The following is a 115,343-nucleotide window of genomic DNA, read 5'->3' on the forward strand; positions in this document are numbered from 1 at the left end:
GCAGCTGAGCGACTTCATTTTGCAGAGCCTTACGCTCGTCCAGCAACGACTTGACCCTGCTGACAACGTCGTCTGGCTGCGCCTTTAGCTCCACCGCAATCTGACCTAACCGTTGATCTTGCGCCGACAGATGTCTCAGCGCCTCATCGCCAGTCAGAGCCTCAATCCGACGAACGCCCGCGCTGCTGGCGCTATCACCAAGCACCACAAAGGTACCGATATCGCCGGTCTGACGCACATGGGTGCCGCCACACAGCTCGATTGACCAGGTTTCTCCATCCTGCCCTTTACCGGTGGGCGCCTTGCCCATTGAAACAACACGAACCTCGTCGCCGTATTTCTCGCCAAACAAAGCCTGAGCACCCAATTCCCGGGCATCATCTGGCGTCATGATCCGCGTCTCAACGGCCGAGTTCTGGCGGATGAACGCGTTTACCTCGCGCTCGACCTTCTGAATTTCCTCTCGGCTGAGCGCCTTTGAGTGGCTGAAATCAAACCGCAACCGGTCAGCTGCATTCAACGAACCACGCTGAGCCACGTGATCGCCCAGCGTTTCGCGCAGGGCCTCGTGCAGCAGGTGCGTAGCAGAGTGGTTGGCCCGGATAGCCGTCCGCCGAACGTGATTCACTTCAAGTTCTACGGCGTCACCTTTCGACAAAGTGCCGCTAGCGACCGAGACCTTGTGGGCATAGATTTTACCGTCGGCGAACTTCTTGGTGTCTTCGACATTTGCAACGTCATCACGGTTTTCCAAACGGCGGACTACGCCAGTGTCTCCAACCTGACCGCCTGCCTCACCATAGAATGGGGTCTGGTTCACGACGATCCAGCCGCTGCCGCCCCTATCGATCTTGTCGACCAAAACGCCATCAATGATCAACGCAGCCACCTGACCTTCAGCCTTTTCGGTATCGTAGCCCAGAAAATCCGTCGCTCCGGCACCATCCAGCACATCAAACCACACAGCCTGATCCGCAGACTCACCAGACCCAGCCCATGCCGCCCGGGCCTTGGCCTTTTGCTCGGCCATGGCTGCATCAAAACCGTCCGTATCCACTGTCCGGCCCTTTTCACGCAGCGCATCCTGCGTCAGGTCCAGCGGGAAACCATACGTATCGTAAAGCTTAAACGCCGCCTCACCCGGCAGTGCTGCACCTTCAGGCAAGCCGGCAACTTCGTCATCCAGCAGCTTCAAACCGCGATCCAGCGTTTGCTTGAACCTCGTTTCCTCAAGCAGCAATGTCTCTTCGATCAGCGCCTGTGCCTGACCCAGTTCCGAATACTGCGCGCCCATCAGCTGCACCAGAGTCGGCACCAGACGATGCATCACCGGGTCTTTTGCACCCAGTAAATGCGCGTGACGCATCGCGCGACGCATGATGCGGCGCAGTACGTATCCGCGACCGTCATTCGACGGCATCACCCCATCCGCAATCAGGAAAGACGTCGAACGCAGGTGGTCCGCGATGACCCGATGATGAACGTTCTGTTCGCCATATGGATCAACACCGGTAGCGTCCGCCGAAGCTTCGATCAGCGTTTTGAACAAGTCGGTGTCATAATTGTCGTGGCTGCCTTGCAGCAACGCTCCAATCCGTTCCAGCCCCATGCCGGTGTCGATCGACTGCATGTCGAGTTCGACCATCGAGCCGTCTTCGAACTGCTCGTTCTGCATGAAAACAATGTTCCAGATCTCAATAAATCGGTCACCATCTTCCTCGGCCGAACCCGGAGGGCCACCCCAGATATGATCCCCATGATCAAAGAAAATCTCTGTGCACGGTCCGCAGGGGCCGGTCGGGCCCATCTGCCAGAAATTATCATTCGTCGCGATGCGAATGATCCTGTCTTCCGGCACGCCGACCTTCTTCCAGATCTCAAACGCCTCATCATCGGTATGATAGACCGTGGTCAGCAGGCGATTTTTATCAATCCCGAATTCCTTTGTTATCAGTTCCCAAGCAAATGGAATCGCATCGTTCTTGAAGTAATCGCCGAACGAAAAGTTACCCAGCATTTCAAAGAAAGTATGATGGCGCGCGGTGTAGCCGACATTGTCCAAATCATTGTGCTTCCCGCCTGCGCGTACACATTTCTGCGCGGTGGTGGCACGCTGATAGTCTCGGGTTTCTACCCCGGTGAACAGGTTTTTGAACTGGACCATGCCGGAATTCACGAACATCAACGTCGGGTCATTGCGCGGAACCAGAGGGCTGGACGCGACCACCTCGTGCCCCTGCTTGGCAAAGTAGTTAAGAAAGGTCGAACGGATATCATTCAGCGTTGGCATAAGGCTCTCTCAGCGCGCAATCATATTGTGTTGAAATGGGTTTAGCCCCCTCCTTTCGGATAGTCCACAGCATTGGCGGCTCTGAACGTCGCAAGGCGGCCCCGAAAGGCCGCCCTGCTCATGCTGGTTTAAAAAGTATCAAGCTTCGAGGATATCGTCATCCTCTGCTGCGCCCGGGGGCATGTCGAAATCCAAACCATGCGCTGCGCGAATTTTATCTTCGATTTCAAGTGCCGCGCGGCTGTTGTCGCGCAAGTACTGCTTGGCATTTTCACGCCCCTGCCCGATCCGTTCGTCGCCATAGCTGAACCACGAACCTGACTTTTCGACAACACCAGCCTTGACACCCAAATCCAGCAGCTCGCCCATTTTCGAGATACCTTCGCCATACATGATGTCGAATTCCACCTGCTTGAACGGCGGGGCCACCTTGTTCTTTACGACCTTGACACGCGTCTGGTTGCCGACCACTTCGTCACGGTCCTTGATCGCCCCGATACGGCGAATGTCCAGACGGACCGAGCTGTAGAACTTAAGCGCATTGCCGCCCGTGGTGGTTTCAGGGCTGCCAAACATCACACCGATTTTCATGCGAATCTGGTTGATGAAAATAACCATACAGTTCGAGCGGCTGATTGAGCCGGTCAGCTTGCGCATCGCCTGGCTCATCAATCGAGCCTGCACGCCGACATTGCTGTCGCCCATATCGCCCTCAAGTTCGGATTTCGGCGTCAATGCCGCCACCGAGTCGACCACTACCATGTTCACCGCACCCGATCGCACCAGAGTATCGGTAATCTCAAGCGCCTGTTCACCAGTGTCAGGCTGCGAGATCAGCAACTCATCCAGATCAACTCCCAGTTTGCGGGCGTATTGCGGGTCCAGCGCATGCTCGGCATCGACAAATGCGCAGACGCCACCGCGTTTCTGCTGCTCGGCAATGCAGTGAAGGGTCAAGGTTGTCTTGCCTGAGCTTTCCGGGCCGTAGATCTCAACAATCCGCCCCATCGGCAAACCGCCGATCCCCAGCGCAATGTCCAAACCCAGCGAACCGGTTGAGCTTGCATCAATGTCCTGCTTGGCGTTTTCGCCCAGCTTCATGATCGAGCCTTTGCCAAACTGCCGCTCAATCTGTGCCAGCGCACTGTCGAGCGCCTTTTGCTTGTCTGCGTTTTTCTTATCGCTCATCGTCAGAAGATCCGCCATTGTCCTGTCGCCTTCCCTTTTGTCACACCCTTGATCGGGCGGCAATCGCTGCTTTGTTCGCCTCTTGTTCCTTATGAGACCAAAAAGAGAACATTTCAACTAAAACTTACAAAACTAACTGTTGGGGAATTGTGTTAAGAAGTCGTTTACGCCAATCTGCTCTGGTAAGTTAGATCGAAGCAAGGCCAATAAATGCTTGTTTTCTATAAGGAACGCCTCGCGTTTCTAGCAATTCCCAAGACTGGCAGCACAGCCTACCATACCGCCTTGCGCGACCGCGCCGATCTGGTGGTAACTGGTCCGCCTGACCTGAAACACGCCCCCGTGCGTCGCTATGATCGCTTTTTCCAGAACATTTTCCGAAAAATGTATGACACAGAGATGGAAATCATGGCCGTCGTGCGCGAACCGCTGGATTGGCTGGGCAGTTGGTATCGTTTTCGAAGCCGCGACGACCGGATCGGGCATCCGCACTCGACGCGGGATCTTAGCTTTGATGATTTTGTACAGGCCTACATGCAATCCCCCCGCCCGGAATTTGCGGATGTCGGCAGCCAAAGCCAGTTTTTCCTCACCCGCAGTAACGGTATGGGCGCAAGCCATGTCTTTAAGTATGAAAACCAGGGCAAGGTACTGGACTTCCTGCAAGACCGGCTGAACATGCAGATCAATTTGCAGAAAGAAAATGTCTCACCCCAACGCGAGCTCTTCCTGTCGCGGACGACTGAAGAGGAATTTCGAAAAAGACATGCGACAGAATTCGCCTGTTACGAGGCAGCGCGTTAATTTAGTTGCTGAAAAACCGCTTCGGTCAATTGATTTAATGAGAACGGCTTTGGCAAAAAGGTCGAGTTTGTAATTTCCGGACCAGAATCACCAAACGCACCCTCTGTATAGCCAGACATGAAAATCACATGAACGTCTGGTCGCGTCTCTTTGGCTTTCCGCACCCAGGTTGGGCCATCCATTCCGGGCATGACAACGTCTGTAACGAAAACATCTACATTCAGCGCACCATCCTCAAGCAGTCGCAGAGCCTCTTCTGCGGACCCGGCTTCGAGCACGGTGTACCCCTTTAGCCGCAAGGCACGTGTTGCAAAAGCACGCACCGGTGCCTCATCTTCCACCAGCAGTACAACACCTTCACCCTGTCGAGCGCTGTGTGTGTTGGCTGAGGGCAGCTTTTCCGCCTGCCCCTGCTGCGCATGGGTAGAGACGGGTAAGTAAACTGTAAATTCCGACCCGTGTCCTTGAAAACTATCGACGAAAATGAAACCGCCTGTCTGCTTGACGATCCCGTACACTGTGGACAATCCCAGACCTGTGCCTTCGCCGGTTCGCTTAGTGGTATAGAAGGGCTCGAACACTTTTTGCAACTTGTCTGCCGGGATTCCCACACCGCTGTCGATCACTTTGACAGTAACGTATTCGCCCGGCTGAACAGTCGCCCGGTCACGGGTTAGAGGTGTGTTCAGCACAACCACCTCGGTCTCAATCCTGACCTCGCCACCATCTGGCATGGCATCGCGGGCGTTCACAACAAGGTTCATGAGCACCTGCTCCAACTGCCTTTTGTCCGCCCGTACGGGCTTCAACACCGGATCATGGCTGAGAATCAGGCGTATCTTCTCGCCAACCAATCGGTTCAACAGGTGGATCAAATCAGAGATCGTATCCCGAAGGTCTAACACCTCGGGCTGGAGCGTTTGTTTCCGCGAGAAAGCCAGCAACTGACTGACCAAAGCAGCAGCCCGATTTGCGTTTTGGTTGATCTGAACAAGATCGCCATAGTCCGGATCGCCTTGATCGTGCCGAAGCAACAGCAGGTCGCAATGCCCCGAAATCGCAGTCAGAAGATTGTTGAAATCGTGCGCAACACCGCCGGCAAGCTGTCCGACGGCCTGCATCTTTTGCCCTTGCACAAATTGCGCCTCAAGCGTCTTGAGTTCCGTTGCGTCGTTCAATACGGCAATCAAGCTAACCTGACCATTATTCACGACACGAGCCAATGTAACCTGAACAAAAACTTCTTTGTCCTGCCGGGTCAGGCGCAGGAACTCGGACCGCATTGTCGGCTCTTGCGCCGCTGTGAGGGCGAGCCAATCCAGGATTGGATGCCCAAGAGCTTGCATAATCTGATCGACATTGGTTTCCCCGGGCTCGATATCGCCAATCAGTTTGACGGCCAGGCGATTGGCCTCAAGAATACGACCATCCGGCGACAGGCACATGATAGGTACAGGTAGGTCAGCAAAGGATGTTCCATTTCCGTCCTTTTCAGCCTGCGCCATCGGTAAAATCAGCAAATCCCGCACTATTCCCGAGCGGCCAAGCTCGTACACGGCGGCAGAAGCCGGGCCTTCTACCGTTTGGACCTCAGTGAGGTTGTCTTTTTCACGTGGCTCGCTGGTAAACACATCATGAAGCTTCTCAGGCCGACGCCCCAAAAAATGTGCCGCTGCATGATTTACTCGCAACAGAGTTCCGTTGCGCCCTTCGGTGACAACCGGCACACTTACCTCATCCCACTGCCCTGGAACATCCAGATGGAAACGCCAGCAAAACCGCCCGCTGCCTACATCGAACACAGAAACGGGAATGGTTGACCCGATCGTTACAACCTCTTCGTGCGCTTTGCCGTAAATTTCTGCCCGTGACTGCAGCCGCAACAATATCGCTGGAGGGTTCGCAAACATGGACTTAAGACACTGCTCCAACCGATTGCCGGGAAAGGCGCGTATGCGTGTTCGCGCCTCGGGGTTCGCAGTCAGAATGTCGCCCTGAGCATTTGCGATCACGCAGGGAACCAGCTCTTGTTCTGTGAACACCGCCATGGTTTTCACCACCTGCTGCGCAATGTGGTCTGCAATAATTCCGCGCACAACAACCAGTAATACTGCCGACAACATGGAAACCCCGGCCACGATGAATCCGATGTGCCACATTTGCGGCAAGAGACCGACGATAGGCGAAAGGATCAGCAGCTCACCGATAACGACCAACGAGACGAGCCGCAGGCCGGAGGGTGTCTTTTTTGATGATGGATCAGAGAAAATTTCCGTGGCGTCGGTCATAAACAACTCAAGTCGGTGGGCTTTTTCCCAATCAGCCGAAATATGGTTAATATCCACTTAAGAGAAGCCGAACACTTTCGCTTAAGTTGCTAAACTCAGGCGCACTAGCGCATCAAGTGTGCAGTGAATAATCCGTCGGTCCCGTTCGTAACAAGCCACGTGTTACGAAATGTCTCTGACCACGCCGGATTTGCGGAAAGGAAAGCGTCAACAACCGCGCCGTTTTCCTCATCAAGCATCGAGCACGTCGCATAAGCCAGCACGCCACCTTGGATCAGCATCGAAGACAGTTTTGTCAGAATTGACGATTGAATCTCTGTCAATTCCATCAGGCGCGTCTCTGTCAACGCCCATTTCCCCGCCGGAGCCCGACGCCACGAGCCGCTGCCAGAACATGGTGCATCGGCAAGTATGACATCAAACGGTGCGTGTTGATCAAGCTCTGCCGTTGAGACAAGCTCGACCGGCGCGCCAGCGCGCTCAGCCCGTGACGGAAGATCACGCAGCCGGTCGGGGTTAACATCATGCGCAAACACCTTGACACCCTGATGCGCTGCCAACGCCAATGACTTTCCACCACCACCGGCGCAATAGTCCAGAACACGCAGCCCCGGACGCAGATCCAGCGCAGCGACAACCGCCTGGCTGGCCGCGTCCTGAAGCTCGACAAGGCCGTCCCGGTAAGCTGTGCTCTGACTGATTTTGCGAGCGCCTTCTTTAACTTCCAAAGCCGTAGCACAAGCCGGGTGCGAGACAGCCACAATATCTTCTGCAGCCAAGGCCGCGACAGCCGTCGACACGTCCGCCTTGATGAGATTGACCCGCAGATGTACTGGCGCACGATGTTGCAACGCCTGCGCCACCGAGGCTGCCTGATTGCCCAGCGAAGACTGAAATCTGGGCCATAACCATTCCGGAATATCCAAGCGTTCAGCGTCGGTATCAAAATCACGCCCCACCTCAGCTGCGGTCACGACGGATGGCGCGTGGCGCTCACCCGAGAACAGGCCATCCAGCCGTTCACCCGCCGCCCGAATGGCCCCGATCATCAGGCCACGCCCGGACTCTGACCCTCCAAGTGCTGCAAAAGACCGCTTGCATCGAATTGCGGAAAAAACGTGGTCCCGTACCGCTGCACGATCTTTCGACCCTGCAAACCGGCTTCGACGCGCCCAGTTGGTCAGCGACTTTTCAACGGGTATGCCGCCAAGTATCTCGTCAAGAATCTCTATCGCAGCTTGAATACGCGCGGCCGGGGTCATGGTGTCTTCCATTTTTATCGCTAGGGCACAGAAACCAGCGCCACGATAGCAAATCGGCGCCCCATTCCGGACGCCGCGTTGCGCAGAGACCTGCGTTTACATCACGCGGTAGTTCGGGCTTTCACGGGTTATCTGCACATCGTGCACATGGCTTTCCTTCAGGCCCGCACCCGTGATTTTAACGAAGCTGCAGTTTCTGCGCATCTCTTCCACAGTTGCACAGCCAGTATAGCCCATCGCCGCACGCAGGCCGCCGACAAGTTGGTGAACCACTGCGCTGGCCGAGCCTTTATACGGCACTTGTCCTTCGATCCCTTCGGGCACCAGCTTGTCATTTGCTGCGTCCTTCTGGAAATAACGATCCGCCGAACCGCGCGCCATTGCACCAAGGCTGCCCATGCCGCGATATGACTTGAACGAACGGCCTTGGTACAGGATCACTTCGCCCGGGCTTTCGTCCGTACCTGCAATCATCGAACCGACCATGGCGCAGGATGCACCCGCCGCAATCGCCTTGGCAAAATCGCCCGAGAATTTGATACCGCCATCGGCAATCACCGGAACATCCCCAGCGGCGGTCGCGCAGTCCATGATTGCCGTCAGCTGAGGCACGCCGACACCAGCCACCATGCGCGTGGTACAGATAGAACCTGGCCCGATACCGACCTTGATTGCATCCGCCCCGGCGTCGATCAGAGCTTTGGTCGCCTCGCCCGTGGCGACGTTACCGGCGATAATCTGCACCTCGTTCGACAGTGTCTTGGCGCGCTTCACCGCGTCTATAACGCCCTGCGAATGTCCATGTGCCGTATCCACAACAATGATATCGACGCCGGAATCCACCAATTGTTCCGACCGAGCAAATCCTTCATCCCCGACCGAGGTCGCCGCGGCCACTCGCAAACGACCCAAATGGTCTTTGCAGGCGGTCGGGTTCAGAACGGCCTGTTCGGTGTCTTTTAGCGTCAGAAGGCCGGTCAGCTTGCCTTTACCATCTACCACCAACAGCTTTTCGATACGCCGCGCCCGCATCAGACTTTTTGCTTCTTCCAAATCGGCGGGTTCTTGCAGCATCGCCAAATTGTCCGAGGTCATCATTGCCTTGATCGGCGTATCGTCCGACGTCGCGAACCGCATGTCACGGTTGGTCACGATGCCAACCACACGGCCCCCATCGTCAACAACCGGAAAACCGGTAAAGTTGTACCTCTGCACTAACGCCTGAGCGTCTGCCAATGTCTGATCGGCGCGCAGCGTGACGGGGTTGTAGACGATACCTGATTCAAACCGCTTGACCCTGCGTACCTCGCGAGATTGCTCTTCAATTGTCAGGTTCTTGTGAATGACGCCAATGCCGCCGGCCTGCGCCATGGCTATGGCCATGCGCGCCTCGGTCACCGTATCCATCGCCGAGCTGAGCAACGGGATATTCATCTTGATCGCACGGGTCACGTGCGTGGTCGTATCCGCCTTGGCAGGCAGCACCGTGGATGCCCCCGGAACCAAAAGAACGTCGTCAAAGGTGAGTGCCTCACGAATCTGCATCTGCTACCCTCATGCAAAAGCCCGTTTGGCGGTGACCCTATTACATGGATTTACGCCAAGTAAAAGCCCCTGACCCAAACTAGTTTTCTCCTACGGACAGACACCACGCCAAAAAACGACGCTCACAGTTTCAAAGGTGCCGCTGAATGGCCTTTCCCTTTGCGCGCAAACCCATATCTTGCGCGGCATACGCGCGAATACAAAAAAGGCAGGCCAGACATGACCACCGATCCTCTTGTTGTCTTTACCCCCTCGGGCAAACGCGGGCATTTCCCTGTTGGCACCCCGGTTCTGACTGCGGCCCGGCAGTTGGGCGTAGATTTGGACTCGGTCTGCGGCGGGCGCGGAATATGTTCGAAATGTCAGATCACACCCAGCTATGGCGAGTTTCCCAAACACGGTGTGACAGTATCCGATGGCGCGCTGAGCGAATGGAACGCGGTAGAACAACGTTACGATGATAAGCGCGGCCTGAAACCAGGCCGTCGTCTAGGCTGTCAGGCGACCGTTCAGGGCGACGTGGTGATCGACGTGCCGCCGGAAAGTCAGGTACACCGTCAGGTCGTCCGCAAAGCCGCAACGGCGCGCGCCATCACGATGGACCCAGCAACCCGGTTGTATTTCGTTGTCGTGGAAGAGCCCGACATGCACTCACCCACCGGCGATTTGGAGCGTTTGGAGCGCGCCCTGCGCGAGCAATGGCAGATCGACGCCGTAACTGCCGATCTGTCACTGATGTCCAAGCTGCAGCCGGTTCTGCGAAAAGGAAAATGGGAAGTCACGGTCGCCCTCCACAAGGGTCACAAGGACCCGGTCGCGCGCATCGTTGAAATCTGGCCAGGCTTGCATGAAAGCGGTTTGTACGGTCTGGCCATCGACCTTGGTTCAACCACCATCGCTGCACACCTGACCGATCTGGAAACCGGAGAGGTCAAAGCCTCCTCAGGACTGATGAACCCACAGATAAGGTTCGGCGAAGACCTGATGAGCCGAGTGTCCTACTCCATGATGAACCCCGGCGGCGATCAAGAGATGACGAAGGCCGTGCGCGAGGCGATCAATGACCTGACCACCTCGATTGCTGAAGAGGCCGGAATCGACGCCGACCTGATTGTCGAGACGGTCTTTGTCTGCAACCCGGTCATGCACCATTTGCTGCTTGGGTTGGATCCGGTGGAACTTGGCCAGGCACCTTTTGCGCTGGCAACCTCTGAGAGTATGTCTCTGCCCGCCCGTGAGATGGACCTGACCAATATGAATCCGCGCGCGCAGGTTTACATCCTGCCTTGTATCGCGGGTCATGTCGGTGCGGACTGTGCCGCCGTGGCATTGTCAGAAGAACCGGGCAAGTCCGATGACCTTGTGCTGATCGTGGACGTGGGTACGAATGCCGAGCTTCTGCTTGGCAACACCAGCCGCGTTCTGGCCTGTTCCTCGCCGACGGGTCCGGCATTCGAAGGTGCTCAGATCAGTTCCGGCCAACGCGCCGCACCCGGCGCGATCGAGCGTATCGAGATCGACCCTGTCACCAAAGAACCGCGCTTTCGCGTCATCGGATCCGAGAAATGGTCCAACGAAGAAGGCTTTGATCAGGATGTCGCGACGACCGGTATTACTGGCATCTGCGGATCCGGCATCATTGAGGCTGTTGCTGAAATGCGCATTGCTGGCCTAGTGGATGAAAGCGGACTGATCGGGTCGGCAGAACAAACCGGCACCTCTCGTTGCGTTCCCGAAGGTCGCACGCATGCCTATCTGATCCACGATGCCAGCGCCGAGGGCGGCCCGCGCATTACTGTAACCCAGGGCGACATCCGCGCCATCCAACTGGCGAAATCAGCGCTCTACGCAGGTGCCCGCCTGCTGATGGACGAGATGAAGGTCGACAAAGTGGATCGTGTGGTACTGGCCGGGGCATTTGGTGCCCATATCTCAACCAAACACGCCATGGTTCTGGGGATGATCCCGGACGCGCCGCTGGACCATGTGACAAGCGCAGGCAACGCCGCAGGTACCGGCGCGCGGATCGCCCTGTGTAACATCGCAGCCCGGGCCGAGATTGAACGTGTTGTGCGTGAAATCATCAAGGTCGAAACCGCGATTGAGCCTAAATTTCAAGAACATTTCGTCGCCGCCAACGCTATCCCGCACAAAACCGATCCCTTTCCTGAGCTGGCGCAAGTGGTCAGCTTGCCCTCGCCCACGTTTAACGCGGGCGGAGGGGATGAGGAAAAATCTGGCCGCCGTCGCCGTCGCCGGTCATAGTCGCCCCACCGGCAGGAGGTCATCATGCAAGTTGCGAACGAAGAACAGGCTGAATACTGGGGCAGCTCGCCCTCTGGGGCCAAATGGCTGACCTATGAGGAGCAAATGGATGAGTTGCTTGAACCAGTTCTCGATCTGGTCTTCGAGCGCGCAAGTTTGCAGCCCGGCATGCGTGTGCTGGATATCGGCTGCGGCACCGGGGCAAGCTCGGTAAGGGCCGCGCAGATTGTTGGCAGCACCGGGCATGTCCTTGCCGCAGATTTGGCGCAGCCGTTTCTGAACCGTGCTGAACAGCGGGCTTCAGAGCATGGGTTGGACAACATAGATTTTCAATACGCAGACGTTCAAACCTATCCGTTTCCAGAGGCTGATCGCGACGCGATGATCTCGCGGTTCGGGGTCATGTTTTTCGAAGACCCGGTTGCGGCTTTTGCCAACATGAGCCGCGCCTTGAAACCGGGCGGTCTGATGACCTTTGCCGCTTGGGGGCCGCTGAGCGGAAACCCTTGGTTCAAGACGCCGCATATCGCTGCCTGTGCGCGGTTGGGCAACCCGCCGCCCATGGACCGAAACGCCCCGGGCCCTCTGGCCTTTCACGACCAAGATCGGGTGTCGGGTCTCTTGGCGGACGCTGGGCTGACCGAAATCGTTGTGGACCAAGTGCCAACCCATCTGCACATTTGCAGCACGCTGGAAGACTGCGCCAAGCTCTGCACGCGGATCGGGCCTGCTGCCCGGCTGATCACCCTTTTCGAAGGCGATGATCAAGACGTCCTGGCAATTCAACAGGCAGTGGCTGAAGCCTTTCGACCTTTTGCCACCGAAAACACAGTTGAAATTCCGGCGCTGATCAACCTGTTTCAGGCGCGTCGACCCGAGACCGGCTAGACCATCGGCGCTTTATTCGGCAGAAAGAGACTTTTCGCAGCGCCACACTTACTCGGTCCGGGCGCGTAAACTATCAATCAAAGACTGATCAACATTCAGAACCTTGCAAGCCGCGTCCAACGTACGCTTGTCCAAATGCTGAGGGTTCAGATCAATATCCTTAGAAAACGTGTCCACAATGGCCCGCATGGCGGCGACTCTTGCATATTTCTTGTTGTTGGCCGGGATCACATGCCACGGAGCAATATCCGTTGACGTTCGTGCAAACATCTCATCGACCGCAACTTTGGCTTCGGACCACCGCTCGCGGTTTCGAAAATCCTCATAGGTCAGTTTCCAGCGTTTCATCGGGTTACGCAAACGCTCGGTGAACCGCCTCATCTGCTCTTCCTGAGAGATGTGGAAGAATAGCTTCACGATTCTTGCGCCATCATCGATCAACATCCGCTCAAAATCGTTGATCTCGCGATAGGCCGCCCGCCAGCGTTTTTCCGGAGTGAACTTTTCAAGCCGCTCCACCATCACGCGTCCGTACCAACTGCGGTCGAAGGCAGAGATGGCACCTTCCGGAGGCAAACGCTCCCAAAAACGCAACAGATAATGGCGGTTCAGATAGTAGTTTCTGGGGGCTCCAATCGGCCAGACCTTGAAACTGCGCGGGTCCAATGCCTGACTAATCCGTCGAATAGTGCCGCCCTTGCCAGCCGCATCCCAGCCTTCGAAGACAAGCACCCCTTTCACACCGTGAAACAAAAACGCTTGTTGGATCAAGGCCAGGTGTGCCTGCAGATTGACCAGTTCTTGAAAATAAGCCTTTTTGTCCAGACGCTTGCTTAAGTCGGCGTCCGCCAATTTCGGAGGGGTATGTTTTTTCATTTCAAAACCTGATCCTTGCCGCGAGAATCCCAGTATTGTCGCATGCCGCAATTGCTACGTCATTGATCAGGGTCAATAAAAAAGGCCGGGCGCAGTACCCGGCCTGTAAACATCCTGTTGCAGCGATTACGCGCGGCGGCGACGGCCACCGCCACGACGTCCACCAGCAGCACCAGCGGCGCCGGCCTCTTCCGGAGCTTTGTTGAACTTGATCCACTCACCACCATGCGGGTCGTTGTTGGTCAGCAGGTTAGCGGCGCGGATGGCCTCCATCTCTTTGCCAGGGCGCGGCTTTGTTGAGCCCAAGCCGAACATTTGAACGAACGTCTCATCGTCCATACCCTCGGGCAGAATGATGCCTGCAGCGGCGACGGCTTCTTTCTTTTCAGCAATCTTTTTCTGCGTCACCGGCAGAGCCACCGGGTTCATGATCGCCGAAGTCATACCTGCACCCATCGCCATCGGCAGGAATGCGTTGTTGATACCGTGACGGTTCGGCAGACCGAACGAGATATTGGACGCACCGCATGTGGTGTTTACGCCCAGTTCTTCACGCAAACGGCGGACCAGGGCAAACACTTGCTGACCAGCAGTCGCCATCGCGCCAATCGGCATGACCAGCGGGTCAACAACGATGTCATGGGCGGGAATGCCATAGTCGGCAGCACGTTCAACGATCGTTTTCGCAACCGCAAAACGGACATCCGGGTCTTCGGAGATCCCGGTATCATCGTTCGAAATTGCAACAACGGGTACGTTAAACTTTTTGACCAACGGCAGAACCAGCTCGAGACGCTCTTCCTCGCCCGTGACCGAGTTCAGCAGAGGCCGACCTTCTGCTGCTTCAAGACCTGCTTCCAGCGCCCCAGGGACCGACGAGTCGATGCAAAGCGGCACATCAACCAAACCTTGAACCAGCTCAACGATCTTGCGCATTAGCGGCGGTTCGGTCTCGTTCGGGTTGGGGTTCGAGTTGTAGACAACGCCAGCATTGATATCCAGAACGGTCGCACCCGCCATAACCTGCGCCAGCGCGTCTTTTTCGACAGTTGAGAAATCGCCTGCCTCAAGCTCGGCCGCCAGTTTTTTTCGGCCGGTCGGGTTGATCCGCTCACCAATGACACAGAACGGCTCGTCAAAGCCCAGAACCGCGGTTTTTGTTTTTGATTCTACGACTGTACGAGTCATATCCGTTCCTTAAGAGTTAGCTGGCTTTGCCGAAGCGCCGCCATTGTCGATTGCCCAATTGGCGTTGGTCTTGATGCCACCAAGCGGGAAGAAATGCACATTGGTGATGTTAAAGTCCGGGTTGGCCGCCTTGTGCTCTGCCAATTGGGTCAAAACGTCGGTCGGCTCGTAGGGCAGCAGCAGCTTGGATACATCCATCGCACGTTTCTGCAGAACCTTCAGGGACGGGCCTACGCCACACGCAATCGCGAATTTGATCAGCGTTTGCAGCTTTGCCGGTCCAGCGATGCCGATATGGATCGGCAGGTCGATACCTGCCTTTTTCAAGCCGTCTGCCCAGGCGATGATCGGCTTGGCGTCAAATGCGAACTGCGTAGCCAAAGCCATCTCGGCATCCGTGGTTTCGCTGAATTTCTGTTTCCAGCGCAGCGCGTCTTCGACATTTTTAGTCGAACCGTCCGGATCGATATCCTTGTTGCCTTCAGGGTGGCCCGCCACGTGCAGACGCTTGAAGCCCGCCTTGTCGAAAAGCCCACTTTCCAGCAACTGCATCGAACTGTCGAACGCACCATGCGGTTTTTCTACGCCGCCGGCCAGCAAAAGCGCCTGATCAACGCCTGCTTCGCCCTGATACATGGAAATCCAGTTTTCCAGCGTTGCCGCGTCTTTAATGATGCGCGCAGGAAAATGCGGCATGACCGGATAGCCCTCATCCGCGAGCCGTTTGGCCGTTTTGACCATGTCTTCGATCGGCGTGCCCTCGATATGGGCGATGTAGACGCGCGTGCCTTCGGGCAGCAGTGCGCGAAAATCTTCGACCTTCTCGGCGGTGCGTGGCATCACCTCGATCGAATATCCTTTCAGAAAGGCTTCGACGGTCGGGTTTACCGGGGCCTTTTCAGCCGCATCACGTTTCTTGAAGTTCAGCAAAGCCATTGCGGCCTCCCATAAAGATCTGGGGCTCATGCCCAACCGTCATTGGCGATCAGTGCCTTGACACGGTCCTGATCGTATTCTGTTTCCAAACGCAGGGCTTGCACCTCAGCAATCTCGGACGGGTCGCCCTCAACTGCAAAGGGTTCGGCTTTGCGCCACTCGGCCAGATAGGCATCACTGTCCTTGGCGTTCACCTTCATGGCAGCCCGGTCGATGGCTTGTTCGAACCGTTCCTCCAACTGCCGCTTTGCACCGCGACGACCTTTGCCGACGATGACTTGGGCCGGGATATCGCGCCAGTATACGATGGTGACGTCAGGCATTGCCTTTGATTCCTCCTAACCAGATGTGACGGTTCTAAACAGCAATATGGGTCAAGGTCGGTCGGTTTTCGACACACGACGTATTTCAAACGACCTTTTGCCTTGGATGCGTTCTGCGCTTTCTATCGAAAACACAAACAAATGCGCACCTCAAAATACTCATCACCTTAATGAGCGTCTTGCAGGTTGGATTGGGCCGACATATGGTCGGGGTAACTCGTAAATCGGAGGGCGTGGAAGATGGCGCCCAAGCGTCCCAAAGGTGCGGGCGCGTTCCCGAAGGCGGTCGAAAGCCCCGCGCCGGCAAGGCCCGATCCAGACGCGTTGTACGCGGCACTGGACTTGGGAACAAATAGTTGCCGCATGTTAATAGCCCAGCCCAAGGGGAGCGGGTTTCATGTGGTGGATAGCTTTTCCAAGTCCGTGCAGTTGGGCGCGGGTTTGGAACGGACCGGACGGTTGTCTCGGTCCTCGATGGCGCGCACTATTCAGGCGCTCCGCATCTGTCAGCAAAAGCTGAAACGCAACAAGGTCAAACGCATGCGCCTTGTCGCGACCGAGGCGTGTCGCCGTGCAAAAAACTCACGCGATTTCATTCGTCAGGTAAAACGCGAAACCGGTCTGACGCTTGAAATCATCCAGCCCGAGGAAGAGGCGCGCCTGGCAGTCATCTCGTGCGCGCCGCTGGTGTCGACCAAGACCGAGCAGTTACTTGTCGTCGATATCGGTGGTGGCTCGACCGAATTGGTGTGGATCGATATCTCGTCCGTACCACGCCGCGACCGTCCTGCTGCGATCATGCGTTTGCACAATGGGTTTCACACGGTCGAAAGCCCGTTTCCCGCAGCCAAGGTCGTAGATTGGATTAGCGTTCCACTTGGTGTCGCGACGTTGAGAGATCAGTTCAACGATGTCGAAGACGACTCGGCCCGCTTTGCCTTGATGAGCTGGTTTTTCGAAGAAAACCTGGCCGACTTTGCGCCCTACAAGGACGAGCAGGCCCGGGAAAGGTTTCAGATTGTGGGAACCAGTGGGACGGTGACGACCGTGGCTGCCTCTCATCTTGGGTTAAAGCGCTATGACCGGACCAAGGTTGACGGTCTGCGCATGACCAGCGATCAGATTGACAAAGTCATACGGGGATACTTAGAACTCGGTCCACTTGGGCGACGACGCGATCCGCGTATAGGTGATGACCGGCAAGCCCTGATCATGTCCGGCTCGGCCATTTTGCAGGCATTGCTGCGTTGCTGGCCCACCGACCGCCTTTCCGTGGCGGACCGTGGGCTGCGCGAAGGTTTGCTTTATGCACAGATGAGCGCGGACGGCGTATTGGAAGACGGACCGTTTTGATGGCGAAAAAACCAACCGGCAAGAATACCTCGGGCCGCGGACAACGCGACCTCAAGGTCAAGGTAAAGACGGCGCGCGGGCGAAAGCTCAGCTCGACCCGCTGGCTTGAGCGGCAATTGAACGACCCATACGTCAAACGCGCGCAGGCCGAAGGCTATCGCGGGCGCGCGGCTTATAAGATTCTTGAGTTGGACGATAAGTTTCGCTTTCTCGTCCCCGGTGCGCGTGTTGTCGACCTTGGCTGTGCGCCCGGCGGCTGGTGTCAGGTCGCTGTAAAACGTGTGAACGCGCTGGGCGAACGGTCTGGTAAACGCGTCGGCACTGTTTTGGGTGTCGATCTGCAAGAGGTCGAACCCGTGGCTGGCGCGGAAACTCATGTGCTGGACTTTATGGAGGATGACGCCGACCAAAAGGTCAAAGACTGGCTGGGCGGCAAGGCGGATGTTGTCATGTCTGACATGGCGGCAGCCTCATCTGGGCACAAGCAAACCGACCATCTACGGATCATGGCCTTATGTGAAACAGCGGCCTATTTCGCGTTTGATGTGCTAGAGGAAGGCGGAACCTTTGTTGCCAAGGTTCTGGCCGGCGGTGCCGAAGGCGATTTGCAGAAACTGCTCAAGCAGAAGTTCGAAAAGGTTGCGAATGTAAAACCACCCGCGTCCCGATCCAACAGCTCTGAAAAATTTGTGGTCGCGACTGGCTTTCGCGGTTGAACTAGTCGTCAATCCAACGCCGATCACCGGTCAGGAATTGCTCGCGCAGCGAATCCGCCGCAGTACGTTGCAACAGCAGCGCCTCACCGTGGTTTATGTATTTTGGTTTCCTGGCCTGCAAATCTGCGATGCGCTGATTAAGCTTTGATGGGTTCTGCAATTGCGATGTATGGACCGGTTTCTCAGACATACGTCACCTCGGGGCCTGTTGGGGTTACTAACTTGCCCCCTCGTTAACCCAGAAATTTGCCGGGAACGTGGCGCAATCCGGGCCGCGACATGCCGTTTTATGGGGTAAGCTGCGCTTTAAGCTGCAAAAGGTTCGGGTCTTGCGGCAGAATTTCCAAGCCTTCATTCAGCACGTCCCGCGCGGCTCCGGCACCGCGATTGATCTGTGCCAACTGCACCAGCATCGGCCATGCCTCAACGCGTTGCGGATCAAGGGCGACGACTTCGCGGAAAGCGCGTTCAGCAGCCGGGGCGTTGCGGAACGTTAACGCCATTCCGCCCAGAACAAGATGGGTTTCAGGAAAATCCAGACGATTGGCAATTGCGCCCTGCCATTCTGCCATGCCCTGCGCCACACGCATCTGCTGTTCTGGCGCCAGAGCCTGAACCGGAATGTTCAGAAACTCCTTAGCTGCAGAAATTCGAACGTTGAGCGTCGGGTCCGAGAGCAAGGGCTCAAGCCGTTGGACCTGATCCTGCAACATTGCCTGACGTTGTAGCGGCGCGGCGTTGGCGCGAACCAAGGGGTCAGGGTCCAGCAGCAGGGGCGCGGTTTGTGCTGCGACCTCAGCCGATGCAAAGGGCTGCAATAGATAAGCAGCCGTCGCGCGCACAATCCCTGCCGCCTCAGCGTTGGTCGCAATTTTCAGCAACGCATCCGGTCCGTCGGCCTGACCAGTTGAGGCCGCATGAAACGCCGTGCCGAAATGTGGCGTTCTACGCGCCGAGTCAGGGAACCATGCCGCGATCTGTTCCGCGGCCCAAGCCTGATCTTCGCCTTCGTGACAATCGGTGCAGGCGTCCTCACCCAACCCCAGATCAGGGCGCGGGATACGAAAGCTATGATCTCGCCGCCCATCAACGCCCATATAGACGCGCTCGATCATGTGGCAGGTTTTACACTGCGCCCCTTCGCTGTCTTCCGGGTGGTGATGGTGCTGCGGAGTATCATACTCCCTACCCGTCAGGGTCGGAAAATCGGGATTGCCTGCGGGGGAATGGCATTGCGTACAAACACCATTCCCCTCGGCCTTTAGCGTTGCACTGTGCGGATCATGGCAGTTCATACAACCGACACCCTGCGCATACATTTTGGATTGCAGGAACGAGCCGTAAACATAGACCTCATCCAAAATCTGCCCATCGGGATGATAAAGACCGGGGCGCAGCACTGCCAGATTATAGGCGTCGTGGTAGGGTGTACCGGGAAGCGGGTTTCCATCGCCATGCGCCTCGCGCCGGGAATGGCAGCCAGCGCATTGCTGGATTTCGGCCTCGGTCCGGCCCCTGCCCCAGCTCATGGTGAAGCCATACTCGCTTAAATCAGAAGAAATGGTCTGATCCTGTGTCCAATCGATATGAGCAGATCCGGGGCCGTGGCAGGCCTCGCACCCGACCCCAATCTCGGATTGTACCGAGCGATAGCTGCGCGTCTCAACGTCATAGTTTTTTTCGAACCCCGTGGCATGGCATTCTGCACACCGCGCGTTCCAGTTCTTATAGGGACCGGTCCAATGCAGCCCGTCTTCCGGTGGAAGGTCCTGATCGGGATAAAGGTGAAACCAACGTCGGTTCTCGGTATCCCATACGACATCGAAACTCTGCAATCGGCCGGGTTCGGTTTCGAACAGATATTGCTGCAACGGCTCAATACCAACCACCGAGTGCACATCGTAGGGCGTGGTTAAACCGTCCTTTTCGGTCACACGCGCTTGCAGCCCGTCCTCCGCCGCGCTGAAGTCTACCGACATACCGTCGTGCTCAAACACAGTACCGTCAAAGTCAGCAACTACATGGCCATCTTCGACCTGTGTCCAAGCGAGGGCATGATGGGATGTGGCCCATGCCTCCGCCTCGGCCGTATGGCACTCGACACATTGCTCCGATCCGACATAGTCTAGCGTTTGAGCGACGGTCAGAACCGGAGCCAGTGACGCAAGGACAACCGCAACCGCCCTCACGCGGTGTGCCCCTCTGGATCATTCTGTATATCCATCAAAGCGCCGTTATACTCAGCCCCCAAGATCAGGATCGCGGCGCAAAGATACAAGAAAATCAGCGCCGCCATCGCCCCGGCCAAGCCTGCGTAGGTTGCGCTGTATGATGCAAACTGCGCGATATAGACGGAAAACCCCCATCCACCTGCAGCCCACAGCGCCAGCGTCAATACAACTCCCGGCAGGATTTGACGCAGTTTGTGACGACCAGTCGGCAGGATCAAATGCGCAACAAGCACCACACCTATTGGTACACCCACGGTGAAGGTCCAGCGCAGACGATCCACGGACAGCCATTCAGATACATTGACATCCGTCTTCTCTGACACAAGCTGAGTATAGACGGGCACGACAACCTCAACTGCTGCAACCATCATGATGGTGATGCCGCCAGCAACCACCAGGCCCAGACAGAGCAAACGCGTTTTCCAAAAGGGCCAACTGTCTTTGTCGTGATAGGCTTGGTTCATCGCCATCCGGACAGCAACCACACCGTTCGAGGCGAAGAATACCGCCAGCAAACCACCCAACGTGATCACGCCAGAGCCGGATTCCTCCAGAACCGCGCGCAGTTCGGCCACGATTGGCTCGGCCACATCACTGGGCCACGCACCAAAAATCAGCTCGATCAGGTCGTTCGTGATATAGTCTTGCGACAAAGACCCGGCCAACGCCACGGTAAACAAAGCAAAGGGAAACAGCGCCAACATCATCGACATGGCGACGTGGCTGCTCATGACAAAACCGCTTTTGGCATCGAAACGGGCAAAGGCCAACCAAAGCGCCTGAACAGGGCGACTTACGTAGGGAATCACACGCGCGCTCATATTCAAAGCCTAGCGTGTCAGCCGCACTCAAAGAACCGGCAATCCCATATGTTACATAATTATTCGAATACAAATCTTTAGTCGCATTGCCTAATCTGTCGTTGCCGTGCAGGATCACCCTTTCATATGCGCGTTTTTCCTAAATCGGGCCAAGCTATGACACCGGACGAAGACAGCACCTCAGCGCCGACCACGCTCAAACTCTCAGTCGTGCGGGACGTGACGATTGTGGCGACGCTCGTCGTGCTGGGGTTATACGCTGGCGCCGCGTTTTTGATCCCGTTAACCATGGCGCTGCTAGTGAATGTTCTGATCATTGCGCTCAGCGACCGGATCAATGCATTGACTCCGATGCCGGTCTGGCTGGCCAATGTCGCGGGCGTCACAGTTGTTTTGGCCGGGCTGTTCGTTATCATGTATATTCTGGGCAGCCAGGCGACACAGTTCGCCCGGACCATCAGCACCTACGAAAGCCAGTTCGACGAGACCGTCAGCCGCGTGACCGGCTTTGTCGGCAATGACGTGACTGCATTCATCCGCGACAACCTTGTGAATATCGATATGTCCTACATCGCGCGCATCTTGATAGGCAGTGCGACGTCACTGTTGAATCAGTTCTTCCTAATCAGCCTTTATGTCGCCTTCCTAATGGCCGAGCGACTGGCCTTTCGTAAAAAACTACGGCTGGCCGCGGGCGACCCGAAGACCGGAGCCGATTTTGCCGCTATTCTGGATGCAATCACGCTCAGCCTGCAACGATATGTCGGGGTAAAAACTCTGATCAGCCTGATCACGGCTGGCATCAGCTATTCGGTCTTCCGGCTGCTGGGCCTCGAGTTTGCCGAAACCTGGGCGGTTCTGACGTTTGCGTTGAACTTCATTCCTTCCATTGGCTCAATCATCGCGGTGGTTTTTCCGTCTCTGATCGCGCTGGTTCAGTTCGAAAGTATCGTGCCGTTTCTGGTGATCGTGCTGGGCTGTGGCACCATTCAATTTGTGATTGGGAATTTTCTGGACCCTGCCCTGTTGGGTCGTTCGCTGAACATGTCGACCTTCCTGGTCATCCTGGCGCTTGTGTTCTGGACCACGATCTGGGGGCTGATCGGAGCATTCCTGAGCGTGCCGCTGACCGTTTGTATCCTGATCGTGTTCAGCCACATTCCAGCGCTCCGCCCGCTTGCAATCATGATGTCTCTCGATGGAAGGCTGGGCGATGAAACCCGCCCCGAATCTGCTGGCTAGATAATGCGCGCGCCCCTGTTCATCGGATCAGAGATTTACCGCAAGTCGACCTATGGATCGAAACACCCTTTGGCGATCCCACGCGTGTCGACCGTTATTGACCTTTGCAGGGCTCAGGGATGGTTAACGCCTTTGAACTATCGTGTCAGTCCTTGCGCAAAGCCCTCTGCGCTCATGGCATTTCATACGCCAGACTATATCGCCGCATTGCAACAGGCCGAGAGAGATCAGGCAGTGTCGGACGAAACGCGGCAGAAATATGCGCTGGGCACCCTGTCGAATCCTGTTTTTCCCGAAATGTACCGGCGCCCCGCGACCGCTGCAGGCGGATCGATGCTGGGTGCGGAACTGATCCGCGACAAAGGCATCGTGTACAACCCCGCAGGCGGTACACATCATGGCCTTGCAAACCGGGCAAATGGGTTTTGCTATCTGAATGACCCGGTGCTGGCAATCCTGACCCTGCTGAATGCCGGGCTCGACCGCATTGTCTACATCGATATCGACGCCCATCATTGTGACGGGGTCGAGGCCGCCTTTCACGGGTCGACAAAGGTTCGGATGATTTCAGTTCATGAGGCGTATCGTTGGCCGTTTAGCGGAACCCTGGACAATGATGCAGGCGGGGCTGCCTTCAATCTGCCTGTCGCACGCAATCTGAATGACGATGAGTTCTATGCGATACTCGATCAGTTGATCCTGCCGGCCACGACATCGTTCGCCCCTCAGGCCATCGTTCTGCAATGCGGTGCCGATGCCGTGGCAGAAGACCCGCTGTCGCGCCTGACCTTGTCAAACAACGCCCATTGGTATGCTGTCACCCAAATACGTGATGTGGCACCCCGTCTGCTTGTCTTGGGCGGCGGCGGGTATAACCCTTGGTCGGTCGCGCGGCTATGGACGGGCGTGTGGGCGACACTGAACAAGATCGATATTCCAGACGTCCTAAACCCCAGTGCTCAGGATGTGCTGCGCGGACTGACATGGAACCGCGTGGCTGGCAAACAACCACCGCGGCACTGGTTCGAAACCTTGCGCGATGCGCCCAACCACGGGGACATACGCTCTGAACTACGGAACGATCTAAAAATTCTTGCCGATCGGATTTGATGGTGGGGTGGCACCAGCCGCAAGCGTGTCCAACACTGCACCTCTGCAGATCAGGTCTGGCAATTGGCGATCAGCGCTTGCTTGTCTTTCAGACGCACCCGACCATAGCCAAGTTCGATCAGACCCAAATCCGCAAGGCGGTGCAAACTGCGATGCAAAGTGGGTTGTGACACGGCAATCATTCCGGCCAGCTCTTCCTGGCTCACCACAATCCAATCGCCTTGCTTGCTGCTTCCTTCATCAAGATGAAGCAGCCGCAACACAAGCCTTTTTTCACTGCCGGTGACGGCCAGATTTGCCATTATTCGCAGCGCTGTCTGCATGTTTTCCTGAGTAAGCGCATAGAATTCGCGGACATAGTGCGGATTGGCTTTGACAATTTTTGCCACCCGCGAGTTGGGAAAAAACAGGGTGTCTGTTTCCTGTGTTGTTACGATACTAACAAGGCGTGGGGCATCGGCGAACAAGGCCAGGTCACCGATCCAGAACCCCGCCCCTTCGCGGTGCAACACAAACTCCTGCCCGTCATCAGCCGGGGCGGTGATCTGAACGCCGCCGTTGAGAACAGCGAATATACCGTTTGCAGGATCACCGTAATGGTAAAGCGTTTCCCAAGCGTCGAAGGTCTTTGGGATCCCGCATTCCAGCAAGTCCCGCTGAAAACGTTCTGAGCGTCGGCTGAACCAGCGACCCTCTTGAAAAAGCTTTTGATTATACCCTTTGTCTAACATTAGTATACTTCAATATCATCATATGATTGGTTTTCAATCCTGCTGTTATCCTAAGCTATCGGTGTTCGATTCCCGGCAAGCTGAAACATCGCCGTGCAGATTTCGATTTTTAAGAAGCTTTTGGGCTGATTTGGCCAGCCATCAAACAAATCAATGTTCCGGGCTCATCAAGCCCATTCCAGAACGGGAGCACATCATGTCACCACCACGTCCGTTTGCAGACCGTTGGCGCACGAACCTGCGTCGTTTTGCTGTGGCTACAATCGCCGTTACTTTGGCAATCCCCGCTTGGGCGCAAGATCAAAAGCCCAACATTCTAGTTATCTGGGGTGACGATATCGGTCAGTCCAATATCTCAGCCTACACCTTTGGCATGATGGGCTACCGCACGCCCAACATCGACCGGATCGCCGCCGAGGGCATGATGTTTACCGACTATTACGGTGAGCAATCCTGCACCGCGGGGCGGTCGTCCTTCATCATGGGTCAGTCGGTGTTCCGCACGGGTCTTTCCAAGGTAGGCCTGCCAGGTGCGGAAGAAGGCATGCGGGTCGAGGATCCGACCATCGCAGGCCTTCTCAAGGCCGAAGGTTATGCAACGGGACAGTTCGGCAAAAACCACCTTGGCGACCGGGACGAGCATTTGCCCACGAACCACGGCTTTGATGAGTTCTTTGGCAACCTCTATCACCTCAACGCCGAGGAAGAGCCCGAGAACGAGGACTATCCTCGTGATCTGGTGCTGCCGGACGGCACAACCTTTCTTGAGCGCTTCGGGCCGCGTGGCGTGATCCGGTCCTCGGCCAGCTACTCCGAAACGGAAATCACACAGAACATCGAAGACACCGGCCCGCTCGACATAGAACGGCAGAAGATTGTCGATGATGAAACCTCCGAGGCGGCCATTGCCTTCATCCGCGAACAAACTGCGGCCGGTACACCTTGGTTCGTTTGGTGGTCGGGCACACGGATGCACTTCCGTACCCACGTCAAAGACGAGATGCGGGAAGTGGCCAACGGCCTTTACAATGGGGAAAACGCCGATGAATACACCGCCGGCATGATCGAGCATGACATGCACATCGGCGACTTCCTCAACGTGCTGGACGAACTTGGTATCGCCGACAACACCATTGTCTTCTACTCGACCGATAACGGGCCGCACATGAACACGTGGCCGGATGCGGCGATGACGCCGTTCTGGGGCGAGAAAAACACCCAGTGGGAAGGCGGATGGCGTGTTCCGGCCTTTGTCCGGTGGCCCGGCCGGATCGCAGAGGGTGCCGTTTCCAATGAAATCGTCCACCACATGGATTGGTTGCCGACCTTCCTCGCTGCCGCCGGTAACGAGACGATCAAGGAAGATCTGCTGGAGGGCGTCACGGTTAATGAGATGGCGGGCCGCGAATACCGCGTGCATCTCGACGGCTACAACATCCTGCCGATGCTGACCGGTGAGACCGACGAAAGCGGGCGCGACGAGATCTTCTACTTTACCGATGACGGGGACCTCGCGGCGCTGCGGTATCGCAACTGGAAAATCACCTTCCTTGAGCAGAAAGAATGGGCCACGTTGCGCGCCTGGATGGAACCGTTGACACCGCTGCGCGTGCCACTGATCACGCATCTGCGGCGTGATCCTTATGAACGGGGATACCGCACGTCGAACACTTATTACGACTGGATGATCGACCGTGCCTTCATGCTGGTGCCCGCACAACAGTACGTCGCACAATTCCTTGCCACTTTTGCGGAGTATCCGCCGCGGCAGGAAGCGGCGAGCTTCAGCCTCGACAAGGTGATGGAAAAACTGACCTCACCAACCAGCAACTAACAACTTTTGAGAACAAAGGGCCGCCCGTCAAAAGGCGGCCCTTTCTAGATTGATAAAAGGATTTCCTCATGAAAACCGCCCTTCTTGCCACTGCCGTTTTCATGGCTCCGTTCGCTGTCTTGGCCGACCCGTTGCCTAGCTGGACTGAATCGGACACGAAGACCCGCATTATCGAGTTCGTAAACGCCGTCACTGATCCGGATAGTCCCGATTATGTGACACCGGCAGACCGTATCTCTGTGTTCGACAATGACGGAACGCTATGGGCAGAACAACCGGTCTATTTTCAACTGACCTTCGCGATGGACCGTTTGGCCGAGCTGGCAAACGCTGACCCTTCAATCCTATCCAACCCGACATTGGAAGCGGCGGCTGAGGGGGACTTGCAGGCCATCGTCGACGGCGGTCATGACGCGCTGATCGAGGTTGTCAACGCCTCTCACGCTGGTGTCAGTGTCGAGCAGTTTCAGGACTCGGTCGCGAACTGGCTCGACACCGCGCGGCATCCCGATACAGGCCTGCCCTATGACCAGATGACGTACCAGCCAATGGTCGAATTGCTGCGCTATCTCAGAGACGAAGGGTTTCGCACCTATATCGTCTCAGGTGGCGGGCTGCATTTCATGAGGGTATTCGCCGAAGAAGCTTATGGCATACCCCCAGAGCAGATACTTGGCACTTACACGGACACCATATATGAAACAGGTGACGGAGCCCCCGCAATTATCAAGGCCCCAGGCATTGCGTTTATCGACGACAAGGAAGGTAAGCCGATCAATATCGAGCGTACAATCGGGCGACGGCCAATACTGGCTGGCGGAAATTCCGATGGCGATTTTGCAATGCTTGAATGGACAACCGCGGGCTCTGGGCCGCGTCTGGGCATTCTGGTTCATCACACAGATGCCCAGCGTGAATGGGCCTATGACCGCGAAAGCCCGATCGGAAAATTGGTCGACGGGTTGGACAAAGGCCCTGAATTGGGCTGGGTCATAGTTGATATGGCGCAAGACTGGGATCGCATCTACACTGGGGGCGATTAAGACACTCAGAGACTGATAACCCCATGTGGACATTGCTTGTTTCCGCAGCCGTCTTCTTCCTGTACCTGACGGCTGCGGTCTTTGCGATCCGGGCGGCTCAGACAGCGCGCACGCCTCAGGGTGCGGTTGGCTGGGTGGTGTTCCTGATCTCGGCGCCGTTCTTTGCCGTACCTCTTTACCTGTTTCTCGGGCATCACAGGTTCCGAGGATATCGGATCGCACGTAAGCAAAGCGAACGAGTTGTTGAAGGTATCAAGAGCTTTGCGGATTTCTCACAGCCTGATCTTTCGACGATGTCCATCAACCCCCGCCCGTTCGAGGCGCTGGCGCATTTGCCCGTATCCCGTGGCAACGGGGCTGAGCTGTTGATCGACGGACAGGCCACGTTTGACGCCATCTTCGATGCCATCGACGCCGCAAAAAGCTATATCCTGATCCAGTTCTATATTGTCCGCGACGATGCGCTTGGCAAAAAGCTTCAGTCCAAGCTGATCGCGGCGGCAAAACGCAAGGTTTCTGTTCGTTTCATGACCGATGCGGTGGGCAGCTATGGCCTGCCGACGGCCTATCTGGACGCTTTGCGCGCAGCCGGGGTCGAGGTAGCCAACCCGCGCGACAGGCGTGGCCCGCAGCATCGGTTTCAACTCAATTACCGCAATCACCGCAAAACCGTGATCATAGATGGCGAAATCGGATTTATCGGAGGTCACAACGTCGGCGTCGAATATCTGGGCCAGAACAGCCATTTCGGTCACTGGCGCGATACACACCTGAAAATGACCGGCCACATCGTCAGGCAATTGCAGTTGATTTTTGTCGAAGACTGGCACTGGGCCCACGAAGAGGATCTGATCGACCTGCTGGATTGGGCTGGGGATGAATCCGATCAGGACATGAATGCCCTATTGGTCGCAACAGGTCCCGGGGACGAGACGGAAACCGGCGCGATGATGTTTTTCTCGGCCATCACTGCGGCCAAGAATCGAATTTGGATCGCGTCGCCTTATTTCGTGCCCGATATCGACGTCATGACAGCCTTGCAACATGCCGCACTGCGAGGTGTCGACGTGCGCATTCTGGTCCCGGATGTAATTGACCATCGCCTGCCCTGGCTGGCCGCCTATGCCTATTTCGACGAAATCCGCGAATGCGGAGCTCGGGTGTTTCGATACACCGATGGCTTTTTGCATCAAAAGGTTTTCGTCGTCGATGATACCTTGGCTGCAGTGGGCACAACCAATTTGGACAACCGCTCATTCCGGTTGAATTTCGAAGCAATGGCATTGTTTTTCGATAAGCGTGCGGCTAATGCCGTGGACAAAATGCTGCGCGCAGATTTTGAGAAGAGTTATGAACTAACGCGCAACCTGCCCGAGCAACCCGCATATATCCGGTTCGGCTCGCCACTGGCGCGTTTGTTTGCGCCGATCCTTTAAGATATCAACTCTTCCTTGAACACCTGGGTAAACAACGCAACCATGAACGCAGTAGACAGCCCAAAGGCCAAAAGCCCGGTGACCGATGCGAATGCCCCAAAAATACGAAGATCTTCGCCCAGCACGACGTCACCGTAGCCCAGCGTCGTGAACGTCACCAACGAGAAATAAAGGGCTGTATTCCAGTCCGGAAGAACGTCTCTCAGCACCCAGACAATGGCCCAGAGCCAGACCTGGAATGTATGGATCGCTACGATGAAGCCCAAGGCCATACTGATCGGCCCAGCGATGGTAAGGAACCGCTTGCTGTTCTCTAATCGAATGGACATTTGACGGACCACTTGGGTGCACCACGTCAAAAGGGCAATCTCGATCAGAAAGCAGATCCCGAGATAAATACTCCCCCATAAAATCTGCTGCGTTAATGTCATCAAGCTGTACCCCGGTTCCAAAAAAGTGCGGACACAATGGCGATTTGTCCGCAAAAGAACAAGGCTGTGACAAAGCGAAACGTGAACGCCTTGGTGCTGGACTCTGCGCTGCGGCGCTGCACATTGTGGCTTGCACCGTGCAAGGGGTTTTGAATGCTGCTGAATATCGACAAGGTCCAGAAATCCTATCCCGGCGGGCGTCCGGTTCTTCGGGATGTCTCGCTGACGCTGGACCATGGGCAGACGCTTGCGCTGACCGGCGAAAGCGGCAGCGGTAAAAGCACGCTTTTGAACCTTGCTGCCGCCTTAGACAGCTTTGACGGTGGCGAGATCACACTGGATGGAACTGCCCTGTCGCCGTTGGATGATCGTGGACGCGCTGCCTTGCGACGTCAAAGCGTGTCGTTGGTCTTTCAGCAGTTCAACCTGATCCCGTCACTGACCGTTGGCCAGAACCTGTCATTCCACGCACGGCTGGCAAACCGCGAAGACACAGGTTGGAGCGCACAACTGGCCGAAAGGCTCGGTTTGGCCGATTTGTTAACCCGCTATCCGGAAAATCTGTCCGGCGGACAGCAGCAACGCGTCGCCATCGGGCGCGCGATGGCCGTGCGACCGAAACTGCTCTTGGCAGATGAACCAACCGGCAATCTGGATGAAACAGCCAGTGCGAATGTTCTGGACCTGATGCTCTCGCTTGTTGCGGAAACGGGGGCTGCTTTGCTGCTGGTCACCCATTCACAAGACATCGCGGCGCGTCTGGATCGGCAGGCACATTTGGCTGGCGGACATATCGTATGACCTTTGCCATAGTACAGGCTCTGCTATCGCATTGGCGGCGGCATCGGCTGCAATTGGCGACGTTGTTGATTGGCATCGCACTGGCGACCGGTTTGTGGTCGGCTGTTCAGGCCATCAATGCGGAAGCTCGTGCCAGTTATCAGCGGGCAAGCGATCAGCTTGCCCTTGGCCTTTATGACACGTTGCGCGATCCGTCCGGAACAATTGCGGTTGACCGGTATGTTGCGCTTCGCCGGGCTGGATGGCAGGTTTCCGCGGTTCTGGAAGGGCCGGTACGGATTGCCGGGCGCACGGTTCAGGTGATGGGGGTCGACATGGTGACCTATCCCGCGCTTCCCGCCATGACGCAGACTGAGCAAAGCGACGCGCCCCCAGACCCATCCGATATGTTGACCGCACCCGGACGCTTGCTGGCTACACCGGAGTTGGCTGAGCACCTGAAATCGCAGACTGAATTACCGCCCATCGTTGTGTCAGACGCGGTTCCGCCCGACTTAATCTTAACAGATATCGGCGTGGCCGAGACCCTGCTGAACAGGCCCCGACAGATCTCGCGGCTTGTTATTTTGCCGGATCAGCCGCGCGGCGTGCCTGCGCTGTCCGAGATCGCGCCAGACCTGCAAAGGGTCGAAGCCTCGGCCCAACTGGATACACAGCGGCTTACCGACAGCTTTCATTTAAACCTCACGGCCTTTGGCCTTCTGTCTTTTGCCGTGGGGCTGTTCATCGTCAACGGCACGGTCGGTTTGGCCTTCGCACAGCGGCGCGCGATGATCCGCACCCTGCGGGCGCTGGGTGTCTCAATGCGGCGACTGGTTTGGATGATCACGGCAGAACTGACCTTATTAGCCTTAATCGGTGGTGCGTTGGGGTTGGTCCTTGGGTTCTTTTTGGCCGGAGCACTGTTGCCTGACGTCGCCGCAACTTTGCGCGGGTTGTACGGCGCGCCGGTGGACGGGCAAATATCGCTGCAGCCAGAATGGGCTCTGGCGGGGTTAGGGATGGCCTTGGGGGGCACTTTTCTTGCCAGCGGACATGCCTTGTTCCGCCTGTCAAGGATGCCGATACTCACAGGGGCCGGAGTGCAATCGTGGCGGAGTTCCACATCGGGCCAACGCTTCAGCTTCCTTATTGGGACGGCTCTGATCACCGGGGGCTTTGCCATCGGCTACACGGTTGAAGGGCTGGTCGCTGGATTTGCAATGGTGGGGGGTATCCTGACAGGTGCGGCACTGGTGTTGCCTTACTTCCTGACCTTAGCGCTTTCCGTTTTTCAGCGCCGCGCCCGTGGGCCCGTGGCCCAATGGGTTTGGGCTGACATGCAGGCGCAACTGCCCGGGTTATCACTGGCTTTGATGGCCTTGTTGCTGGCGCTGGCCGCGAATATCGGCGTTGGAACTATGGTATCAAGCTTTCGACTCACTTTTGTCGGCTGGCTGGATCAACGCCTGACGTCCGAACTGTATGTAACTGCCCGGGACGATCAGCAGGGTAAAGAGATTGCGCAGTGGCTTGGCCCTCAGGTGGATGCCATCCTGCCGATCCGCAATGTGGAGTTAACGCACGAAACCGGGCCGCTTTTCTTGTACGGCGTGGTCGATCACGAAACATATCGCGACCACTGGCCCCTCATCGCCTCATCAGACAGTGCCTGGGATCGGGTTTTGACGGATCAGGCCGTGCTAATCAACGAGCAATTGGCCCGCCGCGCGGATCTTTGGCCGGGTGATATGCTGACCCTGAACGCAGAACATACTCTGACCATTGCAGGCGTCTATTCGGATTATGGGAACCCAACAGGTCAGGCCATTGTGTCCATGCAACAGCTTGATCTAATTGCACCGGGGGCTGAGACGCGCCAGTTCGGCATACGCGTGTCACCTGAACGCGCCACCGAATTGGCACAGGCGTTGCGTGACAGGTTCGACCTGTCTCGACAGGCCGTAGTTCAACAAGCCGCCGTCAAGGCGCAGTCGCTTGCCATCTTTGACAATACCTTTGTGGTGACATCTGCTCTGAACGTATTGACACTTGGCGTGGCCGGGTTCGCCATTTTGACCAGCCTGCTGACGTTATGGACTCAGCGCCTGCCGCAGATCGCTCCAGTCTGGGCGCTGGGGCTGACGCGGGCGCAACTGGCGCGGCTGGAGCTTTTGCGCAGCGTATTGTTGGCGGCGTTGACGGCCGTTTTGGCCCTGCCACTTGGACTGGTTCTGGCTTGGGCACTGCTGGCGGTGATCAACGTGCAGGCCTTTGGCTGGCGGTTGCCTATGTTTCTGTTCCCGGTGGATTGGGCGTACCTGTTCGTTCTGACCTTACTGGCTGCCGCGGTTGCTGCTGCCCTGCCCGCCCTGCGGGTCTTGCGCCTGCCGCCTGCTGATCTTTTGAGGGTGTTTGCCAATGAACGCTAGAGTTTGGCTTGTTGTTTTGATCCTTCTGCAACCCATCGCATCGTGGGCGCAGGGCTATGCAGGCTTAGGCGGGTCCGCCGATGGGTTCGACGTTCCCAAACGCGACTACCAGTTCGAATTCCCGCGGGATCACGGTCCGCATCCAACCTATAGGATTGAGTGGTGGTACCTAACCGCCAATCTTACCGGTGAGGACGGGCGCGACTATGGCATTCAATGGACCCTCTTCCGGTCCGCCCTGAAACCTTCCGAAGCCGACGGCTGGCAAAGCCCGCAACTCTGGATGGGTCATGCGGCCGTAACCACACCAGAAACACACTACTTTGCTGAACGTCTTTCACGCGGTGGAATCGGTCAGGCTGGTGTGGCGGCCGACCCGTTCGAGGCATGGATCGACGAATGGTATATGCGTGGGCCAGACCTGAATACAGTGTCCCTGTCGGCCAGCGGTGCCGAGTTCGCCTATGACCTTGACCTCACAGCGCAAGGCCCGCTGGTGTTTCACGGAGACGCCGGATACTCGGTCAAATCCGCCGATGGGCAAGCCAGCTATTACTATTCCCAGCCGTTCTTCGAGGTCGAAGGGGTTTTGAACCTGCCTGACGGCGATGTGGCGGTCACCGGTCACGGCTGGCTGGATCGAGAATGGTCTTCGCAACCCTTGGCCAGCGATCAAACTGGTTGGGACTGGTTTTCACTGAGCTTTGACGATGGCGACAAGCTGATGGCGTTTCGTCTGCGCGGCGGGCGCGGTGATTTCACCGCCGCCACATGGATCAGCCCGGATGGCACAACGACCCCACTGCCTAACGGGTCTGCGTCATTCACGCCGCTGAACACAACGCGCGTGGCCGGACGCGACGTGCCGACCGAATGGCACGTCACCCTCCCCGACCGTGGCTTGGACGTTGAGGTCTCTGCGATGACGCCGGACGCGTGGATGGCCACGCAATTCGAATACTGGGAGGGTCCGGTAACCGTCAAAGGCAGCCACACCGGACGAGGTTATCTTGAGATGACAGGCTATTAGCGGCCGACGTTGTCACCGTTTTGATTGTAGCGGTCTGACCTTAGCGCACCACGTAAACCGACGCGTTGGAGTGCCGAACAACGCGCGAGGCATTCGGACCAAGCAGATAATCCTTGAGGTCCGGTTTATGTGCACCGATCACGATCAGGTCGCTGTTCGCGCTTTCCGCCGTCTTCAGGATCTCGCGATACGCAGTGCCAGTGGCAACAACGTGGCGAACTTTGTCGTTTCGCGCGGCACCCAAAACCGTAGTGCATAAATCCACAAGATGTTTATGCGCATCCTCCAGAGCTTTTTCGTGGAAATCCGGCTGGAAAAACCCGGATACCCAGCTTTCTCCGAAATCCGGCAAAACCGTCACTACATCCAGTTGGGCGTCGTCTTGATCAGCCAAGCGTGCTGCGGTTTTCAGGACATTTACGTCCACATCGCCATTGCTTATGTCGACTGCACAGAGAACGGACTGTGTCATGCGGGCACCTCTTCTTGTCTGGCGGCGCGGCCGCGTTGCAGGAAGGCGATCAAACCCAGTAAGATCATTGCTGGAATGTAGATCATCTGTTTGGGCGGTTGGCTGGACGGCAAGCTGACCGAGGTCAAACGCACAGCCTCATCCCCGTAATAGTCGAAGTTGCCCAGCTCATCAGCAACTGGCGATCCAAACATCGGCTCTTCCAGTTTGATCAAACCGTCCTCTTCAAGCAGCAGCAGACCCATAGCGTCGACCCGCGCCTCGCCACCCTCTTCGTTGCCGACAGCAACTATGACGGTAGTGTCCGTCATCGCGAGTGTATCAAAGTCGGGACCGCTGACAACAAGCCGAACCTCGGTGCCCGGAGGTGTTTGTCCGATCGTTTCAACAAAGGCCGACGGTTCAACTGACGCATATGGTGGGGAAATGCGATCCATGAAGTAATCTGGTCGGAACAATGCAAAGGCCACGAAGATCAGTGCGATGCTCTCATAGATACGGCTATGGGTCAGGAAGTAGCCCATTGTTCCCGCAGTGAAGACAAGAATTGCTATTGTTGCGAATATGGCGACAATTATCCCCTCAACCCAGGTCACATCAATCAACAGAAGATCAGTGTTGAAGATGAACACAAATGGCAGGGCTACGGTCCGCAAGCTATAGAAGAAGGCTGTGAAACCGGTTCTGATCGCATCACCGCCCGAGACTGCTGCAGCGGCGAAACTTGCCAACCCGACCGGGGGCGTCACGTCCGCCATGATGCCGAAATAGAACACGAACAAGTGAACCGCGATCAGCGGTACGATCAGCCCGCTCTGCGCACCCAGTTCGACGACCACGCCAGCCATCAACGAGCTGACCACGATGTAGTTCGCCGTAGTCGGCAGACCCATACCCAGGATGAGACTAAGGATACCGACCATGACCAGCATCAGGATCAGGTTGCCGCCCGAGAGGAATTCAACCAGATCGGCCATCACTTGACCTACCCCAGTCAACGTAACGGTGCCAACGATCACACCCGCCGTTGCGGTTGCCAACGCGATCCCGATCATGTTGCGCGCACCATCAATCAAGCCCTGCCAAAGGTCTACAACGCCATCGACAAAGCTGGCGCTCAGGGTGTGTTGACCGCGAAACAACGCCTTGAGCGGTTTTTGTGTCAGCAGGATCACGAACAGCAAGGCCGTGGCCCAGAACGCTGACAGACCCGGAGATTTCTGTTCAATCATCAGGAAATAGACCAGCACGATGATCGGCAGCAGATAGTGCAGACCGGCCTTATAGATGTCACCGATAACCGGCAGTTGCACCTCTTGGGCGTTTGGATCATCGGGCTCAAGATCCGGCACTTGGGCCGCCAGATACAGCAAACCCACATAGACGGCGCAGACTATAAGGCTCAGGATCATGCCAGCAGAAGACGGTGCCCAGCTTGTGACTGCTTCGACCGGGAATTGCGAGCCATAACAGAGACCTGCAAACACAAGGAAGAAGGACAGCATACCAACAACCGTGCGTGCCAGATGCACATCGCGGTCACCCAGCGTCGGCATGTTCCGCTTTACCGCCTCCAGATGCACGATGTAGACCAAAGCGATGTATGAGATCGCAGCGGGCAGGAAGGCATGTGTGATCACTTCGACATACGAAATGCCGACATATTCAACCATCAGAAACGCCGCAGCCCCCATGACCGGCGGCATGATCTGACCGTTTACGGATGACGCGACCTCAACCGACCCGGCCTGTTCGCTGCTAAACCCAACGCGCTTCATCAGCGGGATAGTGAACGTGCCCGTGGTCACAACGTTGGCGATGGACGAGCCCGAGATCAGACCGGTTGCCGCCGAACCCACAACAGCCGCCTTGGCCGGACCGCCACGCAGGTGACCCAAGGCGCCAAAGGCCATTTTTATGAAATAGTTCCCTGCCCCGGCTTTATCGAGCAATGCGCCGAACAGCACGAACAGGAATACGAATTTCGTAGAAACACCCAAGGCGATCCCGAACACGCCTTCGGACGTAATCCACATGTGGCTCATGGCCTTTTTAAGGCTGGCACCTTTCCAGCGGATAACTTCCGGCACCCACTCTGATGAGCCAAAAAACACATAGGCCAGGAAAATCGTCGCGATGATCGCCATTGCAGGCCCAAGCGCGCGGCGCGCTGCCTCGAACAACAGCAACAGGCCTACCAGCGCAACCCATTTGTCGACGTCATCCGCCAACCCGCCGGCATCGACGATTTTCTGATAGAAGAAATACCCGTAAAGCGCGACAAACGCGCCAAGAATCCCCATGATCCAGTCTTGGATCGGGATGTAATCACGCGGGCTCGACTTCAGTGCTGGATAGGCGGCAAAGGCCAGAAATATAGCAAAGGCCAAATGAAATTGCCGCGCGTTGTTCACGACGCTTCCAGGCAAAACATAATTCGCCAGTGGCGAGGCCAGAACCACCTGAAAGATCGACCAGATCGCGGCCACAACGGCCAAGAAGACCCCAACATTGCCAACCGGATTGCGCCCACCTGCATCGGAAGAGGCTACAAGCTCCTGCAGTTCTTCCTCGGATAGCGGACGATTAGATTGTGTGTCGGAACTCATGAAATGTCTCCCCGTCGTGGCCTTTTGCGGCCTTTTAAAACACCCATTTTTTACGGGCTTGATGCAGGGCGCCCGCGGGCACCCTGCCTTAAGACTGGTTTACTGAATCCAGCCTTTTTCTTTGTAGTACTTCTCGGCACCCGGATGCAGCGGTGCTGACAGGCCGTCCGCGATCATCTCTTCGGGCTTGAGGTTGGCGAATGCCGGGTGCAACTTTTTGAAGTCTTCAAAATTCTCGAAGACGGAGCTGACAACCGCATAAACCGCATCTTCCGACACGTCGGCCGAGGTCACGAAGGTTGCACCAACACCAAAGGTTGCCGTGTCACCGTCAGAGCCACGATACATACCACCGGGAATGGTTGCGGTACGGTAGAACGAGTTGTCGTTGACCAGCTTGTCCACGGCTTCGCCGCTGACATTCACCAGAACCGAGTCGCACGCGGTGGTGGCCTCCTGGATCGAGCCCGAGGGGTGACCAACGGTGTAAACCATCGCATCAATCTGGTTGTCGCACAAAGCCGCCGATTGCTCAGCCGCTTTCAACTCGGTCGCCAGTTCGAAATCACCGGTGGTCCAGCCCAATTCACCCATCAGCACTTCCATGGTACCGCGCTGACCGGAACCGGGGTTGCCGATGTTGACGCGCTTACCCTTCAGGTCTTCAAAGTTGGCGATGCCGGAATCGGCACGCGCTACAACGGTGAACGGTTCTGGATGTACCGAAAAGACGGCGCGCAGGCTCTCAAACGGGCCGGCTTCTTCGAATTTCGAAGTGCCGTTGTACGCGTGATACTGCCAGTCAGACTGCGCAACACCAAATTCCAGCTCACCCTCGCGGATGGTGTTGATGTTATAGACCGAACCACCGGTCGACTCGACCGAACACCGAACGCCGTGTTCTTTACGGCCCTTGTTTACCAGACGGCAGATTGCACCACCGGTCGGATAATACACACCGGTCACGCCGCCTGTGCCGATAGTGATGAATTCTTCCGCATACGCTGCCGGGGCCATGAGGGCTGCGGTTACCACCGCGCCGAGGCTTAGCTTGCTGCTGTTTTTCATATTTGAGAACTCCCAATTCTTTTGCTGGATGGGAGACCGCCTTACAGCCCCCCTCCAGGGACTTCGTCGGTTAAGGCAAGCGGACGCATGTCGCAATAGGTGCAAACGCCAACGTGTAAATCTCCCAACACGTTAGACGTTTGAATCTGACACGGTGGTTGTCAAGCCCTAGGGTTGACCCCAAAGCTCAAAGCTTCATATCTGAGGGTAACCGCGGAACTTTCCCCGTTTCCGCAGGACTGAACTCTATCGAAGGGTGTTCTTCTGGAAGGGCTGCATAGGTTTGCCGCAGCAAGGCACCTTCTTTTCCCTGTCGTACCGGAATTTCAATGATCCCGAAAAGAAACGCTGCAAACGCGGATTGAATGGATATTGCCATCAGACTGAAACCTGCCGCCGTTAGCTTGGTTGTCAACGGGGTGTGCAAGTCACCAAATCCTGTCCATGCCCATTGCGCAAACGCTATGAGGAACAAAAACAGCCCCAACAACAGAAGCCAGAAAGCAAGTAACGCAATATTATCTGTTGTCGCCCAGTTGCGCAGCACCCTGCTTGCACCGCCAACAAGCACTAACCCGTTTTTGGTCGCAATCATTCGCGCAAGGGCGCCGAAGGTCAAAAGCTGTGTGCCGACTATGGCCGTCAGACAAGCCTCCAGGAACGTATTGGTGCCAAGCCTGACGGAGTCGGTGAATGTATCGGGCCGAACATAAAGGCCAGTGCCTCCCTCCGATCAGCGTAAACGCGAGGCCAGGGTAGCGCCCACAGATTTCATTCAGTCGGCATCGAGTAACCCAGAGCAACCTTTCGGTAACGAACATTTCAAACTGATAATTGAGACCATCGTTGTCAGCGATGTAGGACAAAAGGCTTTCAGCCTCTTCCCGGGTCACTGGCCTCAGCTTCTTCTCTCGTGGGTCAGCTTTCTTCTTCTGACCTGCGACACGCCGCAAGAGAGACGAAAAGGGATTGCGAACATCAGGATCGACTAGACCCCAATGATCAAGGACGCGCCAGTAGGACGCAAGACAGCATTGGTACGACTGCAAGGAACGCGCTGAGAGAGGCTCTCCGGTTGCCCTCAGACAATTCGGAAACAATCTGAGTGAGAACCTCTTTCCGTTTGACCAATGCTTCACTTAGGTCTTGGGTTCCTAATCCCCTGACAATCTCCTTTTTACCGATGATCGTTTGATATTCAGCCGGAACCGAAACTCTTAGTGCGTATCCCTTGCCTCGTTTAAACAGCCCTTTGGGTGCCCGTGCATCCATAGAAATATGGCTCCATTACCGTTACATCCGGCGAGGAAACCCTTTGATTATCAAGGATGTGGTGCCCAAGGAGAGACTCGAACTCTCACGGTATTGCTACCGGGGGATTTTGAATCCCCTGCGTCTACCATTCCGCCACTTGGGCCACGAACACTGCATTAGCCTTCACAGCCGGGAAGGTCCAGAGGCAAAAACCAACCCAATTGCAGATTGTTTTCATCACAGCGGTTGACGACCCACCGGGCGCGTGTTTTGGCTTGATCAACGTTCTAACAGGGTTTTAGCACCAGATGTTGCGATCGCTTTATGACTGGACCATTCGTCTGGCCGAACATCCGCATGCTTTGTGGGCGTTGGCTTTCGTGGCCTTTATCGAAAGTTCGGTCTTCCCGATCCCACCTGATGTGCTGATGATTCCGATGATATTGGCCCGCCCATCACGGGCTTGGCTGATCGCAACCGTGGCATTGGTGGCCTCAGTGCTGGGGGGGTTGCTGGGCTATGCCATCGGTGCGTTTTTCTACGAAAGCATCGGCCAACCCGTATTGCAGTCCATGGGCAAAGCTCAAGCGATGGAAGCGTTTAATACCCGCTTTAACGACTTTGGGTTCTGGGCCGTCCTGACGGCTGGCGTCACGCCGTTCCCCTACAAGGTCATCACCATCATGTCCGGATGGACGGGAATGCCATTGGGTACGTTCATTGCTACGTCGATTCTGGCCCGTGCATTGCGATTCTTTGCAGTGGCCGGGCTGCTGTGGGGTTTTGGGGAACCAATCCGGACCTTCATTGAAAGACGCCTAGGCCTGATGTTCACCCTGTTCATCGCCCTTCTGATCGGTGGATTCTACGTGGTAAAACTCCTATGACCCGTGAAAGCACTCTGGTTTTGATCGCAATGAGTGGATCCGCGGTGTTACTGTTGGGCGCATGGGGCTTTCAGTATCTAGGCGGGCTTGCACCGTGTAAAATGTGCATCTGGCAGCGCTACCCGCATGGCGCGGCCATCTTGATCGGGGCCCTGGCCCTAACGCTGCCGCGTGCCAATCTTTTGCCGCTGCTGGGCGCATTGGCTGCGCTTACAACGGCGGGGATTGGTGTGTTTCACGCCGGGGTCGAGCAACGATGGTGGGAAGGACCCTCTAGCTGTTCCGCCGGCGATATCGGAGGCTTGTCAGCGCAGGAACTGATGGACCAGATCATGTCTGCACCGCTGGTGCGCTGCGACGAGATACCGTGGCAGATGTTCGGGCTGTCCATGGCCGGATGGAACGCCGTTCTTTCGGGCGTTCTGGGATTGCTGTGGATTGCTGCGTGGCGCTCGGGCCGTCAAAACTCGTCCAGTTCCGCGTCCCAATAGAGAAAGTCAATCCAGCTTTCATGCAGGTGGTTCGGAGGAAACTTCCGACCGATGTTTCTGAGCGCTTCGGCATCTGGTCGACGTGGCGGCTTGCGCAAGGTCATCCGCGCCTGTTTTAGCGACTTGGACCCTTTCTTCAGATTGCATGGGCTGCAGGCTGCCACCACGTTTTGCCAGCTTGTGACACCGCCCGAAGCGCGCGGGACAACATGGTCAAAAGTCAGATTATCGCGGCAACCACAGTACTGGCAGCGAAATTCATCCCTTAGAAATAAATTAAAGCGCGTGAAGGCCACGCGCTTTCTGGGTTTTACATAGTCTTTTAAGACAACCACCGAAGGTATTCGAATCTCGGTGCTCGGGCTTCGGACAACCTCGTCGTATTCGGCCACAATATCCACCCTGTCCAGCCAGGCAGCTTTTATCGCCTCTTGCCACGGCCATAGGGACAACGGGTAATAAGACAGCGGGCGATAATCGGCGTTCAAAACCAATGCCGGATGATGCTTGAGAGCACCGGGTTCCCTGACAAATTCGGTCCTGAATTCTCCATCCATATCAGAATCGCTCCTGGCTCTGCTCTGCCCGTTTTTAACGTCAGAGCGGGCATCACCCGCCCTGTCCACAACTTAACTATATATCGTGTTAAAACTCTGACAAGCCCTGAGTTTCCACAATATCTCGCGGATTGGTTAAGGCGAATCCGTAACATCTGCGTGACAGTTATCCACAGGTTGCGCCAACCGTGTCCTTCAAGCTATGGCGTGGGTCATGAGCTGGTTCATTCGATTCAACAAGCCCTATGACGTCTTGCCGCAGTTCACCGACCGCGCAAACTCGGAATCACCACGCAGCACGTTGTCAGATTTTATCGACCTGCCCGGTGTCTATCCGGCCGGGCGCCTGGATCGTGACAGTGAGGGGTTGATGCTGCTGACTGACAACGGCCGGTTGCAGGCGCAGATTTCTGATCCCAAGCACAAGATGGCCAAAACCTATTGGGTGCAGGTCGAGGGTTTGCCCGATTCAGCCGCGCTGGCGACCCTCCGAAATGGGATCGAGTTGAAAGACGGGCTAACCCGCCCCGCCAAGGTGCGGTTAATTGACGAGCCAAATGGGCTTTGGCCGCGAAATCCACCGATCAGGGTGCGACAGACAGTGCCTGATTGCTGGATCGAACTGACCCTGCGCGAAGGTCGCAATCGGCAGGTACGGCGAATGACCGCAGCCGTTGGCCACCCAACCCTGCGCCTGATCCGTGCAAAGATCGGCGATTGGACGTTGGACGGTTTGGACCCCGGCCAGTGGGATAGTCTACCTGCGCCCGAGTTGAATGTCGGGCAACAACGAAAACGGGACCGCCGCCCGCGCCGATGACAAAAAACGCGCCATGTGATAGAGTTACAGCATGAAAGTTACACCTGAGACACCTGTACCCGAAGGCATTCTTGAGGCCGCGCTGTATGTCGACGACCTGGCTGCCGCAGAACGCTTTTATGGAGAGATCCTCTCACTTGAGAAAATCCAGCATGATGCCGAGCGACACGTTTTTTTTCGTGTCGGAAGTTCTGTTTTGTTGCTGTTCAACGCAGATGAAACTGAAAAGTCACCTGGGAATACCCAGTTCCCTGTACCACCCCACGGAGCACGAGGACCAGGCCATGTCTGTTTGATCCTTACCCGGGAACAGATTGACGTGATGCGGAAGCACCTTTTGGATTGGAACATTCCGATTGACTCGGAATTCGACTGGCCCAACGGTGCGCGCTCTCTTTACGTGCGTGATCCGTCTGGAAACTCTGTAGAGTTTGCCGAGCGGCACCTGTGGGCCTAAGCCCGGCGCGTTCAGGAAACTGTTTCTCTCTTGATGTCGAAGCGTTTTGAGATTCGATCAACCGGTGTCCCATCCATTAACGGTACGCCGCAAGCAACTGAATAGTCAGAAAACCCCATTTTCTCATAATACCTCAACCCCATCCCGTTATCGGCCCTAATTGTTGCGTTAATAGAAACAATTCCAATTGATGCGGCGAATTTTGAAGTTTCCCCAAACAAAGCCCGCCCAGCCCCTTTCAAGACGGGCTGACGACGCGTGAACGTGGCGATGTCGGCCCAGCCTGCCGGAAGGGCATCATACTCGCCCAGCCACTGAAAACCGGTCACCTGACCTTGATCGTCAAGCGCAGCGTGACAGCAAATCTTGTCTGAATTCTCCAAAAAAGATTGCCTGAATAAAGCTTCCGTAAACGTGGTTTCAAATGCGGTTGATCCGCCGATCTGAATGATTTCGTTGAGGATTTGGCACGCGATGCTCACGTCCTCGGACATCATCGGGCGAACGGTAATCACCGCTACAGACTCAACTTGTCGCGCATGAAGGCCAACGCAACACTCAGGCCGTCCGGTGCAATTCCGTGGCCGGTTCCCTTCATGATGTGGGCGTAAACCTCTTTAAACCCCGCAGCCTGAAGCGCTTCGGCGGCTTCGGGCAACGATTGCGGCGGCACCAGATCATCCGCGTCACCGTGCACCAACAGGATGGGCATTCGACTGACAACTTCGTCAGCAAGCAGGTCGGGTTCCAGCAATCGACCGGAAAAGGCAACGATTCCCGCGACCGGGTCTTCGCGACGTGGGGCAACATGCAGGCTCATCATCGTGCCCTGCGAGAAACCGAACAGAACGACCTGCTCAGGCAAAACGTCTTCATCCACCATCAACGCATCAAGAAAGGCGTTGAAATCCTGAATGGCCATTTCCATGCCGCGCTGCGCTTCTTCTTCCGACGAACCGTCGATCCATGGAATTGGGAACCACTGAAACCCGTTTGGCATTCCAGGAATCTGCTCGGGCGCATCCGGGGCGACGAACAGCGTGTCGGGCAGATGTTCACCTAGCGGATCAGCCAGGCCCAGCAAGTCGGCCCCATTGGCGCCATACCCATGCACGAACACCACGACCGAGCGTGTGTCGCCCGAAACAGGCTCTTTTCGGAGCGCATTCAAAACCCGTGTCATCTGATCCCTTCTCGTTCTTTGGCCACCCGGTAATAGGCCCACAACACACGCGCCGCAACCGACCGCCAGGGCGACCAGGCCTCGGCCATCTTGCGCAGCTCTTTGTCCGTAGGACGTGTGGGCAGGTCATAGAGAATTCGCGCAGCCTCTTGCAGTGCCAGATCGCCCGGCGCAATGACATCGGCACGGCCCAGCGAAAACATCGCGTAAATCTCAGCCGTCCAAACCCCGATGCCGGGCACTTCGGTCAGCGTGGCGATTACATCTGCATTAGAAGAGGTGCGTAACGCTTTGTAATCAATGCGCGCCTCAGCCAATGCACGCGCATATCGAATCTTTTGACGGCTTAGCCCGACTGACCGCAAATCTTCATCTGTTGCCAACATGATCTTGCGTGGCCCAGTAAGATTTGCGTCTTTCAAACGCTTCCAAATGGCGTTGGCCGACGCCACGCTGACCTGTTGGCTCACTATTGCGCTCAAAAGCTGCGCAAACCCGTCAGGGCGTCGGCGCAAAGGCAGTGGGCCGGTCTGGTCCATCGCCCAAGCCATGCGCGGACAGCTATCTGCCAGCCAAGCGGCCCCCTCTGAAACGCATTCAGGTGTCTCGATAATACGTCCTACGGACATAGGCGCTCCAGGCTGTTTGCAGTGCGCTCACGTTAGGTTGCTTTGTCGCAGATGCAACCCGCTTGTATGACTGGCGTTTGAAAGATACGGAAGAGCTCATGACAATGACGACCACGACCCCCGACAACAGCCAGGCCAAGCGCAATGTCGCCGTATTGGTGGCGGCACAAGCCGTGCTTGGTGCACAGATGCCGATGATTTTTATCGTTGGTGGATTGGCGGGACAGTCGCTTGCGTCCAACCCTTGTCTGGCCACGCTGCCTATTTCGCTGATCGTTCTCGGCTCAATGCTGGCGGCGACCCCCGTTTCAGCCATCATGCAGCGTTGGGGGCGGCGTGTTGGTTTCCTTGTGGGGGCCACGGCCGGTGCCCTCGGTGGCGTGGTTGGCGCCTATGGTCTTTATCTGGGGTCTTTCCCAATTTTTCTATTGGGCAGCGCGCTGACAGGTATATACATGAGCGCGCACGGTTTTTATCGTTTCGCCGCTGCGGATACAGCTTCGGACGACTATCAGCCCAAAGCCATTTCCTACGTCATGGCGGGCGGTCTGGCAGCCGCCATCATTGGGCCGCAAATCGTAAAACTGACCGCAGAAGCCTATGTCGTTCCGTTTCTCGGCACCTATCTGGCCGTTATTGCGGTGAATGTTATCGGCTCGGCCCTGTTCCTTTTCCTCGACATTCCAAAGCCCGAGAAACCCAAAGAAGACGCGCCAAAAGGTCGTTCCCGGCTTGAGATGTTGAAGACCCCTAGAATCGCCGTGGCAATCATCTGCGGCATGGTCTCGTACGCGCTGATGAACCTGGTGATGACCTCGACACCGCTGGCGGTCGTCGGGTGCGGGTTCAGTTCCGATGATGCTGCGGACGTGGTCACAAGCCATGTTCTTGCAATGTATGTACCCAGCTTTTTCACCGGCCAGTTGATCGCGCGATTTGGTGTTGAGAGAATCGTGGCCCTTGGTCTTGCGATTTTGGGGGCGGCCGGTGTGGTTGCCCTGCAAGGCGTTGAGCTGGGTAATTTTTTCGTCGCCCTGATCCTTTTGGGGATTGGTTGGAACTTTGGCTTTATTGGCGCCACAACCATGCTGGCCTCTTCCCATGAGCCGAGCGAGCGCGGCCGGATGCAGGGTCTTAACGATCTGCTGGTGTTCGGCGGTGTAACGGTTGCGTCGCTGGCCTCCGGCGGGCTGATGAACTGTTCGGGTGGCTCTCCGGTCGAAGGATGGACGGCGGTCAACCTGGCCATGATCCCCCTGCTGACACTGGCCGGTGGCGCGTTGTTGTGGCTGGTCCTGAAACCATCCGAGCCGGAAACGGTCTGACAGTTACAAGCGACCGCTTGCAACCGTCCACATCAGGGACAGCCTGCGCCGGATCTCACCCTGTGCAAGATCACCAGCCGCAACGCGATCTGGTCGCGTAGCAGCCCGCCGCAGCACCCATTCAGCCTGCCAGCCGGTATAAAGCGCGGGTCGGGCCTGTGCCGAAATGAGCGAAGCGTTGGATCGACCTTTGCGAAGCCGACTGAGCGCCTTTTGCGCAAGCGCGCGCACACCATCAGGCGTGCCGTCCAACAACGGAATCCGGCCACGCGCCTCAAGATCAGGAATGGCGCGAAGCCAATTCGCCACGCCAACTCCATAGCCGATATCACGCAACACGGTCTCATCCGCTGGACCCAGAACATGCGCGGCCGCAACCATCAAAGACCCGGAACTGTGGTCGATGTAGGCGTCAAAATGTGCCTCATCCTCAAACGGATCACGATAGATATCCCAACGTCTTACGGCCACATATTCATCAAGCATCGCCGCCAAATCCGGCGACAGAACCTGAGACAGAGGCGTTACGACTTCATGCCGGCGTACGGGCTTGCCATCAGCGATCTCTTGCAGCGCGTCGCGCCACCATTGCAAACGCATCTCGGCAATCATCGCCTCTTGCGTGACCCAGGGTGCGCGCGCAACCTCGGCGTTCAGGGCATAAAGCGGGAACAACATTGGTCGCACAGCAACAGGCGCTGCCATAACCGCCATGAAGCGATCCGGGTCGGCGCGATGCACCAGAGCAGCGCAGGCCTTGACGTCATCGTCGAAACCAACGGTCACTCGGCCACTACCGCTTGCGGCCCTGCGTCACGCACCAGTTTCCACTGGATTGCGTCCAACAATGCCTCGAACGAGGCATCAACGATATTCGCGCTGACGCCCACGGTTGACCACCGCCGCCCCTGCCCGTCTTCGCTGTCGATGATCACGCGGGTCACGGCCTCTGTGCCGCCCTGCGTGATGCGCACCTTGAAATCAACCAGCCTCATATCTGCCAGAACCTGAGAATACTGCCCCAGATCCTTTGCCAAAGCCTTGGCCAACGCGTTAACCGGGCCCCGGTCGCTGCCGTCCTCATCCAAAGACTCGCTGACCGACAGTTTCTTTTCCCCGTCCACCTTCACAACAACCACCGCCTCAGACAGGCTGACCATCTTGTTGTACTTGTTCTTTCGCCGCTCAACCGTGACCTTGTAGCGCTTAACCTCGAAGAACTCGGGCAGTTGCCCCAACTCCTCCCGTGCCAGCAGTTCAAAACTGGCCTGAGCGGTGTCGTAGGAGTAACCATCAGCCTCACGGCGTTTGATCCGATCCAGGATGCGGCCAAGGGCCGGATCATCTTTGTCAACGGACAGCCCCGCTTCGGTCAGCCGTTTACGCAGGTTCGACTGCCCCGCCTGGTTCGACATCGGTATGATCCGCGCATTCCCAACCGAGGTGGGATCAACATGTTCATAGGTCGACGGGTCCTTGAGAATCGCGCTGACATGCAGCCCGGCCTTATGCGCAAAGGCAGACGCCCCGACATAAGCCGCTTGCTTGCTGGGCACCCGGTTCAGGATGTCGTCAAGCATTCGGCTGACACGGGTCAAACCGGCCAAGGCATCGACGCTGACGCCGATGTCAAAGTTTGATGCATACGGTTCTTTCAGCAACAAGGTCGGGATCAGAGCAGTCAGGTTCGCATTCCCGCAACGCTCACCCAAACCGTTCAAAGTCCCCTGAATTTGTCGCGCACCGGCATCAACAGCGGCCAGAGAACAGGCCACCGCGTTCTCGGTATCGTTGTGCGTGTGAATCCCGAGGCGGTCGCCCGGCAACCCCGCTGCGATCACCTCGGTCACGATGCGCGAGACCTCGGCCGGAAGCGCACCACCGTTTGTGTCGCACAGCACGACCCAACGGGCACCAGCTTCCAAAGCGGCCCGGCACACATCGACAGCATAGGTTGGATTGTCCTTATACCCGTCAAAGAAGTGTTCGGCATCAAACAGGGCCTCACGCCCCTGCGCCACGACATGCGCGATCGAGGCCCGAACGTTTTCAACATTCTCCTCCAGTGAAATTCCCAACGCTTGAGTCACGTGGTAATCATGCGATTTTCCCACTAGGCAGACCGCTTGCGTGCCCGCGTTCATCACAGCGGCCAACACATCGTCATTTTCTGCCGACCGACCCGCGCGTTTGGTCATCCCGAAGGCGGTCAACCGCGCCGATATCTTCGGAGCAGTTTCGAAGAACGCGCTGTCCGTTGGGTTTGCGCCGGGCCAGCCGCCCTCGATGTAGTCAAGCCCCAGCGCATCAAGCGCCTGCGCGATCTGCACTTTTTCGGCGGTTGAGAATTGCACCCCTTGCGTCTGCTGCCCGTCCCGCAGGGTCGTATCATAGAGGTATAAACGTTCCTTTGACATTACACCTCCTCTAGCTTGGCCGCGTCGAAACCGGCACCCGGCACCAATTCGACCCCGTCCTTGCTCATACGGACCTCCAGCCCGGCGGCCAGATAGGCAGCCTTCAGGCGATCTACTTCCGAGAAATCCTTGCTTTGCATCGCAACGGCCCGCGCATCCGCAAGCCGATCCTCATAGGCGGCCAGGTCCAACGAAGCTGTGTCCGCCCACGCCCCCATTTCCGGTGATAACAGCCCCAGCAACTGCGCACTTGCCAACAGGCCCGCTGCATCCCCATCTGCAGCCAGACGGTAGAGGTCAGCCAAAGCACCCGCTGTATTCAGGTCATCACTCAGCGCAGCGACAACCGCGGGTGCCGCGCTGGCGGCGGGCTCGATGCCCGCAGTCAGCGCCCGCCATTTGCGTAGCGTGGCCTCAGCCTCACGCGCCTTCTTCTCAGTCCAGTCCATCGGCTTGCGATAGTGGGTCTGAAGGAAGACAAAGCGGATCACCTCCCCGGGAACACCTTGTTCCAGCAGATCATGCACGGTGAAGAAATTGCCCAGTGATTTCGACATCTTCTTGCCTTCCACCTGCAACATCTCATTGTGCAGCCAGTACCGGGCAAACTCACCTTCGGGATGCGCGCAGCAGCTTTGTGCAATCTCATTTTCATGGTGCGGGAACATCAGATCATTGCCACCCCCATGGATGTCAAAACTGTCCCCCAACAACTCATAACTCATGGCCGAGCACTCTATGTGCCATCCCGGACGCCCACGTCCCCATGGGCTGTCCCAGCCCGGCAACTCGTCGGTGGATGGCTTCCACAAAACAAAATCCATCGGGTTTTTTTTGTAAGGCGCGACCTCAACCCGCGCCCCAGCAATCATGTCATCAACGGATCGGCCAGACAGTGACCCGTAGTGCGTTTTCCAGCTGTCGACAGCAAAAAGAACGTGCCCCTCGGCCGCGTAGGCGTGGCCTTTGTCGATCAGGTCCTGAATCATCGCGATCATCTGACCGATATATTCAGTCGCGCGCGGCATGTAGTTGGGCTCCAACGCACCCAACGCTCCCATGTCGTGAAGATACCAGCCGATTGTCTCGTCCGACCGTTCCTGCACCAACCGCTCCAACGTTCCATCTGCCCCGGCCTTTTGACGGGCCAGCGCCGTTGCGTTGATCTTGTCATCAACGTCGGTGAAGTTGCGCACGTAAGTTACGTGGTCCGCGCCATAGGTATGCCGCAGTAACCGGTATAGGACGTCGAACACCACGACAGGCCGCGCGTTCCCCAGATGAGCACGGTCATAAACCGTCGGACCACAGACGTACATCCGCACATTATCGGCATCGATCGGCACGAAATCTTCCTTCGTCCGAGTCCGGGTGTTGTGCAGTTTGATCGTCATCGGTCGGCTCCTAAAGACAGCGTAGCTTCTCGCGTTGGCGCGGGCTTAGCAACTTGTCTCAGGGATGAAAACGAAAGAAACCGGCCCGCTTGATAAATCAGCAGGAAATGCAGCAGATAATGGTGCAGATCATCGGGTTCATAAATCTGCATTAGCACGCGGAATACCAGACGCCAAGCCTTGAGTTTCGCTTTCTTCCGCTGCACTTTTTGCAGAATGAACCGTGACAGAGTGAATGCCATTTGCCGGAGCCTTCCCGGCGCGGAACTGTCGGACCCATGGGGCGGCGGTCATGACGCCTGGAAAATCGGCGGCAAAATGTTTGCCTGTATCGGAACGGCAAATGACGGCGTTTCTGTTAAAACGCCTGACATTGAAACAGCCCAGATGCTGATTGATGCGGGCATAGGTGTGAAAGCACCCTATTTCCACCGGAGCTGGATACGCCTTCCTTTCGATTGCGATAAGGACGAATTGCAGCACCGGCTGGCCACTTCTTACGACCTTGTCCGTGCCTCATTGACCAAAAAGATTCAGGCAACGCTTCCGCCGCGAACCTGATTGACAAATGATCACTGCTCTGGCCCTGTCCCCGAAAACGACAGAACGGGAGCGGGCCATGAAATTGTCGCAGCGCATCACGCACCTGACCAAAGACGGCGGTGACGGATGGGATGTATTCTACCGCGCCCGCCGAATGATCCTCGACGGTTATGCCGTAACCGAACTGACCATTGGTGAGCATGATATTCGCACGGACCCGACGATACTGGAGGCCATGGACCTTTCAGCGCGTCAAGGTCACACCGGTTACGCAATGGTGCCGGGCACCGACCTGCTGCGAGACACGGTCGCCGCTCGGCTACAAGCGCGGACCGGTGTGCCGACCACCCGCAATAACGTGTTGATCACCCCTGGCGGTCAGGCGGGCTTGTTCGCCGCGCATGTTGCTGTTTGTGATCCGGGCGATGTGGGCCTGTATCTCGACCCGTTCTATGCCACCTACCCTGGAACGATCCGCGGTGCAGGTGCTGTGGCGCGGGCAATCCAAACCACCGCCGAGGATGCATTCCAGCCGCGCGCCAACCTCATCGATGCTGCCGCTGACGGCGCTGTGTCATTGTTGATCAACACGCCGAACAACCCTACCGGAGCGGTCTACGGGCGCGAGACCCTTGATGGTATCGCCAAACTGTGCCGAAACCGCGATCTCTGGCTGATTTCAGATGAAGTCTATGACACTCAGGTATGGGACGGTCAGCATATCTCACCTCGCACCCTGCCCGGTATGTCCGAACGAACCCTCGTTGTGGGTTCGATGTCCAAATCCCACGCCATGACGGGATCCCGCTGCGGCTGGGTCGTGGGGCCGGAAGAAGTAATCGCCCATCTGATCAACCTCGCGACGCACACGACATACGGCGTACCCGGATTTATTCAGGACGCCGCAAGTTTCGCGCTGAACGCCGGACATGCGTTGGAAGAGCAGATCGCTTTGCCGTTCCGCAAACGGCGCGCTTTGGCTGTTGAAATTCTGAACGCCCAAAACACAGTCGGTTTAGTTCCCGCGCAAGGAGCCATGTACCTGATGCTGGACATCCGCGCCACCGGCCTGAGCGGTGAAGAATTCGCAAACGCCCTGCTGGATACGCATTCGATTGCAGTTATGCCGGGTGAAAGCTTTGGATCCGCAGCAGCGGGGCACATCCGTGTGGCGATGACAATTGACGATGAAAGGTTCTGCGCAGCGCTATCGACAATCTGCACATTTGCTGCGGACTTGGCAAAGAAGCAGGTCGCGGCAACTTAAACGCAACTAGAACCGAAAAGAGGTGCGCAGGTTGAACACGTTTGTATCCAGTGTGCCGTTCGACCGCGTGACATCGTCGAACTCTTGTCTCAATGCCTCGCCACTGATGATAAGGCGGTCGCCTATTGGGTAGGCCACACCAATTCCGTACACGGCAGCGGTGTCATTGTCAGCCGAAGCGTCCGCTCGGGCTGCACCGACCACAACATAACCCATGGCTGCGCCAAAATCGTAACCGCCGCGCAGCTTCACGCTGGCAATGCCGTCCAAAGTACCCTCGCCATCCCCCAGGCTTAGGGAAAGGTGGTTGTACTCAAGCTCCCCACCCAAGACGAAATTCCCAAAGTCCCGGTCATATCCGATATGGGCACCGAGGCCAAAGTCATCTCCGCCCGATCCATCCGGACCATCCGCATCAGCGTATCCAAAACTGAACCCGGCATAGGCACCAGTCCAATCCTCGGCCAAAACCGGGGTAGCAAGCCAAGCTGCTAAAGATAGACTGATCACCAACAGGCGTTTCACTAACCTCTCCTAAAAAACCTTACGCCACAGCTTCGGTTCTTAAAGTAGCACTAACTCAATAACTTGGTTCATGATCATTAAGTTTCAATTAAAGACACGAGACACTTTCAAATAAGTGAAATCAGTATAACAGATTTATGTCCGCGCAGGGAAAAACTTGCGCATACGAATGAACAGTGTGACATCCGCGTGTTTACTTCGTTTTTAGAGCCCAAGGTCGCAAACAGAACAGATTGCAACACTGCAAGACCGAATACTTCTTCACATAGGTAAGGACCGGCATGCAGAACGACGTCTGGAAAATTCGACTGGTCAGCCGCACGATCGGTGCGGACCGCGGGCGTGCAGCACGAGGAAGGCCTTCAGGGGTTTAAAACACCCATCCTGAAGTACCTTAACACTCGGAAACCATACCATGAACGATCAATCCCGAACCTCATCCCGCACTGGTGGCCGCGCGGCGCGACGTGCTGCACGCGCCACCGCATTGCCCGAGCACTTGCGCCCAATCCGCCCCGGCATGGAAGGCGGTGTGCTAAATGTTCTGACCCAAGCTCAGATCGAACGCATCCACGAAACAGCCCTGACCGCCTTGGAAACCATCGGTTTGGCAGACGCCCCGCAAAGCGGCATAGACTATCTGGTTGGGGCTGGCTGCACACTGGGCGACGATGGTCGCATCCGATTTCCGCGCGCTTTGGTTGAAGATACGCTCGCAAAGGCCAACCGCTCCGTAACTCTTTACAGCCGAGACGGTAAAACCGATCTGGAGTTGTCGGGCACGAAGGTCCATTACGGCACGGCCGGTGCCGCAGTCAGTATGGTCGATGTGCATGGGCAGGAATATCGCGACTCGACCGTACAAGATCTGCACGACGCCGCGCGTATCTGTGAACAGCTCGAAAACATTCACTTTGTGCAACGTCCAATGGTCTGCCGAGATATTGCTGACAATCTGGAAATGGACCTGAACACAATTTACGCAGCCTGTTCAGGCACGTTTAAACATATTGGCACCTCATTTACCGAACCCAGTCATGTTGCTCCTGCGATGGAGATGATCCACATGATTGCTGGCGGCGAAGGTAAATATCGTGAACGACCTTTCGTGTCGAATTCGAACTGTTTCGTTGTCCCACCGATGAAATTCGCAACTGAAAGCTGCGAAGTGATGGAAGAATGTATTAAGGCCGGGATGCCAGTCTTGCTGCTTTCTGCCGGGATGGCAGGTGCTACCGCGCCCTCAACGATCGCTGGAGCAATTGCGCAAGCGACTGCCGAATGCCTTGCTGGACTGGTTTATGTCAATGCTGTAAGCCCCGGCGCTCCGGCGATTTTTGGGACTTGGCCGTTTGGTCTCGACCTTCGGACCGGTGCAATGTCCATTGGGTCCGGAGAGCAAGCCCTGCTGACCGCAGGTTGCGCCCAGATGCATCGTTTCTACGATTTGCCGGGCGGGGCCGCTGCCGGTGCGTCGGATTCGAAACTGCCCGATATGCAAGCGGGATGGGAGCAAATGTGCTCGAACGTTATGGCAGGTCTTGCCGGTTTGAACATGGTATACGAAGCTGCGGGCATGCACGCGTCATTGCTTGGGTTTTGTCATGAAAGCCTGATCTTGAGCGACGATTTGATCGGTCAGGCGCAGCGCTGCGTGCGCGGGATCGAGGTTACTGACGAAACACTTGCATTGGATCAGATAGCGCAGGTCTGTATGGGTGGGCCCGGTCACTACCTTGGTGTCGATGCAACACTCAGCCGGATGCAGGCGGATTACGTTTATCCTACCTACGGCGACCGAACATCACCGAAAGAGTGGGCAGAACTTGGCAAACCCGACCTGATTGAGAAGGCTGTCAAACGCAAGCAAGAGATTTTGGCCACGCCCTCACCAGCCCGCTTTGACCCCTTGCTGGACGCTGAGATTCGCGAAGTGTTTAACATCCATCTCGGCAAGTAACCTACTGGAATAATGACGTTCTTTCTGGTCGCCCTCGCTTCGGCAGTCAGCCATATGAGTCTATTCGATCGCTGCGTAGGTCTACCTAGGAGCCCTATTGGACGGCAAAAAGAAAGGGGGCCGAGGCCCCCTGTCAGTTTCGCCTTCCAGGCTCATTTCGTTGACCGCCCGGTATTTTTTTGCCTGCGGCCTGGACTGCGCATGGGACGAGCGCACCCGCCCCGTGAAAGAGTGGGAGGGAGCAAATATTCCGCCCCACCCTGTTCCCGGCCAACACGGGCATGTCGACCGAGTAGAGAAAGGCAACCCTGGTAAGTCTTGGCGCCTCTCTCTGTGTTCGTCGGGACCGGAAATCCATTGGAAACCCAGGTCCCTACACCCCGCCTGACGGGGCGTTTGCCTTAGCTACACCCGCTGGTCGCCCCGCAGGTATTGCATTTCATACAGGTGCCGTTACGCACCAGCGTGTAGTTTCCGCATTCGCCGCAGGGGTCGCCTTCATAGCCCTGCATCTTGGCCTTAGTGCGGGCGTCCATACTGGTCGTCACAGTTGTTTCCACGACGGAAGCTTCGAATTGTGCAGCGGGTTCCGCCATGCCGTTCACTTCGGCCTGGCCACTGTTGAACACGACCAAGTCTTGCGGAAGGCGCTTTCTTAGGTATCCGGTTGAACTGATTTGTTTCAACACTTCCAGAGACTTGGACGCCGCACTTTCACTGATTTCCGACACGTTCGCACGGCCCTCTTCCTCGCCCCGGCCCAGATCGTCGAAGGTCGCGCCTTCGGGCTTCACATGGGCCAGATCGGTGCGGTCCAGATAGGACACGGCCAGTTCGCGGAAGATGTAATCAAGGATCGACGTCGCGTTCTTAATCGAGTCGTTGCCCTGCACCATCCCAGCTGGTTCGAACTTGGTGAAGGTAAAGGCGTCGACGAATTCCTCCAGCGGCACGCCGTATTGCAGGCCGACCGACACGGCGATGGCGAAGTTGTTCATCATCGCCCGGAAGCCAGCGCCTTCCTTGTGCATATCGATGAAGATCTCGCCCAGCTTGCCGTCTTCGAACTCACCGGTGCGCAGATAGACCTTGTGTCCGCCCACGATGGCCTTTTGCGTGTACCCTTTACGCCGATGCGGCAGTTTCTCGCGATGGCTCCGGATCATCTCCTTGACCACAACCTTCTCGATCACTTTTTCGGCCAGAACGACGGCTTTCTCCTGCACCGAGCCGCTTTCCAGAACTTCTGCTGCTTCGTCGTCGTCCTCGACCAGCGCCGCTGCCAAAGGCTGCGACAGTTTCGAGCCGTCGCGGTACAGCGCGTTGGCCTTCACACCCAGCGACCAGCTGAGTTCATAGGCCTTCTGGCAATCCTCGATGGTCGCGTCATTCGGCATGTTGATCGTTTTCGAGATCGCGCCCGAGATAAAACTTTGTGCCGCAGCCATCATTGTAATGTGGCTATCAACTCCAAGGAAACGCTTGCCTTTCTTGCCGCACGGGTTGGCGCAGTCGAAGATCGCGTAATGCTCCTCTTTCAGGTGTGGTGCGCCTTCCAGAGTCATGGTCCCGCAGACATGGTCATTGGCCGCGTCGATATCCGCCTTACTGAAGCCAAGATGGCGCAGCAAGTCGAAGGTAGGGTCGTTCAGCTTGGTCGCCGGAATGCCCAGAACACCGGTGCAGAAATCCTCACCCAACGTCCATTGGTTAAAGACGAACCGGATGTCGAATGCGCTTTCCAGTGCAGCGTCTACCTTGGCCAGCTCGCTTGGGCCAAAGCCGTGACCGGTCAGCGACGTGTGGTTGACGCCCGGCGCATTGCCGATTGTACCGTGGCCGACCGCGTAACCTACGATCTCTTCAATTTGAGACGAGGAGTAGCCCAGCTTTTCCAGCGCCGAAGGCACCGAACGGTTGATGATCTTAAAGTACCCGCCACCGGCCAGTTTCTTAAACTTTACCAGAGCGAAGTCAGGTTCGATCCCAGTGGTGTCACAATCCATCACCAGACCGATGGTGCCGGTCGGTGCGATCACGGTGGCCTGCGCGTTGCGATAGCCGTTCTTTTCACCCAGACTCAGCGCCTCATCCCAAGCCGACATGGCTAACTCGACCAGTCGCTTATCCGGACAATTGCCATGATCCAAAGGCACGGGCTTCACTGCGAGCTTCTCATAACCCTCGGTCACGCCCTGCGCCGCGCGGCGGTGATTGCGGATCACGCGCAGCATGTGGTCGGCGTTGCGCTTGTACCCTTTGAACGCACCCAGCTCCCCGGCGATTTCAGCCGACGTCGCATAGGCCACACCCGTCATAATGGCAGTCAGCGCGCCACAGATCGCCCGCCCCTCATCCGAGTCATAGCTGTAGCCCATGTTCATCAGCAAACCGCCGATATTGGCATAGCCCAGACCCAGCGTGCGGAAGTCATAGGACAACTGCGCGATCTCCTTTGACGGGAACTGCGCCATTGTCACAGAGATTTCCAGCGTCAGCGTCCAGAGACGCGAGGCGTGCATATAGTCCTCCGCCTGGAACTCCCCATCCTTCAGAAAGGTCAGCAGGTTCATCGACGCCAAGTTACAGGCCGTGTCATCGAGGAACATGTACTCCGAGCACGGGTTTGATCCGCGAATCTCGCCATCTTCGGGACATGTGTGCCATTCGTTGACGGTGTCGTGGAATTGAATGCCCGGGTCGGCGCAAGCCCAGGCCGCGTGACCGACCTTTTCCCACAGATCGCGGGCCTTAACAGTCTTGGCCACCTTGCCATCGGTGCGGTTTATCAGTTCCCAATCGGCGTCTTTCTCGACTGCTGTCAGGAACGCATTGGTCACACGGATCGAGTTGTTCGAGTTCTGACCCGAGACCGAGCTATAGGCCTCGGAATCCCAGTCCGTATCGTAGGTTGGGAATTCGATACTGTCATGCCCCTGCTTGGCATAATCCAGTACGCGTTTAACGTATGTCTCTGGAATTGCGACCTTTTTTGCTTCGCGAATGGCCTTTTTTAATGCGGTATTCTTTTGTGGATCATACGCGTCATCCTGCGCACCATCCCACGCGCGGATGGCCTCGAAAATGCCGTTCAGCATCTTTTCGTGCATCTTCGATCCGGCAACGATCGAGGCCACCTTCTGTTCTTCGATCACCTTCCATTCGATGAATTGTTCGATGTCAGGGTGATCCGCATCGACGATTACCATCTTTGCTGCTCGACGGGTTGTGCCGCCTGATTTGATCGCGCCAGCGGCGCGGTCGCCGATCTTGAGAAAGCCCATAAGACCCGAAGACTTGCCGCCACCCGACAGCGCTTCGCCTTCTGCACGCAGGTGGCTGAAGTTAGTTCCGGTGCCCGAGCCATATTTGAACAGGCGGGCCTCGCGCACCCACAGGTCCATGATGCCACCTTCATTCACCAGATCATCACCAACAGACTGGATGAAGCACGCGTGTGGCTGCGGATGTTCGTAGGCGGATTTCGACTTGGTCAGTTTGCCAGTCTTGTAGTCGACATAGTGGTGCCCCTGCGCCGGGCCGTCGATGCCATACGCCCAATGGAGACCAGTGTTGAACCATTGCGGCGAGTTCGGCGCAGCGCGCTGCGTCGCCAGCATGTAACGCATCTCGTCAAAGTAGGCGCGCGCGTCTTCCTCGGTCGAGAAATAGCCACCTTTCCAACCCCAATAGGCCCAAGCGCCGGCCAGACGGTCGAATACTTGCTTCGAAGACGTCTCACCGTCGAATTCTGCTCCCTCAGCGGGAATCGAGCGCCACAGGAACTCGGGTACGTCCTTTTCTTTGACCTTCTTCAGCTTGCTGGGAACGCCAGCCTTGCGGAAATACTTCTGCGCAATCACGTCGCTTGCGACTTGGCTCCACTCTGCGGGAACTTCGATTTCTTCCAGGCGGAAAACAATTGTTCCATCCGGGTTACGGATTTCGGACGTCGCTGTGACAAAGTCCAGATTTGCGTATGCGTCCTGCCCCGACTTAGTGAATTTTCTGTCAATCTTCATGTCCGCCGCCCTAGATTCAATCAACTTTTTCGTTTGCGTCAGGCGCGCCTGCGCAACCCGAACGCCGTGCCTGACAAGATTGGGCGCGGCTGGCCAAGCACCGCCTACGGCAGCGTAATACCGCCGACGCGGCTGCACGATAAATTGATGTGCTTTCCGGCCCTCGCCCTGTGCTTTCTTCTAGTTTTCCTACTAGATTTAGTAGCACCTCTCTCGGCCCATACAACTTGACGTATTCGGCCATAGATCGTCAACGGCATTTTTCAGTGATTTTTGAAATCTTTTGTATTGACCCAAAAGTTCCGGCAGCCACGGTTTTTGGCCGACACCGATTCCTCCACAGGGTCATCTGGGGTTCGCAGAAGCGTCTTGAGTTTTGACGCTGCCAGATTAGCTGTTTTTCTCTACACAGTTACGAGCACTTTATAAACTTACGATATGGTGGATAGGTTCAAAAAGAATCAGGGCCCTTCACCGACCGCACCAGTCAGGAGGCAGCATGATCGAGATAGTGAGTCAAAAGGATGATGGGCGATGAAGGTACTAAGGTTGTTTCCAGTACTGACCCTGATCGTGGCTTGCACACAACAAATCGCCCCCACCCCTACAAAAAGCGCACAGTTCGAAACCTATCCTGAACGTCTTTTCACAACCTTCGAAACCGAATGCGACGGCCTAGCCGAGCAATTCGAAAAAATCGGGAATCGAGTCTTTGAATGCCAGGAACTCTTACCGCCCGAGACCACAGCGTTTCTGATTCTCAACTACGACGGTTATCCGCTGGATCTGCCAAAAAGTGTGATGCGCATGACATCAACAAAAAACGCGTCGGGCTACCGTGTGGATGCCGAACTGTATTTTAATGTGCCGCAGAAAAAAGGCCCTGCTGTAAAGGTCCCCGTGGAAAGCAAGGCTTTGGACGCGGCTATTGGTGCCCTGTTTCAAAGAATGGGTGGAACACCAACTTAGTAAGAGAAGTGGTCGGGGCGGCAGGATTCGAACCTACGACCCCCTGTACCCAAAACAGGTGCGCTACCAGACTGCGCCACGCCCCGGACCGTGCGCCTTCCTAACGATGCCGTTCGGATTTGAAAAGCCCTAACAGGGCCAAATTGCAGGTCCTTGTGAAAAAATTTTGTGCTGCATCTGCGTACCCGGTGTGATCAGGTACTGCTCGGCAAGCCCGGCGTTGATTTCGAGAACCGCAAACACCGAATCGCCACCCTCGATCGGCGTTTCGTCACCCGGAATCGCGTTGTGGTGCACATGAACAACTGTGCCGCTGCGATTCAGGAAAATGATGTCTAGTGGAATCAGAGTATTTTTCATCCAGAATACGACTGGTTGCGGCGGGTCGAACACGAACAGCATGCCAGCCCGCTGCGGCAGCGACTCACGGAACATCAAGCCCCGCGCCCTCTCCTGCGGGCTTATCGCCAGTTCCACGTTGAAGGTAATCTGAGCCTTATCGTTCCGCAGGCTGACGCGATCATCCGCACATGCAGCAAGAACCTCACCGGTCCATAGCATCAGGATACTTGCAAGAACCGTAAAAATTCTGGCCATCAGGATTTATTCGTCCAATGCCGCTTCCCAAGCCAATACCTGAGCCGCCATACGTCCGCGTTTTCCACTGATAACGCGCATAGCAAGCGCTTCACCGGGTTGCAGATCGGCCAAACCAGATCGGCGCAGAACTTCGATATGCAGAAACACATCCTCGCCGCGGCCAAAAACATTGGCAAAACCAAAGCCTTTGCCCTTATCGAACCATTTTACCCGCGCAGCCTCTAACGGCGCTTCGGCGATCACGACTGGATCAAGCTCAGCAAAGTCCGCTAGCATCATTGAGTCGGTCCGCGCTGGCGGATCAACGCTGATAACCTCTACGGCCTGAACACCGCGATCCGTGCGATGCGTCATAATCTCGATCCCGGCGCCATCCGCGACCGAGCTTTGACCGAAATTGCGCAATACATTTACGTGCAACAGGATATCCGGGCCACCTTCGTCCGACACAACAAACCCGTATCCCTTAGCGGGATCGAACCATTTCACGTGTCCACGAACGCGGTACATATTGTTCAGGTCTTCTGGCACGGTTTTCCTAACGCGAATGTCAACTGCTCGTTAAGGGTCCGATGTGTATGAAATTGTCGCGCAAATTCAAGTTGAAAAAAACCTTTAATTCCTGCGTGTTGCATTTCACGATACGCGAACGTCATGGATTCAACCTTTGCACTTCCCATTCCGAGCCTGCCTGATCCCGGCGCCACTGGAACCGGTCGTGCAGACGGAACGCACCATCGGCCCAGAACTCGATCTCTGTCGGCACCAACCTGTATCCACCCCAAAATGGTGGTCGCGGTGGGTTCGGTCCCAACTTCGCGGTCACCTTTGCAACCTCTGCCATCAAAGCAGATCGGCTGCTGAGAGGCTGGGACTGCTTTGACGCCCACGCCCCCAAACGGCTTTTCAACGAACGAGAGGCATAATACTCATCTGCCTGCGGCCCGGTTTCACGCGTTATTGTACCACGAACACGGATTTGACGCCGCAATGATTTCCAATGCATCACAAAAGCCGCTTTTCCCGCCGAATCCAGCTCGGACGCCTTGGCGCTTTCGTAGTTGGTGTAGAAAACAAAGGCGTCGGATTCGATTTCTTTCAGCAGAACCATGCGTGCATTGGGCAGGCCATCGCTATCCACGGTCGCCAGCGCAATTGCGTTGGGATCATTCGGTTCAGTGTCCTGAGCTTCTGCCAGCCACCGTCCCGCAATTGCAAAAGGATCGGTGCCAGCAAAAATGCCGTCACGCTCTGTCATTTCCATCCCCCGGAAACTTTTAAGTTACACCCTAGGGCGAGAACCCGCTGCGAGCAAGAGTTCACGGCCTTGATGGAACGCACCCAATGGCATAAACCAACGCAACAAATCGCGACGACAGGCGGAGAACCACACATGTCAAATCAGTTGATGGCCGGCAAACGCGGCCTCATCATGGGACTGGCCAATGATAAATCGATCGCATGGGGGATTGCCCGCGCTCTTTCCGATGCCGGGGCCGAATTGGCCTTTTCCTATCAGGGTGATGCGTTAAAAAAGCGGGTCGATCCTTTGGCAGCACAGCTTGGCAGTGAAATCGTTCTGCCCTGCGATGTCAGTGATGAGGCGTCAATTGATGCTTTGTTCACTTCGCTCGAAGAAAAATGGGGCAAACTGGACTTTGTTGTTCACGCGATCGGCTTTTCCGACAAGAACGAGCTTCGTGGCCGTTATGTCGATACCAGCCGCGCGAATTTTAAACTGACTATGGACGTGTCTGTTTATTCTTTCACCGCCGTGATGCAACGCGCCGAGAAGATGATGTCAGAAGGAAGCAGTGCGATTACACTCACTTATTACGGCGCCGAACAGGTTATGCCGCATTATAACGTAATGGGTGTTGCAAAGGCAGCATTGGAAGCATCGGTCAAATATCTGGCCGAGGATCTGGGCAAGGACGGTATCCGCGTCAACTCAATCTCGGCCGGACCGATCAAGACTCTGGCCGCCAGTGGCATAGGCGATTTCCGATACATTATGAAATGGAACGAATATAACTCGCCACTTCGCCGCAACGTGACCATCGATGATGTCGGCAGATCGGCGCTTTACCTGTTGTCTGATCTCAGCAGCGGGGTGACCGGAGAGAACCTGCACGTAGATTCGGGATATCACATCGTCGGCATGAAAGCCGTCGACGCCCCTGACGTTGAAAAGGGTTAAGTCATGAGCGCCAAGGACCGTCTGCCCCACGAAAAGGGCTTTCACATAAGCTGGGACCAAATTCATCGCGACTCGCGCGCGTTGGCGTGGCGTCTGGACGGGCAAGGCCCAGATGACGGTGCCTGGCGTGCCGTAGTTGCGATCACACGCGGCGGTATGGCGCCCGCGATGATTGTCAGCCGTGAACTGGACATTCGTACCGTCGATACGATCAGCGTGCGCTCGTACCATCATCAGGCACAAGGCGAGGCTGAGGTGCTCAAGGCTCCGGACGCTGAACTCATGGGCGATGGCGAAGGCATTTTGATCATCGACGATCTGGTCGATAGTGGCAAAACCCTCGAGCTCGTGCGCGCGATGTACCCCAAGGCGCATTTTGCAACTGTTTACGCCAAACCCAAAGGTCGCCCGATGGTGGACACGTTCATCACCGAGGTCAGCCAGGACACCTGGATCTTTTTCCCTTGGGATATGGCCCTGCAATATGTTGAGCCGTATCGCGGCACCGACTGATCCTGAGCAGAACAACAAGGACCGCGCATGAGCCTGACACGCACTGCTGCTACGTTTGCCCCTCCGGTGATGGAGGCGCGGCGATGGTTGGAAGGTGTAGTTTTCCCTGAAGACCGTCCTTTAATCAATGTCAGTCAGGCCGCCCCAGTAGATCCGCCGCCCCTGGCTATGCGTCAGGCAATGGCCGAATTCGCTGTAACCGAAGACCGCGCACATCTTTACGGGCCGGTTCTTGGAAACCCCGAGCTGCGGACCGAGCTGGCAGCGCAGATAGGTCGGCACTACGGGGCCAACGTGGCTACGGATCACGTGGCCATCACATCTGGATGCAATCAAGCCTTTGCCGCCGTTATCACCGCGATTACGGATCAGGGGGATGAGGTTATTCTGCCAACGCCATGGTATTTCAATCACAAAATGTGGTTGGACATGGCTGGCGTTAATGCCATCGATCTTCAAACCGGGGACGATTTGCTTCCCGATGCAGAGGCCGCACGCGCGCTGATCACCGACAAGACGCGCGCCATCGTGTTGGTGACGCCCAACAACCCGGGCGGGGTTGAGTATCCCGGCGATTTGGTCCGCGCGTTTTATGACCTCGCGCGCGAAGCTGGCATTCGTCTTATATTGGATGAGACCTACCGCGATTTCGACAGCCGCAGTGGCCCGCCCCACGATTTGTTCGGCCAACCGGGGTGGGAAGACACGCTGGTCCACCTCTATTCTTTTTCCAAAGCCTATCGCCTGACCGGACATCGGGTTGGCGCGATTGCCAGCGGAGCAAGCCTGTTGAGGGAAGTTGAGAAATTCCTCGACACAGTCGCGATCTGCCCCAGCCAGATCGGCCAGTTCTCGGCCCTTTGGGGTATGCAGAACCTGTCGCAGTGGGTCGCGCAGGAACGTGACGAAATCCTCGACCGGCGTGCCGCGATTCAAGAGCATTTACCTCGCCTGACAGACAAGGGCTGGCGCTTGTTGGGTCTGGGTGCTTATTTCGCCTATTTCGAACATCCCTTTGACATCCCATCGGACACGCTGGCGCGACGTCTGGTCCCCGAGGCCGGCATTCTTCTGCTGCCAGGGACCATGTTCATGCCCGACGGCGACCCGGCTGGAAAGCGTCAGGTTCGCATAGCATTTGCTAATCTCGACCGCTCGGGAATCGCGCAATTGTTCGAACGTCTGCAAGCACTGTCCTTCTGAGCTTGCCCCTCGGCGGTGCGCGTCGTATTCAAGGCGTCAACCGACAGGGCAGATCCTTGCCACAGCACAAGAGGGCACCATGGCCGCAGGCATGAAAAACCTATCGAAAACCTTCGTCTGGATACTGATGGGCCTGCTGTTTGTAGGCCTGGCGGGCTTTGGCGCAACCAATCTGACAGGAACGGTGCGCTCTGTTGCGCAGGTCGGAAACGAAGATATCTCGGTCAACGAATACGTGCGCGAACTTCAGCGCGAAATCCGTGCCGTAGAACAGCAAACCGGACAACCTTTGCAAATGTCGCAGGCGCATGAGATTGGATTGGATCGGCTGGCCTTGTCCCGCCTGACCGCGCTGGCCGCGCTGGACAATGAGGTTGGCGAACTTGGTATCTCCATCGGCGACGAAAACCTGCAAGAGGAAATCCTCGCAATCCCCGCTTTTCAGGGTGTAAACGGCAGCTTTGACCGCGAAGCCTATCAATTTCAACTGGAACAGGTTGGGATGACGGATTCCGAGTTCGAGTCGGATTTACGTAAGGAGTCCTCGCGTACGATCGTGCAAAACGCAGTTATTAGCGGGGTCGAAATGCCTGGTGTCGTGACCCAGGTGCTGACCGACTATATCGCCGCGCGTCGCAGTTTTACCGTTGCTACGGTGATGCCAGATGCTTTGGAGTCACCTGTTGCTGCACCGACGGATGAGCAGATTCAAGCCTATTACGATGCAAACCAGGGTCAGTTTACCCTGCCCCGCACCAAACAGCTGACCTATGCGATCTTGTCACCCGACATGCTGTTGGACAGCGTCGAAGTCGATGAAGAGATGGTGCGCAGACTCTACGATCAGCGCGCGTCCGAGTTCTTTCAGCCCGAACGTCGTCTGGTCGAACGCCTGACATATCCGAATGAAGAAGCGGCAGAGCATGCGATGGCTCAGCTTGAGGTTGGCGGCACCACATTTGAAAACCTCGTGCGTGATCGACAGTTGGAACTTAGCGATATCGACCTTGGCGATGTCACCCGCGAGGATTTGGGCGAAGCTGCCGATGCCGTTTTTGCCGCTGATCTTGACACCGTTGTAGGCCCGTTACCCTCGACCTTTGGCCCGGCCCTGTTCCGCGTCAACGGCGCGCTGGCCGAAAACAGCACACCGTTCGAAGAGGCGGCCCCTGCCCTGCGCGAGGAACTGGCCGCGGATCGCGCCCGTCGTCAGATTGAGGCGCAGGCAGAAGGTATCAATGACCTGCTTGCTGGTGGCGCAACCTTGGAAGAGGTGGTTCAGGAAACCGACATGGGGTTGGGTCAAATGGACTGGACCCGTCAGAGCGATGATGGCATCGCGGCGTATGACGGGTTTCGTACGGCTGCCGAAGCTGTGAACGAAGGTGACTTTCCCGAAGTCGGCTTTCTTGAAGATGGCTCAATCTTTGCCCTGCGTCTGAACGAGGTTTTGCCCCAACGCCCCGAACCACTGGAAAGCGCACGCGACCGTGTCGCTGCGGCTTGGACTTTGACTGAGACCAACAAAGCGCTGGAAGATCAGGCCAAGTCGGTCCTTGAAACATTGAAAGAGGATGGGGATTTCAACGTCACCGGCCTGCCTTTCCGCGTAGAGAATGCGCTTACCCGTACTGCCTTTCTGGACGATGTCCCGGCAGATTTCATGACTCAGGTGTTCGAGATGGAAGTGGGCGAGATGCGCGTCATACCCGGTGCGGGTTCGGCCTTTGTCGTTCGCCTTGATGAAACGCTGCCGCCTGCGGAAACCGACGAATTGCGCCAGGCCCAATCCGCACTTGAGGCGCAGATGAACCAGGCGCTGGCCCAGAACATCTTCGACGCGTTTGTGCGGGACGCACAGGCCCGCGCCCGGCCAGTTATTGACCAGCAGGCTTTGAACGCCGTTCAGTCGAGCTACTAAAAGAGACCGAAAATGGCCCTGACCCCCGAGTTCGATAGATTCGCCCGCGCCTATGAAGCTGGCGAAAACCAGATCGTATACACCCGCTTGGCGGCAGATCTGGATACACCGGTGTCACTGATGCTCAAACTGACCGGAGCACAAAAAGACGCATTTATGCTGGAATCGGTGACCGGTGGCGAGGTGCGTGGCCGCTATTCGATCATCGGCATGAAACCGGACCTGATCTGGCGTTGCCGGGGGGAAGCATCCGAATTGAACCGCTCGGCCCGCTTCGACACCGAAGCATTTGTGCCTCAGGATGGCAACCCGATGGACAACCTGCGTGCGCTGCTTGCAGAGAACCGGATTGATCTGCCCGACGACCTGCCGCAAGCCGCAGCAGGGCTGTTTGGATACCTAGGCTATGACATGGTGCGGTTGGTGGAATACCTGCCCGACGTAAACCCCGACCCGCTGGGCCTGCCCGATGCCATCATGCTGCGCCCATCCGTGGTTGCGGTCCTTGACGGCGTAAAAGGAGAGGTCACGGTCGTCTCACCCGCTTGGGTGGCTGAGGGGCAATCAGCCAAAGCCGCTTACGCGCAGGCCGCCGAGCGTGTTATGGATGCAGTGCGCGATCTGGAACGCGCAATGCCCGCTGAGACGCGTGATTTGGGCGATGCGTCTGAGATTGCGCCGCCTGTATCGAACTTCACGAAATCCGGTTATATGGAGGCCGTTGAAAAGGCAAAGGACTACATCCGCGCGGGCGATATCTTTCAGGTTGTCCCTGCGCAGCGCTGGACGCAGGATTTCCCGCTGCCGCCCTTCGCCCTCTATCGTTCGCTGCGACGCACGAACCCTTCGCCCTTTATGTTCTATTTCAATTTCGGTGGCTTTCAGGTTGTAGGGGCCAGCCCCGAGATTCTGGTGCGTGTCTTCGGCAATCAGGTCACGATCCGACCAATCGCGGGCACTCGTCCTCGTGGCGCAACACCCGAGGAAGACAAGGCCAACGAGGTCGACCTTCTGGCCGACAAGAAAGAACTGGCAGAGCATCTAATGTTGCTGGACCTTGGCCGCAACGATACCGGCCGTGTGGCCAAAATCGGCACGGTGCGCCCGACCGAAGAGTTCATCATCGAGCGCTACAGCCACGTGATGCACATTGTTTCCAACGTGGTCGGTGAGTTGGCCGAAGACAAAGATGCGCTGGATGCGTTTTTTGCCGGGATGCCCGCGGGCACCGTCTCGGGTGCGCCGAAAGTGCGCGCGATGGAGATCATCGACGAGCTGGAACCCGAAAAACGTGGCGTCTATGGCGGCGGTGTGGGTTACTTCAGTGCTGGGGGCGACATGGATATGTGCATCGCGCTAAGGACGGCAATCGTAAAGGATCACAAGCTGTATATTCAGGCCGGTGGCGGTGTCGTCTATGACAGCGACCCAGAGGCCGAGTATATGGAGACGGTCCACAAATCCAACGCCATCCGACGCGCAGCCGCCGATGCAGCCCGGTTCATGGGCTCTGGGAATTCATGATAAACGGCTGGCCTTTCAGGTGAGCCGTTTACCATTTCTCTTTACCGAATCTCTTTCATCATCACCGCCGAAATCGGTGCCATCGCAACGCGGCCGCCCCGATCTTCGAGCCCCCACAACAATAGGGCCGAGATCGTTTCGGGACGCACGCGTCCCAGCATTACAACAGTTCCTTCCTGACCAGCCCGGAAAGCGGCCTGATCCAGAAACCGGCGCATGAGTTTGGCATCCTGACGCGCACCGTCTATGTCACGAAAGATCACACTTGAAGGTACACCGTTCCGCGCGGCCAGCTTTTGCACGGTGTTCAAACCATTATCTTGCGTGATCAGACCCCGCCCTGTCCCGGCAGCAATCGCGGCAACCTGATCGGCCAGTTTGCGGTTACCTTGAATACCCGATTTGACACCTTCGAGAATGCCAACCGTTTCGGGTAACGTATCAAGCCAAACAGCAAACGACACTTCGGCATCCTGCGCGCTGGCGGCTTCGGGTAGATCTACCAAGGCCAGCACCTCGAACCCTGCTTCGCGATGACGGGCCATTTTTTCGGCGGCCTCAGGGTCAGACGGGCTCACAGCAAAGCTGAGCGGATACGGGAAATCGCGCAAGGCTTCAGCCCCATACGCCCCTTCATCGTCGATCAGGATGATGGACATAAGCGGCTTGTCGTCGGGATTTTCGAATTCGGCGGCGAAGACCTCAATCGGCTTTCTTGGTGCAAGTGTGTCCGAAGTCGTAGAGCTTACGGGGGTGACGTCATCGCGCTCAGTTAGTGGCAGAACGCGCTTTCCAACCGTGGGAACCGAGGACGTTTCATCGGTTCCGCCGATTTGTGGAACCGAAGCAATACGGGGCAAATCGCGCGGAGCGGTATCCTCATCGCCCTCGACGGCAATCGGGCTATCGACAAATGGGTTCACGTCCTCTTCTGGCTTGTCGACAGCCGCGACCTCGGGTTCGGGTTGCGGTTCAACATCAGACGCTTCAGGCTGGGGCTGCGGTTCAACTTCAGCGGTTTTGGGGTCAGTCTGCGGTTCAACCTCGGCGGCTTTTGGTTCGGGTTTGGCGTCCGTTTCAGTAACCTCAGGCTCTGCTGACTGCTCGGGCGTGGCTACTTCAGCGTTGGGTTGCGACTCGGCATTTGTGGTCTCTGGCTCAGCCTCTGCAATCGGCGCGGGCTGCGGTTCGGGGACGACGAGCGACACTTCGGGCAAAGCTTCTGCGCTTGGCGACGCTTGCGCAAGAGGCGGCGCCTGCGGCGCAACCGGCACCTCGGTCGCCACGGAAACGGCTGTCGAGCTTGGAACGCTAGGCGCGTCGACCTGCTTGGCCGCTTCTTTCAACTCGGGCTGCGCTTCTGGCTCAAGCTCGACATCCGACAATTCGGCCAACGTATCCGTCTCATCGTCAATAGCTTTGGGCGTGGTCGGGGCCAAGTCCAGGACATCAGCGTCACTCACGGCGTCGGTGGCATCTGCAACCGTTTCGGGGACTTCTACCGCCTCAGGGGCCGGAGCCGTCACCGCCACGTCCGGTTCGTTCGTTAGGGGCGCGTTCAAAGACAACACCGCCCCCAGCGCAAGTACAACGATCGTTCCCACGATCATCCCGCCCACAAATCCGCCCATAACAATTGCCTCTCGTCCTGGCCTTGCTTAAATACACACTCGCCGTCTAATGCAGCAGTTACTTTCGGCAACAGCAAGAAAAGGATGTCCCCTTGACGCTGCCGCGCAAGCCTGAGCATGTATGTCCCGACATTATACCTTGGCGCGGGGCTGCATCGCCAGTCCGAAATGCCCAATCCGAGACAAGTGCCCAAATGCTGCTGCTGATCGACAACTACGACTCGTTTACCTACAACCTCGTCCACTATATAGGCGAACTTGGTGCCGAAATGGTCATTCGGCGAAACGATGCCCTGGATGTTCAAGAAGCCATGGCGATGAATCCGGCGGGCATCCTGCTGAGTCCCGGGCCTTGCGACCCTGATCAAGCCGGAATTTGCCTCGCTCTGACCGAGGCCGCAGCCGAGACTAAAACGCCTTTGCTGGGTGTGTGCTTGGGACATCAAACAATCGGACAGGCTTTTGGCGGTGACGTCATCCGGTGCCACGAGATTGTGCACGGCAAGATGGGCACCATGCACCATACGGGCAAAGGTCTGTTCGCTGGTTTGCCTTCGCCTTTCGAGGCGACGCGTTATCACTCGCTGGTCGTTGATCCCAAGACCCTGCCCGACTGTCTTGAGGTAACGGCCAAGTTGGAAGATGGCACGATAATGGGCTTGCAGCACAAAGACCTGCCGATCCATGGCGTTCAGTTCCACCCGGAATCCATCGCCTCCGAGCATGGGCATGCCCTGCTCAAGAATTTCCTGTCCGAGATGAAAGTTCCTGCATGAGCGACGCTCTGAAACCGTTGATCGGGGCCGCTGTTGACCGGCCGTTGACCCGCGCCGAGGCTGAACAGGCCTTTGGTATACTATTCGAAGGTCAGGCTACGCCCAGCCAAATTGGCGGCCTTCTTATGACCATGCGAACCCGTGGCGAGACGGTCGAGGAATATGCCGCCGCCGCCGCTGTGATGCGCGCAAAATGCCACGCGGTCAAAGCTCCGACCGGCGCGATGGACATCGTTGGCACCGGCGGTGATGGCAAGGGTACGCTGAACATCTCGACCGCGACCGCGTTTGTTGTCGCGGGTGCCGGTGTGCCCGTTGCCAAACACGGCAACCGCAATCTCAGCTCAAAATCCGGGGCCGCGGACGCTTTGGGACAGTTGGGAATCAACGTTATGGTCGGCCCGAAAGTTGTTGAAAAAGCACTGGAAGAGGTCGGCATCGGATTTATGATGGCGCCCATGCATCATCCGGCCATTGCCCATGTCATGCCCACCCGGCAGGAGCTTGGGACTCGCACCATTTTCAATATTCTCGGCCCGTTGACGAACCCGGCCGGTGTCAAACGCCAGTTGACCGGTGCTTTCAGCCGCGAATTGATCCGCCCGATGGCAGAAACGTTGGGGTTGCTGGGCGCGGAACATGCTTGGCTGGTTCACGGATCGGACGGTACGGATGAGCTGACCATAACTGGCGTAAGCTGGGTTGCGTCCCTTGAAGATGGGGTTGTCAAAGAGGTCGAACTGCACCCCGAGGACGCGGGATTGCCGGTTCATCCGTTCGAAGACATCCTCGGTGGATCGCCCGAAGAAAACGCAGTTGCTTTCCGCGCCCTGCTGGATGGAGAGCCCTCGGCCTATCGAGACGCTGTGCTGCTGAACTCAGCCGCTGCGTTAGTGGTTGCAGACGCAGTCTCAGATTTACGTGAAGGCGTCGCAATGGCCATCGAAAGCATCGACAGCGGAAAAGCAAAAGAGAAAATCGCCGCACTGGCCCGATTGACGCAGGAGGCCGCATGACCGAGACGGTACTGGATAGAATAAAAGCCTATAAGCTTGAGGAAATCGCTTCAGATAAAGCTGATAAACCACTGAAAGAAATAGAAAGTGAGGCCCACAGCGCCTCGGAAGTTCGTGGTTTTGCCGATGCCTTACAGGCGTCTGCACGCAGCGGTTATGGTCTGATTGCCGAGGTTAAGAAAGCGAGCCCCTCCAAAGGACTGATCCGCCCGGACTTTGACCCGCCTGTGCTTGCCAAGGCGTATGAAGACGGAGGAGCAGCCTGTTTGTCCATTCTGACCGATACACCCAGTTTCCAAGGTGCAAAACACTATCTGACTGCAGCCCGCGAGGCGACGTCGTTGCCAGCATTGCGCAAGGATTTTATATACGACCCCTATCAGGTGGTTGAGGCGCGGGCCTTGGGTGCGGATTGTATTCTGATCATCATGGCCTCGGTCGAAGATAGCCAGGCCGCTGAACTGGAACAGACCGCGTTTGATTGGGGTATGGATGTTCTGATTGAGGTTCATGACGAAGTTGAACTTGAACGTGCAACCCAACTGCAAAGTACGTTGATTGGAATAAACAACCGGAATCTCAAGACTTTCGAAACAACTCTTGATACAACGCGGCGGCTATCTAAACTGGTTCCCGCTGACCGGACCATTGTTTGCGAAAGCGGGCTGAGCACACCCGAAGATCTGGCCGACATCGCCCGATATGGCGCGCGGTGTTTCCTGATTGGGGAAAGCCTAATGCGGCAGGATGATGTTGCTGGCGCGACGCGGAGCCTGCTTGCCAACCCGTTGATCCCCGGAGTGATGTGATGCCCCTGACCCATTTTGACGCGCAGGGCCAGGCACACATGGTCGATGTCTCGGGAAAGGACGTGACAGACAGGGTGGCGGTTGCGGCTGCTTACATTAAGATGGCACGGGAAACCTTTGATTTAATATCGGAAGGTCGGGCAAAAAAGGGGGACGTACTAGGCGTAGCACGTCTGGCTGGCATCATGGGTGCGAAAAAAACGCCGGACTTGATCCCGCTGTGTCATCCTCTGCCGGTAACGAAAGTGTCCGTCGATCTAACGCTAGATCCCGATTTGCCAGGCGTTCGGATTCAGGCGACCGTGAAGACTTCGGGCCAGACCGGCGTGGAGATGGAGGCGCTTACCGCGGCCTCAACCGCCGCTCTGACCGTGTATGACATGACCAAGGCGGTTGATAAGTCGATGGAAATTGGCGGCATTCGCGTACTGCTGAAAGATGGTGGTAAGTCAGGGCGTTACGAGGCGAAATGATTTCTGTTGAAGAAGCGCGGGCACTGCTGTTTGATCTTGTATCACCACTCCCATCCGAGCATATCCCGCTTGCAGAAGCATCCGGTCGTGTTCTTTCTGAGGATATGACGGCGACGCGCGATCAACCACCTTTTGCTGCATCCTCGATGGATGGCTATGCACTAAAATCGACTGAGGCCGAGCTGCATGCCATGTTTGAAGTCATCGGCGAATCCGCCGCCGGGCGTCGGTTCGACGGCGTGGTTGGTCCGGGTCAGGCGGTGCGTATATTTACTGGCGCCCCAGTGCCGGAAGGTGCAGATTTTATTTTAATTCAAGAAGATGCCGAAAGACGTGAAAGTCTGATTACCATCACACAGGACCCTGGTACGAAAACGAATATCCGGCCTGCAGGCATAGATTTCACCCAAGGCACAAAAATTGTCGCCCCTAGTGTTTTGCGCCCTGAAGACATTGCATTGATGGCTGCGATGAACATTCCTACCGTTCCTGTGACGCGCAAACCTGTGATCGCGTTGATCTCCACCGGGGATGAGTTGGTGATGCCGGGCGAAACGCCCGGACCGGACCAGATCATCGCGTCGAACACCTTTGGATTAAAAGCGCTGTTGGAAAACGCGGGCGCGCATGTCCGAATTCTTCCAATAGCACGTGATACGGTTGCATCACTTGAAACAGCTTTTGGGCTGGCCGACGGGGCCGATCTGGTGGTCACAATTGGCGGTGCTTCTGTTGGGGAATATGATCTGGTTGCCGAAGTATCACAGACCCTGGGGATGGAGCGGTCTTTCTACAAAATCCGCATGCGCCCCGGTAAGCCCCTGATGGCCGGGCGGTTGGGGAACACCGCTATGGTTGGGTTACCCGGAAATCCTGTGAGTGCAATGGTTTGCGGCTATCTCTTCTTGCTTCCGATGCTGCGCCGTATGCTGGGGATCGAACAGGTTCTCACCCCATTTCAAAGTGCGCGACTGGCCGAGCCGATCGGTAAGAATGGCCCACGTGAGCACTACATGCGCGCTGTTCTTGGGGCTGACGGAATACGTGCTTGCGCGGATCAGGACAGTTCGCTGCTTAGTGTTCTGGCTCAAGCCAACGCGCTGTTGGTACGCGAACCACATGATCATGCGCGCCCGGTTGGTGATGAGGTCCGGTACCTACCTCTATAGGTCCCGCTCAAATCCGTTGACACAAAACGTGAACATGCGTAGAACAAAAGAAAACGCATAACCGACGAGGTGAGAGCAATGCTGACCAAGAAACAGTTGGATTTGTTGGAATTCATCCACAAGCGCGTTCAGGCGGACGGTGTTCCGCCCAGCTTTGACGAAATGAAGGCCGCGCTGGATTTGCGTTCAAAGTCCGGCATTCATCGCTTGATCACTGCGCTGGAAGAGCGCGGCTTTATCCGGCGGCTCGCCCATCGGGCCCGGGCAATTGAAATCGTGAAACTACCTGAGAGCCTCGGCGGCGAACCGACCGTCGCCTTTAAACCTCGGGTAATTGACGGTGACAAACCGACCGGCCCGCGTCCTGCCAATTTTGAGCCTGTAACCGTAGACGCAATGGAACTACCGGTGATGGGCCGCATTGCTGCCGGTGTGCCTATCGAAGCTATCAGTCATGTCTCACATCGTGTTGCAGTGCCGGGCAGCATGGTCTCAGGCAAAGGGGAGCATTACGCGCTTGAGGTGCGTGGCGACTCGATGATCGACGCCGGCATCAATGACGGTGACGTCGTTGTAATCCGCGAAAGCAGAGTGGCCGACAATGGTGACATCGTTGTCGCTTTGGTTGAGGATCAGGAAGCCACGCTAAAACGCTTTTTCCGTCGCGGAAATGCTATCGCGCTGGAAGCAGCAAATCCCGCTTACGAAACCCGCGTTCTGCCTGAGGACAAAGTCAAAGTCCAAGGTCGGCTGGTTGGATTGATCCGCAGCTACTGACCCCATTTGAAATCGCGGCTTCCGCCTTCACTCGGGGACCACAACCGATGGCCGATCGTTTCGCGGCTGGTTGTTATTTTTTCCCCATTCAGGGCGAGGCTTCCCGTACGTTTTAGACGCCGGGGGTCAAAATGGCCACAATCTCCACTCAGGTTCAGATCTACCGCGGACACCACGATTTGGTTTTCGCGGCATTCCGCGAAATCTTGGGCGGCACGCTTTCCGGTGATGTGAACCAGCTCTTTGCCTTGCCAAATATACCGCCGGATAGCACCAGAGCTGTCAGGCCAACGGCTCGCCGCCTTAACTTGGTTCACTCCGTCGCCGTCATTTTCAAGCCAAACCGATGCAATAAAGCCGCTGCCTTTTTCCTTGCTCAGCGCACGACCGCTTTCCGTCATTACACCCACCAGCCCGCCGGAATCAGCGATCAGGACGTCAGGACGATGCCCCTGCCCCCAAAGAAAAAACGCCGCCAAAACCGACGCGATCCCGATCCATTTGGCCCGACCACGCCACAGCGCCAACCACAAGGCGCCCAGCGCGAACATGGGAAGAACACAGTGCGGTGGACTAACGATATACCCCTGGGCTCCGCTCAGGCCCGACACCTTCTCGGACACGGCCAGAATCCACTCCAATCCCACCCCCATGATGTGCAACGCGATAGCCTCAAGTCCGAACGGGGCCAAAAGCCCCGCAACAAAAGCCGCAGGAACAACAATAACACCCATCATGGGAACTGAGAGCATATTGGCCAACAAGCCGTAGTGCGACATCGTGTTAAAATGCGCTGCCCCGATCGGTGCAGTCGCCAATCCGGCGATAGCCGATGACAAAAACAAACCGACTACAGGCTTCAGCCACTTCGGTCCGGGCATCGACCCAAAATCGCGGAGGTGGCTGAATACTGCAACAAGCGCCGTAGTTGCAGCGAAGGACATCTGGAACCCGGGGCTCAGCAGTGTTTCGGGCCGCAGGGTCAAGACAATCAACGCAGCGACAGCAACAGCGCGCAGTGAAATCGCGCGGCGGTCGATAAGGATGGCACCCAGCATCACGCTGGCCATTACAAACGCGCGTTCTGTTGCAACGTTCCCCCCGGACAGCATTAGGTAAAACGTGGCGGCGACCAGCGCAAACAGCGCGGCCAGCTTGCGCACGGGCAGCCGCAAAGCCACAGCGGGAATGGCGGACATCGCAAGCCGACTGACCATAAACACGAAGCCGGTCAGCAGCCCCATGTGCAGTCCAGAGATTGCCAGCAGATGCGCCAGGTTCGATGCACGCAGCGATCTGAGCGTGTCTTGCCCCATACCACTGCGGTCGCCGGTCGTAACCGCGGCTGCGAACCCTCCAACCTCACCCGACAGGATTGAGCGCACCCTTGCCGAAATGGCCATTCGTAGGGCTGTAATGCGTACCCCTTCGGTCGCGTCGCTTGGCGGCGCAATCGTTACAACAGGGGAACGCGTATACCCAACTGCGCCAAGACGTTGAAACCAAGCGTGACGGCGGAAATCGAATCCACCGGGCTCAACCGGTCCCTGAGGCGGCGACAGGTGTCCCGTGGTCATGATCCTTTGTCCCGGTGTCAATGATACCGTTCCGCCATGCAATGAAAGTCGGACGCGCTGCGGTCTGCGGTCCGGGGGCACATCCCCTATACGCACCTGGTCCAGCGTCACGCGCAGCGCGTCCGACGCAGAGCGGTCCAAGGCAACGACCCTCCCCTCGATAGGGCCGTAGTAGCGCCAGGACAGGACCGGCTCTGCAACCGAGTGAGCCCGCGCACCCGCCAAGACGAACCCAGCGGTAATCAGCGCGGCCCCAAATGCCAACGAAGCCCAACCGGACTGCAGCGTGCGACCGATCCAGACCAACACCACAAGCGCAGCCAGAAGACAGGAATAGATCTGCCAACCCGGCTCAAACCGAAGGCTGAAGTAAAGGCCGACTCCAACGGCCAAACAAATCGGAGACCATTGGAACAGATACCCAGTCTGGTTCAGCACTGCGGCTTCAACCCGTGTCAGAACACGCATGGTTGCCCCCGTCCTTACGGCTCGTTAGACAGACGCCAAACTATGCCCGCCAAGGTTACCAAAAGGTTAATTTTCCAAAATGCCCGATCAGGTTGTCACCCGCTTCGCCCCGTCGCCCACCGGCTTTCTGCATATTGGTGGTGCCCGTACCGCCCTGTTCAACTGGCTCTATGCGCGGGGGCGCGGTGGGAAGTTCCTGCTGCGGATCGAAGACACCGACCGGGAACGCTCGACACCCGAAGCAACAGCGGCGATTCTTCAGGGTATGGAATGGCTTGGACTGGATCATGATGGTGATGTGATCAGCCAGTTCGAGGGTGCAGAGCGTCATGCCGAGGTTGCGCATCAGTTGCTGGCGGAAGGAAAGGCGTACAAGTGCTTCTCGACCCAAGACGAAATCGCGGCGTTCCGGGAAAAGGCACGGGCCGAGGGCCAGTCAACACTGTTCCGCAGCCCTTGGCGTGACGCTGACCCGACGACCCACCCGGATGCACCTTTTGTGATCCGCATCAAAGCACCTCAGGACGGAGCAACCGTGATCCGGGATCAGGTACAGGGTGATGTGACCATCCGCAACAATCAATTGGATGACATGGTCCTGCTCCGCTCGGACGGTACGCCGGTCTATATGCTGGCAGTGGTCGTTGATGATCACGACATGGGCGTGACCCACGTAATCCGCGGCGACGACCACCTCAACAATGCGGCGCGCCAAATGATGATCTATGAAGCGATGGGCTGGGACGTCCCGGTTTGGGCACATATTCCACTGATTCACGGCCCGGATGGCAAAAAGCTGTCGAAACGCCACGGCGCATTGGGGGCGCAGGAATATCAGGCGATGGGCTATCCAGCCGCTGGTATGCGCAACTACCTGGCGCGCCTCGGTTGGAGCCACGGTGACGATGAGTTTTTTACCGACGCGCAGGCAAAAGAATGGTTCGATTTAGATGGGATAGGTAAAAGCCCGGCCCGCTTCGATCTGAAGAAGCTCGAGAATCTCTGCGGCCAACATATCGCCATTTCTGATGATGCTGCGCTGCGGCGTGAAATCGGTGCGTATCTGCAAGCCGCAGGGCGCCCTAGTCTCACCGAGACACAAAATAGTGATTTGGAACGTGCGATGTATTGCCTCAAAGATCGAGCACGCACATTCCCGGAATTGCTTGAAAAGGCTCATTTTGTATTGACATCTCGACCAGTTGAGATGGATGAGAAGGCTGCAAAAGCCTTTGAGGCAGTATCCGATGGTATACTGAAAGAATTGACGCCGCATGTGCAAAATGCTAGCTGGTCGCGAGACGGACTGGAGGAGGCGCTCAATGCCTTTGCAAACGACAAGGGCATAAAGTTCGGCAAGCTGGCTGCCCCCTTGCGGGCGGTTTTGGCAGGCCGTGCTGTAACTCCTTCGGTTTTTGATATGATGCTTGTGCTGGGGCGCGAAGAAACCTTGGCACGGCTTACTGACGCAGCGAACTGAAACTGATTTTATATTCAGGTAACGCTGCTCCGCTATGAAACGGAAAGCACATTAGTGCGTGACCGCAGACCGCAGGGCCGATAACTCGTTTGGCATGCGCATGAACGAAGAAGGGACAATGATGACCGACAGCCAGAAAACAGCCACCCTCAACATACATGGCGAAAAATACGAGTTGCCGGTTCACTCGCCGACTGCTGGTCCGGATGTTATCGACATTCGCAAACTGTACAGCGACGCTGGCGTGTTTACCTATGATCCTGGTTTCACCTCGACAGCTAGCTGTGACAGCACCATCACCTATATCGACGGTGAAAAGGGTGAACTGCTGCATCGTGGTTATCCGATCGACCAACTGGCAGAGAAATCGCACTTCCTCGAAGTTTGCTACCTGCTTTTGTACGGAGAGCTGCCAGCAGCCAAAGAGTTGGAGAACTTCGAAACTACCATTACCCGTCACACCATGCTGCACGAACAGATGCAGTACTTCTACCGTGGCTTCCGCCGTGACGCGCATCCGATGGCGATCATGGTTGGTGTGGTCGGTGCTATGTCGGCGTTCTACCACGACTCCACCGACATCTCGGACCCTCACCAGCGCGAGGTTGCCTCGCACCGCCTGATCGCCAAAATGCCGACCATTGCGGCCTGGGCGTACAAATATCATACCGGCCAGCCCTTCGTTTATCCGCGAAACGATCTGGACTATGCCTCGAACTTCCTGCGCATGTGCTTCAGCGTTCCGGCCGAAGAATATGAGGTCAACCCGATCCTGAGCCGTGCAATGGATCGTATCTTTACCCTGCACGCCGACCACGAACAGAACGCTTCGACGTCGACCGTGCGTCTGGCGTCGTCTTCCGGTGCGAACCCGTTTGCCTGTATCGCTGCTGGCATCGCCTGCCTGTGGGGCCCTGCCCATGGCGGTGCAAACCAGGCCTGTCTGGAAATGCTGGAAGAAATCGGCAGCGTTGACCGCATCCCCGAGTTCATTGACCGCGCGAAGGACAAGAACGATCCGTTCCGCCTGATGGGTTTTGGCCACCGCGTCTATAAGAACTTCGACCCGCGTGCGAAGGTCATGAAGCAGTCGGCTGACGAAGTTTTGGATCTGCTGGGCGTTGAAAACAACCCGAAACTGCAGGTCGCGAAAGCACTGGAAAAACAGGCTTTGGAGGATCCGTATTTCGCCGAGAAGAAATTGTTCCCCAACGTTGACTTCTACTCGGGTATTATCCTCGAAGCGATGGGCTTCCCGACCTCCATGTTCACCCCTATCTTTGCGCTGTCGCGCACCGTCGGCTGGGTGAGCCAGTGGAAAGAAATGATCGCTGATCCACAGAACAAAATCGGCCGCCCGCGCCAATTGTACCTGGGCGAAACCTTGCGCGACTACGTAGATATCGAAAAGCGCTGATAGCACCAAATCACAAAAGCCCCGGTCGATTGTCCGGGGCTTTTTCTATAGAAGGCTCAGTTGATCACCAATCTGGGCAGGCCGCGCAAACAGATCACATCTAAGAGGCGGCAGTTTCACAGCAAGGTCAAATCGTTTTACTGCCAGCTTGAACCGCTTGGCGATCAATTCCGCATACTCACCTTGCCCGCGCATGCGATGCCCCCACCGCGGGTCATAGTCCCTGCCCCCATGCATTTCCCGCAACTTGGACATGATCTTTTCAGCCCGCGCAGGCTCGTTAGTCTCCAGCCACTCTTGCCATAGTGTCGAGACTTCGCGCGGCAGGCGCAGCATGATCCAGCTTGCGGCATCTGCGCCCGCATCCCGGCCCGCCTCCAACAGATGTTCCAACTCGTGATCTGTGAGCCCAGGAATGATCGGCGAGGTCATGACTCGTACAGGAACGCCCGCGTCCGTCAGGCGACGAATAACGGCCAAACGACGCTGAGGCGAAGGTGCGCGCGGCTCCATCCGGCGTGATAACCCGGCGTCCAGCGTGGTCAGAGAAATCCCCACCCGCACCAATCCTTGATGCGCCATCGGGGCCAAAATATCCAAGTCACGCTCAATCAACGTTCCCTTCGTCACGATTCCGATGGGGTGGTTGAACTCTTGTAAGACCGAGAGGCAATCCCTTGTAATCGAGCGTGTCTTTTCAATCGGCTGGTAAGGGTCAGTATTCGTCCCAAGGGCGATGGGCGCAACCTTGTAGCCCTTCGCAGACAGCTCACCGCGCAGCACCTCAGATGCGTTCGGCCGCGCGATCAGGCGCGTTTCGAAATCCAAACCCGGCGATAGGCCGAGATAGGCATGAGTCGGACGCGCGAAACAATAGACGCAGCCATGCTCACACCCGCGGTAAGGATTGATCGAACGATCGAAAGGCAAGTCTGGTGAGCGGTTGTAAGTAATCAGGCTGCGCGCAAATTCATCCCGTACATCTGTACGCAGCGGTGGGATATCTTCGTCTATGTCCCACCCATCGTCACAGCGAACGGTGTCGAATTTCTCGAACCGCCCTGAACGGTTAGTGGCAGTTCCCCGCCCTCGGATATGCGGCGCAGTCATATTTGTTCTTTCTTTGTTCTCATCCTTAGTAATAATAAGAAAAACGTAAACGGACAAGCACTCCACGCAAATTCAGAGGTTTGCCAGCTAATTTACCCAATTGATACTGTCTAGGATCTATTGAACGGAATGCAGGATGATCATGCAGATAATTCTGTCGTGGGACGTTAGAATCTGGCGTATAGGTCGGTCCCGAAACCACTCAGGTCGCAATCGTCACAGTAAAACTGCGACGTTTTGGCCAAAACGGAAAAAATGCCACCAAGGGCCGATGGTCCAAAAAGCTTAGGGAAACGACCCATGTCCGATGAAGAAGACATCGTCCTGTCCGAACTGAATGACGACGAACTGGTCGAACAGATGTTCGACGATCTTTATGACGGCCTGAAAGAAGAAATCGAAGAAGGCGTGAACATCCTGCTGGAACGCGGCTGGACGCCTTATGACATTCTGACCAAAGCTCTGGTCGGCGGTATGACCATCGTCGGTCACGATTTCCGCGATGGTATCCTCTTTGTGCCCGAGGTTCTGCTTGCGGCAAACGCGATGAAGGGTGGCATGACGATCCTCAAGCCGCTGTTGGCCGAAACCGGCGCACCACGTGTGGGCAAAATGGTCATCGGTACAGTGAAGGGCGACATCCATGACATCGGCAAGAACCTTGTGTCGATGATGATGGAGGGCGCAGGGTTCGAGGTGGTCGATATCGGCATCAACAACCCGGTCGAAAACTACCTTGAGGCGTTGGAGACTGAACAGCCGGACATTCTGGGCATGTCGGCCCTGCTGACCACGACAATGCCGTATATGAAGGTTGTAATCGACACGCTGGTCGAACAAGGTCTGCGCGAAGACTATATTGTTTTGGTCGGTGGCGCGCCGCTGAACGAAGAATTTGGCAAAGCGATCGGCGCAGATGCCTATTGCCGTGACGCGGCGGTTGCTGTTGAGACGGCCAAGACCTTCGTATCTCGCAAACACAATCAACTGGCCGGCTGAACGGACAAAAAGACTGTTCCAAAGCCGTCCGGTCTGCGGGCGGCTTTTTTTCGTGCCTGTCACGTACTATCTAAGGGGCGCATGATGCAGCCAACTGAATTGCCAGATGATGCCAGCCTGACAACCTCAGGTTACAACTCTGATTCCCAGGGGCGGATATTGTTGTTGGCCTGCGGCGCCCTTGCGCGTGAGATTCTGGACCTGAAGCGTCGAAATGGTTGGGATCACATGGCGCTGACTTGCCTTCCTGCGATCCTGCATGTTCACCCGGAAAAGATCACTCAGGCCGTACAGGAAGCCATCGAAAAACATCGCGAAGACTACGATCAGATTTTTGTCGTCTATGCCGACTGTGGCACCGGTGGTCTGCTAGAAAAAGCGTGTACGGAGTTGGGCGTTGAGATGGTCAAAGGCCCCCATTGCTATTCTTTCTTCGAGGGGAATCAAGCATTTGAGGCGCGAGGTGAAGATGAAACAACGGCGTTTTACCTCACCGATTTTCTGGCCCGCCAGTTCGATGCGTTTGTCTGGAAGCCTCTGGGTTTGGATCGGCACCCCGAATTGCGCGATATGTATTTCGGTAACTACACGAAGCTGGTCTACCAAGCACAGATCGATGATCCAAACCTGACAGCCCGCGCCCGCGACTGTGCCGACCGGATGGGTCTGGAATTCGAGCGACGGTTTACCGGGTACGGCGACCTTGAAACCACCCTTGCCGAATGGGCGAACCGCAAACCTTAAGATTAGATCCTATCAGGCGTTCTCTTGCGCGACCTCGCGGATGCGTTCGATCATAGCGCGCAATCCGTTCGAACGCTGCGCAGACAGGTGGTCGTTCAAGCCCAAACGCGCCAGCTCACCTCCTGCGTCGACCTTGGGGACCTCGCTAACCGGTAAACCGTTGTACAACGACCGCAAAACGGCGATCAGCCCTCGCACGATCAAGGCATCACTATCGCCGTCGAACCGAAAGACACCACCTTCGATGATTGGATGCAACCAGACTTGACTTGCACAGCCGTCAACCTTGGTTGCAGGAACTTTGAGCGCATCGTCCAATGGATCCATCGCCTTGCCCTGCTCGATGACATGACGATACCGATCTTCCCAGTCCTCCAGGAACTCAAAATCCTCGACGATTTCTTCAAAGGCAGGTGTTGCCATGTTGCGGCGATCCTTTCATTGCAACCACAATTGTGAACTATGCCGCCGAACTATGCCTGTCCACCCCTTTGCGTGGCTTTTCAATCAGCGGAAAGTGCGATAACCCGTTGCAGGACTTACTGCTCTGGACGTTGAGACCATGCAAAAATCGTTTACTGTTCTCTTGGTGGCCACGCTAACCCTTTCTGCCTGCAACAGTTGGAGCAACTCTCGGGCGAACCCGTCTAATTGGTTCGGGTCCAGCACGTCCACGGAAACGGTGGATACAGCCACCTATGATCCAAACGCCCTTGTGCCCGAAGTGTCAGAGGGCGGAGGTCTGTTTTCCCGACCAGTACCTGAGGACACCAGTGTTCCGATCACACGAATCGATGAGCTGCGGATTGATCCGACGCCTAACGGAGCGATCATATTTGCGTCAGGAACCGCAAGCCGGCAAGGGGCATACGACGCCCGGCTCGTTCGCACTGAGAATGAAGAGAATCAAGAGAACGGGGTCTTGGAGTTTGTCTTTCGCGTAACCTACCCCGAAAGAGCGACAAATCAGGGAACCGAACGCTCTCGCATGATCTCGGACGCCATCAACATCAGCAAGGACGACTTGCAAGCCACCCGCTTGGTGCGGGTTGTCGGGCAGCAAAACACACTGGAGTCGCGGCGCCGCTAAACAGAGTTACAGGGCAACAACCCTGACGTTTTGTCCTTGGGCGGCCAATGCGATTTTACCTTCACACAGCTTCAAGGCATCCTCGCCGAACACTTCGAACCGCCATCCTGACATCGAGGGCAATTCACGCTCACCCGCAGCAATCTGATCCAGTTCCGAACTGGTGGCAATTAGCTTTGCCGCCACGCCTGAGCTTTCGGTTTTCGATTTCAACAGCACCCGCAGCAAGTCTGCCAAGGCCGGGTTTACCTTCAACTTGTCGCGACTGTTGTCCACCTTGGGCACTTGATCTGCCGGACAGTTCAAACCCTTATCAATGGCGGCCAGAATCCCTTCTGCAATCGCGCCTTTTCGCGCCTCGCGTAACAACAGGCGTGAGCCGCCCAGATCAGAAGGCGTTCTGGGCTTGGTCGAGGCCAGCTCGATCAGCGCATCATCTTTGAACACCCGGCTACGGGGGATATTGTTATCCTGGGCATACGCCTCGCGGAACTGGGCCAATTCGCGTACCACGGCGAGAAACCTGGCGGAATTTGTGCGTGTTTTTACACGCTTCCACGCATCCTCGGGGCGGATGTCATAGGTTTCCGGCTGGGTCAGCGTCCGCAATTCCTCAGCCACCCAATGACTACGCTTCGTTTTTTTCAGTTGCGCTGCGAGATGTTCATAAATCTGGCGGAGATGCGTCACATCAGCCAGGGCATAGCTTTTTTGCGCATCCGTCAGCGGCCGCCGCGACCAATCCGTAAATCGCGACGTCTTGTCGACACCCTGCTTGCAGATTTTGCGCACCAGCGTCTCATAGCCCACCTGTTCACCAAAGCCGCAGACCATGGCAGCGACCTGAGTGTCAAACAGCGGCTTGGGAAAGATGCCCGCTTCGACCCAGAAAATTTCAAGATCCTGACGCGCGGCGTGGAAAACCTTGACCACATCCTCGTTTTTAAACAGCGCGTAAAGCGGATCCAAAGAAAGCCCCTCGGACAGGGGGTCCAGCAAAACCGCGCTGTCTTCATCACTGGATGGAAACGCCAGTTGCACCAGACATAGCTTTGAGTAGTACGTCCGTTCGCGCAGGAACTCGGTGTCTACGGTGACATAGTCATATTGCGCCGCGGCCTTGCAGAAATCGGCCAGCTCTTGCGTGGTTGTAAGGGTTTTCATACGCCGTACTGTTCTTGCTTTTGTTTTCAGCGGTTGGAGGCAGTTCTTTGCCGTACCCAACCGTAGTGCGGACCATAGGACGATTATGACAGGAGTGTAAATCACCCTGAGAGTTTCAGGGCAGCAACACCGGAGTCCGGTCTCCATTGGCGTATCGGCGCAACACTGCGGGATAAAGCTTGTGTTCCCAAATCAGAACCTTGGCGGCAAGGCTTTCAGCAGAGTCGCCTGCTTCAATCCTGATCCGCGCCTGTCCCAGGATCGGGCCGTCATCCAACGCCGCTGTGACCTCGTGAACCGAACATCCGTGCTCCGTCTCACCGGCCTCGATAGCGCGGGCATGCGTGTTGAGGCCCTTGAACTTTGGCAGCAGTGACGGATGAATATTCAACATCCGCCCCTGAAATCGAGAAACAAAGTCTCCTGTCAGAACCCGCATGAATCCCGCGAGGCAAATAATGTCAGGCTGCGCCTGCTCCAGCGGTTTCAGCAATTCAGCCTCGAATGCCGCACGGTCGCCCTTGAAGGGGCGGTGGTCCACGGCAGCCGTTGGAATTCCGCGTGCGGCGGCCTTTTTCAACCCACCTGCCTCAGCATCGTTCGACAGCACCAAACATGGCCGCGCCGGGTGGTCGCCTACCATGCTGTCGACCAGCGATACCATGTTGGATCCGCCCCCTGAAATCAGGATCGCAACGCGTTTATGGGTCACAACAATTGGCCTGTGTATGCCACACCAGGCGTTTCTGTAACGGTGCCAATGCGGGCAACGGTTTCACCGGCTTCGGCCAGCAGGACGGTTAGTTCGTCAGCACGCTCTTCGGAGCAAACAACGATCATGCCGACGCCGCAGTTGAAGGTTTTTAGCATCTCGGTCTGGTGGATGCCGCCGGTTTCGGCCATCCAGCGGAAGACGGGCGGCAGGTCCCAGGCATTCAGGTTAATCGCGGCCCCCATCCCTTCGGGCAAGACGCGCGGCAGGTTCTCGGTCAAACCGCCCCCGGTGATATGAGCCAGCGCATGCACCCCCCCTGCCCGGATCGCCTGTAGCACTGGCGTTACATACAGCCGTGTCGGCGTCAGCAATGCGTCACCCAAAGCCCCATCGCCAAAAGGCGACGGCGAGTCCCAGTTCAACCCGGAAAGATCAACCAATTTACGGACCAGAGAATAGCCGTTTGAGTGCACTCCGTTTGAGGCAAGCCCAAGCAGGACATCACCCTTTTGCACGTCCGCCGGCAAATGCGCCCCGCGCTCCATCGCACCAACCGAGAACCCGGCCAGATCAAAATCACCATCCGGATACATGCCGGGCATCTCAGCCGTTTCACCGCCGATCAGGGCGCAGTTCGATTGCACGCAGCCCTCGGCAATACCTTCGATGATCCGGGCAGCGGTATTCGTGTCCAGCTTACCGGTTGCAAAATAATCCAGGAAAAACAGGGGCTCTGCGCCTTGACAGACCAAATCATTTACGCACATCGCAACAAGATCAATGCCCACGCCATCAACCACGCCGGTGTCGATAGCGATTCGCAGTTTTGTTCCCACACCATCCGTCGCGGCAACAAGAATCGGGTCTTCGTATCCCGCAGCCTTGAGATCGAACAGAGCGCCAAATCCGCCAAGTCCGCTCATCACGCCCGCCCGGTTCGTCCGTTTGGCCGCAGGCTTGATCCGGTCGACCAGAGCGTTCCCAGCATCAATATCGACACCTGCATCCGCATAGGTGATTCCGTTCTTGCCAGTTGTCATGTCCAGCCCCTCATGAATGGTTCCCGCGCGGGTTAGTCGATTGTGAAGCTTGTTGCAACGGTCAGGCTTGACGCGGCCATCCACCGTGATACGCAAATCCCTCAGGCGGACATGCAGCACAAATGGTCTGAGCAATGCGCTTAAAACGATTTGGTTGAGGTTCTTGCCTTTTTTGGTGGGCATACGTCCGCTGATTGGTTGATCCTGTCGACAAGCAAAAGGCTTTGAGACCGGGAAATCGACGAACTTCTTACTAGCCCGATTGACAATGGAGGGGCTTGCAAGAAAATTCGATCAGATCGATCGATCACCCTTGGCGTCGCGGCAACATTGCTGTAACCAACGCCTGCTCCTGGGGGATTAGCTCAATTGGTTAGAGCAGAGCGCTCATAACGCTTTGGCTGGGGGTTCAAGTCCCTCATCCCCTAGGTGAGCAGCCATTGAAAACAAGGGGGGTTCGCTAAGGAATCATACATCACCTTGCTGCCAGTAACCATCTGTCTCGATTGGGCTTTATGAATTCCAGCCTTTTCATAAGGTGTGGAGCGAATCGAATCCTCGTTCCGCGGTCCCATCCGCTGATGCGGCGAATCTACCGGAACAGCGCCTAGCGACCGATGATGATATCGGCGCAAAGGCCGCCCAAACGCTCACTTTTGCTCAGGCGCAGTACGCCCCCATGGGCGCGCGCAATGTCCGAGACGATCGCAAGGCCCAACCCCACGCCGCTACCCCTGTTCTGATTGCGCGCGGGATCAAGGCGCGAGAATGGCTTGATCGCCTCAGACCGTTGTTCGGGCGGGATGCCGGGCCCGTCATCTTCAACGCGGATGCGCATGGATTTTGGCGTTATAGACAAGCTGATATCGGCGCGTTCACCGTAGCGGACTGCGTTTCCGATCAAGTTTTCCACGGCGCGCCGCATCGCGGTCGGACGCAGCGCAATTGTGCCTTCCCCCTCGACCGAAACAAGGGCAACCACATGCCCTGCTCTGCATGCGTCTTTCACGATTTGCTCAATCAACGCTATCGGCTCAACGGTTTCCGGGGACCCTTCGGTTGTCCCCTGCGAAAACTCAAGAAACGAATCCAACAGTAGCTGCATTTCGTCAACATCTTGCTTCAGGGGCGCGGCTTCGTCCTCGGGCAACATCGACAAGCCCAATTTCAGACGCGTTAGCGGCGTGCGCAAATCATGGCTGACACCGGACAGCATCATGGTCCGCTGCTCCATCTGGCGTTCGATACGAGCGCGCATGTCCAGAAAAGCGCTGCCCGCGGCGCGGACCTCAATCGCGCCGCCGGGCGAATACGGCACCACCCTACCCCGACCGAAAGCTTGCGCAGCTTCGGCCAGCCGTGTGATCGGACGCAACTGATTGCGCATATACAGGAAAGAAATTGTTGTCATGACGACCGCAAAAAACACCATTGTCACGATCAACTGATGCGGCGCCGCCGGGGACAGCCGACGGCGGTCAAACTTCAGTTGCAGCAATCCAAGATCAGTATTGATGTACAACCTTGCTTCCTGACCGCTCGGCAAAGCCACCCCCTCGATATCGGGCAACAATGCCCTCAGGTCGGCCTCGACCCGCGGCGCGATAAAATCATACCAGCGACGCTGCCCGATCATTGGTTCTTCGTTGATACCGAGGAAACTGGCTGTCATGGACAGCGACTGCATATCGGTACGCGCAGCCGCCAGGGCCTCTTGCTGCGTTTCTGCGCCCTCCATCACGCCCACAACCAAAAGAACTTCCCGCGACGCTGCGCGGGTCATTTGTTCGGTGACGTCTTCCAGGTGTTTTTGCAGAAATGCGATCCCGACTACCAGCAATACAACAACCACCGGCAGGACCAGTATCAGCGCAGCGCGAGCATAGAGGCTGCGCGGCATATAGGGTTTGAGCCAATCCGCGGACATGCGCTAAACCTAACGGGCTGTTACGACAAGAGAAAGAGCGCAGAATGCAGGCTCCTGACGATTTCAACCCACCCACTGGCGCTGTTATAGACCTTGCGCCGGGTTTGCGGCGAATTTTGGCCCCGAATCCATCCCCGATGACATATCGCGGAACCAACACATATCTGCTGGGCGCAACCGAACTTGCCGCAATCGACCCCGGACCGTTGAACGAGTCGCATCTGAGCGCGATTCTGGATGCGGTCCAGCCCGGTCAGCGGATCAGCCATATCATCGTCACACACAGCCATCTGGATCATTCGCCCTTGGCGCGTCCACTTGCCGACCGCACCGGAGCACCGGTTCTGGCCTTTGGCGGGCCCGACGCCGGACGCAGCGAAGTTATGGCGGGACTGGCGCAGAACGGGCTAGCGGGCGGAGGTGAAGGCATTGATACCGCTTTCCGCCCTGATATCGAACTGTCAGACGGCGCGCTCATATCTGGTGAGGGCTGGCAGCTTGAGGTGATCCATACGCCCGGTCATCTGGGCAATCACATCGCTTTGGGTTGGGGCGATATCTGTTTTACCGGGGATCACGTGATGGGATGGGCCAGTTCGCTCGTCTCGCCCCCGGACGGCGACCTGACCGATTTCATGACAGCCTGCCACCGCCTGCGTTCACGTGATTGGTCGGTCTTTCACGCCGGGCATGGCGCACCGATCACCGAACCTGGCGCGCGGTTGGATTGGCTAATCAATCGCCGCCTGACCCGCGAGGCGCAAATCTTATCAGCGCTAGAGGATCACCCCGGTACAGCCAGAGATTTAGCCCAGAGAATCTATGTAGAGACTCCAGCCGCCCTGTTGCCAGCCGCCGAAAGAAATGTTTTCGCTCATCTCATCGATTTACTTGGAAAACATCAGGTCTCAGCACAAGGACAGCTTTCGGTAAACGTCGAATTTAAAAGGCAAACCTGAACCGTCATAAGTTTTTTGCGAAATCGTCACTTTCCCCTCTGGACGGGAAAAATCGGGATTGTTATACGCCCCTCAGTTCCGGCGTAGCTCAGCGGTAGAGCAGTTGACTGTTAATCAATTGGTCGTAGGTTCGATCCCTACCGCCGGAGCCAAATTCCCCCCGCTATTCCATTGAGCTGCTTGCAAACTATTTCTTGCCCCCAACACGGGCAACTTCGTCTGCAGCTTTAGAGGCCGCAAAGCCTTTGCAGATGGGGATTGTGACGGATAATCTATCCGGCGCGTTTCCTTGGCTTCGCTTTGGTCAAATTGGTTTTTGCATGTATCTCGAAATTGCTATCCTTCTTGCCCTCATTTGCCTGAACGGCCTTCTGGCCATGTCTGAACTTGCGGTCGTTTCTTCATGGCCCTCGCGGTTACAGACGCGCGCTGAGCGAGGCGACCGTGGTGCGCAAATTGCTTTGCGCTTGGCTGAAGAGCCGGGGCGGTTCCTGTCGACGGTACAAATCGGAATAACGCTTGTGGGCGTTCTGTCCGGCGCATTTTCAGGTGCAACGCTAGGTATCAGAATGGCCGAAGCCCTTCCCGGGCTTGGTCTGCCTGAGCGGTACGCCACCCAAGTCGGCGTCGGGATCGTTGTTGTCGTCATCACCTATTTGTCGCTGATTGTGGGCGAACTGGTGCCCAAACAGATCGCATTGTCCAACCCCGAGGCGGTCGCCTCCCGCGTCGCACCCGCAATGCGGTTTCTGTCGATTGTAGCCCTACCGTTGGTTTGGTTTCTCGATCGGTCAGGCAAGCTGGTGCTCACCGTCTTCGGTCAGTCTGGCCGCCGCGAATCCGGGGTGAGCGAAGAGGAAATCCGAACGCTTATCGCTGAGGCAGAAGGCGCTGGCGTGATCGAAAAAGCCGAGACGGAAATGATCGCAGGGGTAATGCGTATCGCTGACCGGACCGCAAGGGGGCTGATGACACCCCGCCACGATCTTGAAATTGCCGACGCTCAGGAAGACAAGGCGGCCATCCTCGCCCGCTTCCAAGCCTCAGGCCGGTCCCGACTCCCGCTGCGCGACGGTGCCGCAGACGATGTGATCGGCGTGCTGCACAGCCGAGACTTGCTCCACGCTCCGGAAAAAGGCTTCGATGCGCGGGCGTATATGCAGCCGGCAACTATCATCAACGACACGATGCCCGCGATCCAGGTCATCGAACGATTGAAGGACGCGGCGGTTCACATCGTGCTTGTGTTTGACGAATACGGGCATTTCGAGGGGATCGTTACACCGATGGATATCCTTGGTGCCATCACGGGCGGGTTTGACGAGACCGAGCAGGCAGAGCCTAAAGTAATCCAGCGAGACGATGGCTCACTTATCGTGGCCGGATGGATGCCGATCGACGAATTCGCGGATCGTCTGGGCCTGCAACTAAAACAGACACCTCAGTTTGAAACGGTTGCTGGGCTCGTTCTCGATTATGCGGCGAAACTTCCACAGGTCGGGCAATTCGTCGTCGTTGATGGCTGGGTGCTGGAGGTTATCGATATGGACGGGCGCCGCATTGACAAACTTCTTGTGTACAGGACTGAGGAAGCGGCCCCCTCCTACGCTAAAGGTCAGATATGACCCCGGAGACCGCCTTGTGCCAGGCTGACGAACGTAGCCGACGCTCGTTTTTCGATAGTAGGTAAAAAAAGCTGGTGACAGCACATTTCGCCTTCCTCTACGCCTTGCATCCATTATCCGCCGCTAAGGCGAGCACGCACGCAGATTGAGACAAATCAAAGCGATGGCGCGCACCGCCTGCTAGCAACAAAGCGCATTCGGTGGGACGTTGCGGGACGTACTGTGTTCTCTGGCCTGATCCCTCGGGCAAGGCTGAACCGGTCACCATTGGCGTTCCAAGATCAACCGCGAAGACAAAGTTCGCAACCAAGGGACCCCCGCAGCGGCCCGAAAATGAACGGTTGGAGAAGGGAGAGACAGACCTGTGTGCTTTTCAGCCTCTGCAAGTTTTACTACAGCAGCCGTTTTGATGCCAGTCGCCGCAATCACTTTGACAACCGCCAGCCGATACAACCGCAAATACCTTGGCTTTGCGGTCTTCCCGTTGTTTTTTGGGGTTCAGCAAGCTTTGGAAGGCGGGCTTTGGCTTAGTCTTGGACAGGGCGCACCTGAGACTACGCATTGGTTTGCCATCGGCTTCCTCTTCTTTGCCTACTTCTTTTGGCCTTTCTGGGTTCCCCTTTCCGCATATTTTGTCGAACCAAAGCGGCATCTGAAACGCATTTTTCTGATTTTTTCCCTATTGGGCGCCTTGCTTGGGGCTTTCTTGTTCGCCCCCCTTCTGTTTCTGGATGAGCCGCTTCCAATCCATATCGTACATCACTCGATTCACTACAGCTCGCCGCTGATGTGGGATAACGTCGTGCATCGAACGCTCATCCGCGGAGTCTATGCGATTATCGTTTGCGCGCCCATTCTGCTGTCTTCGATCAATGCCGTAAGAATGTTCGGGTATCTGATTACTCTCTCAGTCATTGGTGGATTTGTAGTCGCGCATTATGCCTTCACATCGATCTGGTGTTTCGCCGCAGCCATCCTCTCGTGCTATGTGCTTTTTATTATACGGGAGGCATCCAAAAGCGTTCCAACACACAGACCAAACGAAATCTGAAAGTCGCGTCGTGGATTCACCTGCACGCGTGCCCAAGTGCCGCTGCGCGCGTTCGTGACACGACCGTCCGCTGCATTGCAGAGGGCGGCTTACCGAACTCCGGGGTTTCAGGTTAATTTCAGGACGGCGGGGTTTTGCGTTTCTCGTATTACAGCGGTTGGCTTTCCAGGTTTGAACCGCTAACTGGGGTCCCAAAGTTACAAGGCACTGCCACTTGGAAGCGATTTTGGTCCGGACAGCCGGGCCATCTTCCCGCTGACCGGCTTTCTGCTTGCGTAACAATACAATGACGCATTTACTGAGCGTGAAAAATAATACTGGGAGGCTCAAGTGAGAAAATCAACGCTACTAAGTACAGTCATTGCCGTTTGCGCAGGCGCGGCCTGGGCGGACTGCGATACCGTTACATTCTCGGATGTGGGATGGACGGACATCACCGCGACAACTGCAGCAACGACAACGGTTCTGCAGGCGCTTGGCTATGAAACAGATATCAAGATCCTATCCGTGCCGGTGACCTACACATCCCTTGCCGATGGCGATATCGACGTCTTTTTGGGCAACTGGATGCCGACGATGGAAGCGGACATCGCACCCTACCGCGAGGCGGGAACCGTCGATACGGTGCGCGCGAACCTCGAAGGGGCCAAGTACACGCTTGCGGTGAACCAAGCCGCAGCAGACCTGGGGATCGGTAACTTCGCAGATATCGCCGCGCATCAGGACGCCTTGGAAGGCAAGATTTATGGCATCGAACCTGGCAATGACGGCAACCGTCTTATCCAGGAAATGATCGATAACGATGCATTTGGGCTCAGTGGTTTTGAAGTCGCTGAAAGCTCGGAACAGGGTATGCTGGCACAGGTCGCACGTGCGGATCGGCGAAACGAACCGGTGGTTTTCCTGGGCTGGGAACCGCACCCCATGAACGCCAACTTCCAGTTGACCTATCTTGAGGGTGGTGATGACTGGTTTGGCCCGAACCTTGGTGGTGCGACGGTTTTCACCAACACCTCGGCAGGCTATGTCAGCGAATGCCCGAACGTCGGCAAGCTGCTTGAAAACCTGGAATTCACCCTTGCCATGGAAAACGAGATCATGGGCGCCATCCTTGATGACGGCCAAGAACCCGGCGATGCAGCAAAAACCTGGCTTGCGGCTAACACAGGCGTGCTCGATGGCTGGCTGGATGGCGTCACCACGAAAGATGGCGGTGACGCGATGATGGCGGTCAAATCAGCGCTTGAAAACTAAAGTAAAAAGACGACAAGGAGCCGGGAAACCCCGGCTCTGTTGAGGTCGGCCAATATAGGGGGGCGGCATGGATTGGCTGACCGAAAACAAGATTCCGATCGGCATTTGGGCAAGAGACATTTTTGACTGGATGCAAATCAATCTGGCGTGGTTCTTCGACACGTTGTCGGACCTGATGGACGCGTTGATCGACAGCATCCTTTGGGTGTTGCAAACCCCCCACCCACTGATCATTGTCGGCGTCTTTGCCCTGCTCACTTGGTTATTGCAGCGTAACTGGAAAACCTGCGTACTGGTGGTAATCGGCTTTCTGTTCATACTCAACCAAGGGTATTGGGAGGAAACGACCGAAAGCCTTACTCTGGTGCTGTCTGCCTGTATCGTATGTATGGCTGTTGGCGTGCCGATTGGCATCGCTGCCGCACACCGGCCGAAACTTTATTCCTTTATGCGTCCGGTTCTGGATCTGATGCAAACCCTGCCGACTTTTGTTTACCTGATCCCGGCCATCGTGTTTTTTGGCATCGGGATGGTGCCGGGCCTTCTGGCGACGGTCATCTTTGTCGTACCGGCGCCGATCAGGCTGACCTATCTTGGGGTGTCCGCAACGCCCAAGTCACTGCTTGAGGCCGCGCAAGCCTTCGGAGCGACCGGGCGACAGATACTCTGGAAGGTCGAGCTTCCGTATGCCTTTCCGCAGATAATGGCGGGTCTGAATCAGACGATCATGTTGTCGCTTTCGATGGTCGTCATCGCGGCGCTTGTCGGGGCGGACGGTTTGGGTGTGCCTGTGGTGCGTGCCCTGAACCAAGTCAACACGGCTCTCGGGTTCGAAAGCGGCTTTGTCATCGTCGTTGTCGCAATAATTCTTGACCGGATGCTGCGAGTGGAGCGCAAGAAATGACCCAACAGCCCGCTGTCATATTCGACAACGTTTCCATCGTCTTCGGTGATAACCCCAAAGCCGCGTTACCTTTGATGGATGAAGGCCGAGAGCGTCCCGACATACAGAAAGAAACCGGGCAAATCCTCGGGGTTCACAATTGCTCACTCGAGGTCAAAACGGGTGAGATTCTGGTTCTTATGGGGCTCTCTGGTTCTGGCAAATCGACGCTTCTGCGCGCGGTGAACGCGCTGAACCCGGTCGTGCGCGGCTCGGTCACGGTCCACGATGGGGAGTGGAGTTGCAACGTCACATCTGCTGGGGCTGAGGACCTTAGAAAGGTGCGTCGTGAATGCGTATCGATGGTTTTTCAGCAGTTTGGCCTCTTGCCCTGGCGCAGCGTGTCAGAGAATGTCGGACTTGGCCCGGAACTGGCAAAACTGCCAAAGGCGGAACGTAACGAGCGGGTGAAGAAACAGCTTGAGCTCGTCGGGCTGTCCGATTGGGCGGACCGTCGTGTCGGCGAGTTGTCAGGCGGAATGCAACAGCGCGTGGGACTGGCCCGCGCCTTCGCGACTGAAGCGCCAATCCTTCTCATGGACGAACCTTTTTCGGCGCTGGACCCACTTATACGCACCAAGCTTCAGGACGAACTTCTTGAGCTTCAGGCGCGCATCCGCAGGACGATCATCTTCGTCAGCCACGACCTCGACGAGGCCTTCAAGATCGGCAACCGCATCGCGATCATGGAAGGCGGGCGGATTGTGCAATGCGGGACTCCGCGCGAGATTTTCACCCAACCGGTCAATGATTACGTCGCCGACTTCGTGGCGCATATGAACCCGCTTGGCGTTTTGTCGGCTGCGGACGTCATGGAGCCCACATCCGGTGAGCCAACGGAAACAGTGCCCGAAGACACCGCCATCGTGGACCTGATGGATGTGCTTGCCAATAACGACGCTACAATCGGGGTCACGCAGGACGGAGCGCTGGTAGGACAAATCACACAAGGCGCTTTAATCGCGCGGCTCGTCGATCCCAGTGGCGCGGCAAAGACCTCAGACAATTAACGTTCTTGGCTGTCCATCCCGGCGACGAACGACATAGGATCGACAAAGTCCACATCGTTGCAGTTGATGACCCTTTCTTGCGCCTCGACCCAAGCGAACGGCGCAACCGGCTCAGACTCTCACCGCGAAAGCCCCCGGCATCAGAACAGCAATGCTCCGGTGGTAGGCAGAAGGACGGAATAGACACTTGTCGATGCGGTAATGAACAATCGGTTGCGCTTCGGCCCACCAAAACAGACGTTTGAGACCTCTTCGGGGATGAATATCTTGCCCAGCAGTGTCCCATCGGGGTGATAGCAATGAACGCCATCTTTGGCGCTGGTCCAGATGCGATCCTGGGTATCGATCCGGAACCCGTCAAAGACGCCTGCTTCGCATTCCGCAAATACCTCCCCGCCTGAAAGACTTCCGTCGGCGCCGACGGAGAATGCCCGGATATGGTGTTCACCGCTGGGATAGCGGGTGCCGCCGCTGTCTGCGATATAGAGCGTCTGTTCGTCTAGCGAGAAGGCAAGGCCATTGGGGCAGGCAAAGTCACTTGTCACCTTTGTAATGTCACCGGTTGCAGGGTCCAGGCGATAAACATGCTCACCATCGAGCTCAGATTCGGCTTGAAAGCCTTCGTAATCCGACTCGATCCCATATGCCGGATCACTGAACCAGATCGTACCGTCAGACCGCACAACCACGTCATTCGGGCTGTTGAACCGCTTTCCCTCAAAATGGCTGGCCAAAGTCGTGACAGAACCATCATGCTCAATCCGAGTAACACTTCGCGTTCCATGCTCGCACGCCACGATCCGCCCTTGGCGGTCGAGCGTGGACCCGTTGGTATAGCATCCAAGGCCCGAGCGGATGTCTGCAACAGCCCCTGTCAGTTCATCCCAGCGAAGCCTTCGATCATTAGGAATATCGCTCCAGATAAGGGAACGGAACGCCGGGGAATAAACGGGCCCCTCGGTCCACTTACCGCCCGTCCAGATTTGTTCTATTGGCTCATCCAACTTGATGCTGCGCGCGAACCTTTTATCGCGGATTTCGTAGTTTTCTGTCTTAGTCATTGGAAGCGTCAGTCCAGTTTGCTATAAAATCCATAGCTACATAAATCACTATAGAAAGTATAGCAAGTGACCAAGATACCAGTTCCAGGGCAGCCCGTGCGGGGATCAAAAAGCGGTGCGCCCATTATGGCGTTGTTCGATCTTATTGGACGGCATTGGGCCATGGGTGTGATTTGGACCCTTAGCGAAATCGGACCATGCACGTTCAGAAAGCTGCAAGAGGAATGCGAAACAATCTCGCCCGCGGCTTTGAACACACGCCTCAAGGAACTGCAGGCAGCAGGTTTCGTGCATCGGGTAGACGCCGGATACGCGGCAACGGATTTGGGCTATCGTCTTTACGCGCACCTCCGCCCTCTGGGCGATTTCAGCAAGGAATGGGCAAAGCACTTAACCGCGCCGGACGACCAAAGCAGGTCAGCATCTTAACTTTGCGCAGCGAGTTGGCCTATCCATTCGGTGCACAAGTGCATCTGTGACCAGCACTAAGTTGAGCGCGTTAGCGTTTTTCGACTAAAAATCTTTTGCACCCTCTGGACGGCGCAGAAACGGGTTGCTATACGGCGCGGACCGTTCCGGCGTAGCTCAGCGGTAGAGCAGTTGACTGTTAATCAATTGGTCGTAGGTTCGATCCCTACCGCCGGAGCCATTTTCAACTTTCCCCGATCAGTCCGCCAAGGCGTTTTCAAACTCTGAGCGTAGTTCGCGTTTTAGAACTTTTCCCGTAGCATTCAGCGGCAGGGCGTCCACGAACACAACTTTATCCGGCACTTGCCACTTGGCGATCTTGCCGTCGTAAAACGACAACACATCCTCTTCGGTTGGATCCTCACCCTCGGCTTTGACGGCGACCAAAAGCGGGCGCTCGTCCCATTTTGGGTGGGGAACGCCCACAACCGCCGCGGTCGCGAGTTGGGGGTGCGCGACTGCGATGTTCTCTAACTCGACCGAGCTAATCCACTCTCCGCCTGATTTGATGATGTCCTTGGACCTGTCGCGGATTGTCATGTACCCGTCAGGGTCAAGCGTTGCGACATCACCCGTTGCAAACCACCCATCCCGAAGCAAGTCTTCATCCTGCATCTGGAAGTAGCTGTCCAAGACCCAGTGACCCCGAACCATAAGGTCGCCCTGGGTCTTGCCGTCATGTGGCAAATCATTCCCATCATCGTCGACGATCTTCAATTCGACGCCATAGCACGGTCGCCCTTGGCTCTCCCTGACTTTATGTTGTTGTTCAGGCGGCAACTGGCGGTGTTTGGCCAATGGGTGATTTGCCGTACCCAACGGGCTCATCTCGCTCATACCCCAGGCGTGAATAGTGTCGACGCCATAGGTTTCACGAAAGGTTTCAATCATTGAAGGCGGGCATGCGGCCCCGCCGATCACTGTCCGTTCAAGGCTGGCCAGTTTGCTGCCGGACTGTGCCGCATAGGCCAGCAGTCCCTGCCAGATCGTAGGCACCCCCAGCGCCAAGGTCACCCCAAATTTGTCAATCAGATTCACCAGAGCTTCACCGTGCAGATCTGGCCCCGGTAGAACCATGCGTGATCCCGACATCGCACAGGCATAAGGCGACCCCCAAGCATTTACATGAAACATCGGAACCACCGGCATGACCACATCCATGGCCGAGTAGCCAACAACGTCGCGCGTGTTCGATCCAAAGCTGTGCAGCACTGTTGAGCGGTGCGAATAAAGTACACCTTTCGGGTGCCCGGTCGTGCCTGAGGTGTAGCACAAGCTGGAGGCAGTGTTTTCATCAAAGCTGGGCCATTGGTATCCTGCATCGCCGGTTGCAATCAGGTCGTCATAGAACTTCACATCGGGAATCTGGGCGATTGCATCCTCGTTCCTTGGCCCCATCAGAACGAAATGCTGCACATTCGGCAAATGCGCGTGCAGGGACGCAACCAGTGGGATAAAGGTGGCGTCAAAGAACAGAACCCGATCTTGCGCGTGATTGATGATATAGTTCAATTGCTCAGGGAACAGCCGCGGATTGATCGTGTGGCACACAAATCCAGCTCCGGACGTTCCGTAGTATATCTCAAGATGCCGTCGGTTGTTCCAGGCCAATGTTCCGACCCGCGCTTGCGGTTCCAGCCCCAGCCCGGCCAGTACAGATGCCAGTCTCCGCGCGTTTTCTGCGATTTGGGCCCAACTGGTATCAGTCACTGTGCCATCGGTTTCGACTGAAATTATCTCGGTCTGACCATGGTAGCGTTCGGCGTGGTCAATCAGTGACGAGATCAGCAAGGGCTGCGTCATCATCTGTCCCAGCATGGGCCTTCTCCATTTTTTATTCCCGACGCGCATCGGGTGTTTTGCTTTTTCTAAGTTGGAACCCTGCCAATCATTTAATTGTCTGACAATAAGAGATTTGGGCTTTCCCCATGCGCAATCTTGTTACCATCGACAGCTTAGCCCCGGTGGCGCAGTGCGTAGGCGACCAAAGCCGCGGTCGATCCATCCTTGCCGCTAGCGGTTTCTTCACCATCGACGATTGGACCTAACGAGGTCGCAAGCTCTTTGCCCAATTCGACACCCCACTGATCGAACGAGTTGATCCCAAGCAAGACGCCTTCAACAAAAACGCGATGTTCGTAAAGGGCAACGATCTGACCAAGTACGAATGGGGTCAGCTTTGGGAAGATCAGGGTTGAAGACGGCCGGTTCCCCGGGAAAACACGATGACGGGCCTGCCGATCCAACTCAGCGCCAGTCAGCCCGTTTTCCGCCATGCGCTGACGCGCTTCGTCCAGTGAGCGACCCCGCATCAGCGCCTCGGACTGCGCCAGACAATTGGCCAATAACAGGCGATGGTGGTGGGTCAGTTCCGGTTCATGCCCCTGTGCGGCCACCATGAACTCGCAAGGGATCACGTCCGTGCCCTGATGGATCAATTGATAAAAAGCGTGCTGGCCGTTGGTGCCGGGTTCCCCCCAAACAACGGGGCCAGAGGCAATGGTCAATGAGCTTCCGTCCATCGCGACAGACTTGCCGTTGGACTCCATTTCAAGCTGTTGGAAATACGCCGGAAGCCGCAGCAAACGTTGATCGTACGGCAAGACAGCGCGGCTGGCATGGCCCAGAACCTGACGGTGCCAAATACCGACCAAAGCCAGCATGACCGGCATGTTCTCTGCCCAATCGGCGGCGCGGAAATGGACGTCCATCGCCTGCCCGCCACGCAGGAAAGCGTCGAAGGCGTTCGAACCAACCGCGATCATCACCGGCAATCCAACCGGTCCCCAGACAGAGTATCGTCCACCGACCCAATCGGCAAAGCCAAATACACGCTCGTCTGGGATACCAAAGGCCTTGGTCTTGTCCACGGCGCTGGACACGGCAGCGAACTGCATGCCCGGATCACCTCCGCCGTCTTCCATCCAGGCGCGCGCCGTTCGGGCGTTGGTCATGGTTTCGATCGTAGTAAAGGTTTTGGACGCTACAATCACCAGCGTCCGCGTCGGATCAAGCTGGCGCAACGTATCGGCAATATGCGCCCCGTCCACGTTTGAAACATAATGCACCCGTGGACCATCGTGATACGGGGCCAACGCGTGGGTTGCCATCACAGGGCCAAGGTCCGAGCCACCGATGCCGATATTCACAACATCGGTAAAGCTGCCCCCTGCCCCGGAAACTGCGCCACCGCGCACCTCTTCGGCGAACACGCGCATCCTTTGCAGCGTGTCCAAAACGTCTGGCATGACATCAAGCCCATCGACCTCGATTGGTCCACCGTCCAGGTTACGCAATGCCGTGTGCAGAACTGCACGCCCTTCGGTTTCATTGATCTTTTCGCCCGCAAACATGGCTTCGCGCCGTTCACCGAGGTTAGCTGCTTCGCACAGATCGGTCAGAGCGTCCCGAATTTTATCGTCGATCTGCGTCTTGGAATAGTCAAACAGCAGATCACCAGTGGACGCTGAAAACGTCTCGGCTCGGTTCATGTCCTTGGCGAACAGATCAAGGATTGTCCGCTCTTTGCTTGCAGAAGCCAGCGAGATGAGGGGGTCCAGTTGCATAATGCCTACTCCGCCCAGTGAACAGTCATACCGCTGAGAACTGCGGCGATTGGAGCCTCTTCCGGCGGCAAGGACATAGCGCGATCCAACGCGTCCCGTTTCGCGGCACCGAATATGATCAGGTGTTTCGATAACGCACCATCCAACACGGGCGCTGTCAGGGTGATCCGAGCTTCGGGCTGAACTTCGGTCCGTGCGATGGCCAGAGGGGGCGCGTTGCTGTCTAACGCGGCCTCAAGCCCCTCCATTCCAGGGAACAGGGACGCGGTGTGCATGTCTTCACCCATCCCAAGAACCAGCACGGACAACGGTCTAAGTGGAGCGATCAGGCTTTCGAGTTCAGGCAATACATCCTCGGGGTCCTTACCCGGCACATAGAGCGGAATGTACTGCGCCACAGAGGCCCGGTTGGTCAGCAACCGCTCGCGGATCAGTCGCTCATTCGAGCGTTCGTGATCGCCCGGCACACATCTTTCGTCTGTTGGCAGAACCTGCACGCGATCCCATTCAAGGTCCGCCGCACAGAGAACGTCGAAAATCGGGCCGGGCGTGGTTCCACCCGGCACGGCCAGTGACACCAGGTCGTGATTCAGCAAGGCGGATTCCAGATTGCCGGCCAGAACGTTCGCAACGTCGATGGCCAGCATGTCCCGGTCAGCGTATTCTTGTAGTTTCATGGATTAATCCCTTGCCAGCGGCGACCGTCTCGTTTCATCAGCAGCTCGGCGTCGCCCGGGCCTGTACTGCCACTATCATAAGGTTTGGGAACGTCCCCTCGCGCCTGCCAGCCTGCAATAATCGGGTCGGTCCAAGCCCATGCGGCCTCGACCTCATCCCCGCGCATGAACAGCGTCTGGTTGCCGCGGATGACATCCATTACCAGCCGTTCGTAAGCGTCAGGCGGGTCTTGGTTTTCCGAGCCCAGTGCCTCGGCAAAACTCATATCCAAAGGCACATCGACCAAACGCATCCCGCCCGGACCCGGTTCCTTGATCGTTACCTTCAAGGTGATGCCTTCGTTTGGTTGCAACCGGATGGACAACACATTGGCATGTCGCCCGGCATCAGCGCCAAAAATCGAATGCGGCGCGTCTTTGAACATCACGTTGATGACCGAGGACCGTTCGATCAGTCGCTTACCTGTGCGCAAGTAGAATGGTGTCCCGGCCCAACGCCAATTGCTGACATGCGCGCGCAGGGCCACATAGCTTTCCGTGGTCGAGCGCGGGTTACCTACGGTATCCCGATAGCCCGCCCCGCTCGGCCCCGCATCAAACTGGCCGCGTACGATGTGGTGCGGTTCAACCGGATCAAGCGCGCGGATGACCTTGAGCTTTTCATCGCGCACTGCATCGGGATCGAATTTTGCCGGAGGCTCCATCGCGATCAAGCAGAGGAGCTGCATCAGGTGGTTCTGCATCATGTCGCGCATGGCCCCCGCGCGATCATAATACTCCTCACGCCCGTCAATACCGACGGATTCGGCAACCGTGATCTGGATGTGATCGACATACTGGCTGTTCCAGAGCGGCTCGAACAGCATGTTGCCGAAACGAACCGCCATCAGGTTCTGAACCGTTTCCTTGCCCAGATAATGATCAATCCGGTAGATTTGCCCTTCAGAGAAATGCGCGGCCAGTGTCGCGTTCAGGGCCCTCGCGCTTTCCAAGTCGTGACCGAATGGCTTTTCGACGACGATCCGTGTTTTTGGCGTAGCCAGATCATGATGCTTGATCCGCTCGGCCAACTGGCCAAACAGTTGCGGCCCCACCGAGAAGTAAAAGGCCCTTACCCGGTCATCGGCCAGCTTGGCCGCTAACCTATCCCAAGCGGTGTCCGAAAGCGCATCCAGCGGAACATAGTCGACCCGTTGAAGGAAGGTATTCAGCGCGTCGGCGTTCCGCGATTGTGCTGGCGCATGGCTGCGCAACGACTCTGCGACGACTTCACGGAACGCATCGGGGGTATACTCAGCCCGGGCCGCACCGATAATCTGTGCATCATCGGGCCATTGACCCGCGCAAAACCGCCGGAACAGTGCCGGAAGAATCTTGCGCTGTGCAAGATCGCCGGTACCGCCAAAGATGACCAAATCAAACGGGTCCACAGGTATGACACGAGAAACCATGTGTTTTCCCTACCTTACCCCTGCTGTCATGTCTAATGTTAGCGCAATCATTTCTGAACTTTTTTCCGATCTTCAAAACTCTGTCAGATGCGGCCTGATGCCCTTAACTAACCTACCCCAAAGCGCTAAGTCGATTGCTAGCCTTCAAAGAACCGGATACTCGAATGAAAGACAACGCCCTTCAGGCTGCCAATATCGGCAAGTTTCAGGACAGATTAGTAACAGCTGACGGGCAAGCGCGGGCGTCCGTTCCACTGCGCAATCCAGAAACGCTTTGGTTCAATACGGGCACGTTGTGCAATATCCAATGCGTCAACTGCTATATCGAAAGCAGTCCGACCAATGACGCGCTGGTATATATCTCGGCGGACGAGGTGCGGGACTATCTGGAGCAGATCAAAGCCCGCAACTGGCCGGTGCGCGAAATCGGCTTTACTGGGGGTGAGCCGTTTATGAACCCCGAAATGATCGACATGACCCGCGCGGCGTTAGAACGCGGCTACGACGTGTTGATCCTGACCAACGCGATGCAACCAATGATGCGCCGAAAGATGCGCGAAGGCCTGCTTGAATTGCAACGTGACTATGGTGACAAGTTGACCTTGCGGATTTCGGTCGACCACTACCGCCCTGAATTGCATGACGAAGAACGGGGCAAAGGCAGCTTTGCCAAAACCCTGACCGGCATGAAATGGCTGCGCGACAACGGGTTCAACATGGCCGTTGCTGGCAGGACCGTGTGGGGTGAGAGTGACGCAGAGAGCCGAAACGGCTACGCCGCCTTCTTTGCTGAGCACGGTTTTAGTATTGATGCGCAGAACGCAAGCGAGACCGTTCTGTTCCCCGAAATGGACGAAACCGTCGAAGTTCCCGAAATCACGACTGCGTGCTGGGGTATTCTGGACAAGTCACCTGATGCGCTCATGTGTGCAAGCGCCCGCATGGTGGTAAAACGCAAAGGCGCAGACAGACCTGCGGTTCTGGCGTGCACGCTACTGCCCTATGCGCCCGAGTTCGAGATGGGACATACCCTGGCCGAGTCCGAGGCCGACGTACATCTCAACCATCCGCATTGCGCCAAGTTCTGCGTTCTGGGTGGGGCAAGCTGCTCGGGCTGATCAATTCAACTCGGGCGATTTCCAAAACTTCGTGCCTGAAGCGGCGGCTGATACGCGCCAGCCTTTCTTGCCCAACACGAAGAATGACCGTCCGTCGGTAAAGCGTACGGTCTCACTCGTCCGGTCCTCACCATGCATTGCATCGGTTCCGGCAGTGGCGTCATATCCGTGTTCAATGAATTTCTGTAAGTCGACCTGCGTTTCGAACATGATCACGAACTTGCTCTCGAACCCGCCGATACCCATGGCTGCGCCAACACCACCCGTTCCCATGTTCATATAGATGCGCTCCCCAGTTTCTTTCGAGACGGCAACCCCGCGCCCATAACCGGCAGAGACCGGAAACACCGTCACTTTGCGCGAGTCGAAAACTGCATATCCGGCGCTGATGGCAAACAGGCTGTCGGCCTCGGGATTTTCAGCCAACAATTGAAACAGAACCTCGTCGGCCATAAGGTCCAACTTGACGCGGGTTTCTTCCGGTGTGGCTTCGTTCGTCACCAAATCGGCAGTGGAACTGACTGTTTCATCAACCGCGTTGGCGCCTTTTTCAAGCGTTTCTCCTACGGCTTCGGCCCCACGCCCAATCGCGTCAGCCGTACCTTCGGCACCCTTTTTGATTTTATCCAGAACACCTTGGGCAAAAACAGGCCCGGTGATGAAAAGGGCAGCGGCTAGGAACAGATATCGGAGCATAAAGCGACGCCTCAGGTGACCACTTATCTGGTCGTCACTTTAACCCAAAAACAAATTTTAACAGCATCTCAATTCCCACCGGTCAAAATTACCGGTCGGAAATCTAGTTCAATCTGAATTCACCCACCATGTTCCGCCACTCGCCGGGCGCGATCATCTTGCGGTGCGTGAACCGGACCGAATGCAGTGGACCTTCAATTTCACGCTGCCAGAAATCAATGAAATCAAACAATTTCGGATGGTCCGGCGCCAGATCGTATTCCTGCCAGATAAACGTGTTCAAAACGTGGATGTAGTCGGGCATATGGTAGAAGAATTCCGCCGTCGTCAGCCCGTATCCCTTAAGCATCAATTCGGTTTCGCTTTGCTTCATGCAGACCTCCAATTTTCGTGCAAGGCCCGTTAAGATTACCACAAAAACATCCTAATCCTTGGATAACAATATGTTACTCTGGTGTTACGGGGTTTTTCGCACACAAAAAGGATGCTTGCTTGCACCTTATGTGCCGGGTCTGATAAGGTGCATCCACAAGATATAGACCCTGCACAAAGAACGGGCAGTTTACGTGAGCGATACGCCAGAAACCCCAGAAAACATGGATGAAACCCCACCCGAGCGGCCCGTCTACGATGGCCCGACGGTATCCATCGAATCCGAGATGCGCACGTCCTATCTGGATTACGCCATGTCGGTTATCGTCTCGCGCGCGATCCCTGATCTGCGCGATGGGCTCAAGCCCGTACACCGGCGCATTCTCTACGCCATGCACGAGACGGGAAATACACACGACAAAGCATACCGCAAATCCGCCCGACCCGTTGGCGATGTGATGGGTAAGTACCACCCTCACGGCGACAGCGCGATTTACGACGCGCTGGTGCGGATGGCGCAGGATTTCTCGATGTCGCTGCCTCTGCTGGATGGTCAGGGCAACTTTGGTTCGATGGACGGCGATAACCCTGCCGCCATGCGATACACCGAAGTGCGGATGGACAAGCCTGCCGCCGCCCTGCTGGCAGACATCGAAAAAGAAACGGTTGATTTCCAGGACAACTATGACGGCAAAGACCGGGAACCAACTGTTCTGCCCGCCCGCTTCCCAAACATGCTGGTCAATGGGGCTGGCGGTATTGCCGTGGGTATGGCTACGAATATCCCGCCGCATAATCTGGGAGAAGTGGTCGACGCCACTTTGGCTCTCATCGACGACCCGGACCTAACGTCAGAGCAACTGATCGAATACGTCCCTGGCCCTGACTTTCCAACCGGCGGTGTGATGCTCGGCCGCTCTGGCGCGCGCAAGGCTTATCTGGAAGGCCGCGGCAGCGTCATCATCCGCGCCAAGACCCGCGTGGAAGAGATCCGAAGGGACCGCTATGCGATTGTAGTGGACGAAATCCCGTACCAGGTGAACAAAGCTGCGATGATCGAAAAGATCGCCGAGGCGGTGCGCGAAAAACGTATCGAAGGCGTGTCTCATGTTCAGGACGAATCCGACCGCAACGGTGTCCGCGTGGTGGTTGAGCTAAAACGCGACGCAACACCCGAGGTGGTTCTGAACCAGCTCTATCGATTCTCACCGATGCAGACGTCCTTTGGCTGCAACATGCTGGCGCTGAATGGTGGCCGGCCAGAACAACTGACCCTCCGCCGGTTCCTGACCTCGTTCATCGATTTCCGCGAGGATGTCGTCGCCCGCCGCACCGCATACGATCTACGCAAGGCGCGCGAACGCAGCCATATCCTGTGTGGTCTGGCCGTGGCCGTCTCGAACGTGGACGAAGTGGTTGCTACGATCCGCTCGTCTGCAGACGCTGCCGAGGCGCGCGAAAAGCTGATGACCCGCCGTTGGCCCGCCGCCGAGATCGAGGGCTATCTGCGCCTGATCGACGATCCTCTGTCCAAGATGAATGACGATGGCACCTATAATCTGACCGAGGTTCAGGCCCGCGCCATCCTTGACCTGCGTCTGCAACGCCTGACCCAAATCGGCGTCAAAGAGGTCACGGACGAGCTGGAAGACCTGGCCGCCAAGATCAAGGAATACCTTGATATTCTGTCCTCACGCGAACGCATCATGTCGATCATAGCCGATGAGCTGCGCGATGTGCGCAACCAGTTTGCTGTGCCGCGCCGCACCGAGATCGTCGACTGGTCCGGCGATATGGAAGACGAGGACCTGATCGAGCGGGAAGACATGGTCGTGACCGTCACGTCCGGCGGCTACATCAAGCGTACGCCTTTGGCTGATTTCCGTGCGCAAAAACGCGGCGGCAAGGGCTTGTCGGGTATGCAGACTAAAGAAGAGGACGTTGTCACCACCCTCTTTGTTGCAAACACCCATACGCAACTGCTGTTCTTCACGACGGAAGGGATGGTCTACAAGCTCAAGACCTGGCGCCTTCCACAGTCCAGCCGGACGGGTAAGGGCAAGGCCATCGTGAACATTCTGCCGATCCCAACCGGTGTTTCCATCGCGGCGATTATGCCCGTCGATGTGCCGGACGAAGAATGGGAAAACCTGCAGATCGTGTTCGCCACCAGCGCTGGCGACGTGCGCCGCAACCGCCTGTCGGATTTTACCAATGTCCGACGCAACGGCAAGATCGCGATGAAACTGCCGGAAGGTGTGGAACTGGTTAACGCACGCATCTGCTCGGAAGATGAAGATGTGATGCTGGTCACCAATTCGGGCCGCGCGATCCGGTTCCGAACAACGGATGTGCGCGTGTTCAACTCACGCGAATCCACCGGCGTTCGCGGCATCAAGCTGACGAATGGTGACCGCGTTGTGTCGATGTCGGTGATCCGCCACTTTGAAGCGGGACCGGACGAACGGGCAGCCTACCTCAAGATGCGCCGCGCTGTGGCGGGAATCGCTGACGACGGCGAAACCGATGAGGATGAAGCGGCACCAGGCACCATCACGCAAGAACGTTATGCCGAAATGTCTGCTGCAGAAAACCTGATCCTGACGATAACTGCGGGTGGCGCAGGTAAGCTCAGCTCCAGCCACGATTACCCCGTTCGCGGGCGTGGTGGTATGGGCGTGGCCGCGATGGACAAGGCCATGCGCGGCGGTGAACTCGTTGCCTCATTCCCGGTGGAAATCGATGATCAAATCATGCTTGCCACCTCAAAAGGCCAATCAATCCGGGTGCCGGTCGACGGTATCTCATTCCGGTCCCGCAGCGCGGGCGGCGTCAAGGTGTTCAACACCGGCAAAGGCGAAGAAGTCGTCAGTGTCGCCTGGATCGCCGATCAGGGCGAGGAAGAAGCCGACGAATAAACTCAAGGCCCCAAAGCACCTGTTTTGGGGTCTTCCGTTTCCCGTAAGGTCATAATTCGCGCCATACGCCCGACTATATACGCAATATTTCACTCCATACATTGACTTGGTGCACGGTGCGCACTGAAACTCGCTGTCAGATCGGTTTGTGATTATCTGTTGGTGTGTGTGAGGTGCGATCCAAAATGAAGGTTATTGCCTGCTATTCCAACAAGGGCGGAGTGGGTAAGACGGCAACTGCAGTCAACCTTGCGTATTCCCTTTCAACGGCAGGCGTAAGGACGCTGTTGTGCGACCTCGACCCTCAGGGCGCGTCGGGGTATTATTTCCGCCTTAAACCTTCTAAAAAGCTGACCGAAGCACGGTTCTTTGACGATGCCAAACAGGTGCGGAAGGCGATAAGAGAGAGCGACTTCGAAAACCTCGACATCCTGCCGTCAAACCCAAGCTATCGTGAATTCGACATTCTGCTTTCACAGATGCGCGCGGGGCAGTCCCATTTGGGCCGGGCTTTGTCGGGGGTTGAAAAAGACTATGAGGTTGTCGTGCTGGATTGCCCGCCGAACCTGTCGCTTTTGTCCAGCCACATCTTTGAAACGGCCGACGCAATTGTCGTGCCGGTCATCCCCACAACTCTGTCTCAGCGTACGTTGGAGCAGTTGATAAAAGTGTTCAGGAAAAAGAACCTTCCGACAAAAAAGCTCCACTGCTTCTTTTCGATGGTCCAGCGAGCTAAGAACCTGCATCAGGACACGATCGCGGACATGAGAACTGCATATGGCAAACGGTTTCTCACGGCCCAGATTCCGTTTGCGTCCGACGTGGAAAAAATGGGGGTGCACCGGGCCCCGGTCATGGTGACGGCGCGTAGCAGCCCCGCAGCCCGAGCCTATGTATCGCTTTGTGAAGAGTTGATTTCTCGAGTCTTCAAAACCTAGACAGACCAGTCAGTGCCCGTCTGTTCGACAGCTTACAAACCGTAAAGCGCTCCGAATTTTTCCTCAAGATAACTTAGAAACGGCTCGGGGCCCGCTTGCATACCGCAAGCGCGCTGGATGGTTTCACGCGGTGTATAAAGCCCGCCGTGGCGTTGCAGGTTCTCGCGCAGCCATCCGGTTGCGCCAGATGTATCACCAGTGGCCAATTGCGCATCCAGATCAGGCACAGCCGCGCGCAGCGCCTGATGCAGGCACCCGGCATAGACATTGCCCAGCGAATAGGTTGGAAAATACCCAAACAACCCAACTGACCAGTGCACATCCTGCAAACACCCGTTCGAAGGTTTATCGATGGCATAGCCGAAATCCGCCTTGAACCGGTCGTTCCACGCCGTCTCAAGATCATTCACGTTAAGGTCTCCGGACATCAGGGCGCGCTCAAGATCGAACCGTAGCATGATGTGCAGGTTATACTGCACCTCGTCGGCCTCAGTGCGGATATAGCCATTATGGACGCCGTTGACTGTGGCGTAAAAGGCGTCAGGGTCTGAAATTCCAAACTCTCCAAACGCATCAATCATCTGATCGTACAGCCAACCCGTGAACGCCCGAGAGCGGCCAAGTTGGTTTTCGTAAATCCGGCTTTGGCTTTCGTGCACGCCCATCGACACGCCCTGCCCCAACGGCGTGAGGGCATAGGCCAGGTCAATGCCCTGCTCGTATGCGGCGTGGCCGACCTCATGAATGGTCGAGTAGAAACAGTTGAACGGGTCGGTCTCGCTGGTGCGCGTGGTGATCCGCACATCTAGTCCGCTGCCAGAGCTGAAAGGATGCACGGCCTTATCCATGCGGCCAGTATTCAAGTCATAACCAAATGTCGTTGCAAGTTTCTGCGACAGGCGCATTTGGGTCAGTTCGTCGAATTTTCCTGCCAAAACCTGCGGCGCGGGTTTTTCAAGAACCGCTGCGCGCAGGGCCACCAATCGCGGGCGCATCTGGTCGAAAATCTCGGAAATCTGCGCACCGGTTGTATAGGGCTCATAGTCTTCGACCATCGCGTCATAGACGTCGCCACCTTGCGCCAATGCCGCACCTTCTTCACGTTTCAGCGCCACGACTTCTGTCAGAACGGGTAGAAACGCCGCCACGTCTTCATCCGCGCGGGCCTGTGCCCATGTGCCCTGCGCGGCAGAGGTCACACGCGCGATTGCTTTTGCCAGATCAGCGGGCACTTTTACCGTCCGCTCATAGGTTCGGCGGATGTCGCGCAATTGGGCGCGGGCGGCGTCATCTTGCGGGTCGGCTTGCTCCAGCCATTCAGCCACGCGCGGGTCAGATCGGCGCGCGTGCAGAACAGCCTCGATCGCAGCCATTTCCTCAGCACGCTGAGGCGCCGCACCACGCGGCATCACCGTTTCCTGGTCCCAACCCAGCCGCCCGGCAATCTGCCCCAAGGCAGATGTTTCACGCTGGAAGGCCATCAACTCGTCGTAAGCGCTCATATATTCAAACTCCGCGGATCGAGGTCACGATTGGGTACGCGGTCAGAAAACGCGCGCGCAGGATGAGGGTCCATACAACGACGGCAAGAAACTGGTGGACGATGGCGATCTGCCACGGGGCTGCATAGACGACTGTCACGATACCAACCACGACCTGAAGGGACAGCGCGGCAAACGCGGCATTGAAAGCAAAACGCGTTTGCGGGTGCGCGCTGCTGCTGCCGCGCCGCCAGACGATGATGCCGAAGATCAAAAGAAGGTAACCCGCGCAACGATGAATGAACTGCACCAGACCAGGACTTTCAAAGAAGTTGCGCCACATCGGCTCCAGCATCGTGGCGTCAGGAGGCAGAATCTGACCGCCGATAAGGGGCCAATCGGTGTAAGACCGCCCGGCATCTATACCAGCGACCATCGCACCGATGAGAATCTGCAAGAAGGTAAAGTGCAGCAGTCCGGTGGACAGCGAGAACAGTTTGGCCTCCTTCGCGCGTCTGGCCTGCATCAGATCGCGTTCGTCGCGCCCAAGTTCAAAGATGTACCACGCAAGAAACCCGAGGATCACAAAGGCCAGCCCCAGATGGGTCGCAAGCCGATAGCTGGCAACGGCAGTCATCCCCTCGCCCTGCGTCACGCCCGAGGCAACCATCCACCAGCCAACTGCGCCTTGAATCCCCCCAAGAGCTCCGGGGATCAGCAGCTTACCCGTCCAACCCGTGGGGATTTTGCGCGCAATCAGGAACCCAAAAAACCCAAGCGCCCAAACCAGACCAATGACGCGGCCCAGTTGGCGATGGCCCCATTCCCACCAGTAGATGAATTTGAAATCATCCAGCTCCATCCACTGGTTCTGGATGCGCCATTGGTCGATCTGTTTGTATTTGTCGAATTCAGACTGCCAATCCGCCTCATTCATTGGCGGAATAGCCCCTGTGATCGGGCGCCATTCGGTGATCGACAGGCCACTATCGGTCAGGCGGGTCAGCCCGCCCACCGCGATCATCACCACAACCAACGCGAACAGGATCATCAACCACGCGCGGATCGCTTTGCGTGCTCCTCCGCGCCCCCGGTCAAGCATACCCGGTTGAACCGCCTGTTGTTTTTCTGTGTCTGAGACGTCTTCGAAGATGCTGCGCTTACCGCTCATGCTGTCCTCATGTCCTGGATTTCGTCGCAAGCTAGGGCCATCAAGGGCGAAGGTCCAGCCTCAGCCCCTGTCCTTCCAGCGGACCATCTGACGCATGATCCCGTGCAACATCTGCACATCCGCGCGTGTCATCCGCATCCGCGACCATAGATTTCGCAGGTTGGTCTTCATGCCTTCGGCCTTTTCGGGCGGGTAAAAAAAGCCCGCCTCGTCTAGCCGATCCTCATAGTGTTCGACCAGCTTTTCAACCTCGATCCCGGTCGCCCAATCGCCTTTGCCCAGATCGGTGGCCTCATGCACCACATCCCCGGTTTGACGCATCCACTCATAGGCCGTCAGCAACACGCATTGGGCAAGGTTAAGCGATGCGTATTCCGGGTTTACCGGCACGAAAATGATGGCATTTGCCTTGGCGATATCCTCATTCTCAAGCCCTGCACGTTCTGGCCCGAACAGAACCGAGACCTTTTCCCCGGCCGCTACTTTCTGGGCCGCAATCTGCATTGCGCGTTCGGGGCTGTAGACCGGTTTGGTCAATCCGCGCTGCCGGGCCGTGGTAGCAAAAACAAAAGTACTGTCCGCGAGCGCCCCCGCAAGATCATCAAACAACTGTGCCTCGTCCAACAACCGGCCAGCGCCGCTGGACATCGCTACGGCCTTTGGGTTCGGCCATCCGTCCCGCGGGCCAACGATTCGCATCCGGTCGAGCCCAAAATTCCACATTGCCCGCGCGGCTGCACCGATGTTTTCCCCCATCTGAGGGCGCACGAGCACAAAGGAAGGCTGAGATTGATCGCTGGGCATGGCTGTCTCCGAAAACTTGGCCTGCTGTAATCGGGGCGCTGGCGCAGGGCAAGTCATCCGGGCCGCCAATTGCGCCATATAACGGCATAAAAGTTTGCTTCCCCGGCGCAATCCGCTAAACCGCGCCAAAGACTGAAAGCGAAGGACGCGCCAATGGACACCCCCGAGCAGCCGCAGATTTACCTGATCACTCCGCCAACCATCAAGCTGAGCACCTTCCCAGACCAACTGGCCAGCGTGCTGGACGGGGCCGAGATCGCCTGCATCCGGCTGGCGCTGGCCGGAGGGGACGAAGACGCCATCGCCCGGGCCGCCGATGCCTGCCGCGAGGTCGCGCATGCGCGCGATGTGGCGCTTGTGATCTCGAACCATGTTCTTCTGGCGCAGAGGTTGGGTCTGGACGGGGTGCACCTGGACGATGCCGCACGCTCAGTCCGGGCCGCGCGTAAGGAACTGGGTCCAGACGCCATCGTCGGCAGCTTTTGCGGAGCCTCAAGCCATGACGGCATGACGGCTGGTGAGGCCGGGGCCGACTATGTTGCGTTCGGCCCGGTTGGCGCTTCGGTACTTGGTGACGGCACCAAGGCCGAGCTGGACCTGTTTCAATGGTGGTCCGAAATGATCGAAGTCCCCGTTGTCGCCGAAGGCGGCTTGACCCCCGAACTTATCCGCGACCTTGCCCCTTGCACCGATTTTTTCGGCATCGGCGATGAGATCTGGTCACAGGATGACCCGCTTGCCGCACTGAAAACCCTCACCAACGCGATGTAGGCGTTAACCCTTGCGCCCGTTCAAGGGCTGCGGCATGAGATCGACATGACTCAGAACAGTGAAATCCTGTGCATCGGCTCGGTCCTGTGGGATGTAATCGGGCGGTCAGCCAGCGCGATGCGGCAAGGCTCGGACGTGCCGGGACGGATCACGCGCCTGCCCGGTGGTGTGGCCATGAATATTGCCATGACGCTGGTCCGGTTCGGAATGACCCCAACCCTGCTGACAGCCATTGGCCGTGATCCCGAAGGCGACGAACTGGTCAACGCCTGCGCCCGATTGGGCATGGTGACGGACCATGTTTACCGGTCGCAGGATTTGCCAACCGACCGCTACATGGCTGTCGAGGGGGCAAACGGGTTAATCGCCGCAATTGCTGACGCGCATTCGCTGGAAGCTGCCGGCGCCAAGATTTTAAGCCCGCTGATGGATGGGCCGCTCGGTCGAAATACCGAACCCTTCCAAGGCCTTATCGCCCTCGACGGCAACCTTACTTTAACCTTGCTGGAAGAAATCGCGCAGAGCCCCGCCTTTAAACAAGCTGATCTGCGCGTTGCCCCGGCCTCACCCGGTAAGGCGGAACGACTGCTCCCCTTCCTTCAACACTCTCGCGCGACGTTATACGTCAACCTGGAAGAGGCCGGTATCCTGTGCCAGCGCGAATTCACCGATTCTGAAAGCGCGGCCAAAGGGTTGCTGGACCGTGGCGCGCTGAGGGTTCTGGTCACTGATGGCGGCAACTCGGCCACTGTCGGCAGTGCCGATGACCTTCTGACCCAAACACCCCCGTCTGTTCTGGTCACGCGCGTGACCGGCGCAGGAGATACTTTCATGGCGGCGCATATCGCATCCGAGGCTGAAGGCGCCACAAGCAATGAGGCGCTGAACCGAGCCCTGCACGCCGCCGCAACTTATGTTTCCGGAGAAACCCCACTGTGATCGACATCCAATATTCCGCCGAGGTCCGCGCCGCAAAAGACGCGGGTCAGCCCATCGTTGCGCTTGAAAGCACCATCATCACGCACGGAATGCCCTACCCGCAGAACATCGAGGTGGCGGCGCAGGTTGAACAAGACATCCGTGACGCCGGTGCTGTGCCAGCCACGATCGCCGTGCTCAAAGGCAAGCTTCATGTCGGCTTGGAAGCGGATGAGTTGAAATCACTCGGTCAGGCACAAGGTGTCGCTAAGATATCCCGCGCGGACATGGCCGCCTGTATTGCGACCGGTGGAACAGGTGCGACCACCGTCGCTGCGACGATGATCGCGGCACACTATGCTGGGATCGAAGTCTTCGGCACAGGTGGTATCGGTGGCGTGCATCAGGGGGCAGAAACATCGTTCGATATCTCGGCAGACCTTCACGAACTGGCCCAAACCCCGGTCACGGTCGTCGCAGCGGGTGCCAAAGCGATCCTCGACCTGGCCAAAACGCTTGAAGTCCTGGAAACGCTGGGCGTTCCTGTCATCGCTCACGGTCAGGACAAGTTCCCGGCTTTCTGGTCCGCCAAATCGCCATACGCCGCACCGCTGCGGATGGACAACGCAGATGATATCGCCAAGGCCCACGCCACGCGGCGCGCGCTTGGTCTGCCGGGCGGCCAACTGGTCGCAAACCCGATCCCGGACGCCGACCAAATTCCGGCTGAAGAACTGGCTCCGATCATCGCCTCGGCCCAAGCTGACGCCGACGCACACCGGATAACAGGTAAGGGCGTCACACCCTACTTGCTGCAACGGATCTATGAGCAGACCGAGGGTCGTTCACTGACGGCGAACATCGCGTTGGTACGCAATAATGCCCGTCTGGCAGCCAGAATCGCAATTGCCCTGACGAAAACTGCCTGAATTCTTTCTATTGTACCAAGACCCCGGACTGCTTAATTAAATCGGCAAACCACTCAGGATCGCAATGAACACACCGTTTGACGAAGAACCCCATCGCCGCCCGGGCCTGTTTGCCCGGTTGCGCGCGTCCTTTCTGACGGGCATCGTCGTCATTGCCCCTGTGTGGCTGACGATTTGGTTGATCTGGTCTGTGGTTGGCTGGATAGACAGCGCGGTTCTGCCGCTGATCCCTCAGCAATTCCAGCCCGAGCAGTATGTCGGCATAAACCTGCGCGGTGTCGGCGTTATCATCTTTCTGGTCTTCACAGTTCTGGTTGGCTGGATTGCAAAGGGAATCTTGGGCCGGTCTTTTATCTCGTTCACCGAAAGCTTGGTGGACCGGATGCCCGTGGTGCGTTCAATCTATTCCGGGATCAAACAGATCTCGGAAACGGTTTTTGCGCAAACAGAGCGGTCGTTTGAAAAGGCCTGTCTCGTGCAATATCCGCGTCGCGGTATCTGGGCCATTGGCTTTGTTTCGACCAGCGCCAAAGGTGAGGTGTCGAAACGCGCAGAAACCGGTGGCGAACTGCTGAGCGTGTTCATCCCAACCACGCCGAACCCGACCTCGGGGTTTCTTTTGTTTTTTCCGATCGAAGACGTCATTCTGCTGGATATGACCATCGAGGACGCGGCAAAACTGGTGATTTCGGCGGGGCTGGTATATCCCAACGGAAAAGAACCGAAGCAACCTCCTGAGTAATCAGCCGAACATCTCGGGCAGATTAACGGTGCTGGCTTCACCCAGCTTTGACTTGTGGTCGCTAATAAACCGATGCGTCGCCGCGCGCCCAGCCTCTTTCAGCTTGTGCAGAACCACCGGGTTTGGAACGGTTTTTGTGGCCACTGACAGTGAATTCATCAATGCATCATCGGCGATCATATGGACCAGAACGCGGCTCATCTCACCCGCGTTTAACTTGCCCTCAGCCAACAACCGCTGAACAAAACTGATCGCGCGCAACTCACGAAACAGGGATGAGTTAAAGCTGATCTCGTTGATGCGGTTCTGGATTTGCTGAGGCGTTTTTGGCACCTCGTCCCGTTCCAGCGGGTTGATATTAACGATCACCACATCATTTGGTAAATCATTGTTAAACAGAGGGTAAAGCGCAGGATTCCCGGTATAGCCACCATCCCAATAGGCCTCTTTCCGGCCGGATTTCGGATCGTAAATCTCGACCGCCTGAAACAGGTTCGGCAAGCAGGCCGAGGCCAGAATTGCATTTGTCGAGACTTCGTCACCAGTGAACACCCGGATTTTACCGCTGCGCACGCAGGTGGCGCAGACAAACAGGCGCGGGCCTTGATCAGCACAGATTTCTGCAAAGTTGAACTGATCAACCACCGGTTCCAGCGGATTGCGGTAGAACGGACCATAGGCGTAGGGCGACACAATCCGAGACCATGCGTCGCCCACCGAAAACGGCAGGGAATACTCCATCGCATGCGCGATTTGGGCAGGTTCAATCGCTTGCATCCAATTGGCAAGGCGCATATCGCCCACTGCGCCCATGCGCTCCCAAAGCTGATTCAGATTGTCGCGCGCTCCGTCGCGCCCATTCCGAACCATGCCGGACTTGAAAGCCGCACCGTTCAACGCCCCGGCCGAGGTTCCGGTGATCGCCGCAACCTCGATATCTTCTTCGTCCAATAAACGGTCCAGAACACCCCAGGTGAACGCACCATGCGCGCCCCCGCCCTGCAATGCCAAATTGATCCGTTTCATGGCGCGATCCCCTGACTTACAAAGCCGTCCAACCGCCATCGACCGAGATCGTTGTCCCGGTAATTTGTGCCGCGGCGTCCGAACACAAGAAAACCGTTGTCCCGCCCATTTGCTCGACCGTTGCAAAGGCTTTTGATGGCTGCCGTTCAAGCATCACGTTCTTTATGACATCCTCACGGCTCATATTGTATTCCTTCATCGTATCGGGAATCTGCGCCTCGACCAGCGGCGTCAGTACATAGCCTGGGCAAATCGCGTTGCAGGTGATCGGTTCCTGGGCGGTCTCCAACGCCACGGTTTTGGTCATGCCCACCACGCCATGCTTGGCCGCCACATAAGCCGCTTTGAAAGGTGACGCCGTCAGCCCGTGCGCCGACGCGATATTCACGATCCGTCCCCAGCCTGCCCTGCGCATCATCGGCAGCGCAGCCGCCATCGTGTGAAAGGCCGAGTTCATGTTGATCGCTACAATCGCGTCCCATTTTTCGACCGGGAACTGATCAATCGGGGCAACATGCTGAATGCCCGCGTTGTTCACAAGAATGTCGCAAGCGCCCGCCTTTTCGATCAGCGCGCGACATTCATCGCCATTGGACATATCGGCTTTGATGTATCTCGCCTTGGTACCGGTTTCTTGCGAAATCTCGGCAGCCAGCGCGTGATCTTCATCCCGGTCGGTGAACGAATTCAGCACCACGTTGGCCCCGGCCTTTGCCAATTCGCGCGCGACACCCAGACCGATACCCGAATTCGACCCCGTGATAACTGCTGTTTTACCCGGCAAGCTCATAAGCTCTCTCCCTCAGATTTCGCTTTCGGCGCACATTGCCATGCTGCACCTGCAAAGAAAACTGGGAAACATCCGGGTGCTGCTTCTGGCGTGGAAAATGCCAAAAAAAACGCCCGCGCAAGGCGGGCGTTAAGTTATTGAGGCAGGTTTCATACAGGCAAGAAACCTATCGAGCAGTGCATTCTTTATACGCAATTCCTTGCATTCATCCAAGCTAAAAGTTTGAAAATAAGAAAAATCATCGGTACGGTGAAAGCCAACAAAATAAGGCCAGAGCAGGATTGTTTCCAAAATGAGCCCCAATTTTCTAAGCCCTGTTCGCCCTATAATTGCGGGAATCACCTTCGTTTTTGCTGCCACGTGCGCTCA

At 56.6% G+C, this 115,343-nt stretch carries 104 protein-coding genes and 5 tRNA genes (2 of these 109 only partly in view); 56 read left to right on the top strand and 53 right to left on the bottom strand.

Annotation, left to right across the window (positions count from 1 at the left end):
* Both alaS and recA read right to left on the bottom strand, forming a co-directional pair.
* Window positions 1-2,290: the 5' portion of an alanine--tRNA ligase gene (gene alaS, locus AVO44_RS00865; protein WP_068331327.1), read on the bottom strand. The gene continues 380 nt to the left of window position 1, outside the view; the window shows 2,290 of its 2,670 coding nt (coding positions 1-2,290); its start codon is at window positions 2,288-2,290; the stop codon falls past the left edge of the window.
* A gap of 138 nt (window positions 2,291-2,428) precedes the next feature.
* A complete protein-coding gene (recA, locus tag AVO44_RS00870) occupies window positions 2,429-3,496 on the bottom strand; it encodes a recombinase RecA (RefSeq protein WP_068331329.1) in 1,068 nt (355 codons plus the stop codon).
* Between the two features lie 192 nt (window positions 3,497-3,688).
* On the opposite strand from recA, the gene AVO44_RS00875 reads away from it, so the two are divergent.
* Window positions 3,689-4,282 (top strand): sulfotransferase family 2 domain-containing protein, encoded by a 594-nt coding sequence (locus tag AVO44_RS00875; protein WP_068331331.1) that lies wholly within the window; start codon window positions 3,689-3,691, stop codon window positions 4,280-4,282.
* Here the strand turns inward: AVO44_RS00875 and AVO44_RS00880 are convergent.
* From AVO44_RS00880 to guaB, 3 genes are all read right to left on the bottom strand, one after another.
* Window positions 4,279-6,570, bottom strand: a complete 2,292-nt coding sequence (locus tag AVO44_RS00880) for a hybrid sensor histidine kinase/response regulator (protein ID WP_068331333.1) — start codon at window positions 6,568-6,570, stop codon at window positions 4,279-4,281. The two genes, AVO44_RS00875 and AVO44_RS00880, sit on opposite strands and share 4 nt — an antisense overlap.
* A gap of 104 nt (window positions 6,571-6,674) precedes the next feature.
* Window positions 6,675-7,832, bottom strand: a complete 1,158-nt coding sequence (locus tag AVO44_RS00885; RefSeq protein ID WP_068331335.1) for an RsmB/NOP family class I SAM-dependent RNA methyltransferase — start codon at window positions 7,830-7,832, stop codon at window positions 6,675-6,677.
* A gap of 96 nt (window positions 7,833-7,928) precedes the next feature.
* Window positions 7,929-9,377, bottom strand: a complete 1,449-nt coding sequence (gene guaB / locus AVO44_RS00890; RefSeq protein ID WP_068331337.1) for an IMP dehydrogenase — start codon at window positions 9,375-9,377, stop codon at window positions 7,929-7,931.
* 219 nt (window positions 9,378-9,596) lie between these two features.
* Between guaB and AVO44_RS00895 the strand changes: the two genes are divergently transcribed.
* Together AVO44_RS00895 and AVO44_RS00900 are read left to right on the top strand one after the other, a co-directional pair.
* Window positions 9,597-11,642, top strand: a complete 2,046-nt coding sequence (locus AVO44_RS00895; RefSeq protein ID WP_068332568.1) for an ASKHA domain-containing protein — start codon at window positions 9,597-9,599, stop codon at window positions 11,640-11,642.
* Window positions 11,643-11,666: 24 nt separating this feature from the next.
* Window positions 11,667-12,530, top strand: coding sequence for a class I SAM-dependent methyltransferase (locus AVO44_RS00900; RefSeq protein ID WP_068331339.1), 864 nt, complete (start codon window positions 11,667-11,669; stop codon window positions 12,528-12,530).
* A 48-nt stretch (window positions 12,531-12,578) separates the two neighbouring features.
* On the opposite strand, the gene AVO44_RS00905 is transcribed toward AVO44_RS00900, so the two are convergent.
* From AVO44_RS00905 to AVO44_RS00920, 4 genes are all read right to left on the bottom strand, one after another.
* Window positions 12,579-13,406, bottom strand: coding sequence for a polyphosphate kinase 2 family protein (locus AVO44_RS00905; RefSeq protein WP_068331340.1), 828 nt, complete (start codon window positions 13,404-13,406; stop codon window positions 12,579-12,581).
* A 126-nt stretch (window positions 13,407-13,532) separates the two neighbouring features.
* Complete coding sequence (locus AVO44_RS00910; RefSeq protein WP_068331342.1) at window positions 13,533-14,594, bottom strand: methyltetrahydrofolate cobalamin methyltransferase; 1,062 nt, start codon at window positions 14,592-14,594, stop codon at window positions 13,533-13,535.
* Window positions 14,595-14,603: 9 nt separating this feature from the next.
* The gene (locus AVO44_RS00915) at window positions 14,604-15,530 is read right to left on the bottom strand and encodes a methylenetetrahydrofolate reductase (RefSeq protein WP_068331344.1); all 927 of its coding nucleotides are present in this window, start codon (window positions 15,528-15,530) and stop codon (window positions 14,604-14,606) included.
* 26 nt (window positions 15,531-15,556) lie between these two features.
* The gene (locus AVO44_RS00920; protein ID WP_068331345.1) at window positions 15,557-15,853 is read right to left on the bottom strand and encodes a virulence factor; all 297 of its coding nucleotides are present in this window, start codon (window positions 15,851-15,853) and stop codon (window positions 15,557-15,559) included.
* 240 nt (window positions 15,854-16,093) lie between these two features.
* Here AVO44_RS00920 and AVO44_RS00925 point away from each other — a divergent pair, with 240 nt between their 5' ends.
* Together AVO44_RS00925 and AVO44_RS00930 are read left to right on the top strand one after the other, a co-directional pair.
* The gene (locus AVO44_RS00925; RefSeq protein ID WP_068331347.1) at window positions 16,094-17,206 is read left to right on the top strand and encodes a Ppx/GppA phosphatase family protein; all 1,113 of its coding nucleotides are present in this window, start codon (window positions 16,094-16,096) and stop codon (window positions 17,204-17,206) included.
* Window positions 17,206-17,922: an RlmE family RNA methyltransferase gene (locus AVO44_RS00930; RefSeq protein WP_068331350.1), complete on the top strand. Its 717-nt coding sequence runs from the start codon at window positions 17,206-17,208 to the stop codon at window positions 17,920-17,922. The genes AVO44_RS00925 and AVO44_RS00930 overlap by 1 nt, the downstream gene beginning before the upstream one ends.
* Window position 17,923: 1 nt before the next feature.
* On the opposite strand, the gene AVO44_RS00935 is transcribed toward AVO44_RS00930, so the two are convergent.
* The 3 genes from AVO44_RS00935 to AVO44_RS00945 form a co-directional block, all read right to left on the bottom strand.
* Entirely contained in the window at window positions 17,924-18,112 is a 189-nt protein-coding gene (locus tag AVO44_RS00935; protein ID WP_068331352.1) for a hypothetical protein, read from the bottom strand.
* 97 nt (window positions 18,113-18,209) lie between these two features.
* Window positions 18,210-20,111 carry a multiheme c-type cytochrome gene (locus tag AVO44_RS00940; protein ID WP_068331354.1) on the bottom strand — a complete coding sequence of 634 codons (1,902 nt, stop codon included), beginning with the start codon at window positions 20,109-20,111 and terminating at the stop codon, window positions 18,210-18,212.
* Window positions 20,108-20,974, bottom strand: coding sequence for a YihY/virulence factor BrkB family protein (locus AVO44_RS00945; RefSeq protein ID WP_068331356.1), 867 nt, complete (start codon window positions 20,972-20,974; stop codon window positions 20,108-20,110). Before AVO44_RS00945 ends, AVO44_RS00940 begins: the two co-directional genes overlap by 4 nt.
* Before the next feature lie 156 nt (window positions 20,975-21,130).
* Here AVO44_RS00945 and AVO44_RS00950 point away from each other — a divergent pair, with 156 nt between their 5' ends.
* On the top strand, window positions 21,131-22,216 hold the full coding sequence (locus AVO44_RS00950) for an AI-2E family transporter (protein WP_068332570.1): 1,086 nt from the start codon (window positions 21,131-21,133) through the stop codon (window positions 22,214-22,216).
* Between the two features lie 3 nt (window positions 22,217-22,219).
* On the top strand, window positions 22,220-23,326 hold the full coding sequence (locus AVO44_RS00955; protein WP_068331358.1) for an acetoin utilization protein AcuC: 1,107 nt from the start codon (window positions 22,220-22,222) through the stop codon (window positions 23,324-23,326).
* 50 nt (window positions 23,327-23,376) lie between these two features.
* Here AVO44_RS00955 and AVO44_RS00960 read toward each other — a convergent pair whose 3' ends face one another.
* Window positions 23,377-24,057 (bottom strand): Crp/Fnr family transcriptional regulator, encoded by a 681-nt coding sequence (locus AVO44_RS00960; protein ID WP_068331360.1) that lies wholly within the window; start codon window positions 24,055-24,057, stop codon window positions 23,377-23,379.
* 196 nt (window positions 24,058-24,253) lie between these two features.
* Here AVO44_RS00960 and AVO44_RS00965 point away from each other — a divergent pair, with 196 nt between their 5' ends.
* The 3 genes from AVO44_RS00965 (at window position 24,254) to cls (ending at window position 28,370) form a co-directional block, all read left to right on the top strand.
* Window positions 24,254-25,891 (top strand): arylsulfatase, encoded by a 1,638-nt coding sequence (locus AVO44_RS00965; RefSeq protein ID WP_068331362.1) that lies wholly within the window; start codon window positions 24,254-24,256, stop codon window positions 25,889-25,891.
* Window positions 25,892-25,959: 68 nt separating this feature from the next.
* The gene (locus AVO44_RS00970; RefSeq protein WP_068331365.1) at window positions 25,960-26,934 is read left to right on the top strand and encodes an HAD family hydrolase; all 975 of its coding nucleotides are present in this window, start codon (window positions 25,960-25,962) and stop codon (window positions 26,932-26,934) included.
* A gap of 23 nt (window positions 26,935-26,957) precedes the next feature.
* A complete protein-coding gene (cls, locus tag AVO44_RS00975) occupies window positions 26,958-28,370 on the top strand; it encodes a cardiolipin synthase (protein WP_068331367.1) in 1,413 nt (470 codons plus the stop codon).
* On the opposite strand, the gene AVO44_RS00980 is transcribed toward cls, so the two are convergent.
* On the bottom strand, window positions 28,367-28,801 hold the full coding sequence (locus AVO44_RS00980; RefSeq protein ID WP_068331370.1) for an ion channel: 435 nt from the start codon (window positions 28,799-28,801) through the stop codon (window positions 28,367-28,369). The genes cls and AVO44_RS00980 overlap by 4 nt on opposite strands.
* A gap of 153 nt (window positions 28,802-28,954) precedes the next feature.
* Between AVO44_RS00980 and AVO44_RS00985 the strand changes: the two genes are divergently transcribed.
* From AVO44_RS00985 to AVO44_RS00995, 3 genes are read left to right on the top strand one after another with little or no spacing between them, the layout of a single operon-like run.
* Window positions 28,955-29,602, top strand: coding sequence for an ABC transporter ATP-binding protein (locus AVO44_RS00985; RefSeq protein ID WP_068331372.1), 648 nt, complete (start codon window positions 28,955-28,957; stop codon window positions 29,600-29,602).
* The gene (locus AVO44_RS00990) at window positions 29,599-32,013 is read left to right on the top strand and encodes an ABC transporter permease (RefSeq protein WP_068331374.1); all 2,415 of its coding nucleotides are present in this window, start codon (window positions 29,599-29,601) and stop codon (window positions 32,011-32,013) included. Before AVO44_RS00985 ends, AVO44_RS00990 begins: the two co-directional genes overlap by 4 nt.
* On the top strand, window positions 32,003-33,043 hold the full coding sequence (locus AVO44_RS00995; RefSeq protein WP_068331376.1) for a lipocalin-like domain-containing protein: 1,041 nt from the start codon (window positions 32,003-32,005) through the stop codon (window positions 33,041-33,043). Before AVO44_RS00990 ends, AVO44_RS00995 begins: the two co-directional genes overlap by 11 nt.
* Window positions 33,044-33,083: 40 nt before the next feature.
* Here AVO44_RS00995 and AVO44_RS01000 read toward each other — a convergent pair whose 3' ends face one another.
* From AVO44_RS01000 to AVO44_RS01025, 6 genes are all read right to left on the bottom strand, one after another.
* Window positions 33,084-33,515, bottom strand: a complete 432-nt coding sequence (locus tag AVO44_RS01000; protein WP_068331378.1) for a universal stress protein — start codon at window positions 33,513-33,515, stop codon at window positions 33,084-33,086.
* Window positions 33,512-36,124 (bottom strand): TRAP transporter permease, encoded by a 2,613-nt coding sequence (locus AVO44_RS01005; RefSeq protein WP_068331380.1) that lies wholly within the window; start codon window positions 36,122-36,124, stop codon window positions 33,512-33,514. Before AVO44_RS01005 ends, AVO44_RS01000 begins: the two co-directional genes overlap by 4 nt.
* A 99-nt stretch (window positions 36,125-36,223) precedes the next feature.
* Complete coding sequence (locus AVO44_RS01010) at window positions 36,224-37,192, bottom strand: TAXI family TRAP transporter solute-binding subunit (RefSeq protein ID WP_068331382.1); 969 nt, start codon at window positions 37,190-37,192, stop codon at window positions 36,224-36,226.
* Window positions 37,193-37,379: 187 nt separating this feature from the next.
* Complete coding sequence (locus AVO44_RS01015) at window positions 37,380-37,811, bottom strand: hypothetical protein (RefSeq protein ID WP_068331384.1); 432 nt, start codon at window positions 37,809-37,811, stop codon at window positions 37,380-37,382.
* A gap of 383 nt (window positions 37,812-38,194) precedes the next feature.
* Complete coding sequence (locus AVO44_RS21755; protein ID WP_420865710.1) at window positions 38,195-38,464, bottom strand: DUF6538 domain-containing protein; 270 nt, start codon at window positions 38,462-38,464, stop codon at window positions 38,195-38,197.
* A gap of 59 nt (window positions 38,465-38,523) precedes the next feature.
* Window positions 38,524-38,609 (bottom strand) — tRNA-Leu (locus AVO44_RS01025).
* Window positions 38,610-38,754: 145 nt separating this feature from the next.
* Here AVO44_RS01025 and AVO44_RS01030 point away from each other — a divergent pair.
* Both AVO44_RS01030 and AVO44_RS01035 read left to right on the top strand, forming a co-directional pair.
* Window positions 38,755-39,333, top strand: a complete 579-nt coding sequence (locus AVO44_RS01030; protein ID WP_068331388.1) for a YqaA family protein — start codon at window positions 38,755-38,757, stop codon at window positions 39,331-39,333.
* Window positions 39,330-39,824, top strand: coding sequence for a disulfide bond formation protein B (locus tag AVO44_RS01035; RefSeq protein WP_068331390.1), 495 nt, complete (start codon window positions 39,330-39,332; stop codon window positions 39,822-39,824). Before AVO44_RS01030 ends, AVO44_RS01035 begins: the two co-directional genes overlap by 4 nt.
* On the opposite strand, the gene AVO44_RS01040 is transcribed toward AVO44_RS01035, so the two are convergent.
* On the bottom strand, window positions 39,794-40,381 hold the full coding sequence (locus tag AVO44_RS01040; protein WP_068331393.1) for an HNH endonuclease: 588 nt from the start codon (window positions 40,379-40,381) through the stop codon (window positions 39,794-39,796). The two genes, AVO44_RS01035 and AVO44_RS01040, sit on opposite strands and share 31 nt — an antisense overlap.
* 214 nt (window positions 40,382-40,595) lie before the next feature.
* Between AVO44_RS01040 and AVO44_RS01045 the strand changes: the two genes are divergently transcribed.
* Both AVO44_RS01045 and AVO44_RS01050 read left to right on the top strand, forming a co-directional pair.
* Complete coding sequence (locus tag AVO44_RS01045) at window positions 40,596-41,201, top strand: rRNA large subunit pseudouridine synthase E (RefSeq protein WP_068331396.1); 606 nt, start codon at window positions 40,596-40,598, stop codon at window positions 41,199-41,201.
* Window positions 41,202-41,232: 31 nt separating this feature from the next.
* Entirely contained in the window at window positions 41,233-41,658 is a 426-nt protein-coding gene (locus AVO44_RS01050) for a VOC family protein (protein ID WP_068331398.1), read from the top strand.
* Between the two features lie 11 nt (window positions 41,659-41,669).
* Here the strand turns inward: AVO44_RS01050 and AVO44_RS01055 are convergent, their stop codons facing one another.
* The 3 genes from AVO44_RS01055 to AVO44_RS01065 are packed head-to-tail and all read right to left on the bottom strand — an operon-like array spanning window position 41,670 to window position 43,470.
* Complete coding sequence (locus AVO44_RS01055; protein WP_233421893.1) at window positions 41,670-42,152, bottom strand: GNAT family N-acetyltransferase; 483 nt, start codon at window positions 42,150-42,152, stop codon at window positions 41,670-41,672.
* 23 nt (window positions 42,153-42,175) lie between these two features.
* Window positions 42,176-42,841, bottom strand: coding sequence for an alpha/beta hydrolase (locus tag AVO44_RS01060; RefSeq protein ID WP_068331400.1), 666 nt, complete (start codon window positions 42,839-42,841; stop codon window positions 42,176-42,178).
* Entirely contained in the window at window positions 42,838-43,470 is a 633-nt protein-coding gene (locus AVO44_RS01065; protein ID WP_068331402.1) for a DNA-3-methyladenine glycosylase family protein, read from the bottom strand. Before AVO44_RS01065 ends, AVO44_RS01060 begins: the two co-directional genes overlap by 4 nt.
* A 98-nt stretch (window positions 43,471-43,568) precedes the next feature.
* Here AVO44_RS01065 and AVO44_RS01070 point away from each other — a divergent pair, with 98 nt between their 5' ends.
* On the top strand, window positions 43,569-44,795 hold the full coding sequence (locus tag AVO44_RS01070) for an MFS transporter (protein WP_068331404.1): 1,227 nt from the start codon (window positions 43,569-43,571) through the stop codon (window positions 44,793-44,795).
* A 3-nt stretch (window positions 44,796-44,798) separates the two neighbouring features.
* Here the strand turns inward: AVO44_RS01070 and AVO44_RS01075 are convergent, their stop codons facing one another.
* From AVO44_RS01075 to cysS, 3 genes are read right to left on the bottom strand one after another with little or no spacing between them, the layout of a single operon-like run.
* On the bottom strand, window positions 44,799-45,581 hold the full coding sequence (locus tag AVO44_RS01075; RefSeq protein WP_068331406.1) for a squalene/phytoene synthase family protein: 783 nt from the start codon (window positions 45,579-45,581) through the stop codon (window positions 44,799-44,801).
* Entirely contained in the window at window positions 45,578-47,212 is a 1,635-nt protein-coding gene (gene cimA, locus AVO44_RS01080; protein WP_068331408.1) for a citramalate synthase, read from the bottom strand. Before cimA ends, AVO44_RS01075 begins: the two co-directional genes overlap by 4 nt.
* A complete protein-coding gene (gene cysS, locus AVO44_RS01085) occupies window positions 47,212-48,606 on the bottom strand; it encodes a cysteine--tRNA ligase (protein ID WP_068331410.1) in 1,395 nt (464 codons plus the stop codon). The genes cimA and cysS overlap by 1 nt, the downstream gene beginning before the upstream one ends.
* A 216-nt stretch (window positions 48,607-48,822) precedes the next feature.
* On the opposite strand from cysS, the gene AVO44_RS01095 reads away from it, so the two are divergent.
* Both AVO44_RS01095 and AVO44_RS01100 read left to right on the top strand, forming a co-directional pair.
* A complete protein-coding gene (locus tag AVO44_RS01095) occupies window positions 48,823-49,167 on the top strand; it encodes an MmcQ/YjbR family DNA-binding protein (protein ID WP_068331414.1) in 345 nt (114 codons plus the stop codon).
* A gap of 58 nt (window positions 49,168-49,225) precedes the next feature.
* The gene (locus tag AVO44_RS01100) at window positions 49,226-50,416 is read left to right on the top strand and encodes a pyridoxal phosphate-dependent aminotransferase (protein ID WP_068332573.1); all 1,191 of its coding nucleotides are present in this window, start codon (window positions 49,226-49,228) and stop codon (window positions 50,414-50,416) included.
* Window positions 50,417-50,422: 6 nt separating this feature from the next.
* On the opposite strand, the gene AVO44_RS01105 is transcribed toward AVO44_RS01100, so the two are convergent.
* Window positions 50,423-50,941, bottom strand: coding sequence for an outer membrane protein (locus tag AVO44_RS01105; protein ID WP_068331416.1), 519 nt, complete (start codon window positions 50,939-50,941; stop codon window positions 50,423-50,425).
* Between the two features lie 415 nt (window positions 50,942-51,356).
* Between AVO44_RS01105 and AVO44_RS01110 the strand changes: the two genes are divergently transcribed.
* Window positions 51,357-52,901, top strand: a complete 1,545-nt coding sequence (locus tag AVO44_RS01110) for a trimethylamine methyltransferase family protein (protein ID WP_068331418.1) — start codon at window positions 51,357-51,359, stop codon at window positions 52,899-52,901.
* 401 nt (window positions 52,902-53,302) lie between these two features.
* On the opposite strand, the gene AVO44_RS01115 is transcribed toward AVO44_RS01110, so the two are convergent.
* Window positions 53,303-56,923 (bottom strand): vitamin B12-dependent ribonucleotide reductase, encoded by a 3,621-nt coding sequence (locus AVO44_RS01115; protein ID WP_068332574.1) that lies wholly within the window; start codon window positions 56,921-56,923, stop codon window positions 53,303-53,305.
* Between the two features lie 549 nt (window positions 56,924-57,472).
* On the opposite strand from AVO44_RS01115, the gene AVO44_RS01120 reads away from it, so the two are divergent.
* Complete coding sequence (locus AVO44_RS01120) at window positions 57,473-57,892, top strand: hypothetical protein (protein ID WP_233421894.1); 420 nt, start codon at window positions 57,473-57,475, stop codon at window positions 57,890-57,892.
* A gap of 9 nt (window positions 57,893-57,901) precedes the next feature.
* Here the strand turns inward: AVO44_RS01120 and AVO44_RS01125 are convergent.
* From AVO44_RS01125 to pdxH, 4 genes are all read right to left on the bottom strand, one after another.
* Window positions 57,902-57,978 (bottom strand) — tRNA-Pro (locus tag AVO44_RS01125).
* Window positions 57,979-58,021: 43 nt separating this feature from the next.
* Entirely contained in the window at window positions 58,022-58,489 is a 468-nt protein-coding gene (locus AVO44_RS01130) for a DUF192 domain-containing protein (protein ID WP_068331421.1), read from the bottom strand.
* 6 nt (window positions 58,490-58,495) lie between these two features.
* The gene (locus tag AVO44_RS01135) at window positions 58,496-59,002 is read right to left on the bottom strand and encodes a cold-shock protein (RefSeq protein ID WP_263618898.1); all 507 of its coding nucleotides are present in this window, start codon (window positions 59,000-59,002) and stop codon (window positions 58,496-58,498) included.
* Between the two features lie 142 nt (window positions 59,003-59,144).
* Complete coding sequence (gene pdxH, locus AVO44_RS01140; RefSeq protein WP_068332577.1) at window positions 59,145-59,750, bottom strand: pyridoxamine 5'-phosphate oxidase; 606 nt, start codon at window positions 59,748-59,750, stop codon at window positions 59,145-59,147.
* Window positions 59,751-59,885: 135 nt separating this feature from the next.
* Between pdxH and fabI the strand changes: the two genes are divergently transcribed.
* From fabI to trpE, 5 genes are all read left to right on the top strand, one after another.
* The gene (gene fabI, locus AVO44_RS01145) at window positions 59,886-60,692 is read left to right on the top strand and encodes an enoyl-ACP reductase FabI (protein WP_068331425.1); all 807 of its coding nucleotides are present in this window, start codon (window positions 59,886-59,888) and stop codon (window positions 60,690-60,692) included.
* Between the two features lie 3 nt (window positions 60,693-60,695).
* Complete coding sequence (gpt, locus tag AVO44_RS01150; protein ID WP_068331427.1) at window positions 60,696-61,205, top strand: xanthine phosphoribosyltransferase; 510 nt, start codon at window positions 60,696-60,698, stop codon at window positions 61,203-61,205.
* Window positions 61,206-61,232: 27 nt separating this feature from the next.
* Window positions 61,233-62,408, top strand: a complete 1,176-nt coding sequence (locus AVO44_RS01155) for an aminotransferase (protein WP_068331429.1) — start codon at window positions 61,233-61,235, stop codon at window positions 62,406-62,408.
* 79 nt (window positions 62,409-62,487) lie between these two features.
* Entirely contained in the window at window positions 62,488-64,329 is a 1,842-nt protein-coding gene (locus AVO44_RS01160; protein WP_068331431.1) for a peptidyl-prolyl cis-trans isomerase, read from the top strand.
* A gap of 12 nt (window positions 64,330-64,341) precedes the next feature.
* The gene (gene trpE / locus AVO44_RS01165) at window positions 64,342-65,853 is read left to right on the top strand and encodes an anthranilate synthase component I (RefSeq protein WP_068331432.1); all 1,512 of its coding nucleotides are present in this window, start codon (window positions 64,342-64,344) and stop codon (window positions 65,851-65,853) included.
* A gap of 41 nt (window positions 65,854-65,894) precedes the next feature.
* Here the strand turns inward: trpE and AVO44_RS01170 are convergent, their stop codons facing one another.
* Window positions 65,895-67,484 carry a divergent polysaccharide deacetylase family protein gene (locus tag AVO44_RS01170; protein ID WP_068331434.1) on the bottom strand — a complete coding sequence of 530 codons (1,590 nt, stop codon included), beginning with the start codon at window positions 67,482-67,484 and terminating at the stop codon, window positions 65,895-65,897.
* Window positions 67,485-67,678: 194 nt separating this feature from the next.
* On the opposite strand from AVO44_RS01170, the gene AVO44_RS01175 reads away from it, so the two are divergent.
* The 6 genes from AVO44_RS01175 (at window position 67,679) to lexA (ending at window position 72,504) form a co-directional block, all read left to right on the top strand.
* Window positions 67,679-68,260, top strand: coding sequence for an anthranilate synthase component II (locus AVO44_RS01175; RefSeq protein ID WP_068331436.1), 582 nt, complete (start codon window positions 67,679-67,681; stop codon window positions 68,258-68,260).
* Window positions 68,257-69,276, top strand: coding sequence for an anthranilate phosphoribosyltransferase (gene trpD / locus AVO44_RS01180; RefSeq protein ID WP_068331438.1), 1,020 nt, complete (start codon window positions 68,257-68,259; stop codon window positions 69,274-69,276). The genes AVO44_RS01175 and trpD overlap by 4 nt, the downstream gene beginning before the upstream one ends.
* Window positions 69,273-70,085 carry an indole-3-glycerol phosphate synthase TrpC gene (gene trpC, locus AVO44_RS01185; RefSeq protein ID WP_068331440.1) on the top strand — a complete coding sequence of 271 codons (813 nt, stop codon included), beginning with the start codon at window positions 69,273-69,275 and terminating at the stop codon, window positions 70,083-70,085. The genes trpD and trpC overlap by 4 nt, the downstream gene beginning before the upstream one ends.
* Window positions 70,085-70,558, top strand: a complete 474-nt coding sequence (gene moaC, locus AVO44_RS01190) for a cyclic pyranopterin monophosphate synthase MoaC (RefSeq protein WP_068331441.1) — start codon at window positions 70,085-70,087, stop codon at window positions 70,556-70,558. The genes trpC and moaC overlap by 1 nt, the downstream gene beginning before the upstream one ends.
* Window positions 70,555-71,727 (top strand): molybdopterin molybdotransferase MoeA, encoded by a 1,173-nt coding sequence (locus AVO44_RS01195; RefSeq protein WP_068331443.1) that lies wholly within the window; start codon window positions 70,555-70,557, stop codon window positions 71,725-71,727. The genes moaC and AVO44_RS01195 overlap by 4 nt, the downstream gene beginning before the upstream one ends.
* Before the next feature lie 78 nt (window positions 71,728-71,805).
* The gene (gene lexA / locus AVO44_RS01200; RefSeq protein WP_068331445.1) at window positions 71,806-72,504 is read left to right on the top strand and encodes a transcriptional repressor LexA; all 699 of its coding nucleotides are present in this window, start codon (window positions 71,806-71,808) and stop codon (window positions 72,502-72,504) included.
* On the opposite strand, the gene AVO44_RS01205 is transcribed toward lexA, so the two are convergent.
* Entirely contained in the window at window positions 72,498-74,549 is a 2,052-nt protein-coding gene (locus AVO44_RS01205) for a ComEC/Rec2 family competence protein (RefSeq protein ID WP_068331448.1), read from the bottom strand. The genes lexA and AVO44_RS01205 overlap by 7 nt on opposite strands.
* A 79-nt stretch (window positions 74,550-74,628) precedes the next feature.
* Between AVO44_RS01205 and gltX the strand changes: the two genes are divergently transcribed.
* Both gltX and gltA read left to right on the top strand, forming a co-directional pair.
* On the top strand, window positions 74,629-76,029 hold the full coding sequence (gene gltX, locus AVO44_RS01210) for a glutamate--tRNA ligase (protein WP_068331450.1): 1,401 nt from the start codon (window positions 74,629-74,631) through the stop codon (window positions 76,027-76,029).
* Window positions 76,030-76,150: 121 nt separating this feature from the next.
* Window positions 76,151-77,446, top strand: a complete 1,296-nt coding sequence (gltA, locus tag AVO44_RS01215; RefSeq protein ID WP_068332580.1) for a citrate synthase — start codon at window positions 76,151-76,153, stop codon at window positions 77,444-77,446.
* Between the two features lie 45 nt (window positions 77,447-77,491).
* On the opposite strand, the gene AVO44_RS01220 is transcribed toward gltA, so the two are convergent.
* Window positions 77,492-78,556 (bottom strand): PA0069 family radical SAM protein, encoded by a 1,065-nt coding sequence (locus AVO44_RS01220; protein WP_068331452.1) that lies wholly within the window; start codon window positions 78,554-78,556, stop codon window positions 77,492-77,494.
* 300 nt (window positions 78,557-78,856) lie between these two features.
* Here AVO44_RS01220 and AVO44_RS01225 point away from each other — a divergent pair, with 300 nt between their 5' ends.
* Window positions 78,857-79,555 carry a corrinoid protein gene (locus AVO44_RS01225; protein WP_068331454.1) on the top strand — a complete coding sequence of 233 codons (699 nt, stop codon included), beginning with the start codon at window positions 78,857-78,859 and terminating at the stop codon, window positions 79,553-79,555.
* A gap of 84 nt (window positions 79,556-79,639) precedes the next feature.
* Window positions 79,640-80,299, top strand: a complete 660-nt coding sequence (locus AVO44_RS01230; RefSeq protein ID WP_068331456.1) for a DUF1638 domain-containing protein — start codon at window positions 79,640-79,642, stop codon at window positions 80,297-80,299.
* 12 nt (window positions 80,300-80,311) lie between these two features.
* Here the strand turns inward: AVO44_RS01230 and AVO44_RS01235 are convergent, their stop codons facing one another.
* Window positions 80,312-80,722 (bottom strand): SufE family protein, encoded by a 411-nt coding sequence (locus AVO44_RS01235; protein WP_068331458.1) that lies wholly within the window; start codon window positions 80,720-80,722, stop codon window positions 80,312-80,314.
* A gap of 139 nt (window positions 80,723-80,861) precedes the next feature.
* Between AVO44_RS01235 and AVO44_RS01240 the strand changes: the two genes are divergently transcribed.
* Window positions 80,862-81,389: a hypothetical protein gene (locus AVO44_RS01240; protein ID WP_068331460.1), complete on the top strand. Its 528-nt coding sequence runs from the start codon at window positions 80,862-80,864 to the stop codon at window positions 81,387-81,389.
* Window positions 81,390-81,395: 6 nt separating this feature from the next.
* Here the strand turns inward: AVO44_RS01240 and rnd are convergent, their stop codons facing one another.
* The 3 genes from rnd to purM all read right to left on the bottom strand — a co-directional run bounded on the left by rnd (window position 81,396) and on the right by purM (window position 84,308).
* The gene (gene rnd / locus AVO44_RS01245) at window positions 81,396-82,553 is read right to left on the bottom strand and encodes a ribonuclease D (protein ID WP_068331462.1); all 1,158 of its coding nucleotides are present in this window, start codon (window positions 82,551-82,553) and stop codon (window positions 81,396-81,398) included.
* Between the two features lie 115 nt (window positions 82,554-82,668).
* Window positions 82,669-83,265, bottom strand: coding sequence for a phosphoribosylglycinamide formyltransferase (purN, locus tag AVO44_RS01250; protein WP_068331464.1), 597 nt, complete (start codon window positions 83,263-83,265; stop codon window positions 82,669-82,671).
* A complete protein-coding gene (gene purM / locus AVO44_RS01255) occupies window positions 83,262-84,308 on the bottom strand; it encodes a phosphoribosylformylglycinamidine cyclo-ligase (protein WP_068332583.1) in 1,047 nt (348 codons plus the stop codon). The genes purN and purM overlap by 4 nt, the downstream gene beginning before the upstream one ends.
* A 354-nt stretch (window positions 84,309-84,662) precedes the next feature.
* Between purM and AVO44_RS01260 the strand changes: the two genes are divergently transcribed.
* Window positions 84,663-84,736: transfer RNA gene (locus AVO44_RS01260), tRNA-Ile, on the top strand.
* Window positions 84,737-84,915: 179 nt separating this feature from the next.
* Here AVO44_RS01260 and AVO44_RS01265 read toward each other — a convergent pair.
* Complete coding sequence (locus tag AVO44_RS01265) at window positions 84,916-86,235, bottom strand: ATP-binding protein (RefSeq protein WP_068331466.1); 1,320 nt, start codon at window positions 86,233-86,235, stop codon at window positions 84,916-84,918.
* 44 nt (window positions 86,236-86,279) lie between these two features.
* Here AVO44_RS01265 and AVO44_RS01270 point away from each other — a divergent pair, with 44 nt between their 5' ends.
* The 7 genes from AVO44_RS01270 (at window position 86,280) to choV (ending at window position 93,077) form a co-directional block, all read left to right on the top strand.
* A complete protein-coding gene (locus AVO44_RS01270) occupies window positions 86,280-87,194 on the top strand; it encodes an MBL fold metallo-hydrolase (protein ID WP_068331468.1) in 915 nt (304 codons plus the stop codon).
* 77 nt (window positions 87,195-87,271) lie between these two features.
* Window positions 87,272-87,346, top strand: a tRNA-Asn gene (locus tag AVO44_RS01275).
* A 168-nt stretch (window positions 87,347-87,514) separates the two neighbouring features.
* Window positions 87,515-88,819 (top strand): hemolysin family protein, encoded by a 1,305-nt coding sequence (locus AVO44_RS01280; protein ID WP_068332585.1) that lies wholly within the window; start codon window positions 87,515-87,517, stop codon window positions 88,817-88,819.
* A 364-nt stretch (window positions 88,820-89,183) separates the two neighbouring features.
* On the top strand, window positions 89,184-89,870 hold the full coding sequence (locus AVO44_RS01285; protein ID WP_338057212.1) for a DUF6629 family protein: 687 nt from the start codon (window positions 89,184-89,186) through the stop codon (window positions 89,868-89,870).
* 330 nt (window positions 89,871-90,200) lie between these two features.
* Entirely contained in the window at window positions 90,201-91,124 is a 924-nt protein-coding gene (locus tag AVO44_RS01290; RefSeq protein ID WP_068331472.1) for a choline ABC transporter substrate-binding protein, read from the top strand.
* 67 nt (window positions 91,125-91,191) lie between these two features.
* Window positions 91,192-92,028, top strand: coding sequence for a choline ABC transporter permease subunit (gene choW, locus AVO44_RS01295; protein ID WP_068331474.1), 837 nt, complete (start codon window positions 91,192-91,194; stop codon window positions 92,026-92,028).
* Complete coding sequence (gene choV / locus AVO44_RS01300; protein ID WP_068331476.1) at window positions 92,025-93,077, top strand: choline ABC transporter ATP-binding protein; 1,053 nt, start codon at window positions 92,025-92,027, stop codon at window positions 93,075-93,077. The genes choW and choV overlap by 4 nt, the downstream gene beginning before the upstream one ends.
* 140 nt (window positions 93,078-93,217) lie before the next feature.
* On the opposite strand, the gene AVO44_RS01305 is transcribed toward choV, so the two are convergent.
* The gene (locus tag AVO44_RS01305) at window positions 93,218-94,138 is read right to left on the bottom strand and encodes an SMP-30/gluconolactonase/LRE family protein (RefSeq protein WP_068331478.1); all 921 of its coding nucleotides are present in this window, start codon (window positions 94,136-94,138) and stop codon (window positions 93,218-93,220) included.
* Window positions 94,139-94,204: 66 nt separating this feature from the next.
* On the opposite strand from AVO44_RS01305, the gene AVO44_RS01310 reads away from it, so the two are divergent.
* Together AVO44_RS01310 and AVO44_RS01315 are read left to right on the top strand one after the other, a co-directional pair.
* A complete protein-coding gene (locus AVO44_RS01310; protein WP_233421895.1) occupies window positions 94,205-94,567 on the top strand; it encodes a winged helix-turn-helix transcriptional regulator in 363 nt (120 codons plus the stop codon).
* A 145-nt stretch (window positions 94,568-94,712) separates the two neighbouring features.
* A tRNA-Asn gene (locus AVO44_RS01315) sits at window positions 94,713-94,787 on the top strand.
* A 17-nt stretch (window positions 94,788-94,804) separates the two neighbouring features.
* Here AVO44_RS01315 and AVO44_RS01320 read toward each other — a convergent pair.
* The 4 genes from AVO44_RS01320 to zwf all read right to left on the bottom strand — a co-directional run bounded on the left by AVO44_RS01320 (window position 94,805) and on the right by zwf (window position 100,300).
* Entirely contained in the window at window positions 94,805-96,424 is a 1,620-nt protein-coding gene (locus AVO44_RS01320) for a long-chain-fatty-acid--CoA ligase (protein WP_068331480.1), read from the bottom strand.
* Window positions 96,425-96,561: 137 nt separating this feature from the next.
* Window positions 96,562-98,172 carry a glucose-6-phosphate isomerase gene (gene pgi, locus AVO44_RS01325; RefSeq protein WP_205626516.1) on the bottom strand — a complete coding sequence of 537 codons (1,611 nt, stop codon included), beginning with the start codon at window positions 98,170-98,172 and terminating at the stop codon, window positions 96,562-96,564.
* 5 nt (window positions 98,173-98,177) lie between these two features.
* Window positions 98,178-98,849, bottom strand: coding sequence for a 6-phosphogluconolactonase (gene pgl, locus AVO44_RS01330; protein WP_068331516.1), 672 nt, complete (start codon window positions 98,847-98,849; stop codon window positions 98,178-98,180).
* On the bottom strand, window positions 98,846-100,300 hold the full coding sequence (gene zwf, locus AVO44_RS01335; protein ID WP_068331518.1) for a glucose-6-phosphate dehydrogenase: 1,455 nt from the start codon (window positions 100,298-100,300) through the stop codon (window positions 98,846-98,848). Before zwf ends, pgl begins: the two co-directional genes overlap by 4 nt.
* A gap of 164 nt (window positions 100,301-100,464) precedes the next feature.
* Between zwf and AVO44_RS01340 the strand changes: the two genes are divergently transcribed.
* On the top strand, window positions 100,465-101,418 hold the full coding sequence (locus AVO44_RS01340) for a radical SAM protein (protein ID WP_068331520.1): 954 nt from the start codon (window positions 100,465-100,467) through the stop codon (window positions 101,416-101,418).
* Here AVO44_RS01340 and AVO44_RS01345 read toward each other — a convergent pair whose 3' ends face one another.
* Together AVO44_RS01345 and AVO44_RS01350 are read right to left on the bottom strand one after the other, a co-directional pair.
* Window positions 101,419-102,114 carry a lipid-binding SYLF domain-containing protein gene (locus tag AVO44_RS01345; RefSeq protein ID WP_068331524.1) on the bottom strand — a complete coding sequence of 232 codons (696 nt, stop codon included), beginning with the start codon at window positions 102,112-102,114 and terminating at the stop codon, window positions 101,419-101,421. It lies immediately after the preceding gene.
* Window positions 102,115-102,217: 103 nt separating this feature from the next.
* Entirely contained in the window at window positions 102,218-102,487 is a 270-nt protein-coding gene (locus AVO44_RS01350; protein ID WP_068331526.1) for an usg protein, read from the bottom strand.
* 223 nt (window positions 102,488-102,710) lie between these two features.
* Between AVO44_RS01350 and gyrA the strand changes: the two genes are divergently transcribed.
* Window positions 102,711-105,404: a DNA gyrase subunit A gene (gene gyrA, locus AVO44_RS01355; protein ID WP_068331528.1), complete on the top strand. Its 2,694-nt coding sequence runs from the start codon at window positions 102,711-102,713 to the stop codon at window positions 105,402-105,404.
* Between the two features lie 185 nt (window positions 105,405-105,589).
* Window positions 105,590-106,342 (top strand): ParA family protein, encoded by a 753-nt coding sequence (locus AVO44_RS01360; RefSeq protein WP_068331530.1) that lies wholly within the window; start codon window positions 105,590-105,592, stop codon window positions 106,340-106,342.
* A gap of 32 nt (window positions 106,343-106,374) precedes the next feature.
* Here the strand turns inward: AVO44_RS01360 and AVO44_RS01365 are convergent, their stop codons facing one another.
* The 3 genes from AVO44_RS01365 to AVO44_RS01375 are packed head-to-tail and all read right to left on the bottom strand — an operon-like array spanning window position 106,375 to window position 109,798.
* Window positions 106,375-107,844, bottom strand: coding sequence for a carboxypeptidase M32 (locus AVO44_RS01365; RefSeq protein ID WP_068331532.1), 1,470 nt, complete (start codon window positions 107,842-107,844; stop codon window positions 106,375-106,377).
* A gap of 4 nt (window positions 107,845-107,848) precedes the next feature.
* The gene (gene ctaA, locus AVO44_RS01370) at window positions 107,849-108,994 is read right to left on the bottom strand and encodes a heme A synthase (protein WP_068331533.1); all 1,146 of its coding nucleotides are present in this window, start codon (window positions 108,992-108,994) and stop codon (window positions 107,849-107,851) included.
* A 60-nt stretch (window positions 108,995-109,054) separates the two neighbouring features.
* Window positions 109,055-109,798 carry an RNA methyltransferase gene (locus tag AVO44_RS01375; RefSeq protein ID WP_068332587.1) on the bottom strand — a complete coding sequence of 248 codons (744 nt, stop codon included), beginning with the start codon at window positions 109,796-109,798 and terminating at the stop codon, window positions 109,055-109,057.
* A gap of 153 nt (window positions 109,799-109,951) precedes the next feature.
* Between AVO44_RS01375 and AVO44_RS01380 the strand changes: the two genes are divergently transcribed.
* The 4 genes from AVO44_RS01380 to AVO44_RS01395 all read left to right on the top strand — a co-directional run bounded on the left by AVO44_RS01380 (window position 109,952) and on the right by AVO44_RS01395 (window position 113,158).
* A complete protein-coding gene (locus AVO44_RS01380; RefSeq protein ID WP_068331534.1) occupies window positions 109,952-110,569 on the top strand; it encodes a thiamine phosphate synthase in 618 nt (205 codons plus the stop codon).
* 45 nt (window positions 110,570-110,614) lie between these two features.
* The gene (locus AVO44_RS01385; protein WP_068331539.1) at window positions 110,615-111,508 is read left to right on the top strand and encodes a PfkB family carbohydrate kinase; all 894 of its coding nucleotides are present in this window, start codon (window positions 110,615-110,617) and stop codon (window positions 111,506-111,508) included.
* A complete protein-coding gene (locus tag AVO44_RS01390; RefSeq protein ID WP_068331541.1) occupies window positions 111,505-112,416 on the top strand; it encodes a pseudouridine-5'-phosphate glycosidase in 912 nt (303 codons plus the stop codon). The genes AVO44_RS01385 and AVO44_RS01390 overlap by 4 nt, the downstream gene beginning before the upstream one ends.
* A 64-nt stretch (window positions 112,417-112,480) precedes the next feature.
* Window positions 112,481-113,158 (top strand): DUF502 domain-containing protein, encoded by a 678-nt coding sequence (locus AVO44_RS01395; RefSeq protein WP_068331543.1) that lies wholly within the window; start codon window positions 112,481-112,483, stop codon window positions 113,156-113,158.
* Here AVO44_RS01395 and AVO44_RS01400 read toward each other — a convergent pair whose 3' ends face one another.
* Together AVO44_RS01400 and AVO44_RS01405 are read right to left on the bottom strand one after the other, a co-directional pair.
* Window positions 113,159-114,184, bottom strand: coding sequence for a patatin-like phospholipase family protein (locus tag AVO44_RS01400; RefSeq protein ID WP_068331545.1), 1,026 nt, complete (start codon window positions 114,182-114,184; stop codon window positions 113,159-113,161).
* Between the two features lie 16 nt (window positions 114,185-114,200).
* Window positions 114,201-114,974, bottom strand: coding sequence for a 3-hydroxybutyrate dehydrogenase (locus AVO44_RS01405; protein WP_068331547.1), 774 nt, complete (start codon window positions 114,972-114,974; stop codon window positions 114,201-114,203).
* Window positions 114,975-115,266: 292 nt separating this feature from the next.
* Here AVO44_RS01405 and AVO44_RS01410 point away from each other — a divergent pair, with 292 nt between their 5' ends.
* Window positions 115,267-115,343, top strand: the 5' portion of a protein-coding gene (locus AVO44_RS01410) for an extracellular solute-binding protein (protein WP_082677355.1). The gene runs 1,738 nt beyond the window's last position; the window shows 77 of its 1,815 coding nt (coding positions 1-77); the start codon lies at window positions 115,267-115,269; its stop codon lies off the right edge, out of view.

The sequence above is a fragment of the Ruegeria profundi genome (assembly GCF_001507545.1).
Classification (GTDB): domain Bacteria; phylum Pseudomonadota; class Alphaproteobacteria; order Rhodobacterales; family Rhodobacteraceae; genus Ruegeria; species Ruegeria profundi.

Bases quoted from the DNA above. Each gene is read 5' to 3' on its own strand.
- recA (WP_068331329.1), bottom strand. From the start codon at position 3,496: ATGGCGGATCTTCTGACGATGAGCGATAAGAAAAACGCAGACAAGCAA.
- AVO44_RS00875 (WP_068331331.1), top strand. From the start codon at position 3,689: ATGCTTGTTTTCTATAAGGAACGCCTCGCGTTTCTAGCAATTCCCAAG.
- AVO44_RS00880 (WP_068331333.1), bottom strand. From the start codon at position 6,570: ATGACCGACGCCACGGAAATTTTCTCTGATCCATCATCAAAAAAGACA.
- AVO44_RS00885 (WP_068331335.1), bottom strand. From the start codon at position 7,832: ATGACCCCGGCCGCGCGTATTCAAGCTGCGATAGAGATTCTTGACGAG.
- guaB (WP_068331337.1), bottom strand. From the start codon at position 9,377: ATGCAGATTCGTGAGGCACTCACCTTTGACGACGTTCTTTTGGTTCCG.
- AVO44_RS00895 (WP_068332568.1), top strand. From the start codon at position 9,597: ATGACCACCGATCCTCTTGTTGTCTTTACCCCCTCGGGCAAACGCGGG.
- AVO44_RS00900 (WP_068331339.1), top strand. From the start codon at position 11,667: ATGCAAGTTGCGAACGAAGAACAGGCTGAATACTGGGGCAGCTCGCCC.
- AVO44_RS00905 (WP_068331340.1), bottom strand. From the start codon at position 13,406: ATGAAAAAACATACCCCTCCGAAATTGGCGGACGCCGACTTAAGCAAG.
- AVO44_RS00910 (WP_068331342.1), bottom strand. From the start codon at position 14,594: ATGACTCGTACAGTCGTAGAATCAAAAACAAAAACCGCGGTTCTGGGC.
- AVO44_RS00915 (WP_068331344.1), bottom strand. From the start codon at position 15,530: ATGGCTTTGCTGAACTTCAAGAAACGTGATGCGGCTGAAAAGGCCCCG.
- AVO44_RS00920 (WP_068331345.1), bottom strand. From the start codon at position 15,853: ATGCCTGACGTCACCATCGTATACTGGCGCGATATCCCGGCCCAAGTC.
- AVO44_RS00925 (WP_068331347.1), top strand. From the start codon at position 16,094: ATGGCGCCCAAGCGTCCCAAAGGTGCGGGCGCGTTCCCGAAGGCGGTC.
- AVO44_RS00930 (WP_068331350.1), top strand. From the start codon at position 17,206: ATGGCGAAAAAACCAACCGGCAAGAATACCTCGGGCCGCGGACAACGC.
- AVO44_RS00935 (WP_068331352.1), bottom strand. From the start codon at position 18,112: ATGTCTGAGAAACCGGTCCATACATCGCAATTGCAGAACCCATCAAAG.
- AVO44_RS00945 (WP_068331356.1), bottom strand. From the start codon at position 20,974: ATGAGCGCGCGTGTGATTCCCTACGTAAGTCGCCCTGTTCAGGCGCTT.
- AVO44_RS00950 (WP_068332570.1), top strand. From the start codon at position 21,131: ATGACACCGGACGAAGACAGCACCTCAGCGCCGACCACGCTCAAACTC.
- AVO44_RS00955 (WP_068331358.1), top strand. From the start codon at position 22,220: ATGCGCGCGCCCCTGTTCATCGGATCAGAGATTTACCGCAAGTCGACC.
- AVO44_RS00960 (WP_068331360.1), bottom strand. From the start codon at position 24,057: ATGTTAGACAAAGGGTATAATCAAAAGCTTTTTCAAGAGGGTCGCTGG.
- AVO44_RS00965 (WP_068331362.1), top strand. From the start codon at position 24,254: ATGTCACCACCACGTCCGTTTGCAGACCGTTGGCGCACGAACCTGCGT.
- AVO44_RS00970 (WP_068331365.1), top strand. From the start codon at position 25,960: ATGAAAACCGCCCTTCTTGCCACTGCCGTTTTCATGGCTCCGTTCGCT.
- cls (WP_068331367.1), top strand. From the start codon at position 26,958: ATGTGGACATTGCTTGTTTCCGCAGCCGTCTTCTTCCTGTACCTGACG.
- AVO44_RS00980 (WP_068331370.1), bottom strand. From the start codon at position 28,801: ATGACATTAACGCAGCAGATTTTATGGGGGAGTATTTATCTCGGGATC.
- AVO44_RS00985 (WP_068331372.1), top strand. From the start codon at position 28,955: ATGCTGCTGAATATCGACAAGGTCCAGAAATCCTATCCCGGCGGGCGT.
- AVO44_RS00990 (WP_068331374.1), top strand. From the start codon at position 29,599: ATGACCTTTGCCATAGTACAGGCTCTGCTATCGCATTGGCGGCGGCAT.
- AVO44_RS00995 (WP_068331376.1), top strand. From the start codon at position 32,003: ATGAACGCTAGAGTTTGGCTTGTTGTTTTGATCCTTCTGCAACCCATC.
- AVO44_RS01000 (WP_068331378.1), bottom strand. From the start codon at position 33,515: ATGACACAGTCCGTTCTCTGTGCAGTCGACATAAGCAATGGCGATGTG.
- AVO44_RS01005 (WP_068331380.1), bottom strand. From the start codon at position 36,124: ATGAGTTCCGACACACAATCTAATCGTCCGCTATCCGAGGAAGAACTG.
- AVO44_RS01010 (WP_068331382.1), bottom strand. From the start codon at position 37,192: ATGAAAAACAGCAGCAAGCTAAGCCTCGGCGCGGTGGTAACCGCAGCC.
- AVO44_RS21755 (WP_420865710.1), bottom strand. From the start codon at position 38,464: ATGGATGCACGGGCACCCAAAGGGCTGTTTAAACGAGGCAAGGGATAC.
- AVO44_RS01030 (WP_068331388.1), top strand. From the start codon at position 38,755: ATGTTGCGATCGCTTTATGACTGGACCATTCGTCTGGCCGAACATCCG.
- AVO44_RS01035 (WP_068331390.1), top strand. From the start codon at position 39,330: ATGACCCGTGAAAGCACTCTGGTTTTGATCGCAATGAGTGGATCCGCG.
- AVO44_RS01040 (WP_068331393.1), bottom strand. From the start codon at position 40,381: ATGGATGGAGAATTCAGGACCGAATTTGTCAGGGAACCCGGTGCTCTC.
- AVO44_RS01045 (WP_068331396.1), top strand. From the start codon at position 40,596: ATGAGCTGGTTCATTCGATTCAACAAGCCCTATGACGTCTTGCCGCAG.
- AVO44_RS01050 (WP_068331398.1), top strand. From the start codon at position 41,233: ATGAAAGTTACACCTGAGACACCTGTACCCGAAGGCATTCTTGAGGCC.
- AVO44_RS01055 (WP_233421893.1), bottom strand. From the start codon at position 42,152: ATGTCCGAGGACGTGAGCATCGCGTGCCAAATCCTCAACGAAATCATT.
- AVO44_RS01060 (WP_068331400.1), bottom strand. From the start codon at position 42,841: ATGACACGGGTTTTGAATGCGCTCCGAAAAGAGCCTGTTTCGGGCGAC.
- AVO44_RS01065 (WP_068331402.1), bottom strand. From the start codon at position 43,470: ATGTCCGTAGGACGTATTATCGAGACACCTGAATGCGTTTCAGAGGGG.
- AVO44_RS01070 (WP_068331404.1), top strand. From the start codon at position 43,569: ATGACAATGACGACCACGACCCCCGACAACAGCCAGGCCAAGCGCAAT.
- cimA (WP_068331408.1), bottom strand. From the start codon at position 47,212: ATGTCAAAGGAACGTTTATACCTCTATGATACGACCCTGCGGGACGGG.
- cysS (WP_068331410.1), bottom strand. From the start codon at position 48,606: ATGACGATCAAACTGCACAACACCCGGACTCGGACGAAGGAAGATTTC.
- AVO44_RS01095 (WP_068331414.1), top strand. From the start codon at position 48,823: ATGAACCGTGACAGAGTGAATGCCATTTGCCGGAGCCTTCCCGGCGCG.
- AVO44_RS01100 (WP_068332573.1), top strand. From the start codon at position 49,226: ATGAAATTGTCGCAGCGCATCACGCACCTGACCAAAGACGGCGGTGAC.
- AVO44_RS01110 (WP_068331418.1), top strand. From the start codon at position 51,357: ATGAACGATCAATCCCGAACCTCATCCCGCACTGGTGGCCGCGCGGCG.
- AVO44_RS01115 (WP_068332574.1), bottom strand. From the start codon at position 56,923: ATGAAGATTGACAGAAAATTCACTAAGTCGGGGCAGGACGCATACGCA.
- AVO44_RS01130 (WP_068331421.1), bottom strand. From the start codon at position 58,489: ATGGCCAGAATTTTTACGGTTCTTGCAAGTATCCTGATGCTATGGACC.
- AVO44_RS01135 (WP_263618898.1), bottom strand. From the start codon at position 59,002: ATGTACCGCGTTCGTGGACACGTGAAATGGTTCGATCCCGCTAAGGGA.
- pdxH (WP_068332577.1), bottom strand. From the start codon at position 59,750: ATGACAGAGCGTGACGGCATTTTTGCTGGCACCGATCCTTTTGCAATT.
- fabI (WP_068331425.1), top strand. From the start codon at position 59,886: ATGTCAAATCAGTTGATGGCCGGCAAACGCGGCCTCATCATGGGACTG.
- gpt (WP_068331427.1), top strand. From the start codon at position 60,696: ATGAGCGCCAAGGACCGTCTGCCCCACGAAAAGGGCTTTCACATAAGC.
- AVO44_RS01155 (WP_068331429.1), top strand. From the start codon at position 61,233: ATGAGCCTGACACGCACTGCTGCTACGTTTGCCCCTCCGGTGATGGAG.
- AVO44_RS01160 (WP_068331431.1), top strand. From the start codon at position 62,488: ATGGCCGCAGGCATGAAAAACCTATCGAAAACCTTCGTCTGGATACTG.
- trpE (WP_068331432.1), top strand. From the start codon at position 64,342: ATGGCCCTGACCCCCGAGTTCGATAGATTCGCCCGCGCCTATGAAGCT.
- AVO44_RS01170 (WP_068331434.1), bottom strand. From the start codon at position 67,484: ATGGGCGGATTTGTGGGCGGGATGATCGTGGGAACGATCGTTGTACTT.
- AVO44_RS01175 (WP_068331436.1), top strand. From the start codon at position 67,679: ATGCTGCTGCTGATCGACAACTACGACTCGTTTACCTACAACCTCGTC.
- trpD (WP_068331438.1), top strand. From the start codon at position 68,257: ATGAGCGACGCTCTGAAACCGTTGATCGGGGCCGCTGTTGACCGGCCG.
- trpC (WP_068331440.1), top strand. From the start codon at position 69,273: ATGACCGAGACGGTACTGGATAGAATAAAAGCCTATAAGCTTGAGGAA.
- moaC (WP_068331441.1), top strand. From the start codon at position 70,085: ATGCCCCTGACCCATTTTGACGCGCAGGGCCAGGCACACATGGTCGAT.
- AVO44_RS01195 (WP_068331443.1), top strand. From the start codon at position 70,555: ATGATTTCTGTTGAAGAAGCGCGGGCACTGCTGTTTGATCTTGTATCA.
- lexA (WP_068331445.1), top strand. From the start codon at position 71,806: ATGCTGACCAAGAAACAGTTGGATTTGTTGGAATTCATCCACAAGCGC.
- AVO44_RS01205 (WP_068331448.1), bottom strand. From the start codon at position 74,549: ATGCGTGTTCTGACACGGGTTGAAGCCGCAGTGCTGAACCAGACTGGG.
- gltX (WP_068331450.1), top strand. From the start codon at position 74,629: ATGCCCGATCAGGTTGTCACCCGCTTCGCCCCGTCGCCCACCGGCTTT.
- gltA (WP_068332580.1), top strand. From the start codon at position 76,151: ATGACCGACAGCCAGAAAACAGCCACCCTCAACATACATGGCGAAAAA.
- AVO44_RS01220 (WP_068331452.1), bottom strand. From the start codon at position 78,556: ATGACTGCGCCGCATATCCGAGGGCGGGGAACTGCCACTAACCGTTCA.
- AVO44_RS01225 (WP_068331454.1), top strand. From the start codon at position 78,857: ATGTCCGATGAAGAAGACATCGTCCTGTCCGAACTGAATGACGACGAA.
- AVO44_RS01230 (WP_068331456.1), top strand. From the start codon at position 79,640: ATGCAGCCAACTGAATTGCCAGATGATGCCAGCCTGACAACCTCAGGT.
- AVO44_RS01235 (WP_068331458.1), bottom strand. From the start codon at position 80,722: ATGGCAACACCTGCCTTTGAAGAAATCGTCGAGGATTTTGAGTTCCTG.
- AVO44_RS01240 (WP_068331460.1), top strand. From the start codon at position 80,862: ATGCAAAAATCGTTTACTGTTCTCTTGGTGGCCACGCTAACCCTTTCT.
- rnd (WP_068331462.1), bottom strand. From the start codon at position 82,553: ATGAAAACCCTTACAACCACGCAAGAGCTGGCCGATTTCTGCAAGGCC.
- purM (WP_068332583.1), bottom strand. From the start codon at position 84,308: ATGACAACTGGCAAGAACGGAATCACCTATGCGGATGCAGGTGTCGAT.
- AVO44_RS01265 (WP_068331466.1), bottom strand. From the start codon at position 86,235: ATGTCCGCGGATTGGCTCAAACCCTATATGCCGCGCAGCCTCTATGCT.
- AVO44_RS01270 (WP_068331468.1), top strand. From the start codon at position 86,280: ATGCAGGCTCCTGACGATTTCAACCCACCCACTGGCGCTGTTATAGAC.
- AVO44_RS01280 (WP_068332585.1), top strand. From the start codon at position 87,515: ATGTATCTCGAAATTGCTATCCTTCTTGCCCTCATTTGCCTGAACGGC.
- choW (WP_068331474.1), top strand. From the start codon at position 91,192: ATGGATTGGCTGACCGAAAACAAGATTCCGATCGGCATTTGGGCAAGA.
- choV (WP_068331476.1), top strand. From the start codon at position 92,025: ATGACCCAACAGCCCGCTGTCATATTCGACAACGTTTCCATCGTCTTC.
- AVO44_RS01305 (WP_068331478.1), bottom strand. From the start codon at position 94,138: ATGACTAAGACAGAAAACTACGAAATCCGCGATAAAAGGTTCGCGCGC.
- AVO44_RS01320 (WP_068331480.1), bottom strand. From the start codon at position 96,424: ATGCTGGGACAGATGATGACGCAGCCCTTGCTGATCTCGTCACTGATT.
- pgi (WP_205626516.1), bottom strand. From the start codon at position 98,172: ATGCAACTGGACCCCCTCATCTCGCTGGCTTCTGCAAGCAAAGAGCGG.
- pgl (WP_068331516.1), bottom strand. From the start codon at position 98,849: ATGAAACTACAAGAATACGCTGACCGGGACATGCTGGCCATCGACGTT.
- zwf (WP_068331518.1), bottom strand. From the start codon at position 100,300: ATGGTTTCTCGTGTCATACCTGTGGACCCGTTTGATTTGGTCATCTTT.
- AVO44_RS01340 (WP_068331520.1), top strand. From the start codon at position 100,465: ATGAAAGACAACGCCCTTCAGGCTGCCAATATCGGCAAGTTTCAGGAC.
- AVO44_RS01345 (WP_068331524.1), bottom strand. From the start codon at position 102,114: ATGCTCCGATATCTGTTCCTAGCCGCTGCCCTTTTCATCACCGGGCCT.
- AVO44_RS01350 (WP_068331526.1), bottom strand. From the start codon at position 102,487: ATGAAGCAAAGCGAAACCGAATTGATGCTTAAGGGATACGGGCTGACG.
- gyrA (WP_068331528.1), top strand. From the start codon at position 102,711: ATGGATGAAACCCCACCCGAGCGGCCCGTCTACGATGGCCCGACGGTA.
- AVO44_RS01360 (WP_068331530.1), top strand. From the start codon at position 105,590: ATGAAGGTTATTGCCTGCTATTCCAACAAGGGCGGAGTGGGTAAGACG.
- AVO44_RS01365 (WP_068331532.1), bottom strand. From the start codon at position 107,844: ATGAGCGCTTACGACGAGTTGATGGCCTTCCAGCGTGAAACATCTGCC.
- ctaA (WP_068331533.1), bottom strand. From the start codon at position 108,994: ATGAGCGGTAAGCGCAGCATCTTCGAAGACGTCTCAGACACAGAAAAA.
- AVO44_RS01375 (WP_068332587.1), bottom strand. From the start codon at position 109,798: ATGCCCAGCGATCAATCTCAGCCTTCCTTTGTGCTCGTGCGCCCTCAG.
- AVO44_RS01380 (WP_068331534.1), top strand. From the start codon at position 109,952: ATGGACACCCCCGAGCAGCCGCAGATTTACCTGATCACTCCGCCAACC.
- AVO44_RS01385 (WP_068331539.1), top strand. From the start codon at position 110,615: ATGACTCAGAACAGTGAAATCCTGTGCATCGGCTCGGTCCTGTGGGAT.
- AVO44_RS01395 (WP_068331543.1), top strand. From the start codon at position 112,481: ATGAACACACCGTTTGACGAAGAACCCCATCGCCGCCCGGGCCTGTTT.
- AVO44_RS01400 (WP_068331545.1), bottom strand. From the start codon at position 114,184: ATGAAACGGATCAATTTGGCATTGCAGGGCGGGGGCGCGCATGGTGCG.
- AVO44_RS01405 (WP_068331547.1), bottom strand. From the start codon at position 114,974: ATGAGCTTGCCGGGTAAAACAGCAGTTATCACGGGGTCGAATTCGGGT.